The 115,343-nt window shown below is 45.9% G+C and carries 101 protein-coding genes, 3 tRNA genes, 3 rRNA genes and 1 riboswitch (2 of these 108 only partly in view); of the genes, 53 read left to right on the top strand and 54 right to left on the bottom strand.

Annotation, left to right across the window (positions count from 1 at the left end; genetic code table 11):
• Positions 1 to 792, top strand: partial view of a bifunctional 2',3'-cyclic-nucleotide 2'-phosphodiesterase/3'-nucleotidase gene (locus FJD32_RS05475; RefSeq protein WP_140907356.1) — the 3' portion only. 1,266 nt of this gene lie to the left of the window's left edge; 792 of the gene's 2,058 nt are visible here — the last part of the coding sequence; its start codon lies beyond the left edge, outside the window; it ends in the stop codon at positions 790 to 792.
• Between the two features lie 227 nt (positions 793 to 1,019).
• Positions 1,020 to 1,736 (top strand): DUF2057 domain-containing protein, encoded by a 717-nt coding sequence (locus tag FJD32_RS05470; RefSeq protein WP_140907355.1) that lies wholly within the window; start codon positions 1,020 to 1,022, stop codon positions 1,734 to 1,736.
• A gap of 24 nt (positions 1,737 to 1,760) precedes the next feature.
• Here the strand turns inward: FJD32_RS05470 and FJD32_RS05465 are convergent.
• Positions 1,761 to 2,799 (bottom strand): IS630 family transposase gene (locus FJD32_RS05465; RefSeq protein ID WP_140907354.1). Its coding sequence is split into 2 segments (ribosomal slippage): positions 1,761 to 2,339 and positions 2,341 to 2,799, totalling 1,038 coding nucleotides; the frame shifts between segments, so codons are not numbered across the junction.
• A gap of 183 nt (positions 2,800 to 2,982) precedes the next feature.
• On the opposite strand from FJD32_RS05465, the gene FJD32_RS05460 reads away from it, so the two are divergent.
• Positions 2,983 to 4,009 (top strand): IS630-like element ISSpu8 family transposase gene (locus FJD32_RS05460; protein WP_205403030.1). Its coding sequence is split into 2 segments (ribosomal slippage): positions 2,983 to 3,432 and positions 3,434 to 4,009, totalling 1,026 coding nucleotides; the frame shifts between segments, so codons are not numbered across the junction.
• A gap of 92 nt (positions 4,010 to 4,101) precedes the next feature.
• Here the strand turns inward: FJD32_RS05460 and rrf are convergent.
• From rrf to pssA, 4 genes are all read right to left on the bottom strand, one after another.
• Positions 4,102 to 4,217 (bottom strand): 5S ribosomal RNA (gene rrf / locus FJD32_RS05455).
• A gap of 124 nt (positions 4,218 to 4,341) precedes the next feature.
• A 23S ribosomal RNA gene (locus FJD32_RS05450) occupies positions 4,342 to 7,234 on the bottom strand.
• A 311-nt stretch (positions 7,235 to 7,545) separates the two neighbouring features.
• Positions 7,546 to 9,088 (bottom strand): 16S ribosomal RNA (locus tag FJD32_RS05445).
• Together the 16S, 23S and 5S rRNA genes form the textbook arrangement of a ribosomal RNA operon.
• 739 nt (positions 9,089 to 9,827) lie before the next feature.
• Complete coding sequence (gene pssA / locus FJD32_RS05440) at positions 9,828 to 10,598, bottom strand: CDP-diacylglycerol--serine O-phosphatidyltransferase (protein WP_140906520.1); 771 nt, start codon at positions 10,596 to 10,598, stop codon at positions 9,828 to 9,830.
• A gap of 91 nt (positions 10,599 to 10,689) precedes the next feature.
• Between pssA and FJD32_RS05435 the strand changes: the two genes are divergently transcribed.
• The gene (locus FJD32_RS05435; protein WP_037431384.1) at positions 10,690 to 11,151 is read left to right on the top strand and encodes a DUF4124 domain-containing protein; all 462 of its coding nucleotides are present in this window, start codon (positions 10,690 to 10,692) and stop codon (positions 11,149 to 11,151) included.
• A 166-nt stretch (positions 11,152 to 11,317) separates the two neighbouring features.
• On the opposite strand, the gene clpB is transcribed toward FJD32_RS05435, so the two are convergent.
• The 3 genes from clpB to rluD all read right to left on the bottom strand — a co-directional run bounded on the left by clpB (position 11,318) and on the right by rluD (position 15,757).
• A complete protein-coding gene (gene clpB / locus FJD32_RS05430) occupies positions 11,318 to 13,891 on the bottom strand; it encodes an ATP-dependent chaperone ClpB (protein WP_037431382.1) in 2,574 nt (857 codons plus the stop codon).
• A gap of 117 nt (positions 13,892 to 14,008) precedes the next feature.
• On the bottom strand, positions 14,009 to 14,782 hold the full coding sequence (gene pgeF, locus FJD32_RS05425) for a peptidoglycan editing factor PgeF (RefSeq protein WP_140906519.1): 774 nt from the start codon (positions 14,780 to 14,782) through the stop codon (positions 14,009 to 14,011).
• Positions 14,783 to 14,785: 3 nt separating this feature from the next.
• A complete protein-coding gene (rluD, locus tag FJD32_RS05420) occupies positions 14,786 to 15,757 on the bottom strand; it encodes a 23S rRNA pseudouridine(1911/1915/1917) synthase RluD (protein WP_140906518.1) in 972 nt (323 codons plus the stop codon).
• 122 nt (positions 15,758 to 15,879) lie between these two features.
• Here rluD and FJD32_RS05415 point away from each other — a divergent pair, with 122 nt between their 5' ends.
• The 5 genes from FJD32_RS05415 (at position 15,880) to FJD32_RS05395 (ending at position 18,994) form a co-directional block, all read left to right on the top strand.
• Complete coding sequence (locus FJD32_RS05415; RefSeq protein ID WP_011073401.1) at positions 15,880 to 16,641, top strand: outer membrane protein assembly factor BamD; 762 nt, start codon at positions 15,880 to 15,882, stop codon at positions 16,639 to 16,641.
• A 218-nt stretch (positions 16,642 to 16,859) separates the two neighbouring features.
• Positions 16,860 to 16,935: transfer RNA gene (locus FJD32_RS05410), tRNA-Phe, on the top strand.
• A gap of 56 nt (positions 16,936 to 16,991) precedes the next feature.
• A tRNA-Leu gene (locus tag FJD32_RS05405) sits at positions 16,992 to 17,078 on the top strand.
• Between the two features lie 42 nt (positions 17,079 to 17,120).
• Positions 17,121 to 17,207, top strand: a tRNA-Leu gene (locus FJD32_RS05400).
• 161 nt (positions 17,208 to 17,368) lie between these two features.
• Positions 17,369 to 18,994 carry a methyl-accepting chemotaxis protein gene (locus FJD32_RS05395; RefSeq protein ID WP_140906517.1) on the top strand — a complete coding sequence of 542 codons (1,626 nt, stop codon included), beginning with the start codon at positions 17,369 to 17,371 and terminating at the stop codon, positions 18,992 to 18,994.
• A gap of 285 nt (positions 18,995 to 19,279) precedes the next feature.
• Here FJD32_RS05395 and FJD32_RS05390 read toward each other — a convergent pair whose 3' ends face one another.
• Together FJD32_RS05390 and FJD32_RS05385 are read right to left on the bottom strand one after the other, a co-directional pair.
• Entirely contained in the window at positions 19,280 to 20,002 is a 723-nt protein-coding gene (locus FJD32_RS05390; RefSeq protein WP_088586813.1) for a 16S rRNA pseudouridine(516) synthase, read from the bottom strand.
• Between the two features lie 14 nt (positions 20,003 to 20,016).
• Positions 20,017 to 20,637, bottom strand: a complete 621-nt coding sequence (locus FJD32_RS05385) for a metalloregulator ArsR/SmtB family transcription factor (RefSeq protein ID WP_037421325.1) — start codon at positions 20,635 to 20,637, stop codon at positions 20,017 to 20,019.
• Between the two features lie 146 nt (positions 20,638 to 20,783).
• Between FJD32_RS05385 and FJD32_RS05380 the strand changes: the two genes are divergently transcribed.
• The 3 genes from FJD32_RS05380 (at position 20,784) to FJD32_RS05370 (ending at position 22,495) form a co-directional block, all read left to right on the top strand.
• On the top strand, positions 20,784 to 21,398 hold the full coding sequence (locus tag FJD32_RS05380) for an NAD(P)H-dependent oxidoreductase (protein ID WP_140906516.1): 615 nt from the start codon (positions 20,784 to 20,786) through the stop codon (positions 21,396 to 21,398).
• Between the two features lie 39 nt (positions 21,399 to 21,437).
• Positions 21,438 to 21,854, top strand: a complete 417-nt coding sequence (locus FJD32_RS05375) for a VOC family protein (RefSeq protein WP_140906515.1) — start codon at positions 21,438 to 21,440, stop codon at positions 21,852 to 21,854.
• Positions 21,855 to 22,024: 170 nt separating this feature from the next.
• The gene (locus FJD32_RS05370; RefSeq protein WP_037421331.1) at positions 22,025 to 22,495 is read left to right on the top strand and encodes a YcxB family protein; all 471 of its coding nucleotides are present in this window, start codon (positions 22,025 to 22,027) and stop codon (positions 22,493 to 22,495) included.
• A gap of 82 nt (positions 22,496 to 22,577) precedes the next feature.
• Here FJD32_RS05370 and FJD32_RS05365 read toward each other — a convergent pair whose 3' ends face one another.
• Positions 22,578 to 23,147, bottom strand: a complete 570-nt coding sequence (locus FJD32_RS05365) for a GPR1/FUN34/YaaH family transporter (RefSeq protein WP_047537352.1) — start codon at positions 23,145 to 23,147, stop codon at positions 22,578 to 22,580.
• Between the two features lie 718 nt (positions 23,148 to 23,865).
• Between FJD32_RS05365 and FJD32_RS05360 the strand changes: the two genes are divergently transcribed.
• The 5 genes from FJD32_RS05360 to FJD32_RS05340 all read left to right on the top strand — a co-directional run bounded on the left by FJD32_RS05360 (position 23,866) and on the right by FJD32_RS05340 (position 27,720).
• On the top strand, positions 23,866 to 24,102 hold the full coding sequence (locus FJD32_RS05360; protein ID WP_037421337.1) for a hypothetical protein: 237 nt from the start codon (positions 23,866 to 23,868) through the stop codon (positions 24,100 to 24,102).
• A 348-nt stretch (positions 24,103 to 24,450) separates the two neighbouring features.
• The gene (locus FJD32_RS05355; RefSeq protein ID WP_140906514.1) at positions 24,451 to 25,314 is read left to right on the top strand and encodes a MipA/OmpV family protein; all 864 of its coding nucleotides are present in this window, start codon (positions 24,451 to 24,453) and stop codon (positions 25,312 to 25,314) included.
• 26 nt (positions 25,315 to 25,340) lie between these two features.
• A complete protein-coding gene (locus FJD32_RS05350; RefSeq protein WP_080612404.1) occupies positions 25,341 to 25,733 on the top strand; it encodes a DUF3019 domain-containing protein in 393 nt (130 codons plus the stop codon).
• Positions 25,733 to 26,446, top strand: coding sequence for a winged helix-turn-helix domain-containing protein (locus tag FJD32_RS05345; RefSeq protein WP_011073412.1), 714 nt, complete (start codon positions 25,733 to 25,735; stop codon positions 26,444 to 26,446). The genes FJD32_RS05350 and FJD32_RS05345 overlap by 1 nt, the downstream gene beginning before the upstream one ends.
• 8 nt (positions 26,447 to 26,454) lie before the next feature.
• A complete protein-coding gene (locus FJD32_RS05340; RefSeq protein WP_140906513.1) occupies positions 26,455 to 27,720 on the top strand; it encodes an ATP-binding protein in 1,266 nt (421 codons plus the stop codon).
• Between the two features lie 42 nt (positions 27,721 to 27,762).
• Here FJD32_RS05340 and FJD32_RS05335 read toward each other — a convergent pair whose 3' ends face one another.
• On the bottom strand, positions 27,763 to 28,071 hold the full coding sequence (locus tag FJD32_RS05335; RefSeq protein WP_055646679.1) for a DUF1289 domain-containing protein: 309 nt from the start codon (positions 28,069 to 28,071) through the stop codon (positions 27,763 to 27,765).
• Between the two features lie 147 nt (positions 28,072 to 28,218).
• On the opposite strand from FJD32_RS05335, the gene FJD32_RS05330 reads away from it, so the two are divergent.
• Positions 28,219 to 28,755: a DUF4136 domain-containing protein gene (locus tag FJD32_RS05330; protein WP_037429744.1), complete on the top strand. Its 537-nt coding sequence runs from the start codon at positions 28,219 to 28,221 to the stop codon at positions 28,753 to 28,755.
• A 135-nt stretch (positions 28,756 to 28,890) separates the two neighbouring features.
• Here FJD32_RS05330 and cysM read toward each other — a convergent pair whose 3' ends face one another.
• Positions 28,891 to 29,757, bottom strand: a complete 867-nt coding sequence (cysM, locus tag FJD32_RS05325; RefSeq protein WP_205403051.1) for a cysteine synthase CysM — start codon at positions 29,755 to 29,757, stop codon at positions 28,891 to 28,893.
• A gap of 221 nt (positions 29,758 to 29,978) precedes the next feature.
• Here cysM and cysP point away from each other — a divergent pair, with 221 nt between their 5' ends.
• From cysP to FJD32_RS05305, 4 genes are all read left to right on the top strand, one after another.
• Complete coding sequence (gene cysP / locus FJD32_RS05320; protein ID WP_140906511.1) at positions 29,979 to 30,986, top strand: thiosulfate ABC transporter substrate-binding protein CysP; 1,008 nt, start codon at positions 29,979 to 29,981, stop codon at positions 30,984 to 30,986.
• A gap of 174 nt (positions 30,987 to 31,160) precedes the next feature.
• On the top strand, positions 31,161 to 32,006 hold the full coding sequence (gene cysT / locus FJD32_RS05315; RefSeq protein WP_140906510.1) for a sulfate/thiosulfate ABC transporter permease CysT: 846 nt from the start codon (positions 31,161 to 31,163) through the stop codon (positions 32,004 to 32,006).
• A gap of 9 nt (positions 32,007 to 32,015) precedes the next feature.
• Complete coding sequence (cysW, locus tag FJD32_RS05310) at positions 32,016 to 32,885, top strand: sulfate ABC transporter permease subunit CysW (protein ID WP_140906509.1); 870 nt, start codon at positions 32,016 to 32,018, stop codon at positions 32,883 to 32,885.
• Positions 32,882 to 34,012: a sulfate/molybdate ABC transporter ATP-binding protein gene (locus tag FJD32_RS05305; protein WP_140906508.1), complete on the top strand. Its 1,131-nt coding sequence runs from the start codon at positions 32,882 to 32,884 to the stop codon at positions 34,010 to 34,012. Before cysW ends, FJD32_RS05305 begins: the two co-directional genes overlap by 4 nt.
• Positions 34,013 to 34,134: 122 nt before the next feature.
• Here FJD32_RS05305 and FJD32_RS05300 read toward each other — a convergent pair whose 3' ends face one another.
• The 4 genes from FJD32_RS05300 to FJD32_RS05285 all read right to left on the bottom strand — a co-directional run bounded on the left by FJD32_RS05300 (position 34,135) and on the right by FJD32_RS05285 (position 38,435).
• Positions 34,135 to 35,280 (bottom strand): HlyD family secretion protein, encoded by a 1,146-nt coding sequence (locus FJD32_RS05300; RefSeq protein WP_140906507.1) that lies wholly within the window; start codon positions 35,278 to 35,280, stop codon positions 34,135 to 34,137.
• Position 35,281: 1 nt separating this feature from the next.
• Positions 35,282 to 35,695, bottom strand: coding sequence for a DUF3302 domain-containing protein (locus FJD32_RS05295; protein WP_140906506.1), 414 nt, complete (start codon positions 35,693 to 35,695; stop codon positions 35,282 to 35,284).
• A gap of 522 nt (positions 35,696 to 36,217) precedes the next feature.
• Positions 36,218 to 36,700 carry a hypothetical protein gene (locus tag FJD32_RS05290; protein ID WP_140906505.1) on the bottom strand — a complete coding sequence of 161 codons (483 nt, stop codon included), beginning with the start codon at positions 36,698 to 36,700 and terminating at the stop codon, positions 36,218 to 36,220.
• 247 nt (positions 36,701 to 36,947) lie between these two features.
• On the bottom strand, positions 36,948 to 38,435 hold the full coding sequence (locus FJD32_RS05285; protein ID WP_140906504.1) for an AAA family ATPase: 1,488 nt from the start codon (positions 38,433 to 38,435) through the stop codon (positions 36,948 to 36,950).
• Between the two features lie 482 nt (positions 38,436 to 38,917).
• On the opposite strand from FJD32_RS05285, the gene purT reads away from it, so the two are divergent.
• From purT to FJD32_RS05265, 4 genes are all read left to right on the top strand, one after another.
• Entirely contained in the window at positions 38,918 to 40,093 is a 1,176-nt protein-coding gene (gene purT / locus FJD32_RS05280; RefSeq protein ID WP_140906503.1) for a formate-dependent phosphoribosylglycinamide formyltransferase, read from the top strand.
• 224 nt (positions 40,094 to 40,317) lie between these two features.
• Positions 40,318 to 41,811, top strand: a complete 1,494-nt coding sequence (locus tag FJD32_RS05275) for a DUF3142 domain-containing protein (protein ID WP_140906522.1) — start codon at positions 40,318 to 40,320, stop codon at positions 41,809 to 41,811.
• Entirely contained in the window at positions 41,801 to 44,080 is a 2,280-nt protein-coding gene (locus FJD32_RS05270; protein ID WP_140906502.1) for a tetratricopeptide repeat protein, read from the top strand. Before FJD32_RS05275 ends, FJD32_RS05270 begins: the two co-directional genes overlap by 11 nt.
• Before the next feature lie 582 nt (positions 44,081 to 44,662).
• Positions 44,663 to 45,337, top strand: coding sequence for a hypothetical protein (locus FJD32_RS05265; protein WP_037421390.1), 675 nt, complete (start codon positions 44,663 to 44,665; stop codon positions 45,335 to 45,337).
• 775 nt (positions 45,338 to 46,112) lie between these two features.
• Here the strand turns inward: FJD32_RS05265 and FJD32_RS05260 are convergent.
• The 5 genes from FJD32_RS05260 to FJD32_RS05240 all read right to left on the bottom strand — a co-directional run bounded on the left by FJD32_RS05260 (position 46,113) and on the right by FJD32_RS05240 (position 50,451).
• Entirely contained in the window at positions 46,113 to 47,066 is a 954-nt protein-coding gene (locus FJD32_RS05260) for a D-2-hydroxyacid dehydrogenase (RefSeq protein ID WP_140906501.1), read from the bottom strand.
• A gap of 46 nt (positions 47,067 to 47,112) precedes the next feature.
• Positions 47,113 to 47,757 carry an outer membrane beta-barrel protein gene (locus tag FJD32_RS05255; RefSeq protein ID WP_140906500.1) on the bottom strand — a complete coding sequence of 215 codons (645 nt, stop codon included), beginning with the start codon at positions 47,755 to 47,757 and terminating at the stop codon, positions 47,113 to 47,115.
• 55 nt (positions 47,758 to 47,812) lie between these two features.
• Entirely contained in the window at positions 47,813 to 48,601 is a 789-nt protein-coding gene (gene djlA / locus FJD32_RS05250; RefSeq protein WP_011718024.1) for a co-chaperone DjlA, read from the bottom strand.
• Positions 48,602 to 48,694: 93 nt separating this feature from the next.
• Positions 48,695 to 49,363, bottom strand: a complete 669-nt coding sequence (gene murU, locus FJD32_RS05245) for an N-acetylmuramate alpha-1-phosphate uridylyltransferase MurU (protein WP_140906499.1) — start codon at positions 49,361 to 49,363, stop codon at positions 48,695 to 48,697.
• Positions 49,360 to 50,451 carry a phosphotransferase gene (locus tag FJD32_RS05240; protein WP_140906498.1) on the bottom strand — a complete coding sequence of 364 codons (1,092 nt, stop codon included), beginning with the start codon at positions 50,449 to 50,451 and terminating at the stop codon, positions 49,360 to 49,362. Before FJD32_RS05240 ends, murU begins: the two co-directional genes overlap by 4 nt.
• Before the next feature lie 115 nt (positions 50,452 to 50,566).
• On the opposite strand from FJD32_RS05240, the gene lptD reads away from it, so the two are divergent.
• The 7 genes from lptD (at position 50,567) to FJD32_RS05205 (ending at position 59,602) form a co-directional block, all read left to right on the top strand.
• Complete coding sequence (lptD, locus tag FJD32_RS05235) at positions 50,567 to 52,864, top strand: LPS assembly protein LptD (protein ID WP_088586794.1); 2,298 nt, start codon at positions 50,567 to 50,569, stop codon at positions 52,862 to 52,864.
• Positions 52,865 to 53,085: 221 nt separating this feature from the next.
• Complete coding sequence (surA, locus tag FJD32_RS05230; protein WP_037421411.1) at positions 53,086 to 54,390, top strand: peptidylprolyl isomerase SurA; 1,305 nt, start codon at positions 53,086 to 53,088, stop codon at positions 54,388 to 54,390.
• Positions 54,391 to 54,396: 6 nt separating this feature from the next.
• Positions 54,397 to 55,383 (top strand): 4-hydroxythreonine-4-phosphate dehydrogenase PdxA, encoded by a 987-nt coding sequence (gene pdxA, locus FJD32_RS05225; RefSeq protein WP_037421414.1) that lies wholly within the window; start codon positions 54,397 to 54,399, stop codon positions 55,381 to 55,383.
• 14 nt (positions 55,384 to 55,397) lie between these two features.
• On the top strand, positions 55,398 to 56,204 hold the full coding sequence (rsmA, locus tag FJD32_RS05220; protein WP_037421417.1) for a 16S rRNA (adenine(1518)-N(6)/adenine(1519)-N(6))-dimethyltransferase RsmA: 807 nt from the start codon (positions 55,398 to 55,400) through the stop codon (positions 56,202 to 56,204).
• A 52-nt stretch (positions 56,205 to 56,256) separates the two neighbouring features.
• The gene (apaG, locus tag FJD32_RS05215; RefSeq protein WP_037421420.1) at positions 56,257 to 56,637 is read left to right on the top strand and encodes a Co2+/Mg2+ efflux protein ApaG; all 381 of its coding nucleotides are present in this window, start codon (positions 56,257 to 56,259) and stop codon (positions 56,635 to 56,637) included.
• 21 nt (positions 56,638 to 56,658) lie between these two features.
• Positions 56,659 to 57,483, top strand: coding sequence for a symmetrical bis(5'-nucleosyl)-tetraphosphatase (locus FJD32_RS05210; protein WP_047535502.1), 825 nt, complete (start codon positions 56,659 to 56,661; stop codon positions 57,481 to 57,483).
• 97 nt (positions 57,484 to 57,580) lie between these two features.
• Positions 57,581 to 59,602 (top strand): methyl-accepting chemotaxis protein, encoded by a 2,022-nt coding sequence (locus tag FJD32_RS05205; RefSeq protein ID WP_037430780.1) that lies wholly within the window; start codon positions 57,581 to 57,583, stop codon positions 59,600 to 59,602.
• Between the two features lie 245 nt (positions 59,603 to 59,847).
• On the opposite strand, the gene FJD32_RS05200 is transcribed toward FJD32_RS05205, so the two are convergent.
• The 7 genes from FJD32_RS05200 to rplU all read right to left on the bottom strand — a co-directional run bounded on the left by FJD32_RS05200 (position 59,848) and on the right by rplU (position 64,185).
• A complete protein-coding gene (locus FJD32_RS05200) occupies positions 59,848 to 60,264 on the bottom strand; it encodes a DUF3718 domain-containing protein (RefSeq protein ID WP_037426172.1) in 417 nt (138 codons plus the stop codon).
• A 196-nt stretch (positions 60,265 to 60,460) separates the two neighbouring features.
• Positions 60,461 to 60,943, bottom strand: a complete 483-nt coding sequence (folA, locus tag FJD32_RS05195; protein WP_037421431.1) for a type 3 dihydrofolate reductase — start codon at positions 60,941 to 60,943, stop codon at positions 60,461 to 60,463.
• A gap of 22 nt (positions 60,944 to 60,965) precedes the next feature.
• Positions 60,966 to 61,439, bottom strand: coding sequence for a threonine/serine exporter family protein (locus tag FJD32_RS05190; protein ID WP_037421434.1), 474 nt, complete (start codon positions 61,437 to 61,439; stop codon positions 60,966 to 60,968).
• Complete coding sequence (locus FJD32_RS05185; RefSeq protein ID WP_037421437.1) at positions 61,436 to 62,197, bottom strand: threonine/serine exporter family protein; 762 nt, start codon at positions 62,195 to 62,197, stop codon at positions 61,436 to 61,438. Before FJD32_RS05185 ends, FJD32_RS05190 begins: the two co-directional genes overlap by 4 nt.
• A 27-nt stretch (positions 62,198 to 62,224) precedes the next feature.
• Positions 62,225 to 63,391, bottom strand: coding sequence for an Obg family GTPase CgtA (cgtA, locus tag FJD32_RS05180; RefSeq protein ID WP_037421441.1), 1,167 nt, complete (start codon positions 63,389 to 63,391; stop codon positions 62,225 to 62,227).
• 213 nt (positions 63,392 to 63,604) lie between these two features.
• Positions 63,605 to 63,859 carry a 50S ribosomal protein L27 gene (rpmA, locus tag FJD32_RS05175; protein WP_007650346.1) on the bottom strand — a complete coding sequence of 85 codons (255 nt, stop codon included), beginning with the start codon at positions 63,857 to 63,859 and terminating at the stop codon, positions 63,605 to 63,607.
• Positions 63,860 to 63,873: 14 nt separating this feature from the next.
• Positions 63,874 to 64,185: a 50S ribosomal protein L21 gene (gene rplU / locus FJD32_RS05170; RefSeq protein WP_011073451.1), complete on the bottom strand. Its 312-nt coding sequence runs from the start codon at positions 64,183 to 64,185 to the stop codon at positions 63,874 to 63,876.
• A 273-nt stretch (positions 64,186 to 64,458) separates the two neighbouring features.
• Between rplU and ispB the strand changes: the two genes are divergently transcribed.
• Positions 64,459 to 65,430 (top strand): octaprenyl diphosphate synthase, encoded by a 972-nt coding sequence (ispB, locus tag FJD32_RS05165; RefSeq protein WP_037426181.1) that lies wholly within the window; start codon positions 64,459 to 64,461, stop codon positions 65,428 to 65,430.
• Positions 65,431 to 65,506: 76 nt separating this feature from the next.
• Here the strand turns inward: ispB and ung are convergent, their stop codons facing one another.
• Positions 65,507 to 66,172, bottom strand: a complete 666-nt coding sequence (gene ung, locus FJD32_RS05160; protein ID WP_086023977.1) for a uracil-DNA glycosylase — start codon at positions 66,170 to 66,172, stop codon at positions 65,507 to 65,509.
• A 160-nt stretch (positions 66,173 to 66,332) separates the two neighbouring features.
• Between ung and FJD32_RS05155 the strand changes: the two genes are divergently transcribed.
• Together FJD32_RS05155 and FJD32_RS05150 are read left to right on the top strand one after the other, a co-directional pair.
• Positions 66,333 to 66,893 carry a prepilin-type N-terminal cleavage/methylation domain-containing protein gene (locus FJD32_RS05155; protein WP_037421445.1) on the top strand — a complete coding sequence of 187 codons (561 nt, stop codon included), beginning with the start codon at positions 66,333 to 66,335 and terminating at the stop codon, positions 66,891 to 66,893.
• Between the two features lie 70 nt (positions 66,894 to 66,963).
• Positions 66,964 to 67,281, top strand: a complete 318-nt coding sequence (locus FJD32_RS05150; RefSeq protein ID WP_037421448.1) for a DUF3144 domain-containing protein — start codon at positions 66,964 to 66,966, stop codon at positions 67,279 to 67,281.
• Positions 67,282 to 67,696: 415 nt separating this feature from the next.
• On the opposite strand, the gene FJD32_RS05145 is transcribed toward FJD32_RS05150, so the two are convergent.
• The 3 genes from FJD32_RS05145 to gbpA all read right to left on the bottom strand — a co-directional run bounded on the left by FJD32_RS05145 (position 67,697) and on the right by gbpA (position 73,304).
• Positions 67,697 to 69,853, bottom strand: a complete 2,157-nt coding sequence (locus FJD32_RS05145) for a S46 family peptidase (protein ID WP_037414864.1) — start codon at positions 69,851 to 69,853, stop codon at positions 67,697 to 67,699.
• A gap of 218 nt (positions 69,854 to 70,071) precedes the next feature.
• Complete coding sequence (locus FJD32_RS05140) at positions 70,072 to 71,247, bottom strand: aromatic amino acid transport family protein (RefSeq protein ID WP_037414953.1); 1,176 nt, start codon at positions 71,245 to 71,247, stop codon at positions 70,072 to 70,074.
• Positions 71,248 to 71,828: 581 nt separating this feature from the next.
• Positions 71,829 to 73,304: an N-acetylglucosamine-binding protein GbpA gene (gene gbpA / locus FJD32_RS05135; RefSeq protein ID WP_050991302.1), complete on the bottom strand. Its 1,476-nt coding sequence runs from the start codon at positions 73,302 to 73,304 to the stop codon at positions 71,829 to 71,831.
• A 124-nt stretch (positions 73,305 to 73,428) separates the two neighbouring features.
• Positions 73,429 to 73,522: riboswitch (cyclic di-GMP riboswitch) on the bottom strand.
• A gap of 405 nt (positions 73,523 to 73,927) precedes the next feature.
• Between gbpA and FJD32_RS05130 the strand changes: the two genes are divergently transcribed.
• Entirely contained in the window at positions 73,928 to 74,482 is a 555-nt protein-coding gene (locus FJD32_RS05130) for a TMEM165/GDT1 family protein (RefSeq protein ID WP_037414866.1), read from the top strand.
• A 78-nt stretch (positions 74,483 to 74,560) separates the two neighbouring features.
• On the opposite strand, the gene katB is transcribed toward FJD32_RS05130, so the two are convergent.
• The 6 genes from katB to fkpA form a co-directional block, all read right to left on the bottom strand.
• Positions 74,561 to 76,021, bottom strand: a complete 1,461-nt coding sequence (gene katB, locus FJD32_RS05125; protein ID WP_140906497.1) for a catalase KatB — start codon at positions 76,019 to 76,021, stop codon at positions 74,561 to 74,563.
• Between the two features lie 361 nt (positions 76,022 to 76,382).
• Positions 76,383 to 76,622 (bottom strand): YgjV family protein, encoded by a 240-nt coding sequence (locus FJD32_RS05120; RefSeq protein ID WP_037426164.1) that lies wholly within the window; start codon positions 76,620 to 76,622, stop codon positions 76,383 to 76,385.
• 52 nt (positions 76,623 to 76,674) lie between these two features.
• A complete protein-coding gene (locus FJD32_RS05115) occupies positions 76,675 to 77,112 on the bottom strand; it encodes a PaaI family thioesterase (RefSeq protein WP_037414875.1) in 438 nt (145 codons plus the stop codon).
• Positions 77,113 to 77,220: 108 nt separating this feature from the next.
• Complete coding sequence (locus FJD32_RS05110) at positions 77,221 to 77,676, bottom strand: hypothetical protein (protein WP_140906496.1); 456 nt, start codon at positions 77,674 to 77,676, stop codon at positions 77,221 to 77,223.
• Between the two features lie 144 nt (positions 77,677 to 77,820).
• Entirely contained in the window at positions 77,821 to 80,433 is a 2,613-nt protein-coding gene (gene exeM, locus FJD32_RS05105) for an extracellular exonuclease ExeM (RefSeq protein WP_140906495.1), read from the bottom strand.
• Positions 80,434 to 80,996: 563 nt separating this feature from the next.
• Positions 80,997 to 81,767, bottom strand: a complete 771-nt coding sequence (gene fkpA / locus FJD32_RS05100) for an FKBP-type peptidyl-prolyl cis-trans isomerase (RefSeq protein WP_140906494.1) — start codon at positions 81,765 to 81,767, stop codon at positions 80,997 to 80,999.
• 153 nt (positions 81,768 to 81,920) lie between these two features.
• Between fkpA and FJD32_RS05095 the strand changes: the two genes are divergently transcribed.
• From FJD32_RS05095 to pepN, 6 genes are all read left to right on the top strand, one after another.
• On the top strand, positions 81,921 to 82,871 hold the full coding sequence (locus FJD32_RS05095) for a hypothetical protein (RefSeq protein WP_140906493.1): 951 nt from the start codon (positions 81,921 to 81,923) through the stop codon (positions 82,869 to 82,871).
• Positions 82,872 to 82,880: 9 nt separating this feature from the next.
• The gene (locus tag FJD32_RS05090; protein WP_037414894.1) at positions 82,881 to 83,093 is read left to right on the top strand and encodes a SlyX family protein; all 213 of its coding nucleotides are present in this window, start codon (positions 82,881 to 82,883) and stop codon (positions 83,091 to 83,093) included.
• A gap of 54 nt (positions 83,094 to 83,147) precedes the next feature.
• On the top strand, positions 83,148 to 83,690 hold the full coding sequence (gene def, locus FJD32_RS05085) for a peptide deformylase (protein ID WP_037426148.1): 543 nt from the start codon (positions 83,148 to 83,150) through the stop codon (positions 83,688 to 83,690).
• A complete protein-coding gene (locus tag FJD32_RS05080; protein WP_140906492.1) occupies positions 83,687 to 85,087 on the top strand; it encodes a hypothetical protein in 1,401 nt (466 codons plus the stop codon). Before def ends, FJD32_RS05080 begins: the two co-directional genes overlap by 4 nt.
• Before the next feature lie 67 nt (positions 85,088 to 85,154).
• Positions 85,155 to 85,748 (top strand): penicillin-binding protein activator LpoB, encoded by a 594-nt coding sequence (gene lpoB, locus FJD32_RS05075; protein ID WP_007645693.1) that lies wholly within the window; start codon positions 85,155 to 85,157, stop codon positions 85,746 to 85,748.
• 240 nt (positions 85,749 to 85,988) lie between these two features.
• Positions 85,989 to 88,622 (top strand): aminopeptidase N, encoded by a 2,634-nt coding sequence (gene pepN / locus FJD32_RS05070; RefSeq protein WP_140906491.1) that lies wholly within the window; start codon positions 85,989 to 85,991, stop codon positions 88,620 to 88,622.
• A 55-nt stretch (positions 88,623 to 88,677) separates the two neighbouring features.
• On the opposite strand, the gene FJD32_RS05065 is transcribed toward pepN, so the two are convergent.
• Entirely contained in the window at positions 88,678 to 90,204 is a 1,527-nt protein-coding gene (locus FJD32_RS05065; RefSeq protein ID WP_055646804.1) for an EAL domain-containing protein, read from the bottom strand.
• A 260-nt stretch (positions 90,205 to 90,464) separates the two neighbouring features.
• On the opposite strand from FJD32_RS05065, the gene FJD32_RS05060 reads away from it, so the two are divergent.
• Positions 90,465 to 92,357, top strand: a complete 1,893-nt coding sequence (locus FJD32_RS05060) for a methyl-accepting chemotaxis protein (RefSeq protein ID WP_047535423.1) — start codon at positions 90,465 to 90,467, stop codon at positions 92,355 to 92,357.
• A gap of 80 nt (positions 92,358 to 92,437) precedes the next feature.
• On the opposite strand, the gene FJD32_RS05055 is transcribed toward FJD32_RS05060, so the two are convergent.
• Positions 92,438 to 93,802, bottom strand: coding sequence for a diguanylate cyclase (locus tag FJD32_RS05055; protein ID WP_055646803.1), 1,365 nt, complete (start codon positions 93,800 to 93,802; stop codon positions 92,438 to 92,440).
• Between the two features lie 367 nt (positions 93,803 to 94,169).
• Between FJD32_RS05055 and FJD32_RS05050 the strand changes: the two genes are divergently transcribed.
• The gene (locus FJD32_RS05050; RefSeq protein WP_140906490.1) at positions 94,170 to 95,066 is read left to right on the top strand and encodes a DUF72 domain-containing protein; all 897 of its coding nucleotides are present in this window, start codon (positions 94,170 to 94,172) and stop codon (positions 95,064 to 95,066) included.
• A gap of 22 nt (positions 95,067 to 95,088) precedes the next feature.
• Here FJD32_RS05050 and FJD32_RS05045 read toward each other — a convergent pair whose 3' ends face one another.
• The 6 genes from FJD32_RS05045 to FJD32_RS05020 form a co-directional block, all read right to left on the bottom strand.
• Positions 95,089 to 96,558 carry an inorganic phosphate transporter gene (locus tag FJD32_RS05045; RefSeq protein ID WP_037414918.1) on the bottom strand — a complete coding sequence of 490 codons (1,470 nt, stop codon included), beginning with the start codon at positions 96,556 to 96,558 and terminating at the stop codon, positions 95,089 to 95,091.
• Positions 96,559 to 96,745: 187 nt separating this feature from the next.
• Positions 96,746 to 98,422 carry a glucan biosynthesis protein D gene (locus FJD32_RS05040; RefSeq protein ID WP_037414921.1) on the bottom strand — a complete coding sequence of 559 codons (1,677 nt, stop codon included), beginning with the start codon at positions 98,420 to 98,422 and terminating at the stop codon, positions 96,746 to 96,748.
• Positions 98,423 to 98,678: 256 nt separating this feature from the next.
• Positions 98,679 to 100,154, bottom strand: coding sequence for a carbon starvation CstA family protein (locus FJD32_RS05035; RefSeq protein WP_037426128.1), 1,476 nt, complete (start codon positions 100,152 to 100,154; stop codon positions 98,679 to 98,681).
• Positions 100,155 to 100,380: 226 nt separating this feature from the next.
• Complete coding sequence (locus FJD32_RS05030; protein ID WP_140906489.1) at positions 100,381 to 100,857, bottom strand: GNAT family N-acetyltransferase; 477 nt, start codon at positions 100,855 to 100,857, stop codon at positions 100,381 to 100,383.
• 181 nt (positions 100,858 to 101,038) lie between these two features.
• Positions 101,039 to 101,773 (bottom strand): LrgB family protein, encoded by a 735-nt coding sequence (locus tag FJD32_RS05025; protein WP_109277701.1) that lies wholly within the window; start codon positions 101,771 to 101,773, stop codon positions 101,039 to 101,041.
• Entirely contained in the window at positions 101,773 to 102,207 is a 435-nt protein-coding gene (locus FJD32_RS05020; protein WP_037414933.1) for a CidA/LrgA family protein, read from the bottom strand. Before FJD32_RS05020 ends, FJD32_RS05025 begins: the two co-directional genes overlap by 1 nt.
• Before the next feature lie 121 nt (positions 102,208 to 102,328).
• Between FJD32_RS05020 and FJD32_RS05015 the strand changes: the two genes are divergently transcribed.
• Entirely contained in the window at positions 102,329 to 103,219 is an 891-nt protein-coding gene (locus FJD32_RS05015; protein ID WP_047535402.1) for a LysR family transcriptional regulator, read from the top strand.
• Positions 103,220 to 103,223: 4 nt separating this feature from the next.
• Here FJD32_RS05015 and FJD32_RS05010 read toward each other — a convergent pair whose 3' ends face one another.
• Positions 103,224 to 104,048 (bottom strand): hypothetical protein, encoded by an 825-nt coding sequence (locus tag FJD32_RS05010; RefSeq protein ID WP_140906488.1) that lies wholly within the window; start codon positions 104,046 to 104,048, stop codon positions 103,224 to 103,226.
• A gap of 367 nt (positions 104,049 to 104,415) precedes the next feature.
• Here FJD32_RS05010 and FJD32_RS05005 point away from each other — a divergent pair, with 367 nt between their 5' ends.
• From FJD32_RS05005 to FJD32_RS04995, 3 genes are read left to right on the top strand one after another with little or no spacing between them, the layout of a single operon-like run.
• Positions 104,416 to 105,150, top strand: a complete 735-nt coding sequence (locus FJD32_RS05005) for a basic amino acid ABC transporter substrate-binding protein (RefSeq protein ID WP_140906487.1) — start codon at positions 104,416 to 104,418, stop codon at positions 105,148 to 105,150.
• Positions 105,151 to 105,155: 5 nt separating this feature from the next.
• Positions 105,156 to 105,836 (top strand): amino acid ABC transporter permease, encoded by a 681-nt coding sequence (locus tag FJD32_RS05000; RefSeq protein WP_037414942.1) that lies wholly within the window; start codon positions 105,156 to 105,158, stop codon positions 105,834 to 105,836.
• The gene (locus FJD32_RS04995) at positions 105,829 to 106,554 is read left to right on the top strand and encodes an amino acid ABC transporter ATP-binding protein (protein WP_011625361.1); all 726 of its coding nucleotides are present in this window, start codon (positions 105,829 to 105,831) and stop codon (positions 106,552 to 106,554) included. Before FJD32_RS05000 ends, FJD32_RS04995 begins: the two co-directional genes overlap by 8 nt.
• A 665-nt stretch (positions 106,555 to 107,219) precedes the next feature.
• Here the strand turns inward: FJD32_RS04995 and FJD32_RS04990 are convergent.
• Positions 107,220 to 107,543 carry a hypothetical protein gene (locus FJD32_RS04990; RefSeq protein WP_037421672.1) on the bottom strand — a complete coding sequence of 108 codons (324 nt, stop codon included), beginning with the start codon at positions 107,541 to 107,543 and terminating at the stop codon, positions 107,220 to 107,222.
• Between the two features lie 354 nt (positions 107,544 to 107,897).
• Positions 107,898 to 108,908: a sugar-binding protein gene (locus FJD32_RS04985; RefSeq protein ID WP_037426116.1), complete on the bottom strand. Its 1,011-nt coding sequence runs from the start codon at positions 108,906 to 108,908 to the stop codon at positions 107,898 to 107,900.
• A 418-nt stretch (positions 108,909 to 109,326) separates the two neighbouring features.
• On the opposite strand from FJD32_RS04985, the gene FJD32_RS04980 reads away from it, so the two are divergent.
• From FJD32_RS04980 to FJD32_RS04970, 3 genes are all read left to right on the top strand, one after another.
• Positions 109,327 to 109,980, top strand: coding sequence for an oxygen-insensitive NAD(P)H-dependent nitroreductase NfsB (locus FJD32_RS04980; RefSeq protein WP_047535396.1), 654 nt, complete (start codon positions 109,327 to 109,329; stop codon positions 109,978 to 109,980).
• Between the two features lie 308 nt (positions 109,981 to 110,288).
• Entirely contained in the window at positions 110,289 to 110,933 is a 645-nt protein-coding gene (locus FJD32_RS04975) for a DNA-J related domain-containing protein (protein ID WP_069454357.1), read from the top strand.
• A gap of 256 nt (positions 110,934 to 111,189) precedes the next feature.
• On the top strand, positions 111,190 to 111,942 hold the full coding sequence (locus FJD32_RS04970; RefSeq protein WP_140906485.1) for a thiol:disulfide interchange protein DsbA/DsbL: 753 nt from the start codon (positions 111,190 to 111,192) through the stop codon (positions 111,940 to 111,942).
• Between the two features lie 148 nt (positions 111,943 to 112,090).
• On the opposite strand, the gene FJD32_RS04965 is transcribed toward FJD32_RS04970, so the two are convergent.
• Positions 112,091 to 112,618: a cytochrome b/b6 domain-containing protein gene (locus FJD32_RS04965; protein WP_037426111.1), complete on the bottom strand. Its 528-nt coding sequence runs from the start codon at positions 112,616 to 112,618 to the stop codon at positions 112,091 to 112,093.
• A 43-nt stretch (positions 112,619 to 112,661) separates the two neighbouring features.
• The gene (gene hemG, locus FJD32_RS04960; RefSeq protein ID WP_037421655.1) at positions 112,662 to 113,183 is read right to left on the bottom strand and encodes a menaquinone-dependent protoporphyrinogen IX dehydrogenase; all 522 of its coding nucleotides are present in this window, start codon (positions 113,181 to 113,183) and stop codon (positions 112,662 to 112,664) included.
• Positions 113,184 to 113,694: 511 nt separating this feature from the next.
• Between hemG and FJD32_RS04955 the strand changes: the two genes are divergently transcribed.
• Complete coding sequence (locus tag FJD32_RS04955; protein ID WP_037426109.1) at positions 113,695 to 114,534, top strand: TIGR03899 family protein; 840 nt, start codon at positions 113,695 to 113,697, stop codon at positions 114,532 to 114,534.
• A gap of 20 nt (positions 114,535 to 114,554) precedes the next feature.
• Here FJD32_RS04955 and cysC read toward each other — a convergent pair whose 3' ends face one another.
• Both cysC and FJD32_RS04945 read right to left on the bottom strand, forming a co-directional pair.
• Positions 114,555 to 115,172, bottom strand: a complete 618-nt coding sequence (cysC, locus tag FJD32_RS04950; protein WP_037421649.1) for an adenylyl-sulfate kinase — start codon at positions 115,170 to 115,172, stop codon at positions 114,555 to 114,557.
• 44 nt (positions 115,173 to 115,216) lie between these two features.
• Positions 115,217 to 115,343, bottom strand: the final stretch of a protein-coding gene (locus FJD32_RS04945; RefSeq protein ID WP_140906484.1) for an SLC13 family permease. It continues 1,598 nt past the right edge of the window; the window shows 127 of its 1,725 coding nt (coding positions 1,599-1,725); its start codon lies beyond the right edge, outside the window; its stop codon occupies positions 115,217 to 115,219.

The raw sequence follows: 115,343 nt of genomic DNA, 5'->3' as shown, positions 1-115,343 counted from the left end.
TCTGCGCCATTCAAAGCCGGCGGACGCCATGGCACAACCAGCGATGCAGACCAATACGTGCAAGTGGATAAAGGCGCATTGACCTTTAAAAATGCTGCCGATCTTTATCTCTACCCTAATACCATGGTGGCGGTAAAGGCCACAGGTGCAGAGCTGAAAGACTGGCTGGAATGTTCCGCTAACCAGTTTAAGCAAATCGACCCAAGTAAAACAACGCCACAGGAGTTAATCAACTGGGACGGTCATCCAACCTACAACTTCGACGTACTCGATGGTTTAACTTATAAAATTGATGTCACTCAACCAAGTAAGTTCGACCGTGACTGCGCTGTTGTCAACGCCAATGCTAACCGTATCGTCGATTTAAGCTATACCGATGAAAATGGCAAAGTATTCACTGGCGAAGAATTTGCAGCCAAAGAATTTATCGTGGCCTCAAATAACTATCGCGCCTTTGGTGGTAAGTTCGCCGGTACAGGCAGTGACCATGTGGTTCTGGAACTGCCAGATACCAACCGTGAAGCCTTAGCGGCCTATATCACAGCGCAATCTAAGTACAATGAAACAACAGGCAAGTACGAAGGCATGGTAAACCCAAGTGCTGACTACAACTGGGATTTCAAAACCATCAACACGAATGTGACCCTTGATATTCGCTTCCAAACCCAAGATAGCGATAAAGCCGCAACCTTTATCGAAGCGAATAAACAACGCGAAATGACCAAACTGAGTAAAGATGAACTTGGTTTTGCCGTGTACCGCATCAACCTAAGCCAAGATAAAACAAAGTAATTTGCGTTACTTCCACTTAGATTAAGTTAAAGAGAAGTAGGTTTAACCTAGCTTCGTGCTTTGGATCAGAAAAGGCTCTTCGTGAGCCTTTTCTTTTAGTTTCATCCCTGCATGCTCTAAACCTTAACAAAATAAACTAAATGAGTTTATTCCTTTGCCATCTAAGGTTTTGTGTAATCCGCTATCTCACTTATCATTAATACTTGATATAAACGAAGAGAAAGCTTATGAAATCCCCTTCTATACTGTGTGCATCAACCCTATTGCTTGCCAGCCTACAACCCGCTTGTGCCGAAGTAATTCTACAGCTTCCAAGCGATGTCGAGCTGCTCACCGTAAATGGACAAAAGCCATTAAACACCTCACCTGTTACGCTAAGTAATGGATTGAACCAAATCGCTTTTCGCTACAATGCTCAATACCGTAAACAGGCAAATTCAGTACGCTATCAATCGGACGTGCTGATCATTCGCTTTAATCAAACAGACCAAGAATTACATCTCAAACTGCCCAATATAGATTCGGCTAAGGCTGCAAAGCAATTCGATGAGTTACCATTACTCATGCTTTTAGATAAGCATAATCAAGTGATTGCGTTCGACCAAGATAGATTAGTGAAAAACGGGTTACAGATAGGCCGAAACTTCGAGCAGGAAATCTTTCAGTATAATCAGGGACAACATCCCGCCTCGATAACGTTTACCACTCAGCAAAGCCTGCCTCAAGTATCAGCGACAACGAGTGCACCAACTCTGCCTGCCACCGCTTCTGCGACGTCCACTACAGTGACCACCACAGCAGTCGCATCCACAGCTGCAATAACACAAAGCACAGCGCCTGATTCACCAACTCAAGCCGAAATCAGCCATATGCTGGATTATTGGTATCAACTCGCCGATGACGTCACTAAAGCAAAGTTCAAAGCCAAAATTAATGGGCAATAAGCTTATTCGTTATACCATTCCGTATTAAAGCTCAGTCACCTTCGCCCATTCCCGAGAGCACATCTTTATCACGCGTTTTGTACAACTGATAAAGCTGTTCCATGCTTGGCTGCAGGCATCCACTATGTCCTCATATCCTTTAAAACAGCGATTGGCGAGATAATGTTGGCGCAGCCAACTCCATACCTGTTCGATAGGGTTTAGTTCTGGGGAATATGGCGGCAGTTTGAGGATCGACAGGTTAGGGATATCAGCAGCAATGTCATTGGTATGCCAACCCGCACCGTCCATTACCACGACTGCATGGCGGCCAGATTTGGTGCGTTTTGCAATTAGCTCCAGGTGCTGGTGCATGATGTCCTTATTGACGAATGGCGTGATGATGGCTTCCGTTTCTCCTGTTGCAGGACAGACAGCGCCGAAGAGGTGCGCATATTCAAACTGCTGCTGTTTTAACGCTCTTGGTCTACTACCTTTGGGGGCCCAAAGGCGTGTCGTTGTATTTTGCTGGCCGAATCTTGCTTCGTCCTGAAACCAAATATCAATCTGGTGGGGTTGTATATGAATGGGAGTGTGAAGGATCGTTTCCAGAGGAAACTTTTTTAAAAGCGTCCTGTAACCTCTGAGTTTGTTTTGGATGCCTAGAGCGGCTGGTTATCCAACAGAATCCCATGCTCTTGAGTAGCTTGTAGATGTGATTGGGATGGTACTCGACATTAAACTCACTCGAGATGTATTGCTGGATGTCTGCCCCAGTGAGTCTGCCGCCCTCATCTGATTGTGCTTTGAACTCAATGTATCTGGCGAGTCTCCTTTTTTGCTCATTTGACAATGACGGCTTCTTCCCAGGGCGTGGTTTATCTTCAAGTCCTGCCAGTCCTTGCTCAAGATAGCTGGAGACCCATAAGTTGACGCTAGATCTGGCCACCTTCAACTGGTTTGCCACCTGAGTGCGGTTATGGCATTGCAAAAATAGCGATACAGCGAGCAATCGCATGCGCTTATGCGGATTTTTTTCTCTTTTGGAGAGGCTAAGCAGACTTTCAGCAGTTTTAGATTTCATAATCCAATTTTAAGCTGTTGGGTTGCTTGCTATTAGATCAGACTTCAATGCGGAATGGTATAATCATCTAATAACATTTAGATGTTTTGAATATGTAGATGTTTTGAATATGGGATCGCTATGTTATACCAATTATATTAATTATGTGATCTAATTGGTCATCAGTTTTTAATCATACAAAATATGAATAATCCCCACATCGCAGCCTTAGTAAAATCGGAGAAAAGTGCACGCAAACGTATGCGCTATCTTGCCTTACTCCATTTCACTGAAGGTCATTCTCGTACCGCCATCGCAAGCATGCTTAAGGTCAGTAGAACCAGTGTCAATCGCTGGGTCACCGCCTATTTAACCCATGGGCTGACTGGCCTTGACAATGCGCCCAATCCGGGCCGTCCTGCGACACTGTCCATCACACAACAAGCTAAGCTTAAAGCGTTCGTACAGCACAGAAGTCTATCTGAACAAGGTGGCAGGTTGATGGCCAAGGATGTCGGCCTATTTATTCAGTCTGAATTTGGTGTGACGTTCAAGCAAGCAAATATCTACCGCTTGCTGCATCAACTTGGCTTCTCATGGATTACCACTCGCTCTCGCCACCCGAAACAATCTGAGGCTATACAAGAGGCTTTTAAAAAACTTCCGGATGGCAACGATCCTTAACACACCTGGGCACGTTGCACTCGATCGCATTGACGTTTGGTTTCAAGATGAAGCCCGCTTTGGCCAACAGAATACCACCACCCGTATTTGGGCTGAGAAAGGGACCCGTCCACGGGCCGTCAAGCAGCAACAATTTGAATCAGCGTATCTATATGGCGCCGTGTGTCCGGCAACGGGGGCGACACAAGCGATTATTGCCCCGCATGCCAATAGCGAATATATGAACGAGCATTTAAAACTGATTTCAGCCGCCACCGCATTTGGGCGCCATGCGCTGGTCATCATGGACGGCGCAGGCTGGCATCAACAGGATTTGGCCGATGACTTTGATAATCTGACGCTTCTCAAGTTGCCACCTTATTCACCGGAGTTGAATCCAATAGAGCAGGTATGGCAATGGCTGCGTCAAAATGTGTTGGCCAATCGTTGTTTTAGTGGTTATGACGATATTGTCGAACAGTGCTCTATCGCATGGAATACCTTCATTGAGAAGAAAGCAAGAGTGATAGAATTGTGTACTAGACCATGGACAATTTTGACCAGTTAGTTAATGGAATTGGTATTACAACAAACAGGCAGTTTGAAATTTCAAAAACAAAAAAGCCAGCTTGTTCAGCTGGCTTCATTGTTTAATTAGGCGCTTGGCGATGACCTACTCTCACATGGGGAGACCCCACACTACCATCGGCGCGATTGCGTTTCACTTCTGAGTTCGGGATGGGATCAGGTGGGACCACAATGCTATTGTCACCAAGCAAATTTGGTATCTACTCCCCATCTTATGTGGGCAGTAAATGAATTTGGAAAGCTGTATTGAGTACCACTTCTTAAGTGTTGCTATTCGTCTAAGTGCTACTTAGCAAAACCCATCTGGGTTGTATGGTTAAGCCTCTCGAGTCATTAGTATCAGTTAGCTCAACGCCTCACAACGCTTACACACCTGACCTATCAACGTCCTAGTCTCGAACGGCTCTTTAGTGGACTTATAGTCCAAGGGATGACTCATCTTGGGGCTCGCTTCCCGCTTAGATGCTTTCAGCGGTTATCGATTCCGAACATAGCTACCGGGCAATGCCATTGGCATGACAACCCGAACACCAGCGGTTCGTTCACTCCGGTCCTCTCGTACTAGGAGCAACTCCCCTCAATCATCCAACGCCCACGGCAGATAGGGACCGAACTGTCTCACGACGTTCTGAACCCAGCTCGCGTACCACTTTAAATGGCGAACAGCCATACCCTTGGGACCGACTTCAGCCCCAGGATGTGATGAGCCGACATCGAGGTGCCAAACACCGCCGTCGATATGAACTCTTGGGCGGTATCAGCCTGTTATCCCCGGAGTACCTTTTATCCGTTGAGCGATGGCCCTTCCATTCAGAACCACCGGATCACTATGACCTACTTTCGTACCTGCTCGACGTGTCTGTCTCGCAGTTAAGCTGGCTTATGCCATTGCACTAACCGTACGATGTCCGACCGTACTTAGCCAACCTTCGTGCTCCTCCGTTACTCTTTGGGAGGAGACCGCCCCAGTCAAACTACCCACCAGGCACTGTCCTTACCCCAGATAATGGGGCCAAGTTAGAACATCAACACTACAAGGGTGGTATTTCAAGGACGACTCCATCAGAACTAGCGTTCCAACTTCATAGTCTCCCACCTATCCTACACATGTAGGGTCAATGTTCAGTGCCAAGCTATAGTAAAGGTTCACGGGGTCTTTCCGTCTAGCCGCGGGTATACGGCATCTTCACCGCAATTTCAACTTCACTGAGTCTCGGCTGGAGACAGCGTGGCCATCATTACGCCATTCGTGCAGGTCGGAACTTACCCGACAAGGAATTTCGCTACCTTAGGACCGTTATAGTTACGGCCGCCGTTTACCGGGGCTTCGATCATGAGCTTCTCTTGCGATAACCCAATCAATTAACCTTCCGGCACCGGGCAGGCGTCACACCGTATACTTCCTCTTGCGAGTTTGCACAGTGCTGTGTTTTTGATAAACAGTTGCAGCCACCTGGTATCTGCGACTCCCGTCAGCTTAGAGAGCAAGTCTCATCACCAACAAGAGCGTACCTTCTCCCGAAGTTACGGTACCATTTTGCCTAGTTCCTTCAGCCGAGTTCTCTCAAGCGCCTTGGTATTCTCTACCCGACCACCTGTGTCGGTTTGGGGTACGATTCCCGCTAACCTGAAGCTTAGAAGATTTTCCTGGAAGCATGGCATCAACTACTTCATCCCCTTGGGGACTCGTCATCAGCTCTCAGTGTATAGTGACCCGGATTTGCCTAAGTCACCCACCTACCACCTTAAACGCGGACTACCAACGCCGCGCTAGCCTAGCCTTCTCCGTCTCTCCATCGCAGTTAGCGGAAGTACAGAAATATTAATCTGTTTCCCATCGATTACGCCTTTCGGCCTCACCTTAGGGGTCGACTCACCCTGCCCCGATTAACGTTGGACAGGAACCCTTGGTCTTTCGGCGAGGGGGTTTTTCACCCCCTTTATCGTTACTCATGTCAGCATTCGCACTTCTGATACCTCCAGTGTGGGTTACCCCTTCACCTTCAACGGCTTACAGAACGCTCCTCTACCGCGCAACTCTAATGAATTGCACCCGTAGCTTCGGTGGTATGTTTAGCCCCGTTACATCTTCCGCGCAGGCCGACTCGACTAGTGAGCTATTACGCTTTCTTTAAATGATGGCTGCTTCTAAGCCAACATCCTAGCTGTCTAAGCCTTCCCACATCGTTTCCCACTTAACATACACTTTGGGACCTTAGCTGACGGTCTGGGTTGTTTCCCTTTTGACGACGGACGTTAGCACCCGCCGTCTGTCTCCCGAGTAGTACTCATTGGTATTCGGAGTTTGCAAAGGGTTGGTAAGTCGGGATGACCCCCTAGCCTTAACAGTGCTCTACCCCCAATGGTATTCGCTCGAGGCGCTACCTAAATAGCTTTCGAGGAGAACCAGATATCTCCCGGTTTGATTGGCCTTTCACCCCCAGCCACAAGTCATCCGCTAATTTTTCAACATTAGTCGGTTCGGTCCTCCAGTTGATGTTACTCAACCTTCAACCTGCCCATGGCTAGATCACCGGGTTTCGGGTCTACGCCTTGCAACTAAACGCGCAGTTAACACTCGGTTTCCCTACGGCTCCGCTATTCGCTTAACCTCGCTACAAAACGTAAGTCGCTGACCCATTATACAAAAGGTACGCAGTCACGGTCTCAAGAACCGCTCCCACTGCTTGTACGTATACGGTTTCAGGTTCTATTTCACTCCCCTCACAGGGGTTCTTTTCGCCTTTCCCTCACGGTACTGGTTCACTATCGGTCAGTCAGGAGTATTTAGCCTTGGAGGATGGTCCCCCCATATTCAAACAGGATATCACGTGTCCCGCCTTACTCGTTTTCATCAAAGGTTAGTTTTCGTGTACGGGGCTATCACCCTGTGCCGCTGGACTTTCCAGACCATTCCACTAACACCCCTCTGACTTAAGGGCTAATCCCCGTTCGCTCGCCGCTACTAGGGGAATCTCGGTTGATTTCTTTTCCTAAGGGTACTTAGATGTTTCAGTTCCCCTCGTTTGCCTCATTAAGCTATGTATTCACTTAATGATGACCGCTTATGCGGCCGGGTTCCCCCATTCGGACATCGTTAGCTCAAATGCTTGTTACTAGCTCGCCAACGCTTTTCGCAAGTTACTACGTCCTTCATCGCCTCTGACTGCCAAGGCATCCACCGTATACGCTTAGTCGCTTAACCATACAACCCAAATGAGTTTCACATCACTTGCGTCGTTGCGACCAGCTGGTTTTACTTGTCTCATCTTCGACCAAGAAGATGGACTCGCCTTAGACTTGAATATTCAAGACACTTAACAAGTGTTTTAAGAACTCAATTTTTTTCGTATTAACACAACGACAGACATCATTGCGTTAATTACTATCAGCTTTCCAAATTGTTAAAGAACAATGCATACCGGCTCGCGGTGCATGTCGCTCTCCCTTCCCTTACAGGAAGTTCAACAAGCCATCTGTGTGAACACTCAGCAAACATCGAGTTAGTCGTATAGGTAAGGAGGTGATCCAGCCCCAGGTTCCCCTAGGGCTACCTTGTTACGACTTCACCCCAGTCATGAACCACAAAGTGGTGAGCGCCCCCCCGAAGGTTAAGCTACCCACTTCTTTTGCAGCCCACTCCCATGGTGTGACGGGCGGTGTGTACAAGGCCCGGGAACGTATTCACCGTGGCATTCTGATCCACGATTACTAGCGATTCCGACTTCATGGAGTCGAGTTGCAGACTCCAATCCGGACTACGACGAGCTTTGTGAGATTAGCTCCACCTCGCGGCTTTGCAACCCTCTGTACTCGCCATTGTAGCACGTGTGTAGCCCTACTCGTAAGGGCCATGATGACTTGACGTCGTCCCCACCTTCCTCCGGTTTATCACCGGCAGTCTCCCTAGAGTTCCCACCATTACGTGCTGGCAAATAAGGATAGGGGTTGCGCTCGTTGCGGGACTTAACCCAACATTTCACAACACGAGCTGACGACAGCCATGCAGCACCTGTCTCAGAGTTCCCGAAGGCACTAAGCTATCTCTAGCGAATTCTCTGGATGTCAAGAGTAGGTAAGGTTCTTCGCGTTGCATCGAATTAAACCACATGCTCCACCGCTTGTGCGGGCCCCCGTCAATTCATTTGAGTTTTAACCTTGCGGCCGTACTCCCCAGGCGGTCTACTTAATGCGTTAGCTTGAGAGCCCAGTGTTCAAGACACCAAACTCCGAGTAGACATCGTTTACGGCGTGGACTACCAGGGTATCTAATCCTGTTTGCTCCCCACGCTTTCGTGCATGAGCGTCAGTCTTTGTCCAGGGGGCCGCCTTCGCCACCGGTATTCCTCCAGATCTCTACGCATTTCACCGCTACACCTGGAATTCTACCCCCCTCTACAAGACTCTAGTTCGCCAGTTCGAAATGCTATTCCTAGGTTGAGCCCAGGGCTTTCACATCTCGCTTAACAAACCGCCTGCGCACGCTTTACGCCCAGTAATTCCGATTAACGCTCGGACCCTCCGTATTACCGCGGCTGCTGGCACGGAGTTAGCCGGTCCTTCTTCTGTAGGTAACGTCACAGATGAGCCGTATTAAGACTCACCCTTTCCTCCCTACTGAAAGTGCTTTACAACCCGAAGGCCTTCTTCACACACGCGGCATGGCTGCATCAGGGTTTCCCCCATTGTGCAATATTCCCCACTGCTGCCTCCCGTAGGAGTCTGGGCCGTGTCTCAGTCCCAGTGTGGCTGATCATCCTCTCAGAACAGCTAGGGATCGTCGCCTTGGTGAGCCATTACCTCACCAACTAGCTAATCCCACCTAGGTTCATCCAATCGCGAGAGGCCCGAAGGTCCCCCTCTTTCCCCCGTAGGGCGTACGCGGTATTAGCAGTCGTTTCCAACTGTTATCCCCCTCGACTGGGCAGATCCCTAGGCATTACTCACCCGTCCGCCGCTCGCCACCTCAGGAGTAAACTCCCTTGTGCTGCCGCTCGACTTGCATGTGTTAGGCCTGCCGCCAGCGTTCAATCTGAGCCATGATCAAACTCTTCAATTAAAGTTTTTTGAATCCGAAGATTCGGCTCAATGAATTCTGAATCGACTTAACTTAATAAGTCGTTGTACATATTGCTATGAACACTCATTCATTGATTTAATTCTTTGATTACTCGCCAAACGGCAGAGTAATTTCGATTAACTCAACACCTGTGAGTGTCCACACAGATTTCTTGTTTAGATTGTTAAAGAGCGTTTGACCTCATCGCTTACGTTACCGCTCACTGGGTCAGGGCTGCGTATTCTACGCATTTCCCTTGTCGCGTCAAGGCGTTTTTACAAACTTCTTGAGGCTTTCGAATCAACTGCACAATTTGCATTCGATTCGCACTGTAACCGCGTTGGCTTTCGCTGTCTGCCGTGTCAGTGGATGCGCATTATAGGCAGCGAAACTTTTTGTGCAAGGGCTTTTTTAACAAAACCTGCCTAATGGACAAATAACCAACAAATCTTCAAGTATTGGGTGGATATGCTGCTATTTTTCTCACTTCGGCTGGTAAGTTTGGCATATGTAGAAAGGATGTGCAGGAAATTCTATAGATCGAATAGCCTTAAGAAAGGGCGCTTTAAAACTTTTACATATATAGATGAGTATGTCCGGTGCAGAGAAACGGTTCAAGAATAGGGAATGGCGACTCTTGAACCGTAGAACTAACATGGCATAAAAGATTGAGAATGTAGGAACTGTCGGACTAAGGATTATCCGTAGAACTTTTTGAACCCTTGGTGCCCTCTGCTGTTTATTGTTCCTTTTCATGCTCTCCATCACCCACAATATGGGCTACTTTTAGCTTTCTCACGGTACGAATAGTGATCACAGGCCCCGAGATGGCGTAGAGATAAAAACCAATGCAGAGGATTAAAGCTGGCTGAACCGAAACCACAACAAATACACCCACAACGAATAGGATGGCGATAAAGTTCACTTTGCCGCGCCAGTCAATCTCCTTGAAAGAGTGATAACGGAAATTGCTCACCATTAATAACCCCGTGATTGCTGTAATCAATCCGGCAATCCAACTGATATTCTTACCATCGAGATTGTACTGATTACCAAGCCAAATACTGCCGGCAATAACGGCCGCAGCAGCAGGACTTGCTAAACCTTGGAAGTAACGTTTATCCGCAACACCGACTTGGGTATTAAAACGTGCAAGCCTTAATGCTGCTCCTGCGCAATAGATAAACGCCGCCAACCAACCGATTTTACCTAAATCCGCCAAGGCCCAATTATAGGCGAGCAGTGCTGGAGCCATGCCAAAGGACACCATATCCGCCATGCTGTCGTATTCAGCACCAAAGTCACTTTGAGTATTCGTCAGCCTTGCCACTCGTCCGTCAAGACCGTCACAGATCATAGCCACAAAAATCGCGATTGCTGCCGCTTCAAAGTTGGCATTCATCGAGGCAATCACAGCGTAGAAACCGGAAAACAAGCCTGCGGTTGTGAATAAATTGGGCAGTAAATAGATACCCTTATTCTTTACTGTTTGATTAGAAGAATTTTGCATACACTTATAAAGCTATGAACAGGAATGGAAGTAGGCTTCAAGATAGCATATTTTACTATCATGTCGATGGGTGCCCTAAGGGATGATGTTTATGTTAATGAAAACAAATTTGAGCGTGGTATTTTTAGGTTTTGTATACCTAGCGCTGCTCACACAACCCGTGCTGGCGGGCGCTATTTACATTTGGGTCGATAAGAACGGGGTGACTCATTACAGTCAACAACCACCGACTCAGGAACAACAAGCGCAGCAGTTGAATAGCAATGATCTTGAACCGAGTAAAATTGGCTATATAGCTCCCGTTAAAAAGGAAGCGCCTCCTGAAATGTCTGAGTCCGAAAAATCGGCGGCTTTAATTAAAGAGAAAGATGCCAAGCAAGCAGAAGCAATTTGTGAAAACGCTAAACATAATTTAGATGTGTTAACGACGCATACAAAACTCACCCGCCAAGAAGACGGTAATAAAGAACCTGTCGCGATGACAGAAGAAGAGCGCCAAGCAGCCATTACTGAGAATCAACAGCGGATCAAACTATTTTGCAATAAAAAATAACGCCCAGAGTTTGTAATAGGCACCACTAAAAATCTTGATGGCAATGCCACACTATTGCTAACCGCTATTTTATCTGTAACCGATATAGGCAAAAAAAACCGAAGTCCAAGACTTCGGTTTTTTGTTTAGGTAAAGCAGCATTTAGCACAGAAAATATCCGCGCAAATTATTGCTCGAATACCAACTCACCACCAGCGCAACTGACCTTGATAGGTTTGCCGGGTAGTAAATCGCCACGCAGTAATTTTTGCGCTAATGGGTTTTCCATCTCCTGCTGCAAGGCACGTTTCAGCGGTCTTGCGCCATAGACTGGATCGAAACCAATTTCGGCGATTAACGATAATGCCTCGTCGGTGATCTCCAGCGTATAGTCTTTCTCTGCCAAACGCTTACGCAATGAAGCAATTTGGATAGAAGCAATATGCTTGATATTTTCCGCATCCAAGGGATGGAATACCACAGACTCATCGATCCGGTTTAAAAACTCGGGTCTAAAGCTATGGGTTACCACATTCATCACCGCGCTCTTCATTTCGCGATAACTTAGGTGGCCAAATCCTTCTTGGATAATGTCAGAGCCTAAGTTTGAGGTCATGATGATCACCGTATTTCTAAAGTCGACGGTACGACCTTGACCATCGGTTAAGCGGCCATCATCCAGCACCTGCAGCAAAATGTTGAACACGTCTGGGTGAGCCTTTTCCACCTCATCGAGCAAAATCACCGAATAAGGCTTACGACGCACCGCTTCAGTTAAGTAACCGCCCTCTTCATAGCCGACATAGCCTGGAGGCGCCCCAACTAAACGGGAAACTGCGTGTTTCTCCATAAATTCAGACATGTCGATGCGCACTAAGGCCGATTCCGTATCGAAGAGGAACTTAGCCAACGACTTACACAACTCAGTTTTACCCACACCGGTTGGTCCTAAGAACAGGAACGAACCAATAGGACGATTGGGATCGGCAAGCCCTGCGCGGCTACGACGAATCGCATTAGCGACCGCATCCACAGCTTCGTTTTGGCCAATCACGCGCTCATGCAGTGCAACTTCCATTTGTAACAGTTTTTCACGCTCGCCTTCAAGCATCTTAGAAACCGGAATACCCGTCGCCTTTGATAACACTTCAGCGATTTCTAAGTCAGTAACTTTATTGCGCAGCAGTGTCATATCCTGCATTTCAGCTTGCGATGCCAAGTCCAATTGCTTTTCAAGCTCTGGAATACGGCCATATTGCAGCTCGGACATACGCGTTAAATCACCGGCGCGGCGCGCGACTTCTAAATCCATCCGCGCTTGCTCAAGGTCGGCTTTAATATGCTGAGTACCTGCCAACGCCGCTTTTTCGGTGCGCCAGATTTCATTAAGCTCCGACGCCTTAGCCTCAACTTCATGCAACTCGACACGTAAATGTTCGAGTCGACGACGGCTCGCCTCATCGTTTTCTTTGGCCAATGCCTGCTCTTCCAGTTTCAACTGGATAGCACGGCGCTCCAATCTGTCGAGGGATTCAGGCTTAGAATCCATCTGCATACGGATGCTCGACGCCGCCTCGTCAATTAAGTCGATGGCTTTATCGGGTAATTTACGGTCCGACACATAACGGTGCGACATAGTGGCCGCCGCTACAATCGCCGGATCGGTAATTTCCACATGGTGATGCAGCTCATAACGCTCTTTCAAGCCACGTAAAATCGCAATGGTGTCTTCAACGCTTGGCTCATCCACTAATACTTTTTGGAAACGACGCTCAAGGGCGGCATCCTTTTCAATATATTGACGATACTCGTCAAGAGTCGTCGCCCCAACGCAGTGGAGATCGCCACGGGCCAAAGCAGGCTTTAACATGTTACCCGCGTCCATAGCGCCATCGCCTTTACCCGCGCCCACCATTGTGTGCAACTCGTCGATAAAGAGGATCACTTGGCCTTCTTCCTGCGCAAGCTCATTAAGCACGGCTTTTAAACGCTCTTCAAACTCACCACGATATTTAGCGCCCGCAATTAATGCGCCCATATCTAAGGATAAAACGCGTTTATTTTTAATCCCTTCAGGGACTTCACCGTTCACAATGCGCTGAGCGAGGCCTTCAACAATCGCGGTTTTACCCACGCCAGGCTCACCAATCAGCACTGGGTTGTTTTTGCTACGACGTTGCAGTACTTGAATAGTGCGGCGGATTTCATCGTCACGGCCAATGACAGGATCGAGTTTGCCCTGCTCGGCACGTTCAGTAAGATCAACGGTAAACTTTTTCAGCGCTTGGCGTTGGTCTTCCGCATTAGGATCATCCACATTCTGACCACCACGCATTTGCTCAATGGTTTGTTCCATTAGCTCTTTGGTCGCGCCGGATTTTTTAAGGCATTGTGCTAGTGCATCGCTGCCCTCAAGCGCCGCGAGAACGAACAACTCACTGGAGATATATTTGTCTTTACGCTTTTGCGCCAATTTATCGCAAAGGTTTAATAAACGAATTAACCCTTGGGATAACTGCACATCACCGCCAGTCCCTTCTACTTGGGGAAGACGCTCAAGCTCTTGGCTCAACAGCGAGCGCAGCGCACTCACCCGAATACCAGCTTGAGTTAATAAGGGATGGATAGAACCAGAATCCTGGTTAAGCAGCGCCATCATCAAATGTAGCGGTTCGATAAACTGATGATCACGCCCAAGTGCTAACGACTGGGCATCTGAGATGGCAAGCTGAAATTTATTAGTCATACGATCGAGTCGCATACAGCCTCCTAAAACTCACAAATAAGGTACAGCATTTTGTTAGTTAAAAGATGGGGGCTATTTGACCAATTTCAAGCTAGATGGCTAGAAATAAATACAAATTATAGGGGAATAAACTTAAGACTTAAGCCAGATCAAGGAAGCCATACGACCAGTGATTTTATCGCGGCGATAGGAGAAATAATCCTGGTTCAATACAGTGCAAATATCGGCGCTGTAGATCTGTGTAATACCCTGTTGCTTTAAGCGTAATTTGGCTAATCCGATAATATCGGCAAGGTATTTATCGCCTCGCGCAATAAAACAACTTTCCGCATTAGGATCTTTTGCCATAAAGGCGGCACGCACTTCGGCGCCAACTTCAAAAGCGCTAGGACCAATAGCCGGCCCTAAGTAGGCGATAAGTTCGTTTGGCTTTGAGGTAAAATGCGCCACGGTCGCCTCAATCACCCCATCACACAGTCCGCGCCAACCGGCATGGGCAGCAGCAACTTCAGTCCCTTGTTGATTACACAAAAGCACCGGCAAGCAATCAGCGGTCATCACCACGCAAACCCGTCCAGCGAGGTCGGTATAGCTGGCATCGGCGACCAAAGGTGGCGTATTTTGCAAGGCCACACACTCTGATTGAGCTTCTTGAGTAAGATTAATTGGGACGATATCGGCCAAATCAATCACTCGAGTACCATGGACTTGCTCCAACCACACAGGCTCAGTCGCAAACTGTAACTGCTGTGCTAGTAAGCCACGATTAACCAATACTTGCTGCGGCATATCTCCAACATGCAATCCTAAGTTCAGACTGTCGTAGGGGGCAAGACTCACACCGCCATGGCGATCTGTCATTGCAATTGCCACATTGTCAGGTACTGGCCAATCGTGCATCAACATCAGTTAGTACTCAATCGGATGTTCTAAAGTGTCTTGACGCAGCGCTTTAGTCAAAATCACCATATCTTCTGGGATCGGCGCAGTCCAGCTCATGATTTCACAGGTCACAGGATGCGCTAATTCCAATCGCACCGCGTGCAGTGCTTGGCGTTTAAAGTTTTTCAAAATCTCGAAAAACTCAGGACTTGCTGCTTTCGGTGGTTTTGGACGGCCACCATATACAGGATCACCCACCAACACATGGCCGATATACGCCATATGCACACGAATTTGGTGAGTACGTCCAGACTCTAAACGTAATCTTAAACGGGTATGATTACGGAATTTTTCCGCCACACGATAATGGGTCACCGCGGGTTTACCCGAATGATGCACCGCCATATGAGTACGTTTCGTCGTATGACGGCCAATCGGCTCATCGACAGTGCCACCCGCCGTCATAGTACCGAGGACAATCGCCTCGTACTCACGGGTGATTTCACGGGCTTGCAGTGCGGCCACTAAATGGGTTTGGGCTTCAACTGTTTTGGCCACCACCATCAAACCTGTGGTGTCTTTATCCAAACGGTGCACAATACCCGCACGTGGCACGTGCTCAATATTAGGGCAGTGATGCAGCAATGCGTTCATCAACGTACCGTCGGCATTGCCCGCACCGGGGTGAACCACTAGTCCCGCCTGTTTATTGATCACTAAAATATCATCGTCTTCATAGACAATATCCAGCTCAATGGCTTGCGCAGCCGCATGCACTTCTTCTTCGAGCGTGGCGTTAATTTCAATTTGCTGCAGCTCAAAAACTTTTTCGCGCGGCTTGTTTACCATTACGCCATCAACATAGACTGCATCAGATAGGATCCATTCCTTGATGCGCGTGCGCGAGTAATCAGGGAACAACTCAGCCAGCGCTTGATCCAATCTCAAACCAGTTTGTGTTGCCGAAATCTCGCTTTTTAGATTAATCTCTTGTGTCATAGGAACCGTATCCCCATTTTGGGGTCAAAAAATGTGTGCTATCTGTTACAATCGAATGCTTTCTATTTTATCGTGAAATGGAAAAATTCTTAACTACAACTTATAAAGAATTGAATTCAAGTATGTATAAATTCTCCAAAGGCTTAACCTTAGTCCTATTTTCACTAGCGTTATCAGCCTGTAGTAGCAGTCCTGAAGATAACGATATTGCCGCCAAAACCTCACCTGACGAGCTTTATTCTCAGGCAAGAACCTCCATGGAGCTTGGCAATTACTCTAAAGCTGTCCGTTCATTGGAGGCGCTAGACTCTCGCTTCCCGTTCGGACCACATAAAACTCAGGTTCAATTGGATCTGATTTATGCTTATTACAAAATGGACGATGTTGCCTCTGGCATTGCTAACATTGACAGATTCATCCGTCTCAATCCAACCCACCCCAATATCGACTATGTCTACTATATGCGAGGACTCGTCAATATGCAGGCGGATAGCTATCTTTTCCACGATATGTTGAATATCGATAGAACCGATCGTGATCCGAAAAATGCCCAAGATGCCTTTAAGGATTTTGACCGTCTAATCAAAACCTATCCCAACAGCAAATATGCCGCTGATGCACAAAAACGCATGCTATCGCTAAAAAACCGTTTAGCGAAATATTCCATTCAAGTTGCTGAATACTATATCAAAATGAACGCTTGGAGTGCTGCTGCTGTTCGTGCACAATCTGTGTTAGAAACGTATCCCGGTACACCGTCAACTGAGCGAGCACTGGAGATTATGGCAGAAGCTTATGGTGAGTTAGGTCAGAACCAACTGAAGCAAAACGTGCTAATGGTAATGCAAGCTAACTTCCCAAACAATGAAATATTATCTAACTAAATAGAAATGCCCCTTTTAAAGGGGCATTTTTTCGTCTTCTACGGACATTTTTTACGTTTATCCCCTTTAAGTGGCACTGAGTATTTTCTCTTGTCATTCCCGCTAGGACTCAATAAATACTCGATTCGAGTAAAACTTACCCAACCGCATCACTTTTTACATTATTTAGTAAAAATCAGTTGACTCAAAAGCCGAAAAGCCTTTAAATTGCGCCCGTCGCCCGAATAGCTCAGTCGGTAGAGCAGAGGATTGAAAATCCTCGTGTCCCTGGTTCGATTCCGGGTTCGGGCACCATCTTTAAGTTGGTTGCCTTAGCGACCAGTGTTAAAGGATTGCAATTAAAGTACAGTGCAGGTGTGGTGGAATTGGTAGACACGCCAGCTTCAGGTGCTGGTGCCCTTACGGGCGTGGAGGTTCAAGTCCTCTCACCTGTACCAAATTGCGATTCAACTTAGTTCGACAACCTGTCGAATACCAATGCAGATGTGGTGGAATTGGTAGACACGCCAGCTTCAGGTGCTGGTGCCCTTGCGGGCGTGGAGGTTCAAGTCCTCTCATCTGTACCAACATAAAAACCTCGCTAAGCGAGGTTTTTTTGTTTCTGCGATTTTATTTCCTTAAATCTCCAACCTCATTTGGCATGTTTGCTATAACTATTCATACAGACTCATCATGGACTGCTCGAGTTCTGCCTAAAAGCCTCCCAGAATACACTGAGGAAATCCATATGAATGGTCTTCAAATAAAACAAAAAATGTTTATTGGCATTCTCGTGCCGCTCCTAATGCTAGTAACCATTGGTTTTATCGCCATTTATATGATGGGAAAAATCGAATATGGCGTCGAGCGTATCTATAACGACAGAGTGGTTCCTTTAGAAGATCTTAAAGTCATCGCCGATAAATATGCCGTTGATGTAATTGACGCGATCAATAAAGCCAATGCTGGCGGATTTAGCGCTTCGCAAGCGGCTAATGCGCTTGAAAATGCCAGCAAAACGATCAATCAGTACTGGCCCAAATACCTTGCAACTGAACTTACCCAAGAAGAATCTCGACTTGCACAACAAGCTGAACAGTTATTTTCACCAGCTAATCAACAAGTTGAGCTACTCATTTCATATCTTAGGGGGGGGAATGGCGATGTAGCTTACCAACTGAATGACAAAATATTACCGCTTTACCAAGCAATCGATCCGATAAGTGGCAAAATATCAGAACTTATCGCACTACAAATCAAAATTGCAGGTCAGGAAAGAGCTACCGCTAACGAGATTTATCACTCATCGATTGCCATCTTTGCCACTCTTGCAGGGCTTGCAATGCTGATCAGTATTTTGATTGGACTTTGGGTTAATCGCAGTGTGATGAATCCCATCAATGATATTGTGCGCAATTTAAAAACGATCCGCCAAGACTCCGATCTCACAGTTAAATTCCGTACTTTTAATAATGATGAACTCGGACTTATTTCGACTAGCCTCACTCAAGTTATTGAACATTTGAGAGGGATTTTGCACTCCATCGCTGAAGCAGCAAATACGGTTAATAGCTCCGCGACCGAGCTAAGTAGTTTTACCCAAGAAACCAATAAACGCATGCAACAGCAACAAGCTGAAACTGAACAAACTGCAACAGCAATGAATGAAATGACGGCGACTGTGGCAGAGGTCGCGCAGAGTACTTCAGCCGCTGCGGATTCGGCAAAGGATGCGGATACTTATGCGGCGAATGGTAACCGTATCGTCATTGACTCAATTAGCAGCATGTCTCAACTTTCAGAACAAATTCAAAAAACGGCGCAAGTGATTGGCTTTTTATCCAATGAAAGCCAAAGTATTGGTCGAGTTTTAGATGTGATAAAGAGTATTGCCGAACAAACCAACCTATTGGCATTAAACGCCGCGATCGAAGCTGCTCGCGCAGGCGAACAGGGTCGAGGTTTTGCCGTTGTCGCCGATGAAGTCAGAACGCTAGCTCAACGAACTCAAAAGTCCACCCAAGAAATTGAAGCGATGATCGCAACGCTACAAAAAGGGGTTAAAGAAGCAGTTAATGCAATGGAAGTTGGTATCAAACAAGTCGATGATGCCAATAATAAAGCCAATGAAGCAGGTCAGGCCTTAAAAGAAATTGTAGCTTCAGTAGATAACATTGCTGAGCTCAACGCCCATATTGCGACTGCAGCTGAAGAGCAAAGTAGTGTGGCCGAAAGTATTAACCGTAGCATTATTGCGATCAGTGATATTACCGATGACTCGACTCGCTCAGCACATGAGCTAAGCGAGTCTGTTATAAACCTAACCAAACTGGCTAGCAGCATGCGTAATCAAGTCAGTGCATTCAGGCTCTAACACATTTTCACTGGCACAGCCGTAGCCGTGCTGTGCCAGACTAATGTTATCCTTACGTGTTTGTTACAGCGTCCTTCAAACAATCGTATGCCGAGGTGTATTGACGTTTCAGGATTATTTTTGCAACCCTTTGGTTCACGATCTATGCAAGATAAAGTCCGCGCAGTATCGCTATTTTACTTAACCTAATGAGCGAGCCAGAACGAAATTCAATCTCAAAACGTCAACATGCTCTTAAGGGTTATGTTTTTAAGTGCATATCAGCGCTTTATGCACCGTCTCGAGTTACTTCATTTTTGAATGATAGATAGAGGCGACTTCTTGTGCAGTCAACATCCGGCTATCACCAGGGCTTAAGTGTTTATCTAGGGTAATCTCACCAATGGAAAGGCGGTGTAATCCCACCACTGGATTACGGAAACGACCAAACATCCGCTTGATTTGATGGTACTTCCCTTCCCTTAAAGTAACCTCTGCAATATGAGTGTCGAGGATAGTCAACTTTGCAGGCTGTGTGGTGATATCTTCAAAGCCAAAATACATGCCCTGCGCGAATGCCGCGACATAGTCCTCACTCAAGGGATAGGCTAAAGTCACTCGATACACTTTATCCACTTTTTGCTCGGGTGACATTAACGCCTCGGACCAACGACTATCATTGGTCAGTAACAATAAACCCGATGAGTTTAAATCTAACCGCCCAGCAATATGCAGCTCATGGCGAGCTTCGCAATCGAGTAAATCAATCACAGTGCGGTGCTCCTTGTCTTTGGTCGCACTCACTACCCCAACGGGCTTGTGCAACATCAAGTACACGGGCTGGTTGGCCTGTAAGACTTGCCCATCAAACACTATGTGGGAAAATTCATCCACCAGCAGATCGAGCGCTTTCGCAGGCGTGCCATCCACATATACTCGCTCCGCCAGCAAGAGTTCTCGCACGGCTTTACGGTGAATTTGTAACTTAACAGCTAGGTATCTATCGAGACGACCGCGTTTTGATTGCATCACACCATCCTGCTCTAAGATAAAGGCGCAATGCGATAGGCACAGCGACGAGCGCCGTCGATGATATGCTCTTCACGGCTTACAGTAGCGATATCGGCAAATAACTGCTGGAATTGTTGTAGTTCGGAGCGACAAAAATTTTGGCATTTCGTCGCTGCGCTGCAAATTGGACAATGATTCTCAAGTAACCAGAACACCCCATCCGCTTGTTCCTGCGTCGCCATATAGCCTTCGAGGGTACGTAACTCCACCAATTTAGTTAAACGGCTGGTAATATCCGTCATACCTTGCAACGCGCTACGATACTGCTGCATAGCAGTTTGCTCTCTATGCTCAATCAGTTTATCCAACCCCTGATCACCAAATATCGTTTTTACGGAATCAATCAATTGCAAACTAAGCTCACTGTGGCGATCGGCAAAGTGGGTTCTACTCTGCTCCGTTAATCCCCAATACCGGGTTGGGCGTCCGCGGCCTTCAACTCTGTCTTCAATATCGACATCACCCGCCTCTTCTAAGGCTTGCAAATGCTGGCGAACGCCCATAGTGGTCAACGCAAGCTCTTCCGCTAGGGTCTTAGCCGTTAACGGGCCATGCAATTTGAGTAATTGAATAATCTTATCAGTAGTTTTCATATGCGCTCTCCGCTCTTCGCCTCGGATTATCCCTCAATCGCCTACCTTTTAACAGAATAAATAAAGTTTTTTATTTATTTTATCCTTTACAAGATTAAATAAAGCAATTACCTTACAAATAATTTATAAACAAATAGGTTTACATAATGAACTTACTCATCATCAGCACCAGTCAAAGAGCCAACTCGCAAAGCGCTAAAGTCGCGAAATACATAGCCGAAACCAGTTTTTTATCGCCCCATAGTGTCGGTTACGACGCTATCCATCACTTAGAACTTTGCCAGTTCAATTTGCCATTTTGGGATGGTGAAGAGGACAACAAGGGCGAACATTGGCCTGAGATAGAGCAAAGAGTCGATGCTGCGGATGCCCTCGTTTTGATTACGCCCGAATGGGGTGGAATGGCATCGCCACTGCTTAAAAACTTCCTATTGATGTGTAGCCGTCAGGAAACTGCCCATAAGCCGGTGTTGCTGATTTCAGTTTGCAGCGGCATTAGCGGTGCTTACCCCATTGTGGAAGTCAAAATGAATGCATTAAAAAACAATAAATTGGTCCCTATTCCTGACCACTTAATTATTCGTGATGTTGAGAATGTGCTCAATGCAACGCCCCAGGGTGCGCGCGATATCGCCTTGAGAGAGAGAGTGGAATACAGCCTGTTTATGTTGCACCAATACGCCCAAGCCTTAGCACCTATTCGCCAACGCCATACTCATCAACCCTATCCCAAGCAGCAGGAATACTGCTACGGTATGTAAGCCGCTTGGATGAATAACACCCATAACAAGGAACGCATTATGATCCATTTAGAGCACATCAACCTCGTTGTCGACGATATCCCTAAAGCATTAACCTTTTACCAAGCCGCCTTCCCCCATTGGCGTATTCGTGGTGGAGGGGAAAGCACTTGGTATAGCAAACCGCGTAACTGGATCCACTTTGGTGATGATTATCAATATATTGCTTTTAGTGATAACGGAGAAGGGGAAAACCGCGACTTAACGGGTCATCAAATTGGCTTAGCCCATTTTGCTTTTGTCGTAAGTGATTTAGATACAATCATCACCAGACTGACTCAAGCAGGTTTTCCGATAACAAAAGAGGGCATGGAAGATCCCTATCGCCGCAATATTTACTTTTTTGATGCCCATGGATTTGAAGTCGAGTTTGTTGAGTATCTGAGTGATATTCCCGCAGAGCGAAACCGCTATTAAACCATAAGCGAACTATCGCGCAGGTACGGGCGCAGGTACGATAACACGGTATTTTGCGCCTTATCGCTACTGCAGACTTATCCCAAAAATCGTTACTTTACGCAGCTAACCCGCTAAACTAGCGCGCTATCCGGCTTTAGATAATTAAACTTTTGATTAGTAAATAAGACATGACCACACCCTATTGTTATTCCACAACTTACATCTTAGATAAAGCGCATTTTGACGAGTGTTATACCCAGTCCGTCAAACCCGATCCCACTCTCAAACCTTATTATAAAGCCATAGGTTTCGGGCTCATTGGCATTGCGCTGATTTTTGCGGATGTCAGCCTCTATCTGGCCTATTTCTTTGTTGGGCTCGGGGTGATTGAAGCATTAAATGTAAAATACAACAAAGCGTGGTGGTTGATGCGGCAAATGATGAGCAAAGCCGCCAATAATGAAGTCACCCTTATCGTTGATGAGCAAGGTATCCACACAAAATCACAATATGTAAACGCTCAAATTCTCTGGACGGATATTTATCGTATTGTGCAAACGGATAAAGGGTTCCTAATCACCCATAAAACGGGGACCAGCTATATCTCTAACCGTAGTCTAGATAATGCCTGTATTGCATTTATCCAAACCAAAATCTGATGTCGTAAGTTTTAACATTACTGACCCGTCAAAAATGCAAAAGGCTGAATGATTCAGCCTTTTGCATAAACTAAGAACCCAGTTAGACCTTAGCTTTAAGCTCGCCTATCGGTAAAATAGTGCGGCCATATTCATTATTAAGCACTTGCGCCATGGCAAAGTAAATTGCACTCGCACCACAGATAATCCCTTCAAAACCCGCGATGGTGCCAATAAGCGCACTGCCAGTAAAATCTCTCGCCGCCAGAAGGAAGAATAGAATCGTCAACGAAGCAAACACAAACTGCTTAGCCCTTGGATAACGTAGCGAACCGACGAACATAAAGGCTGTAAAAATTCCCCAAAGGGTTAAGTACCATCCCATAAAATAGGTTGGGCTCGCCGCAACCCCAGCATTTGGCATTAAAATAAGCCCAACTAAGGTCAACCAGAATAAGCCGTAAGAGGTAAAGGCGGTTGTACCAAAGGTATCACCACGCATAAAGCACATAATGCCCACGATAATTTGACCCAGTCCGCCATAGAAAATCCCCATAGCTAAGATCATCGAGTCAATCGGAAAGTACCCTGCATTATGAATGTTTAGCAGGATAGTCGTCATACCAAAGCCCATTAAACCTAATGGAGCCGGATTCGCCAGTTTTGTCGACACAGAAAGTCCCCAAAATGATAAGTAAATTTCAGTACAATAATTTGCACTTATAGTTCGATAAAAAGCGGCGAAGTTTAGATAACAACAAAGAAGATCACAATCTAAATCTTATAATCATAACAAATAAACAAATTAACCATTAAAATCATCAAGATAAAAAATTAATAAATAAAAAAATCTACAGGCTAAAAATTAATCTCTTAAGATTCAAATATCTATAACACATGGGTAAAAATAGTGCGCCAAATCTCATTTATAGGGCAATTTTGCTATAGTTCAAACTTTCTACACTCCTATCAACAAATGCACTCTCTAGTAATCCGTAAAAACCATCAAAAAGATTAACTTCATCCCATAAATAGACCAAAGTTGAGATAAGTCTATTTTTAAACATATTAATTACAAATATGCTGCTCTGGATGATGAAACTTAAGGGTGGTAAGAACGTCATAGTAAAATAAGCTCAGCTTGGTAGTGGAAAATCAGGGGGATTCGCGCGGTTTACGAAGGATGAGATCGGCATTTTTGACTGGCTTAGGCACTTAAGCCTGCCCATAAAACAACCATGATAATTCGACAAAAAATAGCTGACAAAATGAGTGAAAAATTATTTATATCTAAAAAATAATAGCAATGATAAATTGCTATCTGTTGACACAGCGGCATGATGGGAAACCAGTTAGGCTGTTGTTAACTATCAATAACTAAAGGAAATAAAATGAAAACGTTATCAGCTGTTATCACCCTGTCGGCGCTAATCAGTTTTGCTAGCTTTGCCGATGAATCAACACTTCCTCCTGCGCCTGCAAATGATATCGCTCAACTGACCGAAGTATGCCAACAGATGGCATCTGAAGATCAGATTGAAAATGCCGAGCTTAAACAATATGTCCTCGACTGCGTGAATGACCAGCTAACAGAAATGGGCTATCAGACACTAAAAGAACTCAACTGATCGGTTTTACTTCCTTTAGCTCCTAGCTGTAATCAGGTTTCATCGAGTTTTACGAATGCCATTCCGACAATGAATGGCATTTTATTTGCTGCACCAACCCAAATTAGTAACACCAACACCCAAAAAGAAAAACAGTATAAATACAACACACCAACGTCGACAAAAGCGCTAAGCAAGTGCATTTTATGCTTTTATGATGTCTTTCAATTGATTACGAGATCTACATATATGCTATTTGTATGATATCTGTATCATTTTGCATCCCTTCAGGTGAAAGCACTGTGGAATTAAGCATAAAATGCTAATCTGTTGCCCATTACAGACTGTCATTAAATCCGAACGCATATCATGTATCGAACATTATTAATCTTACTCACCGCGCTTAGCCTACCTTCAATTGGAATGGCCAAAGAACCGTGCGTCACTAAAGATGAATGTATTGAAATGCGCAACTGGGATTTAGGCGTGGCGGTCGGTTGGGGGCAAAAAACCAACCCTCTTAGGGATTTTGATGATATTCCGGTCTTTTTTATCCCAACTGTAGCTTACTATGGTGATCATTGGTTTTTTGATAACGGTAACTTAGGCTATAGCTTAGTTGAGCAGCAATATTTCAGCGTCAACTTAGTGACCAGCTATAGTATGGATAGAGCTTATTTCTATCGCTGGGACCCTTCGAATATCTTTTTGGAGCGAAGCTCACAGGATGGGGCGAGAATGCTCTCGACCAAGACAGTTCTCAGCAGTGAACCCGAACCCGTGTTTAATTCCTTAGAATCGCGTAACTTTACGTTATTAGGTGGCGCTGAAGCATTTATTTATACCCCATTAGGCGTAGTTAGGTTAGCCTACACCCATGATATGTTTGATGTGCATCAAGGCGCTGAAGCGCAAATTAAATGGACCTATGGTTGGCATTTAACCCGCTGGGTAATGGATATGTCACTCGTATTTGATTGGAAAAGTACCAACGTCGTCGACTATTACTATGGTGTACGCCCGAGTGAAAATGATTATTGGAGCAAACATTACCATGCTGATGCTGGCTGGAATAAAGGGGTCGAAATGACAGCCCGTTATATCTTAACTGATAACTGGGATATCCTCTTTGCGTTCCGCTACACACAAATTGCAGATGAAATAGCCGCCAGTCCCTTGCTCAATCAAGACTATAGCAGCACTTATTTTATTGGCGCAGCGTATAGGTTTTAACAAGAGTGACGCCCCTTCATATTAGGATGCTATGCATATTCGGTCTAAGCGTTAGCTTAATGGGACCGACTCATGCACTTGCCGCTCCAAATGAAGAGTCAAAATTAAAACTGACCCCTGAAATCTGTATCACGGGGGATGAAAACCAAGCCTGTGAAATCCGTGTAGAGTTGCAGTGGCAACTCGCTAAAAATGAGCTGGTTTGTATCTTATCTGACAACAATGCCTATCCTAAATGGTGCAGCGAATCGCTAGAACAACATGAAATCACATTGAATGTCAGTACGCTAAACGATATTCACTTTGTTCTGGTCAGTAAGGATACCAACCAAACACTGGCTGGAGCCAAATTAAAAATCACGTCGACCTCGCAGCCTCAGGTGCGCAGACGTTACCGTAACCCTTGGAGTTTATTTTAATGACGAATCCACAATCACCCCACAGAGTGTTACTGGTTGAAGATGATGTCCGTCTCGCGAATTTAATCGTAGATTATTTGAAATCCCACGGCATGCACGTTGAAGTAGAGCGTCGTGGCGACACAGTGTTAACCCGCTTAATCAACTATAAGCCTGATATCATCCTGCTAGACATTATGTTGCCAGGAATTGATGGCCTTAGCCTGTGCGAAAAGTTACCCGATTACTTTGCCGGCCCGATCCTGTTGATGAGTGCCTTAGGCTCGAGCGAAGATCAGATCAAGGGACTAGAACTCGGTGCCGACGACTATGTGGTTAAACCCGTTGATCCTGCCCTGCTGGTTGCCCGTATCAACAACCTATTACGCCGCCAAAACCAACCGCCTCAGGCCGAATCCCATTGCCTGACTTTTGGTAAACTCAGTATCGATCCCCATACCCATGCAATTCGACTCGACAACAAAGAAGTCGACCTCACCAGCCATGAGTTTGAACTCCTGTGGTTACTGGCATCACAGGCAGGACAAGTACTGAGTCGTCAATATATCTATCAATTACTGCTCAATATTGATTTTGATGGTAAAGACAGAAAGATCGATGTGCGGATCTCAAGACTTCGCAAAAAGCTCAACGACAATATTGAGACCCCCTTCAGAATCAAAACCGTTTGGGGACAAGGCTATCTCTTCGCCCCTGAGGCTTGGAACAACTAAGAACTCCCGTGAAACGTCTCTTTATCAGCTTATATTTACTGCTGAGTCTCAGTTTTCTGGGCATAGGCTGGACACTGGACAGCCTATGGAAGAAAAATGTAGATGAAAATAATCCCTTAGATGCTCCTCTGGTTGCATTTGCCCAGCTGTTGACCCAGCTTCCAGAGGAGAGCCGCCACGATTACTTAGAAGCACTCACAACCGATAGTCAGCTGCCGTTAAATCTACTCAGTCCAGATCAAATTGCACTGGCGAAAGATCAAGTTCTGACACCCAATCATGTAGTCACCACCACAACCAGTGAGGGCGAACAATTCCAGTTTATTCAGGTAGGTGAACAAGTATTAATGGCGGGTCCTATTGAGATAGACCCCAGAGCCGATCTGCGTAATTTATTCACTCTGTTTTTCTATTTGTCACTCGCACTCGTCGCTTTGATTTGGGTTGGACCACTCTCGCGGGACTTAAGCATATTGCGTAAGGCCACAAAGGATTTTGGCGAAGCCAAATGGGATACTCGCATCAATCTCTCGAACCGCTCTCAGGTAAAACCCTTAGCCAATACCTTTAATGAAATGGCGAGGCATATCAGCGCATTGATTGAAAACCAAAAACATTTGTCCAATGCGGTTTCCCACGAGATTCGCACGCCCCTTGCGCGACTTAAATTCGCCCTCGCCTTAATGCCCATGTACTGCCAACCTGACTCTGACGAACAAAAGCGTCAGGATTTTCTCAATGAAATGCAGCTCGACATTAAGGAAATGGAAAACCTACTGCAAGAATTACTCACCTACGCCAGTTTAGAATCCCAGCGTGAAATGCCTCTAGATGAATACGATCTTATCACCTTGATTAATCAATCCATTAAACGTTTAGGTGCATTGAGTGAAACCCCAATAACCTTGCATACAGATATAGATACCCTGCCCTTATTTGGCGAACCAGCATTGATTGAGCGAGCACTGCAAAATCTACTGACCAATGCACAGCGTTTTGCTCGCCATCAAATCTTGATTGAAGTCAGCCAAACCCAGCAACGGGTAACACTAAGTGTGAGCAATGATGGAGAGCCTATCCCTGAGGTGGATTTACCTAAAGTGTTCGAGCCCTTTTACCGCAGCCAATCGGTGCAAAATGGCAATAAGGGTCATGGTTTGGGTTTAGCGATTATCAAGCGGATCATGCAGCGTCATCAGGGTGAGGTCAATGTCACCAGCCATCCAGCCCAGACGCGTTTCACCTTAAGCTGGCCGAAAAAGCGGCAAATTTAGCACCTCTAGTTTGTATCATCTTATCAAAAAGGCTCATTGAGATTATTCGTCGAGAGCAAGATCGCCTAAATCCAACTCTGTGGCGGTCTGTGGCGCAAAATCAAGCTGTGGATTGATAGCGGCCCGCTCCTGCTCAAGTGCTTGCTGACGCGCCTTATACAAGGCCAGCTCCCGCCGACGTTTCCGTTGATGACATAAACGGATCACATCATGTTTTTCGGCATCGGTAAAATGCAACCAATTAAACCGCTCATCACGACTGCGCAGGCAACCTTTACAATAGCCCCGCGCATCGGTTTGGCATACACCGATACAAGGGCTAGGAATATCGAAAAAGGCTAACTGTTCCATGATCTTGGGCTACTCTGCCAGTTTAAGTACGTAAAATGTGTGACCTTCTATACTTAACAAAAATCAAACACTTTTCACTAAATTACTTGCAGTCTTACTGTTAATCAAGGCACATTGAATACTGTTCGTACAATTTGGAGTGCAATGATGAGATACAAATACATCGCCAGTTTGTTCATCGCCACGGTCTTTTTAAGTGCTTGCAGCACTAAGCCGAAAAACGATTACGATCTCAATTATAACTTTAAGGCATTGCAGAGTTTCTCGCAGCTTGCTCCACAGCCCAACGACGATCCGCTCAGTGCCCAGCGTATTCAAACCGAAATCACCCAGCAATTAAGCCAAAAAGGCTTTACCGAAAATGCTTCTTCCCCCGATTTTAAAGTCGCCTATGGCTTACTGACCCAAGACAAGCCTAAAGACTCAGGTCTATCTATAGGCTTAGGCACGGGCAGTTTTGGCCGTTCTGGCGGCATTGGCATAGGCACCAGCGTTGGCGTGCCTCTTGGCAGTGACACAGCAAAAATTCAAACCATTCAAATTGATATTATCGATGCTAAAACCAATAAGCTGATTTGGCGCGGTACCGATAGTTTCGATTTTGATGCGGGCGGCGATAAAAAAGCCCAAGACACCGCTAAGGCGGTAAGCCGGATTTTGGCGCAGTTTCCACCGCAGCCATAATCATTGGGCCATGATGATTTAAGCGATGCTTGAAACTATGAGTGCTTAAGCAATAAGTGATAAAAATGGGCGATACACGCCCATTTTTATTGCAGAAGAAATCCCAAATGCGAGGATCAGTGGATAAAACGCGGCTTAAGAAAATAACCCAGATGATAGATAACGGTCGCCCCTATCGCACACAATCGCAACCACAACGGCCCTCGGATTCTGCCTCGCTATCTCAAGCGCTGCAAATACCGCGCCGCCAGAACTCACGCCAGCACAAATACCTTCTTCACGCGCTAAAGTTCTTGCCATTGCTTTGGCATCTTGCTCTTCTATATCCATCACGGCATCGACACGGGCTGCATCAAAAATACCCGGTAAATATTCCTGCGGCCAGCGGCGAATCCCCGGAATAGAACTGCCATTAGCGGGTTGTAGCCCGACAATGGTGATATCGGGGTTGCGGCTTTTTAGGTATTTCGACACGCCCATAATGGTACCTGTGGTACCCATGCTGGAAACAAAGTGAGTGATCTTGCCTTGGCTCTGCTGCCAAATCTCTGGGCCAGTTGTGAGAAAATGCGCATTTGCGTTATCTTGATTATTGAACTGATCCAGTACCTTACCTTTGCCTTGAGCCTGAAGATCTAAGGCCAAATCCCGCGCAGCTTCCATATTGTCCACCAGCAGCAGCTCGGCGCCATACGCCTGCATGGCATCCTTACGCTCTTGGGTCGAATTCGACGGCATAATCAAGATCATCTTGTAGCCCTTAATCGCTGCGGCCATCGCTAAGGCAATCCCAGTGTTACCACTGGTGGCTTCAATCAAAGTATCACCTGGGGCGATTTCTTGGCGAAGCTCCGCCTGGTTAATCATATTCAGTGCGGCACGATCCTTTACCGAGCCAGCAGGATTATTGCCCTCTAGCTTTAACAGTACCGTAGAGCTCCCGCAATCCAACCGTTGCAGACGAACTAGCGGCGTTTGCCCGATACAGGCTTCAATAGTCATAAAGTCAGACACAGGGTTTATCCTTTATTTGATAAAAGCAACTCGCATAGGGATATTTTAAGGGGCTTAGCCACAACAAACACGATGAATATCACCTATGGCATACAATTAATTGCTCATAGTTATTCAAAAAAGTTCTATTTAACTAGCTTTTTATAAGTAAAAACTTCAATTACTCTATCTCTATACCCTGACACAGTTGCCAGATTAAGGAGCACAAAATGCCAGTAAAATTCACTAAGGCCCTGCTAGGAACCCTATTACTGGGCGCTTCCCTCAATGCCGCAGCCGCCGATCAGACCTTACTTAATTCCTCTTACGATATCTCACGGGAATTATTTAGTGCCTATAACCCAGTATTTGCTAAACATTGGCAAGAAAAAACCGGTAAAACGGTTGAAATCAAACAGTCTCATGCAGGTTCTTCAGCGCAGGCTCGCTCGATTCTGCAAGGCTTACCCGCGGATGTGGTGACTTTTAACCAAGTCACCGATGTACAAATTCTGCATGATCGCGGCAAGTTGATCCCTGAAAACTGGCAACAACTGCTGCCTAATGCCAGTTCACCTTACTACTCTACCATCGCGTTTTTAGTGCGTAAGGACAATCCAAAACAAATCAGCGACTGGAATGATTTAGCTAAAGATGACGTTAAGCTGGTGTTCCCGAATCCAAAAACCTCAGGTAATGCTCGTTACACTTATTTAGCCGCCTTAGGTTATGCCCAGAAAAACTATGGCAAAGATAATCAGGCTTCTTTAGATACGTTTTTGAAAAAGTTCCTTGGTAACGTTGCCGTGTTTGACACAGGCGGCCGTGGTGCAACCACTTCGTTTGTTGAGCGTGGCATCGGCGATGTGTTGATCACCTTCGAATCTGAAGTTAACAATATTCGTCAGCAATATGGCGCCGATGATTACCAAGTTGTCGTGCCTAAAACCTCGATTCTGGCAGAATTCCCCGTTGCCGTAGTAGAGAAAAATGCTAAGCGTAACGGCACGCAAGAATTAGCGACCGAGTATCTAAACTATCTTTACAGCGAAGAATCACAACGTTTGTTAGCCGGATTTAACTACCGCGTTCACAATGAGAAAGTGGTTGCCGAATTTACCAAACAGTTCCCTGCGGTTGAGTTAATGACCGTTGAGCAAATCATTGGTAACTGGGACAACGCGATGAAGACCCAATTTGCCAATGGCGCTAAACTGGATGAGTTATTAAAGCGTTGATCATCCGCTTGGGTACCTAAGTCATCAAACCTACAACCCGGGCAATGTCCCGGGTTTTGTGGTTATATCGCAATAAAGATAAACATCAGCAGTCTTTATCGTGATTGAGCAATAACGTGCTAATGGCATAATAATATTGGATTAACTCCATTAACCTTATCGGGTGGTTATTCAGTGATATTTAATAATGGGCGCTTACGCCACAAGCGGGTTTTGCCGGGGTTTAGTATCAGCCTGGGTGTGTCTTTGCTGTTTGTCAGCTTGATTCTTTTACTCCCCACCACAGGCCTGATTATGCAAACCAGCCAGATGAGCTGGGCCGAGTATTGGGGCGTGATTACCGATCCCCGCGTACTAGCAAGCTACAAAATCACTATCTTGTCGGCACTGGCCGCCTCCCTATTTAACTGTCTTTTCGGGCTATTACTCGCCTGGGTATTGGTTCGTTATGAGTTTCCAGGTAAACGCCTCCTCGACGCCTTAGTCGATTTACCCTTTGCCTTACCCACAGCCGTCGCGGGTATTACCTTAGCCACTCTCTATGCTGAAAATGGTCAGATTGGTAGCCTATTGGCCGAAATTGGCATCAAAGTGGCCTACACGCCATTGGGGATTGTGGTCGCGATGATCTTCACCAGCATTCCCTTCGTGGTGCGCACCGTCCAGCCCGTATTGGAAGAGTTATCCAACGATGAAGAAGAAGCTGGCATGACCTTAGGCGCAACCGATAGCGCGGTGTTTTGGCGGGTGATTTTGCCCTCACTGTGGCCAGCTTTAATGGTTGGCACGGCACTGTCTTTTACCCGCAGTCTTGGAGAATTTGGCGCGGTGATTTTTATCGCCGGTAATATGCCCTACATCAGTGAAATCACCTCATTGATGATCTTTGTTCGCTTACAGGAGTTTGATTTTGCTGGCGCAAGTGCCATTGCATCTATCGTGCTGATAACATCTTTACTGCTGTTACTGCTGATTAACCTGTGGCAAGCGCGTTATTTACGCCGTATTCACGGCCGATAAGGAGCCACCATGAACTCATTTAAACCTTTAAGAGTCGGTGAAGCGCCCCTGATAAAATGGAGCCTGATCACCCTAGCAGTCTTCTTGGCCATGGTGTTATTACTGCTGCCGTTAGTCAGTATTTTCCAGCAAGCCTTTGTTGGTGGTTGGGAGCGTTATATCGAGCATCTGAGCCAACCCGACTCACTCCACGCGATTGGGTTGACCCTTATGGTCGCGGCGCTCACTGTGCCGATAAACTTAGTGTTTGGGGTACTACTCGCTTGGAGCGTGACACGCTTTGAGTTTCCAGGGCGTAAGTTACTCATTACCTTGATAGATATCCCCTTTGCCGTATCGCCCGTGGTCGCAGGCTTACTCTATCTACTACTTTACGGCAACAGCGGCTGGCTTGGCGCTTGGCTGTTTGAGCACGATTTACAGATCATGTTTGCTTGGCCGGGCATTTTATTAGTCACCATTTTCGTGACTTGCCCCTTTGTTGCCCGAGAATTAATCCCCTTGATGCAACAACAGGGCGCATCGGAGGAAGAAGCCGCAGTCATCCTTGGCGCCTCATGGTGGCAACTGTTTCGCCGCGTGACTCTGCCCAATATCAAGTGGGCGCTGATTTATGGGGTGATCCTCACCAACGCCAGAGCCGTGGGTGAGTTTGGTGCCGTTGCCGTGGTATCTGGCAATATCCGTGGTGAAACCAACACCTTACCTTTGCATGTGCAATTACTTTACGAAGATTATCAGGCCGAAGCCGCCTTCGCGAGCGCGTCACTGCTTGCCTTGATCGCCCTATTTACCTTACTGCTAAAAGCCTTAGTAGAGTGGCGCCAACAACGCAGCTTATCCGCCAATGACAACCAAGAGCAGAGCCAATCATTATGAGTATTCGTTTAACTAATATTTCCAAAAAATTTGGCCAATTTCAGGCGCTCTCGCCGCTCAATCTGGATATTCAAGAAGGCGAGATGATAGGTCTTCTCGGCCCTTCCGGCTCGGGTAAAACCACCCTATTACGGATTATTGCTGGCCTTGAGGGCGCAGATAGCGGCCAAATCCATTTCGGTAATCGCGATGTGACCCAAGTGCATGTGCGCGACCGCAGAGTCGGGTTTGTTTTCCAAAACTATGCCCTGTTCCGCCATATGACAGTCGCCGACAACGTCGCCTTTGGACTCGAAGTCATTCCGAAAAAACAGCGCCCGTCAAAAGCCGAAATCCAAAAGCGCGTCAGCCATTTACTCGAAATGGTGCAACTTGGGCACCTAGCACAGCGTTACCCTGAGCAGCTCTCGGGCGGACAAAAACAGCGTATCGCCTTGGCCCGCGCCTTAGCGACTCAGCCCGAAGTACTATTACTCGATGAGCCCTTTGGCGCCCTCGATGCCAAGGTGCGTAAAGAACTGCGCCGCTGGTTGCGCAGCCTTCACGATGAGCTGAAATTCACTAGCGTGTTTGTTACCCACGATCAGGACGAGGCCTTAGAGCTTTCCGATAGAGTAGTGGTAATGAGCAACGGCCATATTGAGCAGGTCAATACCCCTATTGAGTTGTATGCCCAACCCAATAGCCGCTTTGTGTTTGATTTCTTAGGTAACGTCAATCGGTTTGAGGCGAACTGGCAACAGAATCGTTGGACTAATGGTGACGCCTTCTTAGTGCCTCCTGAGCAAGCGCCACTGCAACAAAACGGCGCGCTCTATGTGCGTAGCCATGAGCTGGCACTGGCGGATAAACCCAATAGCCAAGCCCATATTCCTTTTACCATAGTGGCGATAACACCGGTTGGCGCAGAAGTGCGTGTCGAACTGGCGCCTATCGGCTGGCAGAGTGAAGAACTGTGGGAAGCCACCTTTACCCACTACCATCTACAAGAATTGGGGCTGCAAAAAGGCAGTGTGGTCTACGCCACCCCAAGAACGGCTTATTTCTTTGCTGAACAAGGTGATGGTTCGCCTATTCGTCAAAGCTGGCCCTTCCTCCCACCGGGCAGCTTGGTCTTTGATATTTAATCGCGGCCAGCATTCACCTACTGCATACAACAAAAAAGCGCTGACAGTCTTGTCAGCGCTTTTTTGTTAACTCTCGAGCAGCTTAAAACCAGATCCAAGCAAAGTGGTTAGATTCCCCCCTACTAGTGACCATCGAAGAACAGATAGTTTAACCAGCCCTGCATCCGTAGCAGCACTTTGCGCATCACAGCGACATGGTGAAAATGTTCACTATACACAGCCACTTGTCCCGCTACTACAGCTGGGAATTGACGGCGTATCGCATCGTCTTCAATATCGATTAATACGATAACCCGCCCTGTTTGGAATAGCTGATTGGACGATTGCAGCGTGCCATTCATCTGGATCTCACCCTCTGCCATCGCAGGGAGTACCTTAGCGACTTTGCCCTTAAACACTTGTCCAGGCGCCGCATCTAATACCACTTCGGCCTCATCGCCCTCCTGTAAACGCAGCAGCGAATTTTGCCAGAATGCACCGGCAAAATACCGCTGTTCATCGGGGATAAAACTCATCACCGGCCGTAAAGGTAAGGGAACCGCCATCGCCCCTGGACGCAGCGCCATTTGGGTGACAATACCATCGGCGGGCGCCCGCACAACCGTTTGCTCGAGATTATACAGTGCACTTTCAAGATCACCCTGTAGTCCGGCAACTTTAGAATTTACCCCATCCACATTGGACTCATAGGCAAGACGTGCACGTAACTCTTCCGCTCGCGCCGCAGTAAGTTGTGCTTCAGAGGCTAAATACAATTGTTGTTTATTATCTAATTCCAGCGCAGTAAAAGGCGAGTTAGCCCCACCTTTACGATGGCCTTGTTCATAACGGTCATAGGCTGATTTATTGCGATCTCTATCTGCGGCAACTCTCGCCACATTTGCCTTAGCGGTTTCCAATGCTGCCTCTAGTTGTGGCACCTCTTGCTCCGCTGCTAACAACGCTGCTTTTTTAGTTTTAACAACAGCTTCATAGGGCGTTGGGTCGATGCGAAACAGCACATCCCCTTGTTTAATCGGCGTATTAGGTTTGACATCAACAGAAGTGACTATACCTTTCACAGCAGGCGTAATGGGAATAGTCACATAGTATTCCCGCGCAAAACGTGAATAGGGATGGTTGTAGTTCATTATCAGCAACAGCGCCCCAATAAGAATCACGCCTCCTAATACGGCGGTTGGCACTGTCCATTTGTTCATCGGGATCTTAAATACTTTAAAAATCACAATACAAAAGGAGGCATAGGTTAATATCAATAGTAAATCCATGTTATACCTCGACTTTTGGGCTTACGACAGTGGAAGTTGCAGCAATGGTCTCAACGCTTGCTGCTGCCGGAGTGGGAATAGGCGCCGATTCAAGTTGCTCAAGCTTTGCCTGTAAGGCCATTACTGTTTCCCTTAGCGCTTTAACATCATCCTCCAATGCCTGCTCGCGCTTCATCACACTACTAAATCCCCAGCCTCGGTCCTCTCGATACAAGGTCGCCCAAATCCATAAAAAAGGCCAAATTGCATGTAACGTGAATAAACTTACCCAGCCTGCAATATGCAATGCATCCTGCTGGGGATGATTGCGCTTTTTCGCAATTTCATAGGGAATGTCGTGAATCGCAATCACGCCATAAAAAATCACCACAATGACAAAAAATAAAATGCCTAAGGCAAAATAGTCCAAAAACATGCTCAGCTCCCACTCCCTTCCCGATCTTAATTTCGGTAAAACCACCCATACCAAAATCGTGCTTTGTCAAGCCGTGTCGTTCAATTTGCGACACAATATAGATCTACACCAGAATGACAAATTCGCAACAAAACCATCCAAATAGCTTGATCAAAAACACAATGGTTTATTGCGATGCGACAAATGGCATCCAAGGAAAGGCGGCCAGTGTCGACAAATTGCTATCGCTAAGATATGAATTATGGCTTGCCAAATACGGCAAGAGACGAGACTGGGATAGCTCAAAAGCTTAGGCCTTTATGTCTTGTATCGAAAAGAGGCTAGCGAGAGTGGGCAACGCGTAAAGTAAGCAAAGACGAGATTTGCAGGAAGGTAATGTCAGCTTAGATTTCTATGGGGTTACTCCCGATGTAGAGGCGAGCAAACCAAGGCTGGATAACGATATCACGGCTTCAGCCTGGCATTAACCCAAGAATCACAACAGCCAAGCGTTTGATTTAAAAGCTTTTGACTTCAAGCGAGTTAGCATCGTTCTTGCCACTGAATTTCAACTAAATTGAACTCATAGTGGCTGTCATGGGGGGCGATATTGGCATTTAGTTTAAAGCTTTTGCCACCTGCCGCAATCCAGCACTTGGAGAACCATTCGATAAGCGCGTTTGTCGCAATCTGCCAAGGGTCAAGGTCTTCATCCTTGTCGATATATTCCTCTTCAAACTCATCAGGATAGACATAGTCTATATCGAGCAAATTCGGATTGACTGGTGCTGGGTATGCAGCCTTGCCATCGAGCTCCACAAAATACTCGGTGTTATCTTTATCCATAAAAAATACCCGCACCGGGAATTGGGATGAAAAACGATCGACAAAAACTTCAAACGCCAGCGTGGCCACCTCTTGGGGATAGTCATGCTCAATCAGTTGCTTAAGAATGGGCTGTAACTTATCGGTGAGCTTGGCTAAGTAGCCATCGACTTTTTCTGTAAACTCTTGCTCGAAACTCATCTCTTCCCTGCTTATCATGTGGTACAACACATACGGCAAATATTACTCACACTAAAAACTTGCCATTAGAAACTGAAAAATAATCCATATCCACCAGCAAGTTAACATCGACTGTGATGATATCCAACTTTCCCCAACCAAAAGCCAACACTGAAATCTAAAGTCGCTTTATGGTGGATAAGGCTCAGCCGCCCCATACGCCGCCCATACGTCACCAGAACGCGATCAGTCATAGCGAAATAAGTTGCTACTCATGGGCATTGACTGTGCGGCCTGCGGCCCATTGCCTGAGGGCATTTATCTTATCGCCCATCACAATCGATAACGGTCTGGTTTTGGTCAGTTCTTCTAATAACAAGTCTTGGTCAAGACTGCGCCCTAAACTGCGGGCGCTGTACATGGCGGCGATCACCGCCTGCTCGATTTCAGCCCCCGAAAACCCTTGGCTATGGCGTGAAAGCTGGGCAAGATCGAGCCGAGTCACATCGATACCGCGGCGCTGGCAATGGATCAAGAAAATCGCCTTGCGGATGGTTTCGTCGGGTAAATCAACAAAAAAGATTTCATCCATTCGCCCTTTACGCATCAGTTCTGGCGGCAGGGCTTGAATATCGTTAGCGGTGGCGACCACAAACACCTCAGACTTACGCTCTGCCATCCAAGTTAATAGTGTGCCAAGAATACGGGTGGAGGTGCCCTCATCACTGCTACTACCGCTTAAGCCTTTCTCAATTTCATCAATCCATAGAATACAGGGCGACATCATATCGGCCAACTCAAGGGCATTGCGCAGATTCTTCTCTGTTTCACCTATGTATTTGTTATATAAGGCGCCCATATCGAGTCTGAGCAAGGGCCGCTGCCACACACCCGCCACCGCTTTGGCCGCAAGACTCTTGCCACTGCCCTGCACTCCGAGTAATAACACCCCCTTTGGCGCATCGGGTTGTAACGCAGCCTTAGCATCGGTGGTTACCTGTGCCACTGGTGCGCGCTGTTTTAACCATTTTTTGAGATTATGTAATCCGGCAATCTGCGAAAAATCACTGGTGTCGTACTCAAATTGCAATATGCCGTTAAGATCGAGCAACTGAAATTTAGCTTTGTTGATCAGGTCAACATCTGAGTGAGTAATGGCGCCATCATCCACAATCGCTTTATGAATCAATCGCCTGGCATCATCTAAGGTCACACCGCGCAGATTTTCCGCCAGTTTAATCACGGCTTTATCATCCACATTCAATGGCATGCCTTGGGTGCGCACTTTATCCACCTCAAGATAAATCAGGTTCTCAAGCTGCGAGGTACTCGGCAGGGTAAGCTGAAAATAAGCGCAGTAACGCTTAATTTCCGGCGGGATCTCAAAGGCATGACTCACTAGCACCAGCGTATGTTGCAGCGCATCGTATTCGAGGGCGATTTCTTTCAGCAGACGGACATTCTTTGGCGCATCAATCACAAAGGGATGAAAATCACAGAGCACATAAATCCCCTGCTGGGTCGTCGCTTTAATCTGCCCCAAGATATCGCTGGGTTCAGTATTAAATTTCTGTGCAGGCATCGGCTTATCAATCCGCGTAAGCCCTTGGGTAATACTCCAAGTAAATAGCGGCTGATAGAGTACATTCGCGATTCGCTTAAGCATGTCAACAACACGATATTCTTCATAGGTTTCAATCACCACGATGGGCGTTTTAGAGCGTAGTACAGCGGTCAAATCGCGAATGTCTTGCATATCTTAAGTCCATAATCCGTTATGAAACCAAAAGTTAACATAAAACACCGCTACAAACAGGATTTTTACCATGCCAAGCACTAGGGCGTGTTGACGTTTCAGGGTTATTTTTGCAGCGATTTGGCTAGATTTTATGCAAGGCAAAGTCCGTGCAGTGTAGTTATTCTACATAAACGGACGATAACGCAGCAGAAAAGCCAGCCAAATGCTGCCCGAAGGGTTCGTCTGGCAAGCCCTTGCTCTTTGTCGCTCGTCATTTGAGTAGAATAACTACACATCATTCCTCGTTTCGCGAGCACGTGCTTGCCAGAACGAACAAAATCTAATCTCGAAACGTCAACACGCCCTAATCCCCCTTAAATAGCTTGATCAAAAACACAGTTGTTAATTTCAGTCTCATGCTTTGCCGCCAATCGGGGTAGACTATGGCGTAAGAACGTCCCAAGGCGTCAATTATCCCAATATAAAAAGGTACCCACACCATGATAGGAACTCCTTACACCGAGGGCGCTCGACGCGCCATGTTGCTTGGCTGCGGTGAGCTAGGTAAAGAAGTCGCCATTGAGTTACAACGCTTAGGTGTTGAAGTGATAGGCGTTGATCGTTATCCCAACGCCCCCGCCATGCAAATAGCCCATCGCTCCCATGTAATCAATATGCTCGATGCCAAGGCCCTTCGCGCCGTTATTGAGCTAGAAAAACCCCACTTAGTGATCCCCGAGATTGAAGCTATTGCCACTCAAACCCTAGTTGAGATGGAGGCCGAAGGCCTCAATGTCGTGCCGACCGCGCGCGCAACTAAGCTCACTATGGATAGAGAAGGCATTCGCCGCCTCGCCGCCGAAACCTTAGGTTTACCGACGTCGCCCTATTTCTTCTGCGACACTGAAACCGAATTTAATCAAGCGATTAGCAAAATTGGGGTGCCCTGCGTGGTAAAACCGGTGATGAGTTCATCGGGCAAGGGCCAAAGTGTTATCCGCGATACGGCTCAAAGCGCCAAAGCTTGGCAATACGCCCAAGAAGGCGGCCGCGCGGGCGGTGGTCGCGTTATTGTTGAAGGCTTTATCCCCTTCGATTACGAAATCACCCTATTAACCATTAGTGCGGTTAACGGTATCCACTTCTGCGCGCCGATTGGCCACAGACAAGAAGACGGCGACTACCGCGAATCATGGCAGCCTCAAGCCATGTCGGCCGACGTGCTGGCAAAATCCCAAACAATCGCCAGCAAAGTGGTGGAAGCCCTCGGCGGTTACGGCTTATTTGGGGTAGAACTGTTTGTGAAGGGCAGTGATGTGTACTTCTCTGAAGTCTCGCCTCGTCCGCACGATACCGGCTTAGTCACTTTAATTAGCCAAGATTTATCCGAGTTTGCACTGCATGTCAGGGCGATTCTTGGCCTGCCGATCCCGAATATCCACCAACATGGCCCCAGCGCCTCAGCGGTAGTATTGGTGGAAGGCAAATCGAAAAACATTCGCTATCAAGGTCTTGCCGATGCCTTGGCGGCGGAGAATACTCAGCTCAGATTATTCGCTAAGCCTGAAATCGATGGTCGCCGCCGTTTAGGGGTTGCCCTCGCCCGCGATAAAGATATCGAAAGCGCAGTCAACAAAGCGCTGGATAGTGCATCTAAGGTAAAAGTGATTTTCTAGGCATGAATGCTTAACAACTTGTCGCCAATACCTTGGCGATAATGACTGCGCCCAGCCTGTTGCTGGGCGCGTTATTAAGGCATCAAAGCCGAGTTAACAGCCATATCTTATCCAGCCAAATTGATTTCGCGTCTAATGCAAAAGCCTGATGCAATCCAAGGTGGTTTTGAGGCATAGTAGCCCTCTATTTGGCACAATCCACGCTAGGCTTTTACTCTTATCCCATGGATTTACGTAGTCGTTATTCCACTCTCTTTCACTCTAAGCGCTTTCACTCTAGATGCTTTCAGTCCAAGCACTTTGAGCCCAAGCACTCAAAATCCTTGCAAGCGATACATCGCACCCTTTCACTTTTGCTCAGGTTATCCCAGTTACTGGCGTTATCCTTGGGCTTAGTGTTCCTTAGCGCCTGTCAACCTGCGAATCAAGATACATCGAGCATAAAGGCAGATACCGCCGCCCCGCGTGAGTTAACCCAAGAGGTGTATGTTTGGCAGCGGCAATGGCGCGATGCCAATCAAAGCGCCTTGGTCGAAAGCCAAAACACCTTTAATGGCGTTCGCATCCTAGCATTGCAAGCCCATCCCAAACCCAATGGCGCGGATATCTGGTTTGAAGTGCAGGTCAACCATACCTGGTTACAGGCCGATCCTCGCCCTAAAGTGGCGGTGATAAGATTAGATGGTCAACTAACGCGCCTAAATAATCACGAAGCTTTCCAAAAAATCCTCGCGCTCATTCAAGACTGGCAGGCAAAGGGCACAAGGCTTGCGGGAATTGAAATCGACCACGATAGCGCCAGCAGTAAACTCGCGGCCTATAACGCTTTTTTACGCGAGTTAAAAAGCCAATTACCTCACTCGCTAAAACTCAGTATTACTTCATTGCCCGCTTGGATGAGCAGCTCGGAGTTTCCGGCGTTGTTTGACAATATCGATGAGCTGGTACTGCAAATTCACAGTGTCAGCGATCCGCGTTTAGGGTTGTTCGACGCCACCCAAGGTTGGCAATGGGTCGAGCAGCTGTCACGGTTAGCTAAGGTGCCCTATCTCATCGCCCTGCCCTCCTACGGCTCGGCGGTGTATAGCACGGCAGCGGGTTATCGGGTAGAGAGTGAAGTGCCGATGCAAATGCCTTTGGCAGACACGGTATCTTCACAGCATTTAGCGCGGCAGGAGCTAATGGCCGATCCACTGGTGTTGCAGTCCTTTGTAAAAAAACTGCATACCTTTGCCGACCCAAAGCTTAAGGGAATGATTTGGTTTCGATTACCCCTCGAAGGGGATAAACGGGTTTGGCCACTCTCGACCCTGATTGCCGTCGCCAAGCAGCAACCACTCGCCCCGCACATTGAGCTAGAAATCTTAAGCCAAGCCAATACCGAGTCGCCCCAACAGGAGGCGCCGGGAAGCCGCTTATTTCAACTGGTGCTAGTCAATAAGGGCAATCTTGCGGGCAAGTTGCCGGGCCAGTTGTCCCTAGCGGCGCAGGCGTGCAGCGGGTATGATGCCCAAAACGGTTATCAAGCCAAATTAAACCAAGGAATATTAGTGTGGCAGTTACCGCAAGCCACCTCAAAGGAGCGCGCAGCCGCACCAGCCTCCTCGCAGTTTGCGCCGAATTTAATCTCAGCGGTCGAGCTAAGCCCAAATGGACGCAGAGTCATAGGTTGGGCACGTTGTGAGTCATTACATTTACAGGGAATTTATGCGCCATAAGTCAAATTCATTGCCAGCGAAGGCTATTCCACGCTGGAAAACCAAATTAAAACAAACCAGCCTGATTGGGTTAAGTCTCTTCTCCCCTATGCTATTAGCCTGTGGCCCCGACTTCCCATTACAGTTGACTCAAGACAGGCAAAATAACCTAAGTTATTTACCGCAAACCAGTTTTAGCCAGCAGCTAAGCGGTTTAGCCAAACCACTGGCTTGGCAGTTTCAGGGTGCGCCAGCGGCGCAGGAGTATCTTTGGGATGAGGCACACAGTCGCTATCTTTCCCAGACTCGCGCTTATGAAAACAGTGAGTTATCCGAGGCTCAACTTGCGCAAGTTAATAGCCTGCGTGATGCGCAAAGCTTGGCAGAAGCCGAGCAAATCGCCGCGCAGTTAAAAGAAACCTTACCATCCGCCTTAACTTGGTACAGCCTTGGCGCCATGGCGTTTGATGCCAAAAAGTACGATAAAGCCAGCGATTACTTTAAAAAGGTCATCGCCCTACCTGAGAGTGAGCGTGCGGGCCGCAGCCTGTGGGCGCTGTATAGCTTGTCTCGTATCGAGCTGATTAAGAGCAAAACCGCCAACGATAATAGCCATTTTGTCCAAGCCAATGCTTACTTGCAGCAGCTACAAGCTGAGGTGACTCAAGGCGCCGCCGATCCGCTGCGCTTGAGCTTAGCCGGCCTTGGCGAGCAGGCTTATATTCTGCTGCATCAAGGCCAAGCTCAAATTGAAGTCACTCGTGGGGAATATGAGCCGCCAAAAATTGATGTGGCCTTAAATCCCGCCACGCTGGATAAGATTATTGAGCTATATGCCACTCAATCGGCCGAGGGCGACAGCAGTGGCTATGATTCGTTATTGATGTTAAGCCGCACGCTAATGGCAAAAAATATCTTAGAGTTAAAACCCTTATTGCAGCAGCCTAGCGTGCAGCAACTGCTTATCGCCTACTGGCAGAGCAGCGCCAATGACTTCGCCTTTGATGGACAGCTTACAGAAATGGGGCAACAGGTCGCTAAAACGCTGACCGTCTTCCCAACCGATGGCCTCATGCTGAGCCAAGGCGATAAGTTAGCCGCGATTTACTATCAGTTGGGCGACTATGCCAGTGCCGAGCGCCTCATTGCCCTCGCTAAACCCAGCGGCCTGACTTGGTGGCTCACGGCCAAATTAATGATGCAAAAGGGTGATCAAGCTCAAGCCGCTAAGGCCTATGCCGAAGCGGTGCGCCATTTCCCAACGGATATGAACGCTGCTACCGCAACTACCAGCCAACAGGATGCCCAACAACAGGCCATTGAAGCCGATGCAGAGCAAGCCACCTATTGCCGTATTCGCGCCGAGCAGGGCGTGCTATCCCTTGAGCGGGGCGAATATGTCGATGCCCTAAACCAACTGTTCGCCAGTGGTGATGAGTATTGGCAGGATATCGCCTATGTAGCCGAGCGCGTGCTCACCACCGCCGAGCTTAAGCTGTTTATCGACGAGCATGTGCCGGTAATGAACTTCGAGTATCCCAAGGACAGCGATTGGTACGACAGTGTCGAGCCACTCAACAATCGCCTGCGTTACTTACTGGGTCGTCGCTTACTGCGTGAAGGCGCGATTGCCGAAGCCCCTGCTTATTTCAGTAATCCCACACTCAATGCCAATGTGCAGGAGTATGGCAAGGCACTGACCACAGCCAAGAGTAGCAAGGGTATTGAGAGCGCCCGCGCCTATTGGGCTGCCGCCGAACTCGCGCGTCATCAAGGTATGGAAATCTTAGGCTTTGAATTAGCGCCGGATTATTCGATTTACGCCGGGATGTTCGACTTAAGAGATTGGTATACTGCGGATAAGCTCAGCGATAAAGAGCAGCAACGCATTAGCGCCAGCCAAGCGATTCCCGATAAACGTTTCCACTATCGCTACCAAGCTGCCGAGCTAGCAAGCAAGGCCGCCGATCTCGTGCCCCACAACAGCCAAGCCTATGCGGCGTTATTGTGCCAAGCCACAGGTTGGGTGTTATATCGCGATGATGAACTCGCCCAACGCTACTATAAAAAATACGTCGCCAACGGCCCCTTTGTGCCTTGGGCGGAGAATTTTGGTACGCAGTGTGAACCCCCAGACTTTGACCGCGCCGTCGAACGGGAAAAAGCCAACCAAATCGCCGAGTGGAATGCGATTTACCACAAACTGAAAAAGCCTGCGGCCGTCAGCGTTGCCATCATCGCCGCCCTACTCGGCGCTTACGCGTGGCGCAGAAGAAAGCGTAAACAGTAAAAACACAAAGCGCCTTTCTTATCACCAAAGAAAGGCGCTAAAGCAGAGCGAATATTCCACCCTCTTCACTTATGCGGTTAAGTGCAGAAGTTATAAAGCATGATTCTGAATATTAAAGACTCAAATTATTTCAAGATTAGAAATACTCTAACGAACCTTAACACTGCTATTAATTGCCATTGTTTCCCCAGTGACACGCCGCCTCTTTATTTAACAAGAGTTGTCCCTATAGGCTCGACGGCGGCATCTGTAACACATGTAAGTGTAAATGCCGCGTTCACATGGATGTGAAAGAGTGGCCATGCCGCCAACGGTCACTGTTGCAACAATGGCAATCTTTACGACCATCGAGCTGTTCATCTGCCTAAAAGCTTTATGCCCCTTTTCGTGTTTCGGCTCGTTATCTCAATCGAAAATTCCTACTACTGTTGCCATACAAACGCTTCAAGGCTAATTCGCAACGCTCGGCTATTTTGGTTTGATTTAGCTTTTGTGTTTACGGCACAATAATTTAGTATTGTGGTAGCGTTGCTCAGCACTTAAGCGGGCGTTAAGCTAAGGCAATTGATGTAAGAAGGTGAAATGGATTCATTAACAATTTTTAAAAGTAGATTACCTTTCTATTGCGAACAAGTAATACAAGAGCTAACTTACTTTAAACACTTCAATTGCGAACTTGAAGAGTTATCGCGTACCAAATCTAAAGAACTAGACTCAGAAATATCTTCAAAGTTAAGCCATTCTGAAAGTAAGTTTCATGAGGATATTATTGATTTTTATCAATGGGACTCAACATTGGTTGAGCTCTTCCCCAGTATTCATCGAGAATCATTGCTTATATCAATCTTTAACTTATTAGAGCACCACCTGAATGTTCTTTGTACAAAGTTTGGTGATGTATTCGCATTTAGTGTTAAAGCTGCTGACCTAAAAGATAGAGGTATTACTAGGTCATTTTCTTATCTTAAAAAAGTAGTTAGCCTATCTTTTGAATCTATTGGAAAAGAGAAAGAGTTTATTTCTAATGTAAACAAACTGAGGAACTTCATTGTTCATAATGGTTCCATAATCGATAAGTCTCATGCTCAGAATTTTGTCAAAAATAGTAAGTTATTATCTCTTACTTCAGGTAATCGCCTTATTATTCATGATGGTTTCATTTCTGATTTTATCGACGTATTGTCACGTTTTTGGGATGTCTTAGGCAAGCTCGTATTAGAGCATTGTCAACTGAAATTAGCTATACAAACTGTTTAAGAGTGATTCGCAACGCGTGGCATTTTTGCTATGCGTTGCGTTTAGTTTTGCGTTGCTAACCCCTTAACAGGGCGATAAATTGCATTGGGGAAGTTCTGTGAATAACTTGACCGAGTATGAATGCGATGCGTGTGGCATAAAAATCCTGCACGACAGTACTAAGAGACATATTCCATTTAGTTGATGTGTTCGGAATATAGAGGGTACTGTTTATTTGTTATGTGGCTCTTGCGGTATTGAAGGTCCGATGGCTTCAGACATTGCTCCAAGTCTATGCAGAAAATTTGCTGATAAAGGTATTTTCTTTAAAGGTTGTGAGCAGTTGGTAATTAAAAAAGCTCATGAGTAAAGTCATGCAATTTAAAAAACGCCATCAAACGTAAGCCCTTTGGGCACTCGACTCGCAACACGTTGCTCGCGTGTGTGGCAAGCGTTATCTACATAGAAGTTTTAATCCGAAATTCGAAAATTATAGTTGTGTTGCTTATTTCTTTGTTAAAACCTACATGCGACGCCGATGCTAAGCAGGTGAGCTATGGTGGTTTGCGAGACGACCGTCCGCCCCATGGACGGGGCGGTCGAGCATCCACGGACGGACTCGCTGCGTGTCGATGAGCGAATACCATGGCTCACCTATAACTCAGCACTTAAATATCGTCTCCCCCAAATTTTATGCCGTTAAGGGAACTATCCAACACATTTTTCCCCCTTCAATTCCAACTGCATTTCTTTGGAATGAAAACGTTTCCTACAGGAACAAGCTAACCCACAAGCCTTAGGGATTTACCCAATTCACTCTATCGCCAGCTAAATAAGCGCTGAGATTTGCCGTCGCGATATTAAGTAAGTTCTGCCGCGCTTCTTTGGTCGCCCAAGCATTGTGGGGGCTGATACTGATATTGGGCGCTGTTAGTAGCGGATTATCTGCACTCGGTGGTTCGGTTGAGAGAACATCGACGCCGGCAAAGACTTTGCCCTGCTTTAATGCCGTAGCCAGCGCGGCCTCATCGATTAAGCCGCCGCGCGCGGTGTTGATCAGTAGCGCCTGCGGCTTCATTAATTCGAGGGTTTGGGCATTAATCAGCTCGGTGGTCTCAGGGGTAAGTGGACAGTGGAGCGAGAGAATATCGGACTCCTTAAATACCGTATCGCGGGATGTCCAACTCACACCTTGGGGTAAATCACGGGGTTCGGAGCGGGTATTGACTAACACCTTCATACCGAAGGCTAAGGCGAGTTTAGCCACCTGCTGGCCAATATCCCCATAACCAATCAAGCCTAAGGTTTTACCTTTAAGGGATTGCAGCGGCATTAAGGTCAAACAAAAGTCACTGCAATTACTCCATTGCCCTGCGGCAACGGCTTGATGGTGCGCTGCAACCGCTTGCGTGTGATGCAAAATATGGGCAAACACCATTTGCGCAACGGCATCAGGGCCATAGGCGGGTACGTTGGTGACCACAATACCTAACTCTTTTGCGGCGGCAAGATCCACCACGTTAGTGCCGGTGGCGAGCACGCCGATATATTTAAGCTTAGGCAGTTGGGCTAAGGTGTTGGCATCGAGGGGCGTCTTGTTGGTGAGCACAATTTCGGCATGCTGAGCGCGGGGGATAATCTCCGCCGAGGGCGTGCGAGCAAAACAGCTAAATTCCCCTAATGCGCTGACCGCTTGCCAGGTTAGATCCCCAGGATTTAAGGTTTCACCATCGAGTACGACTATTTTCATCTTTACCTCTTAACTGCGTTTGCGCCTTGCCCATAAAGCAGGAAAATTAAAAACTGAGTTTGACCCCAAGATTGGCTTGCACTTGCCACATTACATCCGATGTGACATGCCATAAGCATTGGTCTTCATTACAAAAAAGTGAGGTGTCACTGTCAATAAAGGTCGCGTAGCCACGCAGATCCGCAAACAACGCAAAGTTTTGCATCATACGATATTCGACGCCACCACCAATGCCCATGGAGAAACGGGTTTCAGTTGACCAATCATCGGGCATCATCCGAGTCACCCCGGCACTGGCGGTAATGTAGGGCTGAAAATCGCCACTTGGGAAGAATAAAGTGCCGCCAAGGTGGATATAGTCCACATCTAAGGAGGCGACTAAGTCTGGGGTAAACAGGCCACCGCTTTTCAGCTCGGAGGATTGGCGACTGTAAAGCAGATAAATATTGCCGGGATCGTTAGTGCCAATCCCTAACATGAGGCCGTAATGGCTCGCCTCTTCAATACCCACACTCTGCTTATTATTGGTTTCAGCGTTGTTCGCATCGAGTTCATTGATATCGAACGAGCTGCCGCCAAAGCTGTAACCACCGTAGGGGGCGACAAACAGCTCGGGTTCGGCATAGGTTGGTAATGCGAGGGTTAGAGGTAATAAACCTGCAATCACAGTTAATCGGTTAACGTATTTCATCTTAATCCCTTATCTATCGTTATTATTCCTTGCGTCGACAACGCTAACCGAAGCATTAGCGCATGCCGCGCTCCGATTTCACTCTGTCGTACGCAGCTTGGATATCCTGCGCTTTACGATTGGCAATTTCCATCATCTCGGGTGGTAACCCCTTAGCAACCAATTTATCGGGATGATGTTCATTCATCAACTTGCGATAGGCCCGCTTGACCTCTTGATCCGTCGCCTCGGCATTAATACCGAGCAAATGGTAGGCGTCGGTAATCGAGGTTTTATTTCCATTAGAGGTTTGGTGAAAACGATATTCCGCTTGCCAACGTTTAAGTAATTCATCGAGTTGCCCACGACCATAACCTAACTCTTGGGCCACCGTCATCAGAATTGCATGTTCTGCGGCATCGAGCTCACCGTCCGATAGGGCGGTTTGAATTTGGATCTCGATAAACATTTGCACCAGTTCTTGGCGGCCTTGAGTCACGGCGCGAAAGGCTTGCAGGCTGCTACGCAGGTCAAAGTCGGGCTCTTTACCCTCACGGAACGCCTGCTGCGCCTCTTTACGGGCTTCACCCGTTAAGCGCATCTGGTCCATCAACATAGTCGCGATACGAATATCGGTCTCAGTCACTCGACCCGACGCCTTGGCCACATGGCCCATCACGGCGAAGGTGGTGTTAAAGAATATCCCCTGTCGATTCTTGGCTTGACCTAAGATCTGACTAAAACTGGCGCCACCACCGGCGCGCTTGTCGTAGAGATGCCCAAGCCATAAGCCCAGCAGAGCACCGAAAATACGGCCAAACATAAACCCGATAACAAATCCAAAAAACTTACCCCAAAGGCGCATCTTAATTCCCAATTTGATAATTTATTCAGTCACTCAATCGACATCGCGAGTGAAACCGTTAAGTCAGGGCGCTAAACATTAGGCGATATGCCATTACGCTAGCGCTGACTCTAATGCTTGCAGACGCGCAATCGTCCCAACATCGCACCAGAGTCCATTAAAGTGTGCCCCGGTGATCAGGCCATCGGCCATCTTAGCCCGCAGCAAAGGCCCAAGGGCAAAGGCACCATCCGGCGTACCGTCAAATAATGATGGGCGATATAAGCCCATGCCAGAGAAAGTGTATTTTTGCTCACCCTGTTCACGTACAAGGCCCTGTTCTAAGGCAAAGTCGCCGTTAGGATGTTGCTCGGGATTCGGCACCAACCATAAATGCGCCAGAGCTGTATCCGCTAAGGGGACAATCGTCGGCAAGGCATCGATAAACACATCACCATTGAGCACTAAAAACGGCGCATCCGAATCGCCGTCAGTCAGCAAAGATATGGCCTGCTTAATTCCGCCACCGGTCTCGAGAGCCGATGCTTCGGCGCTATATTGGATCTTGACCCCAAAGTCGTGACCATCCCCTAAGGTTTCGACCAGCTTATGCCCAAGCCAAGCGTGATTTATCACGATATCCACGATACCCGCCGCCGCTAACTTCTCGATATGGTACACAATCAGCGGCTTACCTAACACCGGTACTAGGGGTTTTGGTAAAGAGTCAGTCAATGGGCGTAAACGCTCTCCCCTGCCTGCCGCCAGGATCATCGCCTTCATTGCTTGTCTCCCTGCTGAGTATCCTTTTCCTTGGCCGCAAACGCAGGCACAACGCGCGATTGCACCCAAGCGGAAAATGGTGCCAACTCAGGATAAACACTGGCAATATCCACAATGTAGGACAAGGTTAGCGGAATATCGGCCATATAGGCGGGCTTGTTATCACGATAGTGTAAACGGGCAAAAATACCCGCAGCTTTGATATGGCGCTGCAGCCCCATTAAATCAAACCAAGTTTGGTACTGGGTAAAGGATGTCTGCGCCGGAATTTGCCCTAACTCAAGCACTTGCTGATAATGCTGCTGCATTAATTCCAGCACCATGGTTTGCGGCCAACGGATATAGCAATCCCGCAGTAAAGACACAGCGTCGTAGGTCACAGGCCCTAGCACCGCATCTTGAAAATCAATCACGCACAGCTCGCCCTCTTTGAGCATCAAGTTACGGCTATGGAAATCCCGGTGCATCCCCACCTTTGGCTGAGCGAGGGCATTTTCTACTAAGAGGCCAAAACTCTTCTCCAGCAGTAAGCGTTCCTCATGGCTAAGTTCGAGTTGTAAATGCCTCTCTAACAACCACTCAGTAAAGATCCCCAACTCGCGGCGCACAAACGCCTCATCATATAAAGGCAAGGGCTGCGTGTTGCCTGTGACAGGATCAAGGCTCTCAACCACTGAGGCCACCTGGGGCAATAATGCCAATGCGCGGCAGTAATAATCAGCGACATTATCGTCCGTAAGTACAGACAATAACTGGGTATCCCCCAGATCGCTCAGTAGCATAAAACCTTGCTCGGCATCGGAAGTAATCACTTTTGGAACTGTCAGTCCCGCCGCAGCATAGCTACTAGCGAGGGCGATAAAAGGCGCGATAGGCACTAAGGCGGGCGGAGAATCGGCGACAATATAGCTAGCATCACGCGCAACGACGCGGAAATAGCGTCTAAAACTAGCATCACCCGAAATCAATATCGGGGTCACATCATAGGAAAAATAACGGTTCAGCCACTGATTAAGGGAAATAAATCTCGGATCGGATAAAGTCATTTCATGGCTCTTATAGAAAAATTGCTTTATTATAGCTGGCATATAATTTGGAAACAGCTAAGAAATTGAGAGATTTATTTGCTGCGTTGCACTTGTAGTTTGCAACTTTCCCCGTCGATACTTGTCCAGACTAAGAAATCATTATTATTGACCTAAGATGCAGATCCGTTACCTTCTGGCCTTGAGCCTGTTACCTAAATTAGTCCTGGCAGACGAATCTCCCGCAACCTCAGCATCACAATGCCTAATCGAACCGCCAGTACCTCGTATCGTATCTCAACCGGGGTTGAGTGCGGCTGAACAAGCAAAAATTCGAATAGCTTCAGACCGCTCAAAAGCTGAAATGGGTAAGCAAGCGATTTTTACCGGTGATGTGGTCTTCAGCCAAGGCGATAGACACATCGCTGCCGATGAAGCCATCCTCGATCAAGCCACAGAACAATTTGATGCTAATGGCAACTTAGTCTTCCAAGACAGCAATTTTACCGTTACCGCAGATTCGCTACAGGCGCAAATGCGCAGCAATCGTGCCACCCTCAAAGGCGCACAGTATTGGCTGCACGGGCAACAGGTGCACGGTGATGCAGAAAAACTGCAAATCACCATAAACAACAACCTGATTTTAACCAATACGAACTTTACCACCTGTCCGCCTGACAACGTCTCTTGGTTGCTTGAAGCCGAAAAAATTAAGATCAACAGCGAAGAAGAATGGGGCGAGATCTGGAATGCCAAGCTGCGAGTGGCCGATATTCCGGTGTTCTACATCCCTTATATGACGGTTCCGGTTTCAGACAAACGTAAAACAGGCTTCCTCTATCCAAGCTTTAGCACCAGCACCACCAACGGTTTTGAGGTGTCAGCGCCCTACTATTGGAATATTGCACCGGAATACGACCTGACATTTACGCCAAACTATATGACTAACCGCGGGTTATTCACTAAAACTGAGTTTCGTTATCTCGCGGGTGAAGCTCAAAATGGCCGTTTGAATTTTGAATATCTAGGCAGTGATCGAATGATCGGCGGCAGCCCAAATCGTTACCTGTATAACTGGCAACACCAGGGAGCTATCGATAAAAACTGGCGAGTATTGACTAACTTTACTGAAGTTTCGGATAACAACTATTTCAACGACTTAAAGTCTGATGTTAACCGTGCGACCGATAACCAATTATCACGGATTGGCGAAGTCAGTTACTTCGAACGTGATTGGGATATCAGCACTCGGGTGCAGGATATTAAAGTACTGGGCGAAGATGAAAAGCCATACCAAGTGATGCCACAGGTTAACTTTAACTACCGTGCCGCCGACTTTTGGAACAACTTGGACTTTGGTTTTAACTCAGAGCTGACCAATTTTGCCCACCAAGATGACGATGTAAACACGGCAACCCGTTTGCATATGGCTCCCAGCCTAACACTGCCAATCCATGGTCCTTCAGGCTCACTGACGAGCCAATTAAAGTTAATGCAAACTAACTATTGGCAGGACAAAAATAACACTAAATTTGATACCTTAGATGACACTGTAAGCCGTACCATTCCTCAGGTGCGTATCAACGGACAAATCAACTTCGAACGTTTTACCGAAATATTTGAGCAAAATTATCGCCAAACACTCGAACCTCAATTCCAGTATCTGTATGTAGGTTATGAGGATCAACGGGGTATTGGTATTTACGATACCGCCCAATTGCAGGACGACTACTTTGGTCTATTCCGGGATCGCCGCTTCTCTGGCCTTGACCGTATCGCCGATGCCAACCAAGTGACTCTTGGTATTACAACTCGTTTCTTCGATGACCATAACCAAGAAGCGACCAAATTCAGTCTCGGACAAATCTTCTATCTTCAAGACAGTAAGCTAGGCTTCGAAGATAATATTTTTGAGCAAAATCAATCAACTTCAGTATTGGCGGCCGAGTTAGATACTCGTTTAAGCCAAGACTGGTATTTAGGCGCAGCCATTCAGTACGATACCAACACCAGTGACAATAAAAAGACCGAAGTCACCTTAGACTTCCGTCCTGAAGCCAACAAACTACTGCAATTAAGCTATCGTTATGTACCCGATCTACTGAACTCTAACACTAACGATTTGGTTAATATCTCCCAAGCAGGTGTTCGCGGAGCTTGGCCTATCAATGACAGCCTCTATTTTGTTGGCAACTGGTACTATGACCTCAACGAGAGTCGTAGCATAGAAACCTATACAGGTTTCCAATATGAATCATGCTGTTATGCAATCCGCCTCAGTTATCACTATCGCATTAAAACCAACTACGATGACAACATCGGCTCAGCCATTATCGATGAGCGCGAGCAATTTGAGCGTGGTGTGTACCTCAACTTAGTCATCAAAGGGCTCGGTGGTTCTGGTCCATTAGGTGTAACGGATATGCTCAATGATGGTCTGTTTAACTACAGAAAACCGCTTTATCTGAGGAATTAGCAAAGAATTGTGGTAGATTGCTGAACCTCAACAAGGACTGAGAGTCCAAACAAGTTAATGAAAGCTGTGCGTTCACCCAATAACTGAATTGAGTGACGCATCTTTTAAGAGTTACCAACAAAAGAACATTTAGGCAACTCACTGTAATTTCGATATAAATGGTAAAGTTAACTTAAATAAGCCGTCGAATCTGACCTTAGAACGTGCCAAGGATTTTGTGGATGAAACCCAGTAAACATCTGATTTTTGCTTTATTTGCACTCGCTATCAGCCAGCCAACCATGGCAGCTCCCCAGCCACTCGACCGTGTTGCCGTTCAAATCAACGACGGTATTGTGCTCGAAAGTGAAATCACCAATATGATTGACACGGTTAAAGCCAATGCTAAGGCCGCGAATCAATCGTTACCCTCCGACAGTGCACTGCGCACCCAGGTTATTGAGCGATTAATTTTGACTCGTCTGCAATTACAAATGGCGGATCGCATTGGTCTACATATTGGTGACCTACAGTTAGACCAAGCAATTGAAAACATTGCGCGCGAACAAAAAATGACCGTGGCGCAAATGCAGCAAAAAATTGAGAGCGAAGGCTTAAGCTTCGGACAATACCGTGAGCAACTGCGTGAAGAAATCACCTTAGGTGAAATCCAACGTATTCAAGTACAACGCCGTATCCAAGTTTCACCACAGGAAATCACTGGCCTAGTGAAACTGATCCAAGAGCAAGGCATGAAGGACGTCGAATACCAAATCGGCCATATCCTGATTGATGTACCCAATAATCCCACTAGTGAACAACTCGAAGCGTCAAGCAAACGCGCCAATGCCGTGCTTGAACGTTTAAAGAGTGGTGAGGATTTCCGCCGCACCGCTATCGCCTCTTCATCTGGCCCTAAAGCACTTGAAGGCGGTATTTGGGATTATATGAACATCAACGAGATGCCAACCCTGTTTGCTGAAGTCATTAATGGCGCCAAAAAAGGCGATATTATCGGCCCAATTAAAAGCGGTGCTGGCTTCCATATCATCAAGATTATGGATGCTCGTGGTTTACAAACCAAAGAAATTGAAGAAGTGAGAGCGCGTCATATCCTGCTCAAGCCATCGCCAATTCTGTCGGAAGATCGCGCTAAGGCCATGTTAGAACAGTTCCTGAAGCAAATTCGTTCAGGCGAAGCTAAATTCGAAGATTTAGCCCGTCAATACTCTGAAGATCCGGGTTCAGCGACTAAGGGGGGCGAGTTAGGTTGGGCAGAGCCAGGTATTTATGTGCCAGAATTTGCGCAGACACTTAATAGTTTAAGCCCTGATCAGATCAGTGAGCCTTTCCGTACTACCCACGGCTGGCATATCACTCAGTTAGAAGAGCGTAGAAAAACCGATGCCACGGATCAATTTAATACTAACCGTGCGCACCAACTGATTTTCCGTCGCAAATTTAACGAAGAACTGCAAAACTGGCTAGACGAAATGCGTGCCGACGCATACATTGAAGTCTTTCAGCCTGAGTCTAATCGAGGTTAAGGTAAATTGACCACTAAACGTATTGCCGTTACCCCCGGAGAACCTGCGGGTATCGGCCCCGATTTAGTCGTGCAACTGGCTCAGCAGGCTTGGCCTGCTGAGTTAGTCGTTTGTGCGGATCCTGAATTATTAGCCAGCCGGGCTAAACGACTTGGCCTTCATGTTACCTTTCGCCCCTATTTGCCTGATCAGGCCCCAAAACCTCAAGCAGCAGGTACGCTGACAATAGCCCCCTTCAAGCTCGTCACTGAAGCCGTTTGTGGGCAACTTGATGAGCAAAATAGTACCTATGTGGTTGAGACTCTGCGTTACGCGGGTGAAAAAAACATGAGTGGCGAGTTTGATGCCGTTGTCACCGGCCCAGTGCATAAGGGGATCATCAATCAAGCAGGGATTTCCTTTAGTGGTCATACCGAGTTTTTTGCCCATCAGGCTAACTGCCCCGATGTAGTGATGATGTTAGCAACTCAAGGTTTACAAGTGGCACTGGTGACCACTCATATTCCACTGGCTTATGTTGCTAAAGCCATTACACGCCAACGCTTACATCATATTATCAAGATTTTACACGCTGACCTTATCAGCAAGTTTGCCATTGCTTCGCCTAAGATTTATGTCTGTGGCTTAAATCCCCATGCGGGTGAAGACGGCCATCTTGGCCGGGAAGAAATCGATGTGATTATTCCGGCACTGAATGAACTGCGTGAAGAATATCAAATGAACATTGTCGGCCCCCTCCCTGCCGATACCCTGTTCCAACCTAAATATTTACAGGACGCGGATGTCGTACTGGCCATGTACCATGACCAAGGCTTACCCGTTCTAAAGTCACAAGGATTTGGCAAATCGGTAAACATTACCTTAGGTTTACCTTATATCCGTACCTCGGTTGACCATGGTACGGCGCTCGATCTTGCGGGAACTGGCAAAGCCGATATCGGCAGTTTTGTCTGCGCCTTGAATAAAGCCATTGAGTTATCCTCAAAAAACTAAACGATTAAATATTAATGAGTAGCAAAGTACATTTAGGCCACACGGCCAGAAAGCGTTTCGGACAAAACTTCTTAACTGACAACAATGTGATTAACCGCATTGTGGGTGCGATCGCCCCCGATAACGACCATGTGATGGTAGAGATCGGCCCAGGCCTTGGCGCTTTAACGGAGCCAGTCGCCTCCTCGATAGACAATCTCACCGTAGTGGAGTTAGACCGCGATTTGGTTGAGCGCTTGCAGCATCACCCAGTACTTAAGGATAAGCTCACCATTCATCAGGGCGATGCATTGCAGTTTGATTTTAGTCAGTTGGTTGTCCCAGGTAAAAAACTCAAAGTTTTTGGTAACTTACCTTACAATATTTCAACTCCGTTAATGTTCCATCTGTTCGAGTTTGCCGAACTGATTGAAACCATGCACTTTATGTTGCAGAAGGAAGTAGTGCTGCGTTTATCTGCAAGTCCAGGCACGAAAGCCTATGGCAGATTAACGGTTATGGCACAATATTTTTGCCAAGTGGTCCCCGTACTCGAAGTACCACCCCATAGCTTTGCGCCGCCACCGAAAGTGGATTCTGCCGTAGTGCGCCTTTTGCCCTATGCAGAAAAACCCTTCCCCTGTAAAGATGTGAATGTGCTACGCCAGCTATGTACCACGGCATTCAATATGCGCCGCAAAACACTGCGTAATAACCTCAAACAAGTGTTAAGTGATGAAGAGTTCGAACAGTTAGGTATCGATCACAACCTGCGTCCAGAACAAATCTCCGTTGAACAATATGTTGCAATGGCGAATATGGTATGTGATAAGCAGGCTTAAGCAGTTAAGTTTGATGGGCACTTAGGTGCCCAATATCATTGTAGGAACTCACATGAGCGTATTGGATAACTCTATCCGAGTCGAAGTCAAAACCGAGTATATTGAACAACAATCCTCGCCAGAGGATCAGAAATACCTCTTTAGCTACACTATCACCATTATTAACCTCGGTGAGCAGACCGCAAAACTCGAAACCCGTCACTGGATCATTACCGACGCGAACGGCAAAATGACTGAAGTACAAGGTGCAGGAGTCGTCGGCGAAACCCCAAGCATTCCACCCAATACCGCCTACCAATATACCAGTGGCACAGTACTCGATACGCCTCTTGGCATTATGTATGGTACTTATGGTATGGTCAGCGAATCTGGCGAACGTTTTAAGGCAACCATTAAGCCCTTCCGTTTAGCGACTCCTGGTTTATTACACTGATTTAATTTAAGAAAGGATACTGTGGCCCATTATTTTGTTGGTGATGTCCAAGGCTGTTTTGCCGAACTCCAAAAATTACTTGCTAAAGTCGACTTTAATCCATCCCGCGATGAACTGTGGGCGGTGGGTGATCTTGTCGCTAGAGGTCCAGATTCATTAGCGACACTGCGCTTTTTTCAATCTCTAGGTGATGCGGGCAAAACGGTTCTCGGGAACCACGATCTGCATTTACTGGCCCTGCATGGCAAACTTAAGCGGGATAAACCCAGTGATAACCTCACACCACTATTAAACGCACCGGATATTTCGAGCCTTATCGACTGGCTTAGGCAGCAACCCCTAATGCGGGAGTTGCCAGAACATAACGTCATCATGACCCATGCTGGCGTGCCACCGCAATGGTCATTAGAACAATTAAAGCAAGAATCCCAACTAGTTAGCCAAGCCCTACAGCAAAATGATTATCTCGATGCTCTCATTCGCCAAATGTATACCGACACTGCAGAACGTTGGGACCCAAGTGCTATTGGTATAAATCGGCTGCGATTTTGTATTAATGCGTTGACCCGCATGCGTTATTTGTATATCGATGGTCATTTGGATTTTGATTGTAAACAGCCACCAGAAAATTGCAGTAATCCACAGCTTCGCCCGTGGTTTGAATTTACGTCGGCATTACGCCAAAGTCACACATTAGTGTTTGGACATTGGGCTGCATTGATGGGAAAAGTGAAAGATCCTAAGTTAAAAGCACTCGATACAGGCTGTTGCTGGGGAGAACACCTCACCCTATGGCATCTTGAAAAAGACCAAAAAATTACCCAAAAAAAGTTAAAAAAGAGTTAAACTAACCTTAACTTTGGTCGATAAACGACAGTGCGTCTAAGCCCTGAATTTAATAATCTTTTCATTCGGAATAATATAATAATAACCGGAGTATCCTATGAAAGTTAATGTAGCCACCCGAGTCATTGGCGGGTTTAGCATAGTCACGCTTTTACTTGTGTTGTTAGGATTTACCTCTTACCTGACAAACATTAGCCTCAAAGATAGTTCGGCGATGATGCAAGAACTCAGCCTGCCAGCCCTAAAGTCGACCAATCATTTAACCGAGTCCCTGAGTGAGCAACAGCGTCAAGTATTAATCGCTTACCATGCCCCAAAATCCCGGCTCATTCCCGATATCCGTAAAGTATTTAACGACCATAGCGCCCAGTTTAAAAATGAGATCAGCAATCTCAACCAGCTTGTTCAAAAGCAAAACAACTTGTCATCATTGATTTCTCAATTAAATACAAGCTTTTCTACCTTTGAGCGGGATAGTTTGGCCATGCTTACCGAGCGAGAAGCCGCGTTAAGCAAACAAGAACAGCTTATCAATTTAAAAAAGAAACTCGAAAATGCCGCCGATGATGCCTCATCGGTACTGCTCGATATTATCGATTTAGAAAATAGCCAAAACCCTGATGCCCAGAGTCTTGCAGCTTCAGCCAGTGCAATTGATAGCAGCATGGGGAATATCATCACCACCATTGCTGATTTGGTGACAAACGAAGAAATGAGTAAACACGAACTCATTTCCAAGGAACTTGATTACATTCTTAGCGAAAGCAAAAATAAGCTCGAATACGTTAACCGCCATGCGCAGGGTATTATTGAAGCTGATACCTTAGAATCGATTAACCAAGATATTAAAAAAGTACTGGCACTCCTCGAAGGCTCAGATTCTATGGTGCAACTCAAAGCGAGCCAGCTGAACCACGCACTGGCGGCATCGAATCAACTCAGCATTATTGAGAAAGACGCAAAAATCATCGATCGTAACATGGAAGAAGTGAGCAATAATATCGAAGCGGTTGCGGCACAAATGAGCCAAGAAACCATTGCTCAAATTGATGCAGCAAGTATCCGCACTATGATTGTGGTGCTTATCGCAATTGTTGTCGCCGTTATTATCAGCTTTGCCGTAGTCACGCCCCTAAAACGCTCGCTGAACCAAGTAAACAATGCGCTGAATGTGCTCGCTTCAGGTAATTTAACCCACAAATTAGATGATTCAGGTCACGATGAGTTTGCTGAACTTGCCAAAAACTGTAATCGTTTGGTCGATAGTTTACGCGGCTTAATTGCGGGTATTTTAGATCGTTCAAACCAGCTTGCCGCCGCAGCTGAACAGACCTCTGCAATCACCGCACAAACCACCACGGGTATCCAAGAACAAAAGAATCAAGTCGATCAAGTGGCTACTGCAACGACAGAATTAAGCTCCAGCGCGCAACAAGTGTCGATGAGTGCCGATGATGCCCTCGCACAAATTAAACAAGCTGATCAAGAAGCTAAGCATATGCGTGCTATTGCCGAGGAAAATAAACACACTATTCTGGCCTTAGCGGAAGAAGTGGCTAAAGCGGGCCAAGTGATTAACAAGGTCCAATCGGATAGCGCCTCAATTGGCTCGATTTTGGATGTGATCCGCGGCATTGCCGAACAGACGAACCTATTGGCATTGAACGCGGCCATTGAAGCCGCGCGGGCGGGTGAACAAGGCCGTGGCTTTGCGGTCGTCGCCGACGAAGTAAGAAGCCTAGCATCAAGAACCCAAGTCTCGACCCGTGAAATTCAACAAATGATTGAGGTATTGCAGCAAGGGGCACAGCAAGCAGTGGCTGCGATGGATATGGGCCGTGCCCAAGCCAATGCCTGCGTAGCAAAAACAGAACAAGCCAACCTTGCCCTAGAGACCATCAGCCAGTCGGTGCATAAAGCCTATGATGCAGGCACTCATATTGCCCACGCCGCGCAGGAACAAAATTTAGTAAGCCAACAAGTGTCTGAAAAACTAGAACATATTGCAGCAATTTCGGAAGAGACCGCGATTGGCGCAGATCAAACCGCCCAATCAAGCCATCAGGTGGCTAAGCTTGCCGAAGAGCTACAAGCTTCTGTCGGTGAATTTAGAGTGTAAGCAAACACTCAGGTATAAATAGGGTCGCTGTCGCGGCCCTTTTCTTTGGCTTGCGCTTTCCCTTGTACTCGGTTATCAGGCTATACCGCAGCCAAATGCTATAAATGCAATTTCGGAACTCAGCTCAATATTCGGTAAAAACGGCCTAAACGACACCCATAAAAAATGCCGAACTGAGTTCGGCATTTTTTACGTATTATTCTTTGCCTATGTAAAAGCACGCGAGAAAATGATTAAACAGGCTATTACTCTTCTTCACCGCCAGCGCCTGCACCTAAACGCTCTTTAACCGCTGCAGTGATAGGACTGGCACTATGACCATTTGCCTCAGCCCAAGCTTGGATAGTCATGCCATCCGCTTCTGGTACGCTTAGCTCGTTGGCGGATAACCGCTTAGCAACAAACTCACCCGCATCATTCGCATTCACGGCATAGGCGGTACGTAGTAAGCTTTGGCCGTCACAACTAATTCCGCTGTAAACTTGGCGCAATTTAACACGACTTTCTTTTAATTTTTTACGTAAGCGGTTTTTATCGTTCGCTTTAACGTAATCACAAATACTCGCAACAAGCGGATCTGCTTCATTCGCTTTAGCCGAGGTTGGCACAGAAACATAGCTAAATCCGATTAGTGCAGCCAAGGCTACAGGCATTAGACGCATCCGATACTCCTTAATACTTTCTTATAATTTTTTTATGGTTTGTATGGTCTGCGTCTATCTCTAACGATAATTGACCTCTCAGGTTCAGATAGCTCTCGATAACACAGTTATCTCAGCCTACTGGCGCCTAGCCGGTATAATACCTTCGACATATTGACAATCCATACGCACAGGGTACACAACATAACGACATAATTTAACATTTTTTTGCCAAATTGATAAAGCGATATTCCAGCCCATCAGCATTTATAGCTGCTACGGATTCGGTTTCTTGCCACTCATCGTTTTTCCAAGCAGGGAAAAAGGTATCACCTTCAACGTCTAAGTTAATTTGAGTTAGATAGAGCCTATCGGCTTGGGGTAATAGCTGTTGATACAATTGTCCACCGCCAATGACCACCAACTCTTCACAATCGCCAGCCGCCTCTTTGGCAGCTTCAAATGATGTGACACAGGTTACGCCCTCGATTAATAAATCCGCTTGGCGAGAAATCACAATATTATGACGCCCAGGTAAAGGTCGACCGATTGATTCAAAGGTTTTACGGCCCATCACAACTGGCTTACCTAAGGTCATGGCTTTAAAATGGCGTAAATCTTCGGGTAGATGCCATGGCATTTTATTGTCTTTTCCGATGACTCGATTGTTTGCCATCGCGGCTATCATAGCAATGCGCATGGTCACTCCTGTGGAATTGTTTTTATTTAATAACTGGACGGGTTCTAAAGTACAGCAAACTCGGCAAGGCTAAACCAACCGATAGTGCCCCTAGAATAAAGACTGTTTTTAGCCCATTACTAATCACTTGGCCTGTTAGCTCTTGGCTTACCTGCGATTGTGCCGTGAGTTGCACTAAGGCAATCACAGTATTGAATGCATAAGTACCTGGGATCATGGGGATAATGGCAGCAACTGCATACATCAACGGCGGCGCTAAATGACGCTTTGCAAACCCGATAGTAATAGTGCCCACTAACGCCGCCGCGGCAAAGGTCGCCCACTCAATGGGTAAGCCAAATTGCAGCATAAGTGTGCGAGAGCTATGACCAATTGCGCCAGCTAATGCACAGTAGACTAAAAAGCGTTTAGGTACATTAAATACCATGGCAAAGCCGATGGCAGGGATCGCTGAAAAAAAGGCATCGTGTAGCAAAATAGTCAGTAATTCCATCACAGAAAAATACCACCAAGTTGCATTGCGATTGTAATCCCAATGACCGAAGAAACCGTCAGTAATGTTGCATGTCCCCAACGGGAAATGCCCACGTTCATATGCCCCTTAACCATATCAGAAATCGCATTGATCATTGGGAATCCCGGCACCAGCATTAATACACTGGCCGCCATGGCCGCCTGCGGAGTCTCACTCAAGTTGAATACATAACCCGTCTGCGCCAACATGCTAGTGACAAATGCCGTCACCGCAAAATTCACCAGCAAATTAAAATGCCGCTTTGCGATCGCAAGGCGCACCGACATTCCCACCGCAGAGGCGAAAAAGGTAATGATTGAAGCCGCGACATCACCATTAAAGAGGTGACAAAAACTCGCGCAGGATAAGCCTATCATCAATATAACAAGATAAGGAGGATAGGTCTTAGGCTCGATGCGGGCTAAACGTTTGCGCACTTCATTGGGGCCATAGAGGCCTTTTTCTGCAAGTAAACAAATACGTTGTAACTCACACACTATGGTCATGTTAATGCCATGCTCACGGATCCGACGCGTTGTCGTGATACAGCGACCATGAACTAAACTCGTTAACACGAGGGAATTGGAGGAAATAGAAAGCTCGATACTTGCTAAGCCTAAGGCCTGACCTAGGCGCTGGCTGATTTCTTCAACTAAATCAGATTCAGCACCGTAGGCCAGCAAGAGTTGTGCAACCCGCACAACTTGCCGAGTAATATCATTTTGAGTATCTGCGTACACGAAACTCTCAAAACTTAGATATGGATATTATCTTTGGTAGATGACTTCAACATCGTAGTCATCATCATCAAAGTCATCGTCGAAGTCATCATCATAATCTTCATTGACGGACTCAATGTTAGCTTGATGATAATTATCCCACTTGAATTCGACTTCATCGTCTGGATTTGCATCTTTATCTTCAGGAGGAAGACTTTGGATGAAATCCCACAGCTTAGTCGCTAATTCCTTAGTACCATCGCGGCCATAGGCGGAAATAGTGTAAACCTCACCTTCCCAACCAAGCTCTTTAACAACTCGGTCAACCTTTTCTTTTAGCTCGTCTTCGAGCAGTAGATCGGCCTTATTGAAGACTAACCAACGAGGTTTGCTTGCCAGTTTTGGCGAATACTTTTCAAGCTCACCGACGATTGCACGGGCAGAGTCGACAGGATCTGTGCCATCAATTGGCTCGATATCGATGATATGTAACAGAATACGGCAACGTTCTAAATGCTTTAAGAAGCGAATACCCAGACCCGCACCTTCTGCCGCGCCTTCGATCAAACCAGGAATATCTGCGATCACATAGCTTTGGCCTGGACGTGGGTTAACCACACCGAGGTTAGGCACTAATGTCGTAAAGGGATAATCCGCAACCTTAGGTGTCGCACGAGACACTGCACGAATAAAGGTCGATTTACCCGCATTAGGCATACCAAGCAAGCCAACATCGGCTAACAATAGCAGTTCTAATTTTAAGCTACGCACTTCACCCGGTGTACCTAAGGTTTTCTGGCGGGGCGCACGGTTTGTACTGCTCTTAAAGCGAGTATTCCCTAAACCATGGAAACCACCTTTTGCCACTAATAACTTCTGGCCATGGGTAGTTAAATCACCAAGCACTTCCTCGGTGTCATGATCAATCGCACGAGTACCCACAGGCACTTTTAAAATCAAATCTTTACCACTATGGCCAGTACAATCACGGCCACGACCGTTTTCACCGCGTTCAGCCATGTGGAAACGTTCAAAACGATATTCAATCAAGGTGTTGAAGTTTTCGTCGGCCTCCAGATACACACTGCCGCCGTCACCACCATCACCACCATCAGGACCACCATCAGGGATATATTTTTCGCGTCTGAAACTCACGCAACCGCTACCGCCGTCGCCTGCTTCGACCCTAATTACTGCCTCATCGACAAACTTCATACTTACTCCTGGCATCACTGAATGAAGGAATTATACCGTTTAACTTCATCGGTCGCCAAAAAACTCGAGATACTTGCTCCCAATCTTACCAGTCAACGCCCTTAATTTGATAAAGATTTATCAAATCGCTCCAGAAACGTAGGTAAGTAGAAGCACAAAAAACAGAAAGCCCCACCAAAGGCGGGGCTTTACAGTATAAGCTAGACTCGAAAATTAAGCTTCGATGCTAATAAACTTACGGTTATTAGGACCTTTAACTTCGAATTTTACTTTACCGTCGGTCAGAGCAAACAGAGTGTGGTCGCGACCAATACCCACGTTTACACCAGCGTGGAATTTAGTACCACGTTGACGAACGATAATGTTACCAGCTAGAACTGATTCACCGCCAAAGCGCTTAACACCTAGACGTTTACTTTCTGAATCACGGCCGTTACGAGTAGAACCGCCAGCTTTTTTATGTGCCATGAGTTAGACTCCTATTATGCGTTGATAGCAGTAATTTTAACTTCGGTGAACCACTGACGGTGGCCCAACTTCTTGTCGTGGTGCTTACGACGACGGAACTTAACAATAGTTACTTTCTCGCCACGACCATGACTTACTACTTCAGCAACGACTTTACCGCCAGCCACTAAAGGAGCACCAACGTGCACTTTTTCACCGTCAGCGATCAGTAAAACTTGATCGAATTCAACAGTTGAACCAGTAGCAACTTCTAATTTTTCTAAACGAACTGTGTGGCCTGGGGCTACACGGTGTTGTTTACCACCACTTTGAAAAACAGCGTACATAGCTATTTTACTCCGATATTCCTAACATGCTGGCCCACATTCTTGGGGGCAGGATGCTACAAAAACTTTATTGACAATGGGCGCGGAGTTTACGCGAAGAATCCTTATCTGGCAAGCCCTAATTAGGAAAGAATAAAAAAAGGCCGGAATAACTCGCACATTAGTAGTGTGAGTACTGTCATATGTCAGAATTTTAGGTAAAATTCATTCTATATAACACGTGAGCCTAAAATACAGGCCGGGTACGTAATGGCCCCACAACCAGAGTCTATTATGGATTTAAACGCTATTCGTCAACTGGCTGACACTGATATGCAAGCAGTCAATCAGCTGATCTATAAACAGCTGGAGTCAGATGTCGCCCTGATCAACCAGCTAGGTTTCTACATTATCAATGGTGGTGGTAAACGTCTTCGTCCTTTACTGTCCGTCCTCGCCGCTCGCGCCGTCGACTATAAAGGTGAAGCCCACCTTAAGCTTGCCGCGATTATTGAATTTATTCATACCGCTTCATTACTGCACGATGATGTGGTCGATGAATCGACCCTCAGACGCGGCCGCGAAACCGCCAACGCGCTCTTTGGTAATAGCGCCAGTGTATTAGTGGGTGACTTCCTTTATACCCGCTCATTCCAAATGATGACTGAACTCGACAATATGCGAGTATTACGGGTACTAGCCGATACCACCAACGTATTAGCTGAGGGCGAAGTATTACAGCTAATGAACTGTAATGACCCAGATACTACCGAAGAAAGCTATATGCGGGTGATTTACTGTAAGACTGCAAAGCTATTCGAAGCCGCAACCTTACTTGCCGCTGTATTAGCGGGCGCCACACCTGAACAAGAAACGGCGTTGGGCGATTATGGTAAGTATTTAGGTACAGCCTTCCAATTGACCGACGATTTGCTCGACTACACCGCCGACAGTGAAGAGTTAGGTAAAAACATCGGTGATGACCTCGCCGAAGGCAAGCCGACCTTACCGCTGATCTATGCCATTGCCCATGGCACAGAAGAAGAGCAGCAACTCATTCGTCATGCGATTGAGCAAGGTGATGGCACCCATGCTATTGAGAAGATAGTTGCCGCTCTGCATCATTGCGGCGCGCTCACTTATACTCAGCAAAAGGCCATTGAGGAATCAAATAAGGCGATTGCTGCACTTGCTGCATTACCTGACAGTGATTTTAAAACCGCATTAGTCTCACTGGCGAAAATATCTGTTGACCGCAACCACTAAGCTGTTGTGAACAATCAATAAAAAGGCCTTGCTTAGCAAGGCCTTTTTATTTTTAACGTTCTTTACAACATGGAACTTAAACTTGCCATTGGATCGGCGCTTCGCCCCGAGCCATCAGTAGTTGATTCACTTTTGAAAAATGCCCACAACCAAAAAAACCACGATACGCCGATAAAGGAGATGGATGCGGTCCCGATAGAATTTGGTGTTGTGGCGCGTTAATCACAGCACCTTTTTTGATGGCATGACTCCCCCACAGCACGAAGATAATTGGACGTTGCTGCGCATTAAGCAGCTTTAACGCTTCCGTCGTAAAAATTTCCCAGCCCGCATTGGCATGGGAGTGCGCTTGCCCCTGTTCTACCGTGAGGACAGTATTAAGCATCAAAATCCCCTGTTCAGCCCAGGCCGTTAAATCACCATGGTTGGGAATATGGAATCCCGGAATATCGTTAACCAATTCTTTATACATATTGGCAAGCGAAGGCGGCGGTTTAACCCCTCGTTTCACTGAGAAACATAGACCATGGGCTTGATTGGGGCCATGGTAGGGATCTTGACCAATTAACACTACACGCACTTGCTCGAGCGGCGTTGTTTTGAATGCATTAAACACATCCTCTTTCGGAGGATAAATCACTTTGCCTGCTTCTCGCTGTTGATTCACAAATGCGATCAGCTGTTGATAGTAAGGCTGCGTACGTTGATGGTCGATAAATGCTTGCCAAGTCGCCAAAATCAGTTTCTCTTACTTAAGTTACAATGCCGTTAGCTTAAAAGTGATAAGCAACCATGACAAGCTCACTGTGCGATTAATTCGCCAGAACTGCTGATAGTTCAAGTTAAAATGCCACCAATTAAGTGCTATAGTGTCGGCACTTATCCCCTATTCATTCAGATAAATGATCCGCGACCGCTTACAAGGCTCAAGTCCACAATCCGCAGGCTTTACCTTAATTGAACTCGTTGTAGTGATTATTGTGCTTGGAATTTTAGCCGTTGTGGCTTTGCCCAAGTTTATCAATGTGCAGCAAGATGCGCAGATAGCTACAGTCAAAGCCGCAGGCGCAGGATTTAAATCCGGTTTAAATTTAGCGCGTTCAGTTTGGGCAGTGAAAGTAGGCTCAGGCCCCAAGGAAGATTTGCCCGTATTTGGCACAGCACAATCTGAACAAGTGGACTTTAATGCTAACGGTTGGCCAGCCCAACACTATATTTATGGCAATGAGGCATCACCTTCATTAGATAATGTGGAAGACTGTGTCTCTGTATGGGAAGTGTTATTCCAAAATGCGCAGCCGAGCGTCTCACGACTCAATATTGATGCCACGGAAACAGACTATAAAGCCAGTTATCTCAACCCTAATCAATGCCGATATTTTTATCGGGCTAACGATAAATTATCCATTTATTACGATTCAAGAACGGGAACCGTCACAACAGACTTAGATCCCAATAGTTAAGAGTTAGCGATTCTTTCCCATAGAAATTAGGATAGAATCGCCCACCAATAAATTATTTTGAGTAAGCGCTATGACAGACACGAGCAACACCACTATTTTTGAACTTGCCGATCAATTTATTGCCTTAGCCAATCAGCTAAGCCAGCAAGAAGGTGATGTAGGCAAAGTAGGTACCGCCCTGCGTTTTGCGGCGGCCCGTTTTAATGCTTTTGAAGCGGCGATTAAATCAGCCGATTTAGGTGCAGAAAAAGACAATGCACTCGACTGGTTTAGCGCAGAATACCGTGAAATGCTGAGTGATAATTTAGACGACCATATCGCCAACCCACCCGTTATGCAGGAAGAACCCGCAGAGATAGATGATTCTGTCCAAATTTTTAAGAACTGATAATCTGCTAAGGGTGAAGTGGCACACTATTTTTTGTGCCACCAAAGCTGCAGTGATCTTCTTATCTTACAGATCACTTTAGGTGAATACATCAGCGCTACACCACAAGACATTTAGGGCTAAATTCAAACTGGATACTGCTGAATTAGTCCCTAATAGAAACCCTAAGCCAGTATCAAGATTAGTTTCTATTTACTGTCTCGTTGAGTGAATGCAACGAAAGCCAGTATTTGATATTTGGCGAGCACTAGGGCGTGTGCAACTCAACCTAATGAATATCTATCCCAAACCGCTTTCCACCATACGCAGGCATTGGGTCGTTTTATCATCTCAAAATGAAAAAGCGATAAGCCCTATGGGTTTATCGCTTTTTATTGTCTTGCTTTGACCGCAGTGACGCTAATCCGGCAATGGATTATTTAACGATTTCCATCTCAGCTAAGAGATTGTCGGCACCATCCAAATATTTCATTACCCACAACATATAACGGCTATCGACATGAATAGAGCGGTTAATTTCATTATCAAATGCCCAGCCGCCGATAATGCTTTCATATACACCATCGAACAGCAGACCCACTAATTCGGCGCGGCCGTTTAAGGTAGGTGAACCTGAGTTACCACCAGTGGTATCTAAGGTCGACAGGAAGTTTACAGGCACAGAATCGATGGATTTCATATAGAAATCACCGTATTGCTTCTGTTTAATAAGCTCTAACTGCTTTTTCGGTGCATCGAATGGATCAATTCCCGTGTCTTTTTGCACTATGCCTTCGAGGCGAGTGAATGGCACAGCCACTAAACCATCTTTTGGCGAATAACCTTTTACATGGCCAACCGTAACACGCAGGCTAGAGTTTGCATCGGCGTAAACGGGCTTACCCTGCTCAAGATTATAGGCAATGATGGCATCCATATATTGCGGACGTATTTTCATCATCTCGCCGTCTAATTCTTTTTCTTTCTTCTCTTCGCTCATATTGGTGTCATACATGGCCACCGCAAATTGAATAAAAGGATCCTTAGAGGCTTTAAAATCGTCGACCGATTTTTCCATCCAAGCTAAACGCACATCTTTATTACCGAGTTCGGTTTTGGCGTACATTTTATCTAAGGTTTTAGCAAGCTTAGCTTCGTTAACCTTGTTATCGATACCAAAGGCTTTATCCATCGCAGGTAAACGCTGCGCTTCAGGTAACGCGGCATAACGTTTTAGCATATCTAAGAGTACGGCCTTATCGACACTCGCGGCATAACGGCGATCAATACGTTCCATGCTTGCCTTAAAGCGAGTCATATCACGGTCTTGGAAGCCTGGTTCACGCTGCATATCAGGCAGTTGCTTTTCATGGGCTAAACGGTACAGATTCGTCGCCGTTGGTAACATAGTGGTGCTACTGATGTAGCTTAAAATCATATCCCGTTCTTGGTGCGCTTTGCTCTTAGCAATCAAGGCATCTAATTCGGCTAAGGTTTTACCGTATTTAGCCTCACGGCTGCTGTCTTTAGCGATCCACTCAGCCAGTTTAGCTTCAAGGGCTTTACGATCGGCCAACATAGTCGATTTGCCGTAGAACTCGATCATCGAAGTGAAGTTTTTAGCATAGTTTGCTAAGCCCGCGATTTGGCTCTCATACTTAATCCGCTCGTCACTGCCCTCTGGCGCAGTTGCTTTAATGATTTCAATAAAGCGCTCACGCAGCATTTTGCCTTCGGGATAAGCCCACTCAAACTCATTTTGAACTTCAGTCGCGGTGCGATAACGATTTGTGCGGCCGGGGTAACCCGCTACCATCACAAAGTCACCTTCACTCACGCCTTTAGCAGAGACTTTTAAGAAGCTCTTTGGCTCGTAGGGCACGTTGTCAGCGCTAAATTCTGCGGGTTTACCATTTTTAGACACATAGGCGCGGTAGAAAGAATAGTCGCCCGTATGACGTGGCCACATCCAGTTATCGATATCGCCACCGTATTTACCCACACTACCCGCAGGATTGTAGACTAAACGCACGTCGCGGATTTCTAGCTGTTTAACCAGATAGTATTCCAAGCCACCGTGGAAGCTATACACCTGGCAACGATAGCCTTCGTCTTTTTCACACTCGGCAACGAGAGCTTTCTCTTGGTTTTCAATCCCTTGATAAAACTCACGTCCCGTTTTGTTTTCTAGCCCAGCTTTAACGCGCTCAGTAACATTAGTCACATCTTCAGTCACATATACCCGTGAGCCTGGGGCTGCGGGTAATTCATCAGCAAAGGTTTTAGCTAAAAAACCGTCCTGTAACAGGTTTTTCTCAGCAGTAGAATTGTATTGAATCGAACCATAGGCGCAGTGATGGTTAGTCACCACTAAGCCTTTGGGTGATACAAAAGATGCCGTACAGCCACCAAGGCTTATCACGGCATTCATCGGGAATTCGGTAAGTTTAGAGATTGATTTAGCATCAATTTCTAAGCCTTTCGCTTTGAGCTCATCGGCCATTGCGGGCAATTGATGCGGCTGCCACATACCTTCGTCAGCATGGGAAGCAAAACTCGCCGCCACAGCAACTGAGAGTAACCATTTTTTCATTGTCTTAAGTCCGTTTTGATAAAGAAAGCCGAGCGCTTGCGAGGCTATTTCTACGTATGATGTGAATCACTTACCCGACAGCCAGAAAGTAAAAAGTCAGGCACAGAGCCTGACTTTAGCATATCGTACGCACTTTATAACAGACTCAGAAAAATTCGCTTACAAAGCAAATACATTAACTAAGCACTACAAGTTTAAATGTGCTCAATTGCCGCAGTTTAAAGTGCGACAAATAGCTGAGCACCAATAATGATGGCTCCCAACAGACCTGCAAGTCCAAGGGCAAATATTCCACCTGACACTTGGTATCCTTGGGGCACAGCTTGGCGTTGACGTAACGCCATCACAATCGGCAGAAAAATAATCATCACCACCAGCGGCACCGCAGCAAAGCCTAATACGGCAACAAAGCCTTCGGGCACATAGAGCGCGCATAACAATGGCGGCACAAAGGTTAATAACCAGGTTTGCGTCCGCCCCAAAAAGGTCTTCTTAGCGCGGGTGAGTTCTGCCACAAAATCATACAAACTTAAGGTCACCCCGAGGAAAGAGGTGATTAAAGCTAAATCCGCGAATAGCGAAATACATTTACTGATCCAAGGCGTGTGTGCAATCTCTTGTAACGCACTGATAAGCGCTGGCAAAGAACCATTAAAGCCACTGATTTCATTGCCCCCCACAGTGCCTAAGGTCACCAACAACCAAAAGATATAACAGGCAAGCGGAATCGTTGAACCTATTAACAATACCTTGCGCAGCGAGGCGGCATCACCGTCTAAATAACGCACTAAAGTTGCAATACACACATGAAAACCAAAGGAGGTAAATACCACTGGGATAGCCGCCATCCAACTGCTGGTCAAGGATTGCGTCATCGCATTGGTTGCCATACTGGAAATACTGACTTCAGGTAATAAAAACAGCACGACAACAATCAGCAATAAAATCATCAATGAAAACAAAAAGCGCGACACTTTATCGACCCAAGCCACGCCTAATGCCGCAAACCCGCCCAGTACTAAGGTGAATAACACCACCGCCAGTTGGTTATCTAACACGATATCAAACATATTTTGCGCTTTGAGCACTAATAGCGATGAGCCACCTGTTAGATACGCCGCCGTTAAGGCAAAGAGTAAGCTAAGGAACGATGCGCCTTGCACCATTTGGCCTTTCTTACCGAGTAATTTGCCAGTAATCGCATGGACATTATCGCCCACACCAGAACGAAGGTTAATCTCAAGCATTAACAATGAGGTATAGGCTGACAGCCCCCAAATAACCACCATCAATAAAATAGCGGGGATCATACCTAACGCAGCCGTGGCTAAGGGTAAGGCTAACATTCCCGCGCCAATGGCGGTTCCCGCGACGATGGCTATCGAGCCTAACATTTTTGAATTCACACAATTATCCTGTTCAAGTATTAATTATTTTTTTAAGGTTTTTGAGTAGATTTGAAGGATAAAGCCTTGCGCACTCTGTGATTAAGCCAACAGCAATCTCAAACGAAAAGCGTCACTAAACTTAAAGCATCCAATCCGATCTCAATAGAGCAGATCAATTGGCCCCAATAGCTTTTGAATATTTCAACCCAGTCGCCATTGAGGCTAACTAAATCGTTTGCAGAAAAGTGACATTAATTTCAACCGTGATTGCCTTAGCAAAACAGCGACAACGCGCGTAATAGAAGATAGCTAGGGACATTAACAGAGCCAATCCCAGTGGGCAAGCCAGTTGTGAACAAAGATAGAAGGTGCGCCTAATGGTAACAACTCAATAGCGCAGTGATAAACGAAAACATACAAACCAACAAAATCGCTACCTTTGTGAAAATACGCCAAATGCGCGATTAAAATCACCTAAAGGTTAATTTGGCCTTTGCAACATCACAAACGCGCTGATAATGGACTTAAACATCTTCCATATGCTTAAGTCCATTCCGTTGAATTTAACAATCACTCAAAATGTTCAATTACAGCTCAGTCCAAGCCATGGTCCAAGAGCTACCTACGCCAGGTTCAAAACCCGTTGCAGTTGGTGACCATTGCACACAATAGCCACTGTAGGGCCAAGGTTTACATTGATAGACTTTACCAGTTTTAGGTTGTAGCACTTTAGTGCCCGCTGCATAGCTTTTTATTCCCTCAGGGAAGATAAAGTCAGCATCCGGTGCAGTGGTTTGATCTTTTAGGAAAAGATCAAAGTTTTGCTGGATAACTTCACCTTGTTTAGGCTCGGCTTTCACTTGTAAATGATAATGTCCTGCCTTAGGGGCAACGACATCCAACACAAAACTCGCGCTGGTATTGTTTACCGCCTGCGTCACATAACCTGCTGCGGTGCCATCGTGGCTAAATAAATAGGCCGAAACCTGCATATCCGCATTGGTGCTCACATCAAAACTGACCTGTGCGGCACCATCAACAATGGTGTAATCATCGGCCAAGGAGGTGACATTAAGCTGATTTCCCGGTGCTGGCGCAATATCAAAGCTCACTTCCACTCGCTCTAAGCCCGACTTAGGCGCGGCAAAAATCTCATTTTTGCCATATACAGGTGAAATCACACCAGCCGCATTCTTCTGCCCCGCCTTAAGTTGTGGTTGCTGGGCATTAATGGCACTGGCTAACAGGAATGGCCAATTTTGCTTAGCACCTTGGGTGGCATCGGCAATGGTAATTTGGGTTTGCTTAGCGCTTTGTTCACCATTAGCATCAAACACCCGCGTCATTACCTTATCACCCGCTTTAAGATCGAGTGACGGATTAATATCACCAATATCGGTCCACTCGCCCGGCACCACAGCGCCTGAGCTCAAGTTTACATCGATGGCATTGTAGAAGCTGTTGGTGGTGTCACCCACTTCCCACACGGCCAAGATAACGTGATAACCCGTTCTATCTTCAGGCACATAACAATTATGAGTCACTAGCTTTGGCGGTTGCACCATGCCACCGTCGATCACACAAAAGGGGGCTAAGTCAAAGCTTGCGCGGCTCAGAGCTTGATTTTGATCCCAGCCTTGACGAGTTAAATAGTAACGCCAATTGCGAGTAACATGGTTAGCGGTAAACTGCCAAGAAAAGTCATTCCAACCCGCTTTGATATCGCGCTTAGACCAACGACTTGGGCTCTGTTCATCCAAAGGAGAAAATGCCCCATTTGCCGCACTAGCAATTTTACCGTCAGCAGGGCCAGACTCAGGGAATCCAGAAGGACCTTCAACACTTTGCGGCTCCCACTGAATGGCGCCACAGTTGACGTTGCTGCCCGTTTTACAGGCGTAGGAGCGAGACTCTGGTGATATAACATAACCATGAGCCGATGCCGTTTGGCTCAGCAACGAACTTCCGGCAGTCAAGGCTAATGCAACTAGGCTTAACTGAGTAAGCTTAGGAATTGCAAATTTAGGGACAGTTGATTGAGAAAAAGCAGTCAGATGTTCCACTTTAATGTACTCCGTAGGGGCCATTCAATAAAAGATTGGCATTGGTATAAAAGTGGTATTTAGGCAAAACAGCATTAAGCAAAGCCGTTTATTTTTTAAAGAATTCAATATATTCGCTGAATTCTACAGCAACCCCGCTATCTTAGTTAACATCCTTTTACAACCTTAGACCGGAGGCTTTGCGTCCTAATTTTTCAATTAGTTTGCCCAATACGGTGGATCTCAATTGATTAAGTTAACAGGATGTAACTCAAAGACTGAGATGCGGTTAAACTAACAACAAAAGACAACGTTGTCAAAAATTAAATTATTACAATTCAATGAATTACAGAATGTGAATCGGTATTTTTTTGGCACCTGCCAGATTTTATACTTTTAATCTTGATAAGTTTAACCTTGAAACGGATCGCGACTTGGGTATAATGCCCACCTCGCTTCGGGGGAGTAGCTAACTGGATTTTGAGTCATCAACATCTAGGGTGAACGTCAACATACTTGGCCACATGCCATGGTGTTCACAGCAAATCATCGATTTGTCTTGCAAGACCTGAGCACAATAACCGCACCTAGGGGTGGACGGTCTATTGTGCTTATGTCAAAAACCACCCCTAAAAGGATCACACTTGGAAGCGTTACTCGCCTCAACCTTTACGGTTGCTATCGCCGAGATTGGCGATAAAACTCAACTGCTTGCCCTCTTACTCGCTGCAAGATTTAAAAATAAAACCGCGATCATTATGGGGATTTTACTCTCAACCCTGTTTAACCATTTTGCCGCTGCATGGCTTGGACAATGGGCCATTAACTGGGTGAGTCCTGATGTAGCGCGTTACTTGGTTGCCGCCTCCTTCTTCGCGATTGCCCTTTGGGTGTTAATCCCCGACAAAGTGGATGCTGAAGAAAGCCGTTTCTATAAAATGGGCCCCTTTGTCGCGACCTTTATTCTGTTCTTTATTGCCGAAATGGGCGATAAAACCCAGATCGCGACTGTCGTGTTAGCCGCAAAATACGATGCCTTAGCCATGGTGGTTGCAGGTACCACTTTGGGTATGTTGCTGGCGAACGTGCCAGTGGTGATTGCGGGCCATTTTAGTGCCGAAAAATTACCGATGAAGTGGATCCACAGGGGCTGCGCGATTTTGTTTGCCCTACTTGGGGTCGCAACCTTAATCTATTAATTCAACTAATGAATTGAATTTTAAATAATTAAAAGGCCTGTGATATCACAGGCCTTTGCTATGGGTTAGTAGATTAACTTATAGCCCTAATGCGGTTTGGATCCGTTGACCGTAATCAGCATCAGCTTTTTGGAAAAGTGCCAGCATACGTTGCTGTACATCTAAACTCGCTTGACGCAGTGAGCCTGAAATGGTTTCCACTAAGCGGGCTTTTTCATCTTCGCTGAAGATGCGGTACAAATTACCGGCTTGGGTGTAATCATCCTGATTGTATCGGCTGTAACGCGCCGCTTCGCCATCTAAACGCAGTGGTGGCTCAGCAAAGTTTGCTGGTTCTACCAAGGCGCCCGCAGTGCTATTAGGGCCATAGTTTGCTGAAGCATCGCCACCTGTTTGACTGCCATGATAAGGACATTGAGTTCCTGCCATTGCGCCTGCACGTTGATGATGATTGGCTTTAGCCGCATGTGGACAGTTTACTGGCAATTGGTTGTAATTCGCGCCAATACGATAACGCTGTGCATCGGCATAGGCGAACAAACGTGCCTGTAACATTTTATCAGGTGATGCGCCTACACCAGGCACTAAGTTACTCGGTGCTAAGGCCACTTGCTCGACTTCCGCAAAGTAGTTTTGCGGTAAACGGTTCAGCTCTAACACTCCGATTTCAATTAATGGGTAATCACCATGTGGCCAAACCTTAGTTAAATCAAATGGGTTGATATGGTAAGTGTTGGCATCAGCTTCAGGCATAATCTGCACATTCACTGTCCAACGCGGGAAATTGCCATCGGTGATCGCCACCACCATATCGCGTTGTGATGAATCAGGGTCAATCCCTTTTAACTTATCAGCCTGTTCGTTAGTTAAGTTCACTACGCCTTGCTGCGATTTAAAGTGAAACTTCACCCAGAAACGCTCGCCTTTAGTATTCCAGAACGAGAAAGTATGCGAACCATAGCCGTGCATTTGGCGATAGTTTGCCGGAATACCACGGTCTGACATCAAAATCGTCACCTGATGCATGGCTTCAGGGTTTAATGACCAGAAGTCCCACATCGCTTGTGGATCTTTAAGGTTGGTCAATGGGTTGCGCTTTTGAGTATGGATAAAATCCGGGAACTTAATGCCATCACGCAGAAAGAAGGTCGGCGTATTGTTACCCACTATGTCGTGATTACCACGAGCAGTATAGAAGCGCAGACCAAAACCACGTGGGTCACGCTCTGCATCGGCAGAACCCATTTCACCGCCAACGGTTGAGAAACGCACGAAGGTTTCAGTTTGCTTACCCACACCATTGAAATGGTCAGCAATGGTGTAATCGCTTAAGTCTTTGGTCAGAGTGAAAGTCCCGTATACACCAGTACCTTTAGCATGTACTACACGCTCAGGAATACGCTCACGGTTAAAATGAGCAAGCTTTTCAATTAAATGCCAATCTTGTAGGAGTAAAGGGCCACGCTCACCCGCTGACAACGAGTTTTGATCGTCTGCAATAGGGGAACCGCTCTGGCTGGTTAAATACTGTTGACTCATATCTTGCTCCTTAGTCTTTTTTAGTGTGAATCCAAGATTCAATTAAATCGAAAATAGTAGCCATGGCTTATCTCCTTGGCAGGCGACGTGTTGTCGATGGAGCTAGAATAGAGAAAAGATGAAATCTAATAAAACGATTAATATAGATTTAAATAATCTATTTTAAAGATTAAGACTAAGAAATACTCACTGTCATCACTTAAGTGCAGACAGTATTATTGTTTAATATCTGGAGAGTAAAACCCATTAAAGGGTATCCCCGACTGATGGAATATATGAGTTTTTACACTGAGGACTAAAATTAAAGGTATGAAAAAATAAGCAGATTGGTTAGGACTTGCATCGAAACCAACCTCCAAACTTACTTTTGGCTTAGCTGCTCACGGTAGATAACAACAAGATAATAAGCATCGATGAGTACAATAAAAAAGTTAACCGCTGCAACAGGATAAGCCTGTATCGCCATCCCATAAGCAACAAACAGTGTAGCCCCCAGCAAATTCAACCAACGTAACTTCTTGATGTTTGACATCATCAAAGAGATAGCTACTACCACAGACGCCAAATAACCAACCCATTCCCAAATCATTGCACTATCCATATTAAAACCTTATTTATCGATTTATACATTGAAACAGGTTGGTTAATCTGCATTAGCGTTTAACTACCGCTGCTGTCATCCGTGAGATACAGGTCAACTCCCCTGCACTATTATGGATTAAGATTTCCCATACCGAGCTGCGTTTCCCCAGATGAATGGGTTTTGCCGTTGCGGTTAGCACGCCATTACGTGAAGCACGTAAATGGTTGGCGTTAATCTCTTGTCCAACACAATAATATTGCTCGAAATCCACCGCAAAGTTTGCCGCATAACTGGCAACCGTTTCGGCTAAGGCAACGTTCGCGCCCCCATGGACAATGCCTAAGGGATTATGTACGGCGGGCGTGGCAGGCATAGTCGCCTTCATATAGTCATCGCCAATCTCGCTGATCTCAATCCCTAGGGTCTGCATCAAGGTGCCTTTGCCCCCCATACCAGCATCTAAACGGGCACAATCCTCTAAGCTCACCGGTCTAAACCAAATACTCATTTCCACATCCTAGTAAAGAAAACCAGCTAGCAGTTTACTAAGAAGTGACTGAAGTTCAACACATAAGCCATCGCTTAACCTGTTCTGTACGGCAAGGAAACGCTACGACTAACTTAACCAATGTTTTGTGACAGCCAAACGACTAAACCAAACTAAGAAAATCCCCCAAAGGATCACTACACTTGGCATCACAAGAGCATCAGAGCCTAATACCGCTGCCGCCTGCTGAATCCCAAATACATAACCCATCTGCACCAATACCGCCACCAGTGACGCGAGCAACACTTTATAAGAGAAGGCTTTTTTAATCAGTAGAAACAGGCAACCGATAACGCCAGAAACCACCGCAAAACCAAACACAAAGTTGAGCCAAGCGGGTGTCGATTCATAGAGCTTAATCTGATCAGGACTCATCTGCGCCATGGCGTCTGGCGTCATAGTCATTTGGATAACAAAAGCCAATAAACCCATGATATTCCAAAGCAAACTAACGACTGCGATAACGTAAAACCACAATGGTGCCTTGGTAACACCAATGGAATGCAGGGGTGCACTCACAACCATCTTTTTCTCCGTTGGGCTCAAGACTCATTCCCATGAAATACGATGAAAACACGATAAAACCAGCTCAATAAAAAGGGATGGTAAAACCATCCCCTAGCTCTGAGTTTAGCTCACAAAATAAGATGTGAGCGTATTAACACGTATTTAACGGCGACGGCGTTGTAATCCAAATAGTGATAACAAGGCTAAGCCTAAGTAACCTAGCGCACCACCATCATCCTTAGGCTTTGGCTCAGGTTTTGGTGGCTCAACAGGCGCTGGATAGCTTAATGCAACAATCACAGGGTCATGGTCTGAAGCAGAAAACGCATTTTCAGATTTTACGAGATTACCTGAGAATTTTTTGCCGTATTCGAACAGGTTAGACTCCACAGAGTTGATATGCCAATCTTCAATATCGACTAAACGCTTGGCGAGACTAGTGTTTGCCAAGGCATGGTCAAGGTTGCCTAACTCACCATTGTAGCTGTATGAGTAAGTTCCAGTACCGTGAGCTTTAGTATTGAGATTGATAAGACCATAACCTTTCTCAATCTTGCTGCCTTGGCGTTCAAACACTTTGCCATTTAAGGTTGTCCAAGAGGCGGTCATGATTGCACGATCAGACTTGCTCGCATCGTAGTCGGTCAATACACGGATAGGATCTTCCATACCGTAGGCATTCATATCACCGATAACCAGTAAATCGCCTTTTACTTCTTTCAACGCTTCACCGATCACTTTAGCTGCTGACACGCGGAAAGCATTACACTTACCTTGCTGATCCGCAGGATCAACAGACTCTTCGAAGTTTACCCAATCCTCCAAACAGCCTGAGCCTTTTGATTTCAGATGGTTAACAACAACGGTTAGATTTTCATTATGGATCTTAAAGGTTTGCGCTAAGCTGTGACGTTGGTAAGCGTCGTTACCTGGGTTAGTCTCAGTCTTACCCTCTTTAATGCGAGTCACACTGCCTGCACTCGCATGTTGCTCTGGGGTATCAATAGTACGAGCGGCACCTGCAAGGCTTACTTTACCCGCACGGTATAGCATACCAACGGTAATCGCATCGCTACCGAAGTACTTACCGTCGTATTTATCTTCATCGGCGATTTCAATATAGCTGTAAGCATTTTCAGCAGTTTGCTTCTCGTTTAAGGCATCGACTAAGTTCTTAATCGCGCTCTTTTCGCCAAAACCGTTGTTAGCAATTTCCATCAAGCCAACGATATCGGCATTCATGGCAGTAATGGCACTAACGATTTTCGCACGTTGTAACAGCATTTCTTCTTCGGTCAATGCGCCGCGGTTGCCACCCGATGGGTTAGTATCACCACCCACAACATCATTGAAGAAGTTCAGTACGTTAAAGCTGGCCACACGGATATCACCTTTAGTCGCCACACTTGGTGCATCTGTTCTATCATCGCCGCGGATAAAATCGCCAGCAGTAATAGTGTTCGTAGCCACTAAACGGTAAGCCCCGTAGCTATAACCAATCACCCCTTGCAGATTGGTCAATTGATCACCGACGCGGATATAACCTGTTTCAGCATTAAAGTCAGGGAAGTAAGGAATTACACCGTCAGCAGGTTTGTAATCGGATTCGATAAACAGCTGATTTTCTAGGTTAGATTTAACTAATGCCGTTGCCTCTGGAGAAAGCGCTGGGTATAACTGGGTTGGCTTCATCAAGGGTTCTTTGTAAGACACCAACATGTTATTACGCTTGCCCGCATAGTCGAAGCTAAAGGTGCGGCTGATCTTCAGATCACTGCCCGCATCTAATAGCACGTTCATGCCTTCATAACGCTCTAAAGCCTGTGCTAACGTTTCTCCCTCGGCAACATAGAAAGGCGCTGCGACAGGAACTTCCCCCTTCGCGCCCACTTCAAATTTTTTATCGGTTTTAATATCAATTTGGGTTAGACCGAAGTATTCCTTGACCTTACCCTGAACACAGATTTCAACCCCAGGTTGGATCGCTGCTGGCGGTGTTTCACCTAAAAAGACAAATACACCATCGGAAGTATATGGCGAGTTATCACCCTTCACTTCTTGCAAATAAAAACCTTTGAACAAACTCTCGCCACGGGCAGCCACCACCCCGCGAACCGTCACTTCACTTTCAGACTCAAATGCACCTTGAGGAACATAAGGGCTAGATTCGCCAGCACCTTGTACTTGATAAATTGGAACAATTTTCGCGCCACTGCAACTAAATACAGGTGTTTCTGGTGCGGTTGGCGTATTCAGAGAACCAAGACCAGTGAAAGTATCTTTAGGTAATTGTTCCCACTGGGCAGCATTAAAGACGGTATTTGCGACTAATGAGTCTAGTTTACGCTTAAGGGTAACATCGAGTCCCCAACCGACTGGCGTTGGCACATCACCAATAATATCAACCACGGCGCCATCTTTAACCAAAGCGACAGCATCACCGCCGTTAAAGCTTAAGCTACCAGAAAAACTATCGACGCCCTGTGGCAGGGTAATAACACCGCTTGAATTGAGAATCACTTTAGTGGCTTTAGACGCAATGCTCTGGCCATCTAATACTTGCATATCTGACGCATCTGTTGCGCCATCTTTATAACGAACGAGCTTATAACCTGTGAGATCAATTGCCGCATCACCGCTGTTATACAATTCGATAGCTTTGTTATTAGAGCTACCTTCAACATACTCGGTGATTATGACATCGGCACTTGCCATCATAGGCAACGCCGCGGCTACAGCTAAAGAAATAGCCGTCAACTTATTAACATTTTCCATATCAACAACCCCATTATTATAATATTGCCGCTAATTTTTATTAACGTGCGGGCGGATTATTCCAGAGTTGTAGGGCTAAAAAAAGGGGGCAAGATCTCACTATGCATGCATAACATATTGATGGAAATGTAATTTTACAGAGTAAATTGTCTTACATTCAGAACAGTGCCATAACACAAAATTATTAAACAGCGATAAAACAATAAGTAAGAAAAAGACATCCAGTCTCCCTAGTTAACCTAAGTGAACAAATAATAATCGCAAAAAAAATATGATATTTTTATGATATTTTTAAACATGTCATTCTGAATAAGCGTATTAAATTTGTTGCTTTAAATATGCGTTATTCATTTAAAACTTAATCAGTGTTCCATCGTTCTAAAATAATGGCTTATTGATACGGCAATATCTTGTTATTCAAATAACAAAATAAAACACTAATAAAGCTAAATAGCCTGTTACAACTCGGTTTGCTAATGAATTAAAACAAAAGTAGGATTTAACAGCAAAAAAAAATACCGCCCAAAGGCGGTATTTTTATAAAAGCATACTGTAACTAAAAATTACTTCTTAGCGGGTTCAGCAGCAGGTGCAGCTTGTGCTTTCTCAATTGATTTCAACTCAACTTCAAAAATCAGCGTTGAGTTTGGTGGAATCGTTCCAGTATCACGTTCACCGTAAGCTAAGTTTGCAGGGATAACAAACTTGTACTTAGCACCAACAGGCATTAACTGTACGCCTTCGGTCCAACCAGGAATAACACGGTTCAATGGAAATTTAGCCGTTTCACCACGTTTGTAAGAGCTATCAAACTCTTTGCCATCAATCAGAGTGCCCACGTAATCTACTTCAACCGTGTCTTCAGCCGCTGGCTTTTCACCTGAACCAGGAGTGAGTACTTCGTATTGCAGGCCTGATTCAGTGGTGACTACACCTGGCTTAGCTTTGTTTTCTTCAAGGAACTTTTTGCTATCCTCGAGATTTTTCGCCGCAATGGCTTTAGATTGTTCTGTACGCTTGTCGTTTAATTTTTTGTCTAAATTTTGAAGAATGGTTTGCATTTCTTCTTCAGTTAACTTCAGCTGATCATTCAAACCATTAGTAAAACCTGTCACGATCAGCGTGCGGTCAACTGGTAGGCCTAATTCTTCTTGCTCTTTAATATGACCAGACATATAACGACCGATTGAAGCACCCACACTGTAGGCTTCTTTTTGTGCTTCTGTCGTTAATTCAACATTTGTGCTTGCATTTGTTGCTTTTTCTTCTTGATTACAAGCAGATAGGCCAATAACAGCCAATGCAACTAACGATAATTTATAAATCGATTTCATTAAAGCTTCCTCAGCATCCTCAAGCGGTTACAATAACCTAAGCGCGACAACTTTATACTAGTTATCTGGGTTATACCAACTAGATTCTTTATGGGTTAACTGTGATTAATTTCACTCTACCGAGTTAGAGACACCAACTTTAGGAGCAAGTTCATGAAGAAAACCCTACTGCTGGTAATTTGCACGATTTTTTTGACGGCTTGCTATCCTAAAGCCGAAGATATTCGCGTGCTCTCAAAAGACCCTTCTTACAGCGCAAGTCTCTCGAGTGATGGCACTCTCGCAATTGTCGCAACTCAGAATCAAGGAGTCCAATGTTGGGACTTAACCCAGCACAGCCTTAAATACCAATGGGTGCATGGCGACCTTAATACAGGCGTAGCCAGCACAGCCATTTCACCTAATGGAGAGTTCGCTGCATCGTTAAGCCGCGATTCAGTAGCACTATGGACAATAGGCGACGGAAAATCCGTAGGTTGGTGGTCACTGCCCGCATCGGGAGAAAGTGTTGCGGTAGCCAACAATGGGGTTTTGCTTATTGGTTTAAACGATGGCAGCGTAATGTCTCTGAATGCGGCAAAAACGGCACTGATTAAATTCTTAGGCCATAAAGAACGCGTCAATACGGTTGCACTGTCGGCGGATGGTCGCATCGCACTCACAGGGTCAAATGATATGCAGGCCATTTTATGGCAGGCACAAACCGGACAACCAATCCACACTTGGGATCTTGGTAGCCGGGTGACTAAGGTGGCACTGAACGACAGTGGTAGTTTAAGCTTTACCAATGGCAGTACGAATGAAGCAAAAATTTGGGACAACTCAACCGGTAAACTTTTAAATCAATTAGCAATTAATCGTCGCCAAATGACCTTTTCAGCAGTACGTTTTACTGAGCAAGACAAGCAGTTATTAACGGGAACTCCCGCCCGCGAAGTCATACTCTGGCAACGCAGTTCGGGTAAACCTATTGCACAATGGCAAATTGCGTTGACGAAAAACAGCCAAAACCGAGGAGCCGTTGTATACTCTGTGGCAATTCGAGATACCAATAAAGTCGTTAGTATCAGTAGCCAAGGCTTAGTTGAGACTTGGCAACAATAGAGGTTAGCCATGCAAGGTGTACAACAACAAATTGAAGAGCTGCAAACTAAATTAGCTTTTCAAGAACTCACTGTCGAAGAATTAAACCAAGAGGTGATTAAGCTGAATCGACTCGTGGCCCATCAACAGCACCAGATCCAGTTATTAGTTGGCAAGTTGCAGGCAATGGAGCCGAGCAATATTGCTACCCAAGCTGAAGAAACGCCGCCACCCCATTATTAATAACGAACTAAAATCGTCAGCCAAACGATGAAGACTAAATATCCAGGGAATGCGATGTTTAAAAATGAGATACAACACTCCTGTCAGCCGCTACCGATTGCCCAGGTAGGGGAAGCCATTTTAAAACAACGGGCAATTGAAGTACGCGACTTTGATGAAACGCTCAGTCAGTTAGCATCGCAAATGGTGGCAAGCATGGTAGAGGCAAAAGGCGTCGGTATCGCTGCCCCACAAGTGCACAGCCCGCTTGCGCTATTTATCATGGCATCACGGCCAAACGAGCGTTATCCCGATGCACCGCTAATGGAGCCCGTTGTGGTGGTTAATCCACACATCGAGTTGGCATCTTTACAACTCGAGAAAGGTGAGGAAGGCTGTTTATCTGTCCCAGGACAACGGTTTACCATTTGGCGTCACCACAGTATAGTTGTGCGCTATCAAAACCTAGCGGGACAGTGGCAACACGCCGAATTAACGGGTTTTATTGCACGTATTTTCCAACATGAATTCGATCATCTTCAAGGGATCACTTTGCTTGAGCGTTCACAAATGCCACAGCAAACACTAATGGCACAAGAAGGTAACCCACAGGCATGAACACCACCTTCATTCACTCTTTTATCAGACCCACCATCAGCACATTGATGCTCACCGCCATCTTAGGTTCGAGCGGCTGTGCCTATAACAGTATTTTTATCAATTATCCGGCACAAATCGCGCCAATCAAACAAGATCTCAATACCGCGACGCCCATGGCGGATATCGACAAATTAGCCAGTAATATCCAAGGCAATGACGGTTTGCTTTACGCTCAAGAAGCGGGGCGTATCGCTCAAGTTGCGGGGGATTTTGCCAGCAGTAAAAAATACTACGAGCAAGCGGTGGCGGCCTACACCGCCTTTGATGATAAAGCCAAGATTAGCGCCAGCGATATCGGCGCGACGGCGACAAGCTTAGTGTTAAATGACAATGCGATTCCCTACCGCGGCCCGGGCTTTGAGCGCATTATGCTGCACCAATATCAGGCGCTCAATTATCTATTCAGCGGCGACTATCAAGGCGCGCTAGTGGAAGTTCGTCGTAGTAACGAATTGCAAAGTTCAGAGCAAGAACGCTATCAAAAATCGCAAAAATCGGTACAAGCTATGGCTAATGGTACGGTCGATGCCGAAGTGAATAAACTTGGGCAAGCGGCAGGCACTGTCACCAGCTCCTTCCTCAATGCTTATAGCTATTACACGACGGGCGTACTACACGAAGTGCTTGGTGAACCAAACGATGCCTTTATCGATTACCGTAAAGCAGCACAAATCACTCCTGATAACACGTATCTACAACAGGATTTGGTCCGCCTTGCCAAACAACTCGGCATGCCGCAATACGATGAGTTTAAAAAGCGCTGGGGCGATGCCAAACTGCCTAAAGCGGGTGAAGGCCAAGTAGTGTTGATGGTCGAAAAGGGCTTTGTCCCCGAAAAACAAGCGCTCACAGTGCCCTTCACTATCCATGGCAACTGGCAAACCGTGTCTCTAGCGACCTATGAGCCAAACAATAGCTATGTGCCAGAGACACAAGTACAGGGCTTAGGCACAGTGCTTAAAACTGAACCTATCGCCAATATTGATGCCTTAGCGATTACCGCCTTGAAAGAAGATTTACCCGGAACCTTAGTCCGCCAAGTTGCAAGGGTTTATGCCAAATCGGAAATGGCTTATCAAGTCGAAAAAAGTGGTAAACCCGGCAATAATGCCGCCGATATTGGCAGTATTGCTATGCAGATTTTTAACGTTGTTACCGAACAGGCGGATCGCCGTAGTTGGTTAACACTGCCGAAACAGGCACAAATTGGCAGGCGTTATCTCAATCCTGGCGCATACACACTGCAATTGGATAAAGCACCACCGGCCAAAATTGACGTTGCCGCAGGCAAGACCACCTTGGTCTGGGCAATTGATACTGGTAATTACACCCGAATTTATTCAATAATCATTTAACCGAGCGGTGAATGTTTGAATAAAACGAGTGTCATTAAGTTTTTACAATCACAAAATGGAACTGACTATGAAACAATTTAAACTGATTTTTGTGCTGGCTGCCGTGATGGGTCTGGCTGCATGTCAATCTAAAGTAGAGTATGGTGATGCCACAGAGGTTGAAACCGTTAACGAAAACTTTGGCTCAACGGATCTGCAAGCCATTGCTGCTAAAATGGTTGATAGCATGATGACTTTCCCACCGATTGTGGCCATGACAGCGAATAACCGCCCAATTTTGTTTGTCGATAGCATCAAAAACAAAACCTCTGAGCATATCGATACTGAGTCAGTAACCGACTCTATCAGCAACAAATTATTGCGCTCAGGCAAGTTCCGTTTCATCGACATGACTAAAGTCGATTCAGTTCGTAAGCAACTGGATTACCAAAACAATACCGGTATGGTTGACCCATCAACCGCCATCAAGTTTGGTCGTCAAATCGGTGCCCAGTACATGCTGTATGGCAACCTGTCTAGCATCGTTAAGCAAGATGGCAGCACCAAAGACGTTTACTACAAAATGACTATGCGTCTAATGGACTTAGAAACAGGTCTTATCGAATGGTCTGACGAAAAAGAAATCCGTAAGACCAAATCTAAGTCTTTCTTGGGCATGTAATCCCGCTCAAAGTGATAGGCTAATGCCGAAATATCCAAAAAAAGCCAGCATTTTTGCTGGCTTTTTTTACATTTTTAACATTGGTTATCCATGCTAAATAAGGTAGTGTACTCGCCCAAAACACTAAGCAATGATGCCGCTTTTGTATGGAGAAGAGTTCGCGACACAATCAGGCCGACTCTTGCCCCACGACGCCGCATCTACGCCACAAATAAAGTAAATCGTTGAAGGATTTAAGTAGTGAATTTGTTTAAAGCTAGCCTAGTCGCCCTCACCTGCTCTGCATTAATGTCGTGCGCCGTTAAAAGTCCTTTAAATACAGGGCCAAGGGACGCCAGTCCCTATATCAGCCAGTATCAGGCAAGCCTACGTTCACAGGTAATATCGGATGTGCATTATGAGTTGGATTTTCAACTGACGGGTGACACGCAATTCAGCGCAACAACTAAGATCCACTTCAATCTTAGCGAGGTTCCTAAGCAACTGAGCTTGGATCTAAGCAAAGCACAAATTAAGCGTTTTTTGATTAACGGAACCGCCATTTACCCCAATTACAATGGTGCCTATATCAGCTTAAACACCCGCTTACTGACCTCGGGTGATAACACAGTTGAAGTGCAATTTACCCGAGCGCACAGCACTAATGGCGAAGGCTTGCATCGCTTCCAAGATCCCGTCGATGGCAAGGTCTACCTCTACTCTCACTTTGAGCCTGCCGCTGCTCAACAGATGTTTGCAGTATTTGATCAACCCGATTTAAAAGCCAATTACAAAATCAGTGTGACCGCGCCGAAGGATTGGCAAGTGATCAGTACCATGCGCGAGTCCTCTGTCACACCTGCGGGGACCATTAATCGTTGGGAGTTTCCTGAAACGCCTAAATTAAGCCCTTACAATTTCTCTATGCATGCTGGCCCGTACCATATGTGGCAGGATAATTCCGGCCGTTATCCTATGCGATTATTTGCACGACAATCCGTTGCTCACCAAGTGACCCCACAGGACTGGTTTACCTATACAAAACAGGGGTTAACCTTCTTTGATGCCTATTTTGATATTCCTTATCCCTTTAAAAAATACGACCAAATCCTAGTGCCAGACTTTCTCTATGGCGCAATGGAAAACGCAGCAGCAGTGACCTTTGCCGAAGATCATTTCCTCCACAAAGCAGAAATGACCGCCGAGCAAAAACAAAGCTTGGCGGGTGTTATTATGCACGAAATGGCCCACCAGTGGTTTGGCGATTTGGTCACGATGAAGTGGTGGAATGGCCTGTGGTTAAACGAAAGTTTTGCTTCTTTTATGGGTACACTCGCGACCCAAGAAGCCACAGAATTTACGAATGCTTGGCGCAGTTTTTATGCTCAAGGCAAACAGCGCGCCTATGAGCAAGACAGCTTAGTCACTACCCATCCGATTGAAGTGCCTGTAGCGACCACCCAAAATGCCTTCGACAATATCGATGCTATTACCTATCAAAAAGGCGCCTCGACGCTCAAGCAGCTACGCCATTTACTTGGTGATCTGGTGTTCCGCCGCGGCGTGAGCAACTACCTCAAACAATACAGCTACCAAAATGCCGAGCTTGATGACTTTATCAATAGCCTCGCTAAAGCTGCGGGCAGAGACTTAAGCGCATGGACACAGGAATGGCTATACAGCGCTGGGGTAAACACCATTAAAGCCGAATACCGCTGCGACGGTAACCGCATTAGCGAATTTAGCCTATTGCAATATCCCGCTAGCAGCGAACTACCGACACTGAGGGAGCAAAAAGTCCAAATTGCACTGTTTACTAAAGGACGTTTCGATTTAAGGCATGAGACCACAGTACCAGTAACCTACAAGGGCGAGCGTACCGAGGTGAAACAATTAGTCGGTGAGCGTTGTCCCGATCTGGTTTACCCCAACTATGATGATTGGGGCTTTGTGAAGGTGCAACTCGATGAAAAATCCTTCGATACCGCCAAGCAACAGTTAAGCCGAGTTACAGATCCGCTATTGCGCTCAATGTTATGGCAAAGCTTGTGGGACAGTGTACGTGAGGGCAACCTGAGTTTAGATCAATACCTCAGCACAGTATTCGTCAACGCCCCAGCGGAGAATGACTACACTGTAGTCGGCCAAATTATTTCTAGCTTGCTACGCAGTAAAGAATACCTCGCGCAGATCGCGCCTATTCAGCAAAACTATGCTGAAAATGCAGTCAAAGGCTTAGCGCAAATGAGCCTTCGTAAGGCCATGGAGAGTCGAGGGGATAATGACTTCCAGCGCCGCTGGTTCGATGCCTATATCCAATTAGCCAGCGATCGTGACAGTTTACGTCATTTAGCGCAATTGCTAGACGGCACCACTAAAATCAAAGGATTAACTTTAGATCAAGATCTGCGCTGGGCTATCATAATCCAGCTTAATCGCTACGACTTCCCGAATGCGCAGCAACGTATAACACGGGAAATAGCACGTGATAACTCAGATTCTGGGGAAAAAGCGGCATTAGCCGCTCAAGTGATCCGTCCTGAAGCTGCCGCAAAACGTCGCTGGTTGAGTAAAGTCCACGCCGATGTCCTACCGTTTGCCAAACAGCGCATCATCATGGAAAACCTCTATCCTGCGGAGCAAAAACTCTTAAGCGCAGCCACAGCTGAAGAGCGCCTCGCAAACTTAGCCGATATGGACAAAAAGGGCCCAGTGTTTATGCGTAGCTACAGCCGTAACTTGATCCCAACCGACTGTAATTACAATAGTATTACCGCCTTGGATAAAGTATTAGACAGCCAAACAGGCTTATCTAATCTTAGCCGTCGTACTTTATTAGAAACGCGTCAAGCAGAGCAGCGTTGCGTGCTAATCAAAAATAAAATGACCCACTGATAATGAGTTGAAAAAAGAAGAGGCTCTGATGAGCCTCTTCTTTTTGCCTTGATCTTTACCTTACATGGGAAACCTGTAGATAAAAATGTAATAACTCTTTCAATGGTAGTGGCTTAGAATAAAAATAGCCCTGATGTTGATACACCCCTTTAGCCGCTAAATAATCTACCTGTTCTTGGGTTTCCACGCCTTCGGCAATCATCTCCATATTCGACTCGTGTCCAAAGGCAATAATGGCATCAAGTACAGCTCCCTTAAGATCTTTTGTACCAATGGTATCGATAAACATCTTATCAATTTTGATACTATTAATTCCAAGTCGCTGTAAATAGCTAAAACCGCCAAAACCCGTACCAAAGTCATCCAGTTTAAAGTCATGGCACAATGGTAAAACGGCTTTTATTTCAGCTAAGGCTAGCTCAAATTGAGTGATAGGTTTGCGCTCCGTCAGCTCAAATGCAATCCGCTTAACCATGGGATCTCGGTTTAAAGAGAACCATTGACTCAGCAAGCCAGACTCTAAGTGCTGCGCAACAATATTGATGCTTACCCAGCCTTTTAGTTGAGCTAAATCGCGATACACCTGATCTAGCAATAAATCGGTGATCGGTAATATGAGCCCCGAATCCTCAGCATAGGGAATAAATTGATTGGGCTGAACTAATACACCATCAAATCGACGCCAACGTACCAGCATCTCCTGCCCAACAACTTCGCCTGAACGGCAATCGATAATGGGCTGATAATAGGGAATAAATTCTTTTCGACTCATTCCTTTTTGCAGCAACATACCAAGCGACACTCGGGCAGATTGCCAGTTCCAATAAAAAATCACAGCTAAAAATGCTGCAATTAACGCTGCAATAAAGAGTACGACACCAATGCGATAAGCTTCTTGCCAGTAGAGATCATCACCCGCCTTTAAGGTTAAGGTGACATCTAACGTTTTAATATAACGAGATTTCTTGATAATGCTGTGGTTTTCATCAAGATTTTCTGTCCCCCTAACCATGGGGGAAAGCCCTTGATAACTGATGAGTAATTGATAACAACCGTGGCAAAGGTTAGATAGGGTTTCGTTATAAACAGAGCTATTAGTCAGCACGACTAACTTCTGCTCACCTAAATGAAAAGCATAGGCAAGACTACGAGCACGATCGGTGGCCGCGACCGTTGTCGCAATATCGACCTGTTGTGTGCCAAAAAATAAACTTCGAGATCGATCAAGATGGTAATTGACTGGCGGACCGATATTGGAGCATTTTTTACCATCGGCAAGTTCTAGCTGAATAAAACGAACAATTGCTGGACTCAAGGATTGACTATTGAGTAACGCAATATCATCTTCATTGCAGGTAAAAGATAATTTAGCAAATGCCCGTTCAATATTTTTTTGCTTAAAATCATCAACACCATTTGCAAAAGTAAGTGTTATTTCATCAAAATCACGATTAAACCTTTTTTCTATGCTATAGGCCGTCAACCAAGGATAAATTGTACTCGCTAAAAGTATTGGTAAAAGAAAGATTAAGCATGAATGTAACCAAGGATTAAAGCACCAGCGAGGAAAACTCCATTTCATCTATACTACTCTCTTACTTATGTTTGGGTGCACTTGCTTATGACACTTTAGGAATACTATGCTAAAAAGCCTTTCAAAACTGTGCAATAAAACAAGTTCACCATGATATAAGTAACTTTTGAAAATACTTATACAAAACAAAATACTGTTAGCTGCCACAACTTTATCAAATCTGAATGAACAACCATTAATGCTTTAGCTATTTCAGCCGCTATACTTTATTAACGTTAGGTTGCTAGCGGAATTTAAAGGAATAGAATATGCGTTCAACACTTAAAACTCGCCTACTTTTTAGTAGTCTCTTAGCCGTATTCATCACTGTTGCAGTACTGGTTAGTATTTCAAGCTACGTCATTAGAAATCATGCTATAGGCAATACCCAAGGCGAGATTGATCAACTAGCGAATACTTTTGCCGAAGGTATTGGACTGTGGATGAAAGATAGAAAAACAGCCATTACAAGCCTTAAAAAGACCATAGAGGCTGACCCGAGTGTGCAAATTACCCCTTATTTGTTACAAGCACATAATGCAATGGGGTTTGCACTCACCTATTTTGGTGATGAGCAAGGCAACATGTACCGCCAAGATCCAGCGCTCAATACCGCAAACTATGACCCACGTGTCCGCCCTTGGTATATGGATGCCAAAGCCGCTAATAGCATGGTTATGACAGCTCCCTATGTCAGCGCCACCCTTAAAAAACAAGTTGTGACTATCGCTGAGCCAGTGATGGTTGCGGGCCAACTCTTCGGTGTCGCCGCGGCAAACCTTACCATTGACCAACTCACCGATGCGGTACAGCGGCTCGAAGTCCCCGGTAATGGCTACACCCTGATGGTAGACAACACAGGACTAATTATTAGTCACCCAAATAGTAAGTTAAATAATCAACAACTTACTACTATTGACTCTGATTTTACCCCCACCTGGCTATCACAACGCGCCAATGCCAATACTATGGAAGAGCGTGAATTAGATGGTGAGACTCAGTTAGTCTATGTAGCGAACGTTCCGTCGACCGACTGGGCGTTAATATTTGTGATGAACAAACAAGAAATCATGTCGCAAGCGACTACGCTCGCTTGGTGGATGTCCGCCGTAGGCGCTGGGTTACTGGTAATGTTTGGTTTAGTATTAGTCGCAATCTTCAAAATGCAATTCAAAGACTTAGAACGAGTTGCTTTGGCACTAAATGATATCGCAGAGGGCGATGGCGATCTGACGGTGAGAATTCACACCGCAAACAGCCATGATGAAATTGGGATCTTAGCCTCAGGTTTTAACCGCTTTGTCGAACGTCTACACGGCATGATTTCAAGAATGCACAATATTGCGGGCCAACTTGAATACCAAGCTAAGGGCAGCAGTGCGTCTGCGGCAGATAACAGCCAACGCATTGCGGTTCAGCAGGATGAAGTGACCATGGTCGCCACCGCAGTGACCGAAATGGCCAGCGCCACAGAAGAGATTGCCAGCAACGCCGAACATACAGCGCAAACAGCGCAAAATGCCGTGAGCCTCTCGAATCATGGTCAAAAACAAGTGATGCAAAGTCAGCAATCTATTCGTAACTTAGCAAATGAGGTTGATACCGCAGGACGTATTATCAGCGAGCTGAATGAGCACTCACAAAAAATTAATAGCATTCTATTAACGATCAGTGGGATTGCAGAACAAACCAACTTGCTTGCGTTAAACGCAGCCATTGAAGCCGCTCGAGCGGGTGAACAAGGTCGTGGTTTCGCCGTGGTTGCCGATGAAGTTCGCGTATTATCGCAACGCACTCACTCATCAACCCAAGAAATTCAGGCAATGATTGAAACCTTGCAACAAACAGCTGGCAAAGCCGTAAAATCCATGACTCAAAGCCATGATATGGCAGAAACGAGTGTGGCTGATGCCAACTCAGCCAGCGAGAGCCTGCTGCAGATAAGCAAAGCAATTAATGAGATATCTGATATGGCAAGCCAAATTGCAACGGCCGCAGAGGAACAAACCTCTGTTACTAGCGAAATTAATCGCAATACCGAATCAATTCGTGAAGTCTCAGAAAACCTCTCTATTGAGGCCCAAAGTGCGATGGTGCAGTCACAGGAGTTGGCTCACTTAGCCGCCTCACTGCAACAGGAAGTATCACGTTTTAAACTATAAATACACTTGTTGCATTGATATAAACACCCGCTGTAGCGATTTTCGTTACAGCGGGTTTTAGTTAGAGTCTTAACACTGGCCTATAAGTGCTTTCCCTTCAAACCTTGATACCCCAACTCAATACGATTACCACCATTCTTTTTAGCCTTATACATGGCAGCATCGGCGCAGGAAATAAGTTGCTGTTCATCTTTGCCATGCTCAGGATACAAAGCGACACCAATACTTGGAAAAATATGAATTTGCTGCTCTACAAGCTCAAAAGGCTGATTCAATATATCCAGCACTTTTTGAGCAACGAGCAAGGTATTGTGTGCAGAATCAACTCGCTCCAGTAAGATAACAAATTCATCGCCACCAAAACGCGCGACCGTATCAGAAACTCTCACGCAGCTAAGAAGCCGCTGCGCGGTAATTTGTAACAACAAATCTCCCACACTATGTCCGTAGGTATCGTTAACCCATTTAAATTTATCTAAGTCTAAATAAAGTAAAGAGAAATAACTCGAATCTCGATGCGCTCGAGATAAAGCCTTTTGAAACCTATCGTAAAATAACTCTCTGTTGGGTAGATGAGTCAACTGGTCGTAGAGTGCTATCTGCTCTAAGCGAGCCAACATTTGACGACGTTCGATGGCGAACGCAATTTGAGTCGAGACAAACTCCACCAATTCACAATCTTGTGTAGTATAGCTTCTCGAACCTGGGTTGCTATGCATTATCAACGCGCCAATCACCCCTTTGTGCAATCTCAACGGCACGCCGAGCCAGCAATCTTTAAAAGTTACTGCTAATGGCGATGAAAGCGTGTTCGACATGGGACAAAAGAGTAAGGATTGTCCCGTTTGAATGATCTGCTCAGCAAAATAATTAGCATTACTGATATATGCGATATTTTGATCGGACACCGATAACTGGTAAGGAAAATCTAATTGATTTGAATCTTGGTCATAAAGCGCGATAGCAAAATTTTCTGCGGGTAAAAGTTTTGCAATGATCTGGTGGATATGACTATAGAGGGATAACAAATCCTCGGCCACATGAACCGCCTCAGAAATCTCGTATAACGCGGCTTGCCGACGCTCAGCATTTTTATTTTTGGTAATATCGCGAGCCACCGCAACGCGTTGTTGATATTCATCAGACCAGCGGGCTGACCACAGAATATCCACTATGCTGCCATCTTTGCGTATATAACGATTTTCAAAATCGATTTTATAGTGATCTGTCATAATTTCATTGGCCGCAGCAAGCGTACGTTCACGGTCTTCTGGTAAAACCAAATCCAACATCTGCATACCAATCATTTCATCTGGCGTGTAACCAAAAATACGTTCAGCACCCGCACTCACAAATTCAAATCGCCCCGATTTATCCACCACACAGATGGCATCTAATAGCAAATCAATAAAGCGACCAAGTGAAGTATAACCTTCGTTTTTCACACGACTCTCCCACCACGCCTGCAGACAAAACGAGAATAGCTAACTGACTATTGCAGCTAAGCTTTGCATCCCTGTATAGAACCAACGCGCGAATACTCGATGATTAAGGTTAATAGTACATAATATCATACTATTAGAGTAGGGTAATTAGCATGGCAGTTCCACTATTACAACATTCCATACATAAAGCCGGATTGGACATTAGCTTAACCCAATAACAGCATCCGCAAGATGCTTAGTATTTGACTGAGATAAAACTCTTTGAGCACAATAGCCAATTCAAATTTAGTTGATTATATCTGGAGTTATTTTGACGGCGCTTAAGTCACCTTCACACCAAGCGAATCATTTTCGCCTAGGGCTTGCAATGTGGTCTCATCAGCATTGGCAAAGCAGTGTTTATGGTGTAACAACTAAGCAAGCCGATCGCCTTGCCCGCTACGCAACCATTTTTAACACTGTAGAAGGTAATACCAGTTTTTACGCCACGCCAAATACACAAACAGTGATGAACTGGCACAGCGCAACACCAGATGACTTTCGCTTTACCTTTAAACTACCGCAGCTCATCACCCATCAAAGACAGCTGCAACATTGTCAGCAGGAACTAATGGAATTCTTTCGGGTGATGTCGCCCTTGGCTGAAAAAACTGGGCTATGGAAGATCCAACTTCCCGCCTACTTTGGCCCGGAGCAACTAACAACCTTGGCGCATTTTTTAGAAATGCTTCCCCAAGGCTTGACCTATGGCGTTGAAGTACGGCATTTAGCCTTTTTTGCGAAGGGAGAGGCTGAGCGAGCACTAAACCGCTTGCTGATGGGTAAACAGGTAAATCGCATCATTATGGACAGTCGGCCCTTGTTTGCCCTACCGCCCGCTAGCGAAGCAATTATTGATGCCCATAAGAAAAAACCACAATTGCCCGTACATGCTATCGCAACTGCAAATGCGCCAGTGGTTCGCTTTATCGGACAAACCGATGGTACTATCGAAGCCTTAGCCGCCAATAACGATAAGTTACAGATCAAAAACAACGATAGCTTTTTCAAAAATTGGTTACAGCAACTTCCCCTCTGGATTAAAGAAGGTCGAGAACCCTATCTTTTTATCCATACACCCGACAATCAAACGGCTCCCGAGCTCGCAGTTCGTTTATATCAGCAGTTACAGCAGCAAATCGCCGCTGAGATTTGCTTACCAACAATCAAGTTACACACACCACCATTGGCAGATCCTACCGCGCAAATGCAACTCTCTTGGTAAGAGGCTGCATATCAACTTCAGCTTAGCCCCAAATTGAGTTAGCGAGAATAAAGACCAATGCCGACAAGAACATCGTAATAGGCAGCGTGAGTACCCATGCCAATAGAATTTGCTTAATGGTTTGGCTTTGCAGCCCAGAGCGATTAGCAACCATAGTACCCGCAACCGCCGAAGATAGAATATGCGTAGTTGAAACTGGCATACCCGTAACGCTGGCAATCCCGATCGAAGCCGCAGCCGTCACCTGCGCAGCAATACCTTGGCTATAGGTCATTCCAGACGAGCCTATTTTTTCTCCCACGGTATAAACAATTCGCCGCCAGCCCACAAGCGTGCCACAACCCAAGGCAGTCGCAATCGCCACGATCACCCAAAGCGGCGCGTATTCGGTCGATTTAGTCAAATCCTTACGCCATTTAGCTAAAGAGCTTAACTCCTTGGCTGGTAAGTCTAATTTAGACACTTTACGAGCGGTATCATCGATACACAGCAACAATCTACGCACTTCACGGCGCTCTTCTACCGTCATATCTTGAAAACTATTCGCCTTATCCAAACGGCGATCAAGCAACGACATCGCGGGTAACACGGTCTGTGCCGAACAATGACTCAACAGCTCATCACTCGCCTCAAGCTGCGCTTTTACATCAACTAAATCGCTAATTATCGCTTGATTGCGGCTATAAATAGCCATAATCCGTCGGTTTGCATCCTGCGTCCTTGCCAAATCATAGGACTGGCTGCTCATATCGAGGGCAAAATACGCTGGGGCCATACAGATAAGCACCAGCATCACTAAACCTATGCCTTTCTGCCCATCATTTGAGCCGTGGGCAAAACTCACCCCCATGGCCGAAGCTATCAGGCTCACGCGCGCCCAAAATGGTGGATGGCGTTTACCATTAATCTGAAATTGTTCATCGGGCGTACGGTGGATCTTATGCTTTTGCCACATGAACTTCATCAGCAATAGCAGTACTCCAGCCAGCACAAAACCAAGGGTGGGCGAAATAATCAGAGATAACATGATTTGCGTGGCTTTAGTGAGATTAATGCCATGCAATATAGGCTGGTGATGTATCCAAGCAAATGCGCCACCAACCCCCATAATCGAACCAATTAAGGTGTGGGAGCTAGAAGCTGGAATACCAAAGTACCAAGTACCTAAGTTCCAGATAATGGCGGAAAATAACAGTGAAAACACCATTAACAGCCCTTGAGTGGAGTCCATCCCCAATAAGGAGTCAACGGGAAGAAGATGTACTATGGCATAGGCTACGCCAAGTCCGCCAAGTAACACTCCCGCAAAGTTAAAAAGGGCCGATGAAACCACCGCTAAATTTGCAGGCATAGCTTTGGTGTAGATCACCGTCGCAACAGCATTGGCGGTATCGTGGAAGCCATTGATAAATTCGTAGGCCAACACAAATAACACTGCCAGCACTAAAGCCACCGACCAACCAAAGCCGATAGAGGTAAATATCTCAAACATAAATCGCGAACCTATGACGAGGACGCCACAGATTACGCCCAAGGTTGGGTATTTGACAGTGAAAAATTATTTAGATTTTCAAAAAGTGAATTAGTGCTCAATAACTTTGAATCCAACTTGCAATTAACAAATCGCTTAATACAAAAACGCCAGCACTGAGGCTGGCGTTTTGATTCACCCATATAGCTTACTGTAGATGACCTGCGTTATGCAGTTCACGTTCGTTCATCGGCGGTGGTGTCCATTGGTACATCCACGTTTCAGACAAAGGTTGACCATCTACTTCTAAGTAAACTCTTAGGTTAATCGGCTCAACGCTATCCTCTGGCGGCACGAGGTCAAACATAGCGCGGTAACCATTGATCGCATGTTGTGGGCGAGCAGAGTCGATTTCCACACGGCCTTGTGAAGTTGAAATAACCGCTTTCACTTGAGTATCTTTACCCAGCATTGGTAAAGAACCACCAGCAAAATCAATCACGAAGCGCTTGCTATAGTACTTACGCTTTTGACCAACTACGCCACCAATACCAGTAAAGGTATCCACTACGCGGGCACGGGGTGACTGCACAGGTGGAGTACCGCCCCAGTACATGTTGTAGCTATAGAGCAACTCTTGGCCTGGTTGAATGGGCTCTGCAGGATTCCAGAAAGCCACGATATTGTCGAAGGTTTCGTCCAGTGTTGGAATTTCAACTAACTGCACCGAACCTTTACCCCAATTACCTGTTGGCTCAATCCACAGACTTGGGCGCTTCTCGTAGAATACGCCGTCATCTTGGTAGTGGTCGAAATTACGGTCGCGCTGCATTAACCCAAAGCCCTTTGGATTCTCATCGCTATAGGCGTTGAATCTCAAGTTACTTGGATTGCCCAGTGGGCGCCAAATCCATTCACCGTTCCCCGTATGCATGGCAAGTCCATCTGAATCATGGATCTCTTGACGCCAGTCGTAACCTGTACGGCGATCGTTCTCACCGACCATGAACATACTTGTCAGTGGTGCAACGCCTAAACGTTCGATAGCCTTACGCGGATAAATCGCCGCATCAACCTTCATCTTCAAACGCTCACCCGGCTCGATATCAAAACGGTAAGCCCCTGTTACACTTGGTGAATCTAACAGAGCGTACACAGTCGCAATATTAGAACCTGGTTGCGGCTTCTCTAACCAAAAACGGGTAAACATCGGAAATTCTTCAGGCTTAGGCAACGCAGTATCAACCGCCAAACCACGGGCTGAAAGACCATACTGCATTTCCTGACCGACCGCGCGGAAATAGCTTGCGCCCAAGAAAGCAACAACGTCACGTTGCCAGTCAGTGTTGAACTGCATTCTAAAGCCAGCAAAACCTAAATCTTTAGGAAGCTGGCTACCCTTTACCTTCGACTTACCGTAATCGAACATAGAAGGAGAATATTCAATCAGTTTAGCCTTGCCATTTTCCAATTGGTAAATGTGCACTGGTGTATCGAAATACAGGCCTAAGTGGAACAACTCGGCGCGAAACTCCGAATCATCCTCATGCCACAGTGCGGCTTTTTTCTTGAAATGGAATTGCTGGTAATCATCCCAGCTCATGCCCTGTAAGCTTTTTGGTAACTCACCCTTGTGGCTTACATAGGACTCTGTCGCCAGCGTATGGGCATAGCCTTTTAACCAAGCGTAGCTAAACTCTTCTTCCTGCGGCGCACTGGCTTTACCCGCTGCACAAGCAGATAAGCTTAACAACACACTACAGGTGAGCAGTACGCTACCAACCATCCGTTGTAAGCGGCTACGAGTAGACTGAGCTTCTACCGATGGCATCACCATCGGCTCAGGATTTAAATGTCTTTGTTCGGGAAATAAATTGGGTTGCATAAGCAGACTCTGAATTGGTGTAACTTCCTGACACTTCTCTGCAAAAGTAAGCATTATTGCAGTGACTGCCCTGTGGAGAACTGTTGATGACAGTGATAACAATAACTCTATCTTCATCAGTTCGCCAGAATCTAACATAATTTCGACGCAATGGAATATGTCACAGTGACAATATTCAATACTGACGCCAGTTTATGAAAATAGTATTAAAAAGGGCTGCAAAATGCAGCCCTTTATGGTCATAAAGCCAATTAAGTTATAACTTTGTATCTATTACTGTTTTGCGTTTGTTGTGAGCAATAATCAAGGCGATTAAACACACCACCCCCACGGCGATGCCCACTGGTTGACTCAGGGATTGAGGTAAACCTAAACCAATACCTGCGGTAACAATGTAAGACACTGTCACACAGGTGCCCGCAATCGCAGGCAAGCTTACTATCCAGTGAAAACTGCCTCTATCGAACAGGTATTTTGTCGCCAACCATAGCACACTGGTCGATAGCAGCATGTTTGAGAAAGCAAAATAACGCCAGATCAAGGAGAAGTCGATCTTGGTCATAAAGTAAGCGATGGTCAATATAGGCGCCGCTACCAGCAAACGGTTACGCATACTCTGAGGGATATTAAAAGCGTCGATAATGGTTAGACGCAGCGATCTGAACGCAGTATCCCCCGAGGTAATCGGGAATACAGCGACCGCAATAATTGCCATCACGCCGCCTAATACCCCAAGATAGCTCGTAGCCACTTGGTTAACCACTAAGCCAGGGCCGCCTTGGTCTAGTAAGCTCTTAAGCTCAACATATCCGCCCGGGAAGGCCGCAATCCCCGCAGTCGCCCATACACAAGCCACCACACCTTCAGCCACCATAGCGCCGTAGTAAACTGGGCGAACGTATTTCTCGTTTGTCAGGCAGCGAGCCATGATAGGTGCTTGAGTTGAATGAAAACCACTGATAGCACCACAGGTAATAGTCACAAACAGTAATGGCCAAATCGGTAAACCATCGGGGTTAGGTTCCAATAACTCATTGTTGTAATGGCTGTGGTTGAAGTACGCGAACACATCGCCCATTTCGGGTAACTGCGGTGCATTGATGAGGAGAGCCACTGCAATCGAAGTGGTCATCACGATCATTAATAGGCCAAACGCGGGGTACAGCTTAGTGATGATCTTATCTATTGGCAGCATAGTGGCTAAGAAGTAATAGGCCAAAATCACTAATACCCAGAAGGTGTTATTGCCAAAAATAGTATCTTTAAAATAATCGAGATTACTGAGTAGTCCTGCAGGGCTCATGATAAACACCACGCCCACGAAAAAGAGTAACATCGCAGTAAACAGCAGCATCACGCCTTTAAAATAGATGTTAAAATAGTGGCCCGCGATTTCAGGCAGACTCTTTCCATCTTCTTTTATGCTTAACACCCCAGAGAAATAATCGTGCACCGCGCCGCCGATAATGTTGCCTAACACAATCCAGAGTAAGGCTACTGGGCCATATAAAGCCCCTAGAATAGGGCCAAAAATAGGCCCGACACCGGCAACGTTTAAAAATTGGATTAAAAACGCTTTAGCTGGGTGGACGGGTACATAGTCCACGCCATCTTCGAATCTTGCTTGGGGTGTTTGCGCTTTAGGATCAATCCCAGCTTGGCGTTCAACAAACGGACTATAAAACTTGTATGCCAGCACTAAGAGCGCAAGACATAAGAAGAAAATTAACATTATTTAACTATCCATACTTTAGTAGAAGGTGATTAACTAGAGAGTTTCATTGAGTTAGCCAATGAGATCAAGCCATCACATACTAGACTAAAGTCGGGTTGATAAATCTAAATTTACGATAAGACTCACTTATCTAAATAGATTTTTCAAATAATTTGTCTGTAAAAAATAAATCCAATCTTCTCTATAAGTGTTTCAGCGATTGGCTGTATAGCTTGTTTAAGCCTTAACGCAGCACAAATTCGAATAATGGCGCCGTATCATCTTCCTCTTGAATGAGTCTGTCCGTCTTTACAAATCCATGGCGCAGCAACACCCGCTGGGATGCAACATTATGCAGTGCCACATGGGCAAAGAGCGGCCTTGAGGTCACTAACGGTAAAAATGTGCTCAAGGTTAAGGTTGCGACCCCGCGCCCCCAAAATGCGCGGTCAATCCAGTAACCAATCATCGCCTGACCATCCCTATGCCAATGGCCAATATTGCCAACCAGCAAACCATCGACTTCTATCCCCCGTGCCAGTACCGACGCCTGCCCAAGGATATTTTGCTGCCAATGAAGGTAAAACGCCTCACGGTCCCGCGAGGGGAACTGCGCCAATTGGGATGCAATCGGATCCTGCTGATGGGCGAAGATCAGCTCCAAATCGCTCTGCATGATCGGCCGTAACGTCACATTCGATACGTGTGTTTGCTTATCCATCCTATATCTCTATTCAATTTCATCATCATGACATCTCGACATTCGCCGTCAGCTAAAAAAATGGGCGCATAACCCAAGCAGAGGTTAGCGCCCTAAGAGGCAAAACAACATCATTTAAACAAACAAAATCACAATTAAGGTGGGGAGGGTTAACGCAAACTCAGCAAATCACTAACTCACACTAACTGAAGATCACGGCAAATACGGGCGCGCCCAGCACCATAGCAATCCCGATAAAAATCATGGTTAAACTGGCAATGACGCCCTCTTGCTGGCCTAACTCACTGGCTTTGGCGGCGCCCGCACCGTGGGCCGAAGCGCCTAAGGCCACGCCTTTACCTAAAGAGGTGCGAATATGCATCAACTTGAACAGCGGCTCGCAGACTAACATGCCGATAATACCGGTGATGAGCACCATCATGGCGGTCAGTTCTGGCACACCGCCAAAGGCGCTTGTGGCCTCCATCGCAAAGGGCGTCGAGACGGAGCGCACCAACAAACTCTTTGCAAGCTCCACAGGTAGAGGCACAAATTTAACTAATAGCCAGCTCGACACCATGCCCAGCAACAGTCCAGCCACCACGCCAAGGGCAATGGTCAGCGGATATTGGCGAATGAGTTTACGCTCCCGATAAATCGGCAAGGCAAATGCGATTGTCGCAGGTGCTAACATCGCCATTAACCAATGGGTGTATTCAAAATAAGTCGGCAGCGGAATATCGAGATTAAACACCAAGAGCGTGATCACTACAGGCGCAAGTACGATCGGCGCTAACCACCATACCCGATGGCGCTTATACAAACGCTTCGCCGCAAAATAACAAAATAGTGTTAATAACAAGCTGATAAGTGCCAATCCCGTCTGCGAAAACACTAACTCAGAGACAACCGCAGGACTAAAGCTAACGCTCGACATTACACGGCCTTAGCATGGCGACGCGCATGCTTTTTGATATTGAGCTGACGCTCGAAGCGAAACACTCTATCAACCACAAATCCCGTACCCACCATCACGCACACACTGCCCATCACTAAGGTGAAGAGGATATTCAACCCATATTGCTCAAACAGGCCTTCGTACTTGATAACTGAGATCACTGGCGGAATAAAAAACAGCAGCAACTCACCGATAAGCCAAGCCGCGCCGAGCTGCACAGCATTTTCAGGAATTAACTTAGTCGCTAACAAAATCAGCAACAGACCTAAACCTAATACACTACCAGGCACTGGTGAATGCGCCCAAGAGGCAAACCAATGGCAGGCAAAAGACAATAAACAAAAGAGGCCAATTTGAGTTAACAATAAAGCCCCATGACGGCATCGACGTATTGCGGCTTGTAGGAAAGACATGCGGTTTCTCGATTTACACCAAAAGTTACTATGGGATCATTTTAGGCTTGCCTATTAAATAAAAAAAATGAATATTAAGCATGTAATCCATGAATTTTAAGAATGCATTATAGGGACGAGAATGGATCTCAAAGTGCTGCGCTATTTTATCGAGATCATCGATGCTGGCGGTTTTGGTAAAGCCAGTGAAAAGGTTCATCTCACCCAACCCGCCCTCTCCAAGGCGCTGCGCCAGCTAGAGGAAGAACTCGATTTGGTACTACTCGAGCGCGGCAAACGTGGCACTCAAGTCAAACTCACCCAAGCAGGAGAAGTGGTTTATCGCCATGGTAAGGAGTTATTGGCCGGACGCCAACGTATGCTGGCCGAACTCAGTGCCCAGCGCAGTTTGACTGCGGGTGAATTAAAACTCGGTCTCGCGCCGCTCGGCAGTGCTGAAATTTTTGCCCCTATTATTGCCAAGTATCGCCAGCAGTATCCACAAATCGAAATGCACTTGTTAGTCCGTGGTGGCGTTGAGCAAACGCTGGCAATTCAAAAGGGCGAAATAGAACTGGCCACTGGCATAATCGACCTTGATGATGGCTATGACGGCATTCGAGTGTTTAACGATCCTATGGTGGTAGTGCTGCCCAAGGAAAATCCCCTCACTACCAGGGAAATACTCTCAGTCCATGACTTAATCAATGAGCCACAAGTGATGTTTGAGACTGAATACACCCTGCATCAATTGGTGCTCAACGCCTGTCAGCAAGCCGGATTCTCCCCTCAAAATATCACCCGTGTTAGCCAAGCGGACTTTGGTATCGCACTGGTGGCTGCGGGAACTGGCGTGATGATACTGCCGCGCTCGATCGCGCGGCGTTATAGTGTGGCGGGGGTGGTCAATATTCCACTGGCGAGTGACGAATTGCGCTGGGAGTTATCGCTATTTTGGCGCAAAGAACAAGTATTGTCCTTTGCGGCACAGGCGATGATCGCGTTAGTTAAAAAGCACTTAACGCAAAAATAACCTCCTACCAAGGCACGACTAAGCTAAAACGCACTAAGGTATCGTTATCCCAAGGCAGGATGGGCAAGTAGTTAGGTGAATGCACACTCTCCTTAGCATAGTGGTCTAGATTGTATTCAGTGTGTTCCACATACAGTAACCACTGGCTGCCCTTCTCCCAGTAATCAGTATCGTAACTCATGCTGAAGCGATATTGATTTTCAAGCCATTGATCGCCATCGTTCCAAGTTTGCGCGGCTAAGTTCACGTTTAATTTGGGCGTTAAATCAACACCAACGCTACCCATTACAGTGTAAGCAAACTCACTATTACCAAAATCGCCTCTATCGTAACCTCGGGTGCGGGGCACGTCATCGTCGATCTCCAAAAAGTAATAGCCCGCACCCGCCTTAAGCTGGGCTTGGGTTTGTTGGCCTTGATAATTGGCTGTTAGTCCTGGAAAAAACTTCGCCTGCTTCTCCACTGAACTCACAGTATTACGCTTGCCCTGCAAATCCACTTGCCAACCTAAGGATAACTGCGGGGAAAAACGATAAAGTTCCCCAAGAGCGGCATATTCCGATTTAAACCACATCGGAATATGGTCAGGATCCAGCTTATCTCTATCAATATCGATAAACATATCCAGCACCGCAGACAGATAAATATCCGATGCGGTGGTATGTTCAATAATGATATTGCCATTGGCCCCAAAGGTATGCGAATTTTCTTGTTCGACAATAAAATCATGAATGCCCATAGTGTAATGCCATTGGGTTGATTCCTCTGCATAAACAGAGGTTGCTAAACTTAAAAGCAACGCTACAGGCGCCAAAATTTGGTATTTCACATAGTGCTCCATCAATTGCGATTTAAAACTGCCAATTAGATTATTTAAGTTTAATTTAATCAATTTTGCATCATTTGTATCTGAGATAGTTCATAAAAATCCAGCCTATTCACTAAAGTGAATAAAAATTAGCTCACCTCATCACTTTAAAGCGCTAAATTGCTATTCACGGTCACCCTAAACAATTTCACAACCTTTTAAAAAACTATTGATATCAAACACCACAATCATAATAAACATGATGTTCGTTATTTAAACCGCCAGTCCAACTGTGAATTTTTAATCATAAATAAAGCATAATTATTGACACGAATACGCAATCCTCCTATAGTCGCCACATTGCCAGTTATCCAAAAGAGAGTCTTAAATGAAAAAATCCATGTTATTAGGCGGCCTAGCCCTCAGTGCCACCTTGTTGTTAGCTGGATGTGGGAAAAGCAACGATGTTTTAGTGGTGGGAACCAATGCGGCCTTCCCGCCTTTTGAATACGTTGGCGGACAAAGTGGTGACGAAATCAAAGGCTTCGACATTGAGCTTGCCAAACAAATCGCTAAAGATGCCGGCAAAACGCTTAAAGTCGAAAACATGAAATTCGATTCACTGATCGTCGCGCTAAACTCAGGCAAGATTGATTTTATTGCCTCGGGCATGACCATCACGCCAGAGCGCCAGGCCAGCGTTAACTTTTCTGAGCCCTACTACGAGGCGACTCAAGTGCTGCTCGTGAATAAAAATAACGACACAATTCATACCCTTGATGACATTAAAGACAAACACTTTGCGGTGCAGCTCGGCTCAACCGCCGATATGATGTCTAAAAAATACACCCAAAATGTCACTGCTTTTAACACAGGCTTTGAAGCCATCATGGAGCTGAAGAATGGTAAAGTCGACTTAGTGCTATTTGATAGCGAGCCTGCGGCGAACTATCTGGCGAAAAACCCCGATCTCAAACTGATCAAGCTGGATTTCCCCGCTGAGTTTTATGGCTTTGCGGTGTCAAAGCAGCAGCCAGAACTCCTCACTAGCATTAATAACACGCTGAAAAACTTGAAAGAAAGCGGCCAATATCAGACGCTCGTTTCAGCCCATATCAAGTGATCCCTATGTTAGAAGCAATTAATACTTCGCTGTTTAGTCCCATTGGCGACGACGGCATGATAGGCATACTGCTGATCTTAAACGGCTTAAAAGTCACCTTGATTGTGACCTTCTTCGCCATGTTATTAGGCGCAGTATTAGGCGTGGGCACCACACTAATGAAGATGTCATCTAAGTGGTATATACGCTTTCCCGCCGAACTTTATGTTGGCGTGATCCGCGGCACGCCTGTGGTGGTGCAGTTAGTGATCCTTTACTTCATCGTGCTGGCCGCATTCGATGTCGATAAAATTACCGCCGCCATTATCGCCTTTGGTTTAAACAGTGGCGCTTATATCTCTGAGATTATTCGCGCAGGGATCCAAGCCGTCGATAAGGGTCAAACCGAAGCGGCACGCTCACTCGGCCTGTCACAGGCGATGACCATGAAGCTGATTATTCTGCCGCAGGCGATTAAGAATATTCTGCCCGCGTTAGGCAATGAGTTTATCGTGCTACTCAAAGAAACTGCCGTAATTGGCTTTATTGGCGGCGTGGATTTAATGCGGGCGGGTGAGATTATCCGTAGCCGTACCTTTGAAGACAGTATCCCACTCTTTACCTGTGCACTGATTTACCTGTTCCTGACCTACAGCTTCACATTTATGCTGTCGAAATTCGAAAAGAGGTTGAAGCAAAGTGATTAACATAACCAACCTACACAAAAGTTACGGCGATAATGCGGTCCTTAAGGGCATCAACGAACATATTCGCCAAGGCGAAGTGGTGAGTGTGATCGGCCCCAGCGGCAGCGGTAAAAGCACCTTTTTACGTTGCATCAACCTGTTAGAAAAACCCACCCAAGGGGATATTGAAATCGAAGGGCAATCTATTACCGCCAAGGATGCCTGTGTCGATAAATTGCGGCAAAAAGTGGGCATGGTGTTCCAAAACTTCAACCTATTCCCCCATAAAACCGTATTGCAAAACATTACCTTAGCGCCAGTGAGCCTAAAGTTAATGACCCAAGCCGAAGCCGATAACAAGGCGCTGGCGCTGCTTACTCAAGTGGGCTTGCAGGATAAAGCTAATGCCTATCCTTCGAGCCTCTCGGGTGGACAAAAACAAAGGGTTGCCATTGCCCGCGCACTAGCGATGGAGCCGGATCTCATGCTATTCGACGAGCCCACCTCAGCACTCGACCCCGAAATGGTCGGCGATGTGCTGGATGTGATGAAGGACTTAGCGCAAAAAGGCATGACCATGGTGATAGTGACCCATGAAATGGGCTTTGCGCGCGATGTTTCCGACAGAGTCATCTTTATGGATGGCGGCTATGTGGTGGAGTCCAATATACCCGAGGAATTATTCACCCGCCCTAAAGAAGCCAGAACCCAAAGCTTTTTAAGTAAGGTGTTGAGGTAATAAAGACTTATACAACATTGAAAGGTGAACAATGGTATTTGCTTGATGAGACTCAGCATGCTTTGAGACAGAAGAGCGTTAAAAATTGAAAGGCAAATATCACTGCTTAGTTATTAAATTCATGCCCATATTGAAAGGCGAGCTATGGTGTTTGCTCAACGACATGCAGCGAGTCCATCCGTGGATGCTCGACCGCCCCGTCTGATGTGAATGGATTCACGAATGCCGCGATGGCATGGATGCCAAAGAGCGGCCTTGGGGCGGACGGTCGTCTCGCTAATCACCATGGCTCACCCTTTTAGCATCGGTGTAGCTTGCAGGTTTTAAAGAAACACACAGCATGCTTTGGGACAAAAGCGAGCTAGATTCCAAGCTCTAATTCATGAGTTTCAGATTAAAATTTGTAATGAACTCATTGAAATCATTAATTGCCACCGAGCCAAACATCAACAAGTACGTATAAGGCACTAACCTGTGTGGCCAAACAAAATCGAAATCTGGTAAAAAGACGGAAGATACAATCGTAAATTCGATCCTAACGCAACCACCCTCATGATAAAAGTTACCCAGCCCTCCAATGAAAACTGATCTCTTTGGGCTAAGCAACTCAAGAATCGTCTGAGGTTTAGAAAGGTTTAGATAACCCGATTTTAGTCTTATATTAATCAGCCAAACTTACCTATTAAGATTGGCATCATGAATGCAAATACAGCTAATGTAGTACCTATAATCAACAGTATTCGACATGAGGAAGCAATTTTATTTAAATCTCCATCATTTAGTTGATGATATTCCTCTTTTAATAAGAACATAATTACTTTATTTGAATTACTAAGGCTATTGTTGTAAATATAGCCAACTTTACCTAACGCTTCCCACTTTTCAGGATATTTACTTTCCAATAGTAACGACATTTTTTTAAAGGAAATAAAATACCAAACAGTAATAGGAAAAAGGCATATAATACAAACTGTCCAAAGATATTGCATTGTAGTAGATCCGACCACCCATTTTAAATCAACAACATAATGCACTTTCAGTTTGCCTACAACTTGTAAAAGTTAACATTGTGAAAAAAGAACCATCAGCAGTCGCAAGGACAGCATCAGGGCAATAAATTGCGCTAATCCCTTTAAAAAAGGGTGTATTTCAGACGAGGTATATTGTCCCTTAGTGTTTGGGAGATGTTCGGCAATGATTGCTGTCGAAGTAATATACATTGTTGTCAGTTGCACTAAAAATGCTGGCAGCTTGCCGCAAAGTGCCGTCGTCGCTTTTCGAGATGTTCGCAGTAATCGCTCAGTTCTTGCAGAGTCCCCCTAAGTAATAGAGGCTCATTAACATTACATTCCTGTACGCTTTTCACAGGTATTGAAGTTCTGTGGAGAGCAAAATGTCACCGGTGTATAGATTATTTCTTGATACTTTTGTTTTGTGACAATTTTATAAAGCGTCAAAATTGCCTGCCTGCCCATTTCATAGGGATTTTGACCGATATTGATATGCGCAAGATTATCCTTCAACATCATTAATTGCTCTGGAGAGGTATCAGTAATAATAACGACGACCTCCTTGTTGCTAATTTTTCCTTGGTATGGGGCAATCATCTCACGGTAAAGCGCTGCATCATTTTGAGCCCAACCACCAACAGCAATAAATGAGTCTGCTTTCACCGGCTTGCCTTTCATAACAGACTCCATTTGTTTAACCGCTTGACTAAGTTGGTCAAAATTAAACAAAGGTTCTCTCACTTCTGTCCAGCCCTGCTCGTTATTAAGTAATTTCCCTGGAGGAATATCGTATTTTTTTCCCGACAACGCAGAGCGAACTCCCATCAGTCTTAAATTCAAATTGGGAGAATCAGGGCGCCCAGATTGCATGATAAGCGTCCCACCATTAGGCCGTAATTTTTTTAATTGTTCACCTAATGATTTACCCAATTCGAAATTGTCTGTACCGATATAGGCTGAGCGAAAATTCTTGGGGTCTTGGTTGATGGAAGCATCAAAATCTGAATCATAGGTGACAATTGGAATACCGGCTTCTTTAGCTCTTTTTAAGCTATTTTCGAAAAGATACTTAGATTGCGTAACCGCGACAGCAATCCCATCGATACCTTCATCAATCAGTTGGTTTATGACCTCGTCTTGCAATCTAACACTGCTTGATTCTGGCCCTCGATATACACATTCCACACCTTTTATTTCAGCGGCGGCATCTATACAGCCCGTTTTACTTTGATCAAAAAAAACACTATAAAATTTCGGCACAACAGCAAATTTCAGATCTTTTCCATAGCCAGAGGATACGGGTAATAAACTGAATGTAATAAACAACATAAGTAATCTTGTCACACGTCCTCCCAACAAATGAAACCGTCACTAAAGCTTCATAACAAAATGTAGCAAAGGAATAGCGTTAGCGACATGAGAGACAACGTTGTTATCAAGTATCATTGATCTACATCATGCATTCACAATGCTATTGTGCACAGCTAACGGCCAACAAAAGATAAAAAGCACATATAAACAATAAAATAGAAACACATCACATTAGATTCGATCGCGAATAGATTGTTTATTTTGACCGCTAAATATCCTCACTTAATACCTAGGGCGTGTTGGTGCCCTAAGCGTTTGCAGTGGCTGAACCAACCGTCAGTTTCAAAAATATTTTGAAACTGATAGCCGTTTTGATCACATTGTTTTTTGCCTAAACCTGCTTAAAATGCTGAGGTTGATTTTGTATTCCTAGATGATTTGGAGCCGTTACATGAGTGATTTAAGTTTTCTCGCTAAAAAGCGTTACACCACTAAGGCCTTTGATCCAACCAAGACAATTCCTGCCGACAAGATTGCCGACATCAAAACCTTATTACAGTTCAGCCCATCATCAACCAACTCACAGCCTTGGCACTTTGTGCTTGCCGGTACGGCAGAAGGCAAAGCGTTGATCGCCCAAGCGACTGAGAACTACGCCTTTAATACCCAAAAAATTCTCAATGCTTCCCATGTGGTAGTACTGTGTACCCGTACTCAACTCGATGAAGCCCATTTACTGCAAGTGCTAGAGCAAGAGGCCAAAGATGGCCGTTTTGCCAATGAAGAAGCCAAACAAGGCCAACATAATGGTCGCTCTTTCTTTGCCAATATGCATAAATTTGAGCTAAAAGACGCCCAGCATTGGATGGAAAAACAAGTCTATTTAGCACTCGGCACCCTAATGTTAGGTGCCAGTGTGCTCGATATTGATGCTTGCCCGATCGAAGGTTTCGATGCGACTAAACTTAATCAAGTCTTAGGCTTACGAGAAAAAGGTCTGTGCGCTTCTGTGATTGTAGCCCTTGGTTATCGCTCTGAAGAAGACTTTAATGCTAAATTACCTAAGTCACGTTTAGCACAAGAAGTTATCTTTACTGAAATCTAAATCCTGACGCCTAAGCTAACCGTAAGTACCCTTGTTTTGCATAAGTGAACAAGGGTATTTTCGACCTCGTCACATCACTCATCGTAAAAAAATTAACACCATTCCCGCCAGCAAAGCCTAAGCAACCTTGAGGAAAATTGCTCTAAAATCCATCTTTGCCTACACTTTGCACTGTGGCATAGTGTACATCTAGCACGCTGTAATTAGCGGCCAATTTAAGGTAAAAACCTTAAAAATCTTATGGATAGATGTACACTCAGCTGAATCGCCACACTCGCTTGATAACAACTTAGGATGGGACTGTCAGTATGCTACTCGCAAAACCTTCACTCAGTGCAGAAGCTCAATCGGCAAAGCTTTCGACCACTAAGGGGGACAATCCGTTAATCTGGCCAGTGCTATCGGTATTACAAGCTTCCAATCAAAGTTGGAAAATCCATCACCTCGCCACCGAATTACAGAGCAGAGGGCTTATCCATCCTTTAGATGAAAACCCGGGTAATGATTTATTTAAGCGTAACTTTCTACTGATGAATGCCCTGTTCGAACTGCAAGAAATGCTTCTTCCTAAGCAATGGTTACAAGTTAAAGCAATGGAAATCCAGATTTTCCGCCTCGTGCCATCAAATGTTAACTTATTGATAATGGAAGAGACTTCCCTGCGAGAATATTATCTTGACTGGAATAACTACGACACCAGCGAAAACGTGGTGAGGGAATTATTAGAGGCTTTCTGGAGCAGTTATAAGAGCTACATTGGCCTCAATGTAAATTTAATGCACAAAGGACATGCCCTAAGAGTTTTTGAGTTAGATGAAAGTGCAACCCCAAGAGATATCCGCAAACAATGGCGTCGTTTAGCCCTCAAATGGCATCCTGATAGACCCGAGGGTGATGCTGCCCGCTTTCGCGAAGTCTGCGAGGCTTGGCAATCCCTGCGGGATATTGCTTAGCGAATGTTGATATATCTGTGATCCCCTTTGCAGTCTTGCAAATTTCTAGGTCTAAACTCCCACGGGATCACAGATTTAGTTCAATATCGGCGCACTAATTCAGCGATAATTAAGCATTTCAAACTAACCTAAAACCATCTTCACGCTGGTATAACACAAGCGTAATTTCAAGATTGAATCAGCTTATCCATTAGCATTAGGCACAACGCATAGCACTTAATGTACTGGATTCAATCTAACCGACTTTGAGGGTTCTATGATCAAACCAATCGCCTTGGCTGTCGCCTTAATCGTTGCACCATTCAGCAGTTTGGCCGCAAACTTTGTGGAAGGCACTCACTACACTCAAATTTCTGATAAAGCGCCGAGTAGTGAGCCTAAACTTACCGAGTTTTTCTCCTTCTATTGCCATAATTGCTTCAATATGGAAACCAATTATCTGCCTGATATCAAAGCTAACTTAAACAAGGGCATTGCATTTGATACTAAGCATGTCGACTTTATGAATAGTGCTTTAGGGACTGAAGTCATGCGTTCGCTGGCCGTCATCCAAGAGCTGGATAATAAAGACGCTCTAACCCATGCCATGTTCGCCGCGATCCAAGGAGAAGAAGGCGCTAATGGTCACGACCACAGCGCCCCTGGACATAAGCACGAATCGCAAATCAATAGCCGTGACGACATAAAACAAGTCTTTGCTAAGTTCGGTATAGACGCGGCGAAGTACGACAAACTTGCCGACAGTAAAAGCACAGATGAAAAGCTAGCCCTTTGGCGTGCCCAGCAAAACCAATTCCGCGTTGAAAGCGTGCCAGCCTTTATTGTTAATGACAAATATGCAGTTAACTTAAGCAGCATCAGAACCTTAGACGAACTGATTGGCTTAATTAACTATCTTGCCGTTGAAAAAGATGCACAGGCACCTAAAAGTTCTGGTGGTAGCCTAAACTGGTTATTCTTAGCCTTTACCGCTGCCGTCGCTCTTGGCCGTCAAAAGCGTTTAAGGTAACAATATAAGCTTCTGTTTTTTGCGAATGGATGCTTTAGCGGACTGACAAGTCTCAATCAAAAATGAATCGATACTAGTCAGTCCCTTCAGTAAGTTAGAGCAAGATAAACTCACTCAGGTTGGACCTAACGCTCAGCAGTAGCAGAAATTATTGCCTAATAAATTCAATAATATGCGTTGCAGCCAATATGATATGCAGTACTAAAAAGCCAATAAAAGCATCGGCACAAATTTGATGATAACCACGCCAAGTCATTGCCAGTGGTGTTCCTTGGTAAATAAACCATACAACGCCAGTTAATCCTGTCGCGACCAGCAGTATCATGCCAATCCCTTCGATACAACTAAACAAGCCTTTGCCACCGGCTACGGGGAGCTTGCCTTTAAAAAGGCCTTTAATATCCTGCACCAATTGTTCCCAATCGCCCACCAGCCAGGCAAAATACTGGTGCCATTTGCCTTGGAGGCTATTACGTAACAAAAATAAAATCCCTAACGCAGCACACACAAATCCTAGGTAAACATGCAGATAATCCCAAATGCTAGCATTAGCACGCAGGCTTCGACCGATAAAAATCCACGGACTGGTGCAGATGAGTAGACTTGCGGACAACACCAGCCAAACATGCAAACGCGCCAACAAAAAATCGAATATCAAGGTTAATTTGTTCGACATATAGGTTTATCCTCGATAATCAACGTTAGCCTCAACCGCTCGCTTAGGCTTGGTGGATTTGTAATCCAAACTCATGCACTTTTTGCCAGTCAGTGTATTCAACATTAGTAACAGGATCCGTGGGCCCCTTAGTTAACCACATGATAAAACGTATGATATTCCTATCAAATGCATTATAACCCTGATAATTCAAATTACCGCCAAACACTTGCAACAACTGAGGACGCCAAGTCGTTTTAGTTAAAAACGCCTGCATATAGGGATTGGTCTCAGGGGTATTTTTTTCAGGTTTACGGGCAACTAAACTCACAGAGAAAAATCCACCGACTTTTTGTGTCAGGATTTGCTGATGTTTCTGAATAAATTCATACAGCGCAGGATTATGTTTTCCGTGACGAATACTGGCGCCAATGATGATCTTATCGAAGGACTCCATCGCGGGGACGGCTTTTATATCAGCAATCACCACCGAATTACCTAACTCTTTGAGTTGCTGGGCTAACTGATTCGTGATCTTACGAGTTTGACCATGAACACTGGAGAAGATGATCAGAATTTTTTTCACTTAAGCCTCTATTATCTCAACAAAAATAAGAAAAAGCGGCCAGAAGAAAAACAAGTACGGCGGCCTTATGTTGACCTAAATATACCGATCAATATGATACTCAATGCCTCGCAATCCAGAAGGTAACCACAAGATAAACAATGCGCTTCTATGGATAGCGAGTCCGCTAGCGATATTTAGGTTTTCCACGCAAAAAGCAAACTGCCTATTACGATATTGCATACTAGGTGATTTAGTCATCTATTTACATGAAATAGATCACGGGCTTAGCGCCAAACCATCCCTCGATATTCGGTAATTCTAGCTTGCTCACAAAAATAAAAATCACCACTCTGAGGATCAAAATGTTACAAAATCAGCAATTCCAGCCCTAGTCTAGCAGGCGTGAATAAAAGCAAACCAACTCGGAGACTTAAAGCTAACTATCGACTAAGCTGGACACTTTTGGCAGAGCGGGTATTCTCCCTAATTTGCCATGTAAATTAGCAGACAAGTGATACAGGATTAAGGCATGAAGGATTCGGATATTTTAATGCTTGCGGATGAAGCCGCTCCCGCTGCGGAGGTCTCTGCCCGTAAAAAAGCCCTTTTACTTGGCCGTCAACTCGGTCTCGCCAGTGAGGAAGAATATCGTCCAGCCAATGCCTCGATTGCCGAACGCGCCCAGCATCGGCAGCGTAAACTCGCCAGCCAGTATCAGGCAAATGTTGAAACCATTTTCGCCCTCGCCTTAAGTTATACCTCTTCCGACATGACGGGGGTGGATCTCGATCCCGACTGGAGTCATCAATTTTTTCTGATGGCAGAGCAAATCCATAATCGAAAAATGCAGGACCTATGGGCACGTATTCTCTCTAGTGAAATCATCAACCCAGGAAACTTTAGCCTGCGCACCTTAGCGCTACTTAAGCAATTAACGCACAGAGAAGCGCAAATCCTCGAAAAAGCCCTAGGCATGGCAGCAAAAGTGAATAATGAGCAGCGCTTAAAACTCATTAGCGGCTATCGGCTCACGGGCGGGATTGGCCAATATTTTCGCAAGCATACCAACATCACCCTAGGTCTCTCGCAATTTGGTCTGCCCTACTCCAGTATTCTCACCCTAGTTGATGCGGGGATACTCCACAGCAGTGAGTTTGAAACGGGTTTACTCAATAGTAAAACCCCCATCCAACTCACTATGCCCGGTATTCAAATGAAGCTAACCCCTAAGAGCGGTAATTTGCTCTTTAGTTATTATCGATTAACACCTATTGGCGATGAACTAGCGCAGCTTGTGCTTCCTAAACAGGACCAAGAATACCTTAAAGCCCTTCAAGCCCTATTTGCCAAGGACTTTAAGATTGAATAACAAGCTGTTATAGACTGCTTCTATGCCAGCGCAGTGAGGCGATTTGGGCTAATAACGTCGATTGCGGTTAAATAATCAATCAAAGCCCGAACTTGAGATGCTAAATCCCCTTTGCTGGTATCAATCGTCAACTCAGCGGAGAGCGGGGCCTCATAGGGCGATGAAATCCCAGTAAAATGTGCGATTTCGCCCTTGCGTGCTTTAACGTACAATCCCTTGGGATCGCGCGCTTCACACACGCTAAGTGGCGTCGATACATGCACTTCGATAAATTGTCCAGCGGGGAATCTTGCACGTATGCTATCGCGCTCTTCTCGGGTGGGAGAGATAAAAGCTGATAACACCACCAAGCCCGCATCCACCATAAGTTTTGCTACCTCGCCAACACGGCGTAGGTTTTCATCCCTGTCGGCCACGCTAAAACCCAAATCTTTACATAGACCGTGGCGCACATTATCGCCATCGAGCAGATAGGTGTGAAAGCCCGCTTCAAATAATGCACGCTCAAGCGCACCTGCTAGGGTCGACTTACCTGCGCCAGAAAGCCCGGTAAACCAAAGCAATACCGGATTCTGCCCCTTAAGTTTGGCTCTGGCTGCTTGGTCGACACTATGTTGATGCCACACTATATTGCTCATAAAAACTCCTCAAACCTTTAATAAACCAACGACTAAAGGCATCGTTAAAACGGAAAGATGATCGGCACCATAAAAATCACAATCAGCGAATACTGTAGGGATAAGGGCAGCCCTAACCGTACAAAATCACTAAAACGATAGTTACCCGCATTAAACACCATCAAGTTGGTT

Source organism: Shewanella sp. LC6 (genome assembly GCF_006385735.2).
In the GTDB taxonomy this organism is placed as follows: domain Bacteria; phylum Pseudomonadota; class Gammaproteobacteria; order Enterobacterales; family Shewanellaceae; genus Shewanella; species Shewanella xiamenensis.
The sequence above is the reverse complement of the archived record's forward strand: the minus strand, read 5'-3'. Positions and strand labels throughout refer to the sequence as shown.

Bases quoted from the DNA above. Each gene is read 5' to 3' on its own strand.
- FJD32_RS05470 (WP_140907355.1), top strand. From the start codon at position 1,020: ATGAAATCCCCTTCTATACTGTGTGCATCAACCCTATTGCTTGCCAGC.
- pssA (WP_140906520.1), bottom strand. From the start codon at position 10,598: ATGCAAAATTCTTCTAATCAAACAGTAAAGAATAAGGGTATCTATTTA.
- FJD32_RS05435 (WP_037431384.1), top strand. From the start codon at position 10,690: ATGTTAATGAAAACAAATTTGAGCGTGGTATTTTTAGGTTTTGTATAC.
- clpB (WP_037431382.1), bottom strand. From the start codon at position 13,891: ATGCGACTCGATCGTATGACTAATAAATTTCAGCTTGCCATCTCAGAT.
- pgeF (WP_140906519.1), bottom strand. From the start codon at position 14,782: ATGTTGATGCACGATTGGCCAGTACCTGACAATGTGGCAATTGCAATG.
- rluD (WP_140906518.1), bottom strand. From the start codon at position 15,757: ATGACACAAGAGATTAATCTAAAAAGCGAGATTTCGGCAACACAAACT.
- FJD32_RS05415 (WP_011073401.1), top strand. From the start codon at position 15,880: ATGTATAAATTCTCCAAAGGCTTAACCTTAGTCCTATTTTCACTAGCG.
- FJD32_RS05395 (WP_140906517.1), top strand. From the start codon at position 17,369: ATGAATGGTCTTCAAATAAAACAAAAAATGTTTATTGGCATTCTCGTG.
- FJD32_RS05390 (WP_088586813.1), bottom strand. From the start codon at position 20,002: ATGCAATCAAAACGCGGTCGTCTCGATAGATACCTAGCTGTTAAGTTA.
- FJD32_RS05385 (WP_037421325.1), bottom strand. From the start codon at position 20,637: ATGAAAACTACTGATAAGATTATTCAATTACTCAAATTGCATGGCCCG.
- FJD32_RS05380 (WP_140906516.1), top strand. From the start codon at position 20,784: ATGAACTTACTCATCATCAGCACCAGTCAAAGAGCCAACTCGCAAAGC.
- FJD32_RS05375 (WP_140906515.1), top strand. From the start codon at position 21,438: ATGATCCATTTAGAGCACATCAACCTCGTTGTCGACGATATCCCTAAA.
- FJD32_RS05370 (WP_037421331.1), top strand. From the start codon at position 22,025: ATGACCACACCCTATTGTTATTCCACAACTTACATCTTAGATAAAGCG.
- FJD32_RS05360 (WP_037421337.1), top strand. From the start codon at position 23,866: ATGAAAACGTTATCAGCTGTTATCACCCTGTCGGCGCTAATCAGTTTT.
- FJD32_RS05355 (WP_140906514.1), top strand. From the start codon at position 24,451: ATGTATCGAACATTATTAATCTTACTCACCGCGCTTAGCCTACCTTCA.
- FJD32_RS05350 (WP_080612404.1), top strand. From the start codon at position 25,341: ATGCTATGCATATTCGGTCTAAGCGTTAGCTTAATGGGACCGACTCAT.
- FJD32_RS05345 (WP_011073412.1), top strand. From the start codon at position 25,733: ATGACGAATCCACAATCACCCCACAGAGTGTTACTGGTTGAAGATGAT.
- FJD32_RS05335 (WP_055646679.1), bottom strand. From the start codon at position 28,071: ATGGAACAGTTAGCCTTTTTCGATATTCCTAGCCCTTGTATCGGTGTA.
- FJD32_RS05330 (WP_037429744.1), top strand. From the start codon at position 28,219: ATGAGATACAAATACATCGCCAGTTTGTTCATCGCCACGGTCTTTTTA.
- cysM (WP_205403051.1), bottom strand. From the start codon at position 29,757: ATGACTATTGAAGCCTGTATCGGGCAAACGCCGCTAGTTCGTCTGCAA.
- cysP (WP_140906511.1), top strand. From the start codon at position 29,979: ATGCCAGTAAAATTCACTAAGGCCCTGCTAGGAACCCTATTACTGGGC.
- cysW (WP_140906509.1), top strand. From the start codon at position 32,016: ATGAACTCATTTAAACCTTTAAGAGTCGGTGAAGCGCCCCTGATAAAA.
- FJD32_RS05305 (WP_140906508.1), top strand. From the start codon at position 32,882: ATGAGTATTCGTTTAACTAATATTTCCAAAAAATTTGGCCAATTTCAG.
- FJD32_RS05300 (WP_140906507.1), bottom strand. From the start codon at position 35,280: ATGGATTTACTATTGATATTAACCTATGCCTCCTTTTGTATTGTGATT.
- FJD32_RS05295 (WP_140906506.1), bottom strand. From the start codon at position 35,695: ATGTTTTTGGACTATTTTGCCTTAGGCATTTTATTTTTTGTCATTGTG.
- FJD32_RS05290 (WP_140906505.1), bottom strand. From the start codon at position 36,700: ATGAGTTTCGAGCAAGAGTTTACAGAAAAAGTCGATGGCTACTTAGCC.
- FJD32_RS05285 (WP_140906504.1), bottom strand. From the start codon at position 38,435: ATGCAAGACATTCGCGATTTGACCGCTGTACTACGCTCTAAAACGCCC.
- purT (WP_140906503.1), top strand. From the start codon at position 38,918: ATGATAGGAACTCCTTACACCGAGGGCGCTCGACGCGCCATGTTGCTT.
- FJD32_RS05275 (WP_140906522.1), top strand. From the start codon at position 40,318: ATGGATTTACGTAGTCGTTATTCCACTCTCTTTCACTCTAAGCGCTTT.
- FJD32_RS05270 (WP_140906502.1), top strand. From the start codon at position 41,801: ATGCGCCATAAGTCAAATTCATTGCCAGCGAAGGCTATTCCACGCTGG.
- FJD32_RS05265 (WP_037421390.1), top strand. From the start codon at position 44,663: ATGGATTCATTAACAATTTTTAAAAGTAGATTACCTTTCTATTGCGAA.
- FJD32_RS05260 (WP_140906501.1), bottom strand. From the start codon at position 47,066: ATGAAAATAGTCGTACTCGATGGTGAAACCTTAAATCCTGGGGATCTA.
- FJD32_RS05255 (WP_140906500.1), bottom strand. From the start codon at position 47,757: ATGAAATACGTTAACCGATTAACTGTGATTGCAGGTTTATTACCTCTA.
- djlA (WP_011718024.1), bottom strand. From the start codon at position 48,601: ATGCGCCTTTGGGGTAAGTTTTTTGGATTTGTTATCGGGTTTATGTTT.
- murU (WP_140906499.1), bottom strand. From the start codon at position 49,363: ATGAAGGCGATGATCCTGGCGGCAGGCAGGGGAGAGCGTTTACGCCCA.
- FJD32_RS05240 (WP_140906498.1), bottom strand. From the start codon at position 50,451: ATGCCAGCTATAATAAAGCAATTTTTCTATAAGAGCCATGAAATGACT.
- lptD (WP_088586794.1), top strand. From the start codon at position 50,567: ATGCAGATCCGTTACCTTCTGGCCTTGAGCCTGTTACCTAAATTAGTC.
- surA (WP_037421411.1), top strand. From the start codon at position 53,086: ATGAAACCCAGTAAACATCTGATTTTTGCTTTATTTGCACTCGCTATC.
- rsmA (WP_037421417.1), top strand. From the start codon at position 55,398: ATGAGTAGCAAAGTACATTTAGGCCACACGGCCAGAAAGCGTTTCGGA.
- apaG (WP_037421420.1), top strand. From the start codon at position 56,257: ATGAGCGTATTGGATAACTCTATCCGAGTCGAAGTCAAAACCGAGTAT.
- FJD32_RS05205 (WP_037430780.1), top strand. From the start codon at position 57,581: ATGAAAGTTAATGTAGCCACCCGAGTCATTGGCGGGTTTAGCATAGTC.
- FJD32_RS05200 (WP_037426172.1), bottom strand. From the start codon at position 60,264: ATGCGTCTAATGCCTGTAGCCTTGGCTGCACTAATCGGATTTAGCTAT.
- folA (WP_037421431.1), bottom strand. From the start codon at position 60,943: ATGCGCATTGCTATGATAGCCGCGATGGCAAACAATCGAGTCATCGGA.
- cgtA (WP_037421441.1), bottom strand. From the start codon at position 63,391: ATGAAGTTTGTCGATGAGGCAGTAATTAGGGTCGAAGCAGGCGACGGC.
- rpmA (WP_007650346.1), bottom strand. From the start codon at position 63,859: ATGGCACATAAAAAAGCTGGCGGTTCTACTCGTAACGGCCGTGATTCA.
- rplU (WP_011073451.1), bottom strand. From the start codon at position 64,185: ATGTACGCTGTTTTTCAAAGTGGTGGTAAACAACACCGTGTAGCCCCA.
- ispB (WP_037426181.1), top strand. From the start codon at position 64,459: ATGGATTTAAACGCTATTCGTCAACTGGCTGACACTGATATGCAAGCA.
- FJD32_RS05155 (WP_037421445.1), top strand. From the start codon at position 66,333: ATGATCCGCGACCGCTTACAAGGCTCAAGTCCACAATCCGCAGGCTTT.
- FJD32_RS05150 (WP_037421448.1), top strand. From the start codon at position 66,964: ATGACAGACACGAGCAACACCACTATTTTTGAACTTGCCGATCAATTT.
- FJD32_RS05145 (WP_037414864.1), bottom strand. From the start codon at position 69,853: ATGAAAAAATGGTTACTCTCAGTTGCTGTGGCGGCGAGTTTTGCTTCC.
- FJD32_RS05140 (WP_037414953.1), bottom strand. From the start codon at position 71,247: ATGTTAGGCTCGATAGCCATCGTCGCGGGAACCGCCATTGGCGCGGGA.
- katB (WP_140906497.1), bottom strand. From the start codon at position 76,021: ATGAGTCAACAGTATTTAACCAGCCAGAGCGGTTCCCCTATTGCAGAC.
- FJD32_RS05120 (WP_037426164.1), bottom strand. From the start codon at position 76,622: ATGGATAGTGCAATGATTTGGGAATGGGTTGGTTATTTGGCGTCTGTG.
- FJD32_RS05115 (WP_037414875.1), bottom strand. From the start codon at position 77,112: ATGAGTATTTGGTTTAGACCGGTGAGCTTAGAGGATTGTGCCCGTTTA.
- FJD32_RS05110 (WP_140906496.1), bottom strand. From the start codon at position 77,676: ATGGTTGTGAGTGCACCCCTGCATTCCATTGGTGTTACCAAGGCACCA.
- exeM (WP_140906495.1), bottom strand. From the start codon at position 80,433: ATGGAAAATGTTAATAAGTTGACGGCTATTTCTTTAGCTGTAGCCGCG.
- fkpA (WP_140906494.1), bottom strand. From the start codon at position 81,767: ATGAAATCGATTTATAAATTATCGTTAGTTGCATTGGCTGTTATTGGC.
- FJD32_RS05095 (WP_140906493.1), top strand. From the start codon at position 81,921: ATGAAGAAAACCCTACTGCTGGTAATTTGCACGATTTTTTTGACGGCT.
- FJD32_RS05090 (WP_037414894.1), top strand. From the start codon at position 82,881: ATGCAAGGTGTACAACAACAAATTGAAGAGCTGCAAACTAAATTAGCT.
- def (WP_037426148.1), top strand. From the start codon at position 83,148: ATGTTTAAAAATGAGATACAACACTCCTGTCAGCCGCTACCGATTGCC.
- FJD32_RS05080 (WP_140906492.1), top strand. From the start codon at position 83,687: ATGAACACCACCTTCATTCACTCTTTTATCAGACCCACCATCAGCACA.
- lpoB (WP_007645693.1), top strand. From the start codon at position 85,155: ATGAAACAATTTAAACTGATTTTTGTGCTGGCTGCCGTGATGGGTCTG.
- FJD32_RS05065 (WP_055646804.1), bottom strand. From the start codon at position 90,204: ATGAAATGGAGTTTTCCTCGCTGGTGCTTTAATCCTTGGTTACATTCA.
- FJD32_RS05060 (WP_047535423.1), top strand. From the start codon at position 90,465: ATGCGTTCAACACTTAAAACTCGCCTACTTTTTAGTAGTCTCTTAGCC.
- FJD32_RS05050 (WP_140906490.1), top strand. From the start codon at position 94,170: ATGTGGTCTCATCAGCATTGGCAAAGCAGTGTTTATGGTGTAACAACT.
- FJD32_RS05045 (WP_037414918.1), bottom strand. From the start codon at position 96,558: ATGTTTGAGATATTTACCTCTATCGGCTTTGGTTGGTCGGTGGCTTTA.
- FJD32_RS05040 (WP_037414921.1), bottom strand. From the start codon at position 98,422: ATGCAACCCAATTTATTTCCCGAACAAAGACATTTAAATCCTGAGCCG.
- FJD32_RS05035 (WP_037426128.1), bottom strand. From the start codon at position 100,154: ATGTTAATTTTCTTCTTATGTCTTGCGCTCTTAGTGCTGGCATACAAG.
- FJD32_RS05030 (WP_140906489.1), bottom strand. From the start codon at position 100,857: ATGGATAAGCAAACACACGTATCGAATGTGACGTTACGGCCGATCATG.
- FJD32_RS05025 (WP_109277701.1), bottom strand. From the start codon at position 101,773: ATGTCGAGCGTTAGCTTTAGTCCTGCGGTTGTCTCTGAGTTAGTGTTT.
- FJD32_RS05020 (WP_037414933.1), bottom strand. From the start codon at position 102,207: ATGTCTTTCCTACAAGCCGCAATACGTCGATGCCGTCATGGGGCTTTA.
- FJD32_RS05015 (WP_047535402.1), top strand. From the start codon at position 102,329: ATGGATCTCAAAGTGCTGCGCTATTTTATCGAGATCATCGATGCTGGC.
- FJD32_RS05005 (WP_140906487.1), top strand. From the start codon at position 104,416: ATGAAAAAATCCATGTTATTAGGCGGCCTAGCCCTCAGTGCCACCTTG.
- FJD32_RS05000 (WP_037414942.1), top strand. From the start codon at position 105,156: ATGTTAGAAGCAATTAATACTTCGCTGTTTAGTCCCATTGGCGACGAC.
- FJD32_RS04990 (WP_037421672.1), bottom strand. From the start codon at position 107,543: ATGCAATATCTTTGGACAGTTTGTATTATATGCCTTTTTCCTATTACT.
- FJD32_RS04980 (WP_047535396.1), top strand. From the start codon at position 109,327: ATGAGTGATTTAAGTTTTCTCGCTAAAAAGCGTTACACCACTAAGGCC.
- FJD32_RS04975 (WP_069454357.1), top strand. From the start codon at position 110,289: ATGCTACTCGCAAAACCTTCACTCAGTGCAGAAGCTCAATCGGCAAAG.
- FJD32_RS04970 (WP_140906485.1), top strand. From the start codon at position 111,190: ATGATCAAACCAATCGCCTTGGCTGTCGCCTTAATCGTTGCACCATTC.
- FJD32_RS04965 (WP_037426111.1), bottom strand. From the start codon at position 112,618: ATGTCGAACAAATTAACCTTGATATTCGATTTTTTGTTGGCGCGTTTG.
- FJD32_RS04955 (WP_037426109.1), top strand. From the start codon at position 113,695: ATGAAGGATTCGGATATTTTAATGCTTGCGGATGAAGCCGCTCCCGCT.
- cysC (WP_037421649.1), bottom strand. From the start codon at position 115,172: ATGAGCAATATAGTGTGGCATCAACATAGTGTCGACCAAGCAGCCAGA.